Origin of the sequence: Skermanella stibiiresistens SB22 (assembly GCF_000576635.1) — a bacterium.
GTDB classification, from domain to species: domain Bacteria; phylum Pseudomonadota; class Alphaproteobacteria; order Azospirillales; family Azospirillaceae; genus Skermanella; species Skermanella stibiiresistens.
On record NZ_AVFL01000012.1, the window covers coordinates 1 to 115343 of the forward strand.

At 65.8% G+C, this 115343-nt stretch carries 105 protein-coding genes; 53 read left to right on the forward strand and 52 right to left on the reverse strand.

Annotated features, from left to right (window positions below; genetic code table 11):
• Both N825_RS16825 and N825_RS16830 read left to right on the forward strand, forming a co-directional pair.
• Positions 1-595 (forward strand): FAD binding domain-containing protein (locus N825_RS16825; protein WP_037454347.1); only part of this gene is annotated, 595 nt, incomplete at its 5' end.
• A 118-nt stretch (positions 596-713) separates the two neighbouring features.
• Positions 714-1091, forward strand: coding sequence for a c-type cytochrome (locus tag N825_RS16830; protein ID WP_037454350.1), 378 nt, complete (start codon positions 714-716; stop codon positions 1089-1091).
• Positions 1092-1098: 7 nt separating this feature from the next.
• Here N825_RS16830 and N825_RS36595 read toward each other — a convergent pair whose 3' ends face one another.
• Positions 1099-1716 (reverse strand): GNAT family N-acetyltransferase, encoded by a 618-nt coding sequence (locus tag N825_RS36595; protein WP_051512484.1) that lies wholly within the window; start codon positions 1714-1716, stop codon positions 1099-1101.
• Positions 1717-1996: 280 nt separating this feature from the next.
• On the opposite strand from N825_RS36595, the gene N825_RS16840 reads away from it, so the two are divergent.
• From N825_RS16840 to N825_RS16850, 3 genes are all read left to right on the forward strand, one after another.
• Positions 1997-2320 (forward strand): hypothetical protein, encoded by a 324-nt coding sequence (locus N825_RS16840; RefSeq protein ID WP_037454352.1) that lies wholly within the window; start codon positions 1997-1999, stop codon positions 2318-2320.
• 142 nt (positions 2321-2462) lie between these two features.
• On the forward strand, positions 2463-3467 hold the full coding sequence (locus tag N825_RS16845; RefSeq protein ID WP_037454356.1) for an ABC transporter substrate-binding protein: 1005 nt from the start codon (positions 2463-2465) through the stop codon (positions 3465-3467).
• Positions 3467-5188: an ABC transporter permease gene (locus N825_RS16850; RefSeq protein WP_084164809.1), complete on the forward strand. Its 1722-nt coding sequence runs from the start codon at positions 3467-3469 to the stop codon at positions 5186-5188. Before N825_RS16845 ends, N825_RS16850 begins: the two co-directional genes overlap by 1 nt.
• A 13-nt stretch (positions 5189-5201) precedes the next feature.
• On the opposite strand, the gene N825_RS16855 is transcribed toward N825_RS16850, so the two are convergent.
• The 4 genes from N825_RS16855 to N825_RS38945 all read right to left on the reverse strand — a co-directional run bounded on the left by N825_RS16855 (position 5202) and on the right by N825_RS38945 (position 9055).
• Positions 5202-6269: an ABC transporter ATP-binding protein gene (locus tag N825_RS16855; RefSeq protein ID WP_037454359.1), complete on the reverse strand. Its 1068-nt coding sequence runs from the start codon at positions 6267-6269 to the stop codon at positions 5202-5204.
• Positions 6270-6408: 139 nt separating this feature from the next.
• The gene (locus tag N825_RS16860) at positions 6409-6651 is read right to left on the reverse strand and encodes a hypothetical protein (protein WP_157619307.1); all 243 of its coding nucleotides are present in this window, start codon (positions 6649-6651) and stop codon (positions 6409-6411) included.
• A gap of 271 nt (positions 6652-6922) precedes the next feature.
• Positions 6923-8011, reverse strand: coding sequence for an ABC transporter ATP-binding protein (locus N825_RS16865; protein WP_037454711.1), 1089 nt, complete (start codon positions 8009-8011; stop codon positions 6923-6925).
• 675 nt (positions 8012-8686) lie between these two features.
• Positions 8687-9055 (reverse strand): hypothetical protein, encoded by a 369-nt coding sequence (locus N825_RS38945; RefSeq protein ID WP_157619309.1) that lies wholly within the window; start codon positions 9053-9055, stop codon positions 8687-8689.
• Positions 9056-9092: 37 nt separating this feature from the next.
• Between N825_RS38945 and N825_RS16875 the strand changes: the two genes are divergently transcribed.
• Positions 9093-9752, forward strand: a complete 660-nt coding sequence (locus tag N825_RS16875; protein WP_037454366.1) for a terminase small subunit — start codon at positions 9093-9095, stop codon at positions 9750-9752.
• On the opposite strand, the gene N825_RS16880 is transcribed toward N825_RS16875, so the two are convergent.
• Entirely contained in the window at positions 9749-10744 is a 996-nt protein-coding gene (locus N825_RS16880) for a pseudouridine-5'-phosphate glycosidase (protein WP_037454369.1), read from the reverse strand. The two genes, N825_RS16875 and N825_RS16880, sit on opposite strands and share 4 nt — an antisense overlap.
• Before the next feature lie 9 nt (positions 10745-10753).
• Positions 10754-11692, reverse strand: coding sequence for a carbohydrate kinase family protein (locus N825_RS16885; protein ID WP_198038368.1), 939 nt, complete (start codon positions 11690-11692; stop codon positions 10754-10756).
• 191 nt (positions 11693-11883) lie between these two features.
• Here N825_RS16885 and N825_RS16890 point away from each other — a divergent pair, with 191 nt between their 5' ends.
• Together N825_RS16890 and N825_RS16895 are read left to right on the forward strand one after the other, a co-directional pair.
• The gene (locus N825_RS16890) at positions 11884-13002 is read left to right on the forward strand and encodes a ligase-associated DNA damage response exonuclease (protein WP_084164811.1); all 1119 of its coding nucleotides are present in this window, start codon (positions 11884-11886) and stop codon (positions 13000-13002) included.
• On the forward strand, positions 12999-14567 hold the full coding sequence (locus tag N825_RS16895; protein ID WP_037454371.1) for a cisplatin damage response ATP-dependent DNA ligase: 1569 nt from the start codon (positions 12999-13001) through the stop codon (positions 14565-14567). The genes N825_RS16890 and N825_RS16895 overlap by 4 nt, the downstream gene beginning before the upstream one ends.
• 95 nt (positions 14568-14662) lie before the next feature.
• Here N825_RS16895 and N825_RS16900 read toward each other — a convergent pair whose 3' ends face one another.
• The gene (locus tag N825_RS16900; protein WP_037454375.1) at positions 14663-15163 is read right to left on the reverse strand and encodes a YciE/YciF ferroxidase family protein; all 501 of its coding nucleotides are present in this window, start codon (positions 15161-15163) and stop codon (positions 14663-14665) included.
• Between the two features lie 412 nt (positions 15164-15575).
• On the opposite strand from N825_RS16900, the gene N825_RS16905 reads away from it, so the two are divergent.
• The 3 genes from N825_RS16905 (at position 15576) to N825_RS16915 (ending at position 18211) form a co-directional block, all read left to right on the forward strand.
• Entirely contained in the window at positions 15576-16421 is an 846-nt protein-coding gene (locus N825_RS16905; protein ID WP_245613145.1) for a transglutaminase-like domain-containing protein, read from the forward strand.
• 119 nt (positions 16422-16540) lie between these two features.
• Positions 16541-17893, forward strand: coding sequence for a dihydrolipoyl dehydrogenase family protein (locus tag N825_RS16910; RefSeq protein ID WP_037454377.1), 1353 nt, complete (start codon positions 16541-16543; stop codon positions 17891-17893).
• Between the two features lie 84 nt (positions 17894-17977).
• Positions 17978-18211 (forward strand): hypothetical protein, encoded by a 234-nt coding sequence (locus N825_RS16915; protein ID WP_157619311.1) that lies wholly within the window; start codon positions 17978-17980, stop codon positions 18209-18211.
• A 4-nt stretch (positions 18212-18215) separates the two neighbouring features.
• Here the strand turns inward: N825_RS16915 and N825_RS16920 are convergent, their stop codons facing one another.
• Positions 18216-19529 (reverse strand): hemolysin family protein, encoded by a 1314-nt coding sequence (locus N825_RS16920; RefSeq protein ID WP_037454383.1) that lies wholly within the window; start codon positions 19527-19529, stop codon positions 18216-18218.
• A gap of 142 nt (positions 19530-19671) precedes the next feature.
• Here N825_RS16920 and N825_RS16925 point away from each other — a divergent pair, with 142 nt between their 5' ends.
• From N825_RS16925 to N825_RS16955, 7 genes are all read left to right on the forward strand, one after another.
• Entirely contained in the window at positions 19672-21726 is a 2055-nt protein-coding gene (locus tag N825_RS16925) for a molybdopterin-containing oxidoreductase family protein (RefSeq protein ID WP_037454386.1), read from the forward strand.
• Between the two features lie 125 nt (positions 21727-21851).
• Entirely contained in the window at positions 21852-22568 is a 717-nt protein-coding gene (locus N825_RS16930; protein WP_051512486.1) for a vWA domain-containing protein, read from the forward strand.
• Between the two features lie 13 nt (positions 22569-22581).
• Positions 22582-23304 (forward strand): DnaJ domain-containing protein, encoded by a 723-nt coding sequence (locus N825_RS41015; protein ID WP_037454388.1) that lies wholly within the window; start codon positions 22582-22584, stop codon positions 23302-23304.
• A 112-nt stretch (positions 23305-23416) separates the two neighbouring features.
• A complete protein-coding gene (gene galU / locus N825_RS16940) occupies positions 23417-24286 on the forward strand; it encodes a UTP--glucose-1-phosphate uridylyltransferase GalU (protein WP_037454391.1) in 870 nt (289 codons plus the stop codon).
• A 105-nt stretch (positions 24287-24391) separates the two neighbouring features.
• On the forward strand, positions 24392-25747 hold the full coding sequence (locus tag N825_RS16945) for a UDP-glucose dehydrogenase family protein (protein ID WP_037454393.1): 1356 nt from the start codon (positions 24392-24394) through the stop codon (positions 25745-25747).
• Positions 25744-27129, forward strand: a complete 1386-nt coding sequence (gene pgmG, locus N825_RS16950) for a phosphoglucomutase/phosphomannomutase PgmG (RefSeq protein WP_037454396.1) — start codon at positions 25744-25746, stop codon at positions 27127-27129. The genes N825_RS16945 and pgmG overlap by 4 nt, the downstream gene beginning before the upstream one ends.
• Before the next feature lie 93 nt (positions 27130-27222).
• Positions 27223-27957, forward strand: a complete 735-nt coding sequence (locus N825_RS16955; RefSeq protein ID WP_037454399.1) for an isochorismatase family protein — start codon at positions 27223-27225, stop codon at positions 27955-27957.
• A 14-nt stretch (positions 27958-27971) separates the two neighbouring features.
• On the opposite strand, the gene N825_RS16960 is transcribed toward N825_RS16955, so the two are convergent.
• A complete protein-coding gene (locus N825_RS16960) occupies positions 27972-29279 on the reverse strand; it encodes a D-alanyl-D-alanine carboxypeptidase family protein (protein WP_084164812.1) in 1308 nt (435 codons plus the stop codon).
• A 201-nt stretch (positions 29280-29480) separates the two neighbouring features.
• Here N825_RS16960 and N825_RS16965 point away from each other — a divergent pair, with 201 nt between their 5' ends.
• The gene (locus tag N825_RS16965; protein ID WP_051512487.1) at positions 29481-30047 is read left to right on the forward strand and encodes a hypothetical protein; all 567 of its coding nucleotides are present in this window, start codon (positions 29481-29483) and stop codon (positions 30045-30047) included.
• A 15-nt stretch (positions 30048-30062) separates the two neighbouring features.
• Here N825_RS16965 and N825_RS16970 read toward each other — a convergent pair whose 3' ends face one another.
• Entirely contained in the window at positions 30063-30830 is a 768-nt protein-coding gene (locus N825_RS16970) for a proteasome-type protease (RefSeq protein ID WP_037454404.1), read from the reverse strand.
• A 324-nt stretch (positions 30831-31154) separates the two neighbouring features.
• Here N825_RS16970 and N825_RS16975 point away from each other — a divergent pair, with 324 nt between their 5' ends.
• The 5 genes from N825_RS16975 to N825_RS16995 all read left to right on the forward strand — a co-directional run bounded on the left by N825_RS16975 (position 31155) and on the right by N825_RS16995 (position 36259).
• Positions 31155-31583 carry a phasin family protein gene (locus N825_RS16975; RefSeq protein ID WP_051512488.1) on the forward strand — a complete coding sequence of 143 codons (429 nt, stop codon included), beginning with the start codon at positions 31155-31157 and terminating at the stop codon, positions 31581-31583.
• A 270-nt stretch (positions 31584-31853) separates the two neighbouring features.
• The gene (gene clpS / locus N825_RS16980) at positions 31854-32180 is read left to right on the forward strand and encodes an ATP-dependent Clp protease adapter ClpS (protein WP_037454407.1); all 327 of its coding nucleotides are present in this window, start codon (positions 31854-31856) and stop codon (positions 32178-32180) included.
• Positions 32181-32186: 6 nt separating this feature from the next.
• A complete protein-coding gene (clpA, locus tag N825_RS16985) occupies positions 32187-34487 on the forward strand; it encodes an ATP-dependent Clp protease ATP-binding subunit ClpA (protein WP_037454410.1) in 2301 nt (766 codons plus the stop codon).
• Positions 34488-34613: 126 nt separating this feature from the next.
• The gene (locus tag N825_RS16990) at positions 34614-35129 is read left to right on the forward strand and encodes a hypothetical protein (protein ID WP_037454413.1); all 516 of its coding nucleotides are present in this window, start codon (positions 34614-34616) and stop codon (positions 35127-35129) included.
• Positions 35129-36259: a CaiB/BaiF CoA transferase family protein gene (locus N825_RS16995; RefSeq protein ID WP_037454416.1), complete on the forward strand. Its 1131-nt coding sequence runs from the start codon at positions 35129-35131 to the stop codon at positions 36257-36259. Before N825_RS16990 ends, N825_RS16995 begins: the two co-directional genes overlap by 1 nt.
• A gap of 1 nt (position 36260) precedes the next feature.
• Here the strand turns inward: N825_RS16995 and N825_RS17000 are convergent, their stop codons facing one another.
• The 3 genes from N825_RS17000 to N825_RS36600 form a co-directional block, all read right to left on the reverse strand.
• Positions 36261-37427 carry a GNAT family N-acetyltransferase gene (locus N825_RS17000; RefSeq protein WP_037454419.1) on the reverse strand — a complete coding sequence of 389 codons (1167 nt, stop codon included), beginning with the start codon at positions 37425-37427 and terminating at the stop codon, positions 36261-36263.
• A gap of 118 nt (positions 37428-37545) precedes the next feature.
• Positions 37546-38013, reverse strand: a complete 468-nt coding sequence (locus N825_RS17005; protein ID WP_037454421.1) for a RidA family protein — start codon at positions 38011-38013, stop codon at positions 37546-37548.
• A 103-nt stretch (positions 38014-38116) separates the two neighbouring features.
• The gene (locus N825_RS36600; protein ID WP_051512489.1) at positions 38117-39871 is read right to left on the reverse strand and encodes a methyl-accepting chemotaxis protein; all 1755 of its coding nucleotides are present in this window, start codon (positions 39869-39871) and stop codon (positions 38117-38119) included.
• Positions 39872-40087: 216 nt separating this feature from the next.
• Here N825_RS36600 and N825_RS17015 point away from each other — a divergent pair, with 216 nt between their 5' ends.
• Together N825_RS17015 and N825_RS17020 are read left to right on the forward strand one after the other, a co-directional pair.
• A complete protein-coding gene (locus tag N825_RS17015; protein WP_211098399.1) occupies positions 40088-40600 on the forward strand; it encodes a hypothetical protein in 513 nt (170 codons plus the stop codon).
• Positions 40601-40681: 81 nt separating this feature from the next.
• The gene (locus N825_RS17020; protein WP_037454428.1) at positions 40682-42298 is read left to right on the forward strand and encodes an alpha-amylase family glycosyl hydrolase; all 1617 of its coding nucleotides are present in this window, start codon (positions 40682-40684) and stop codon (positions 42296-42298) included.
• 25 nt (positions 42299-42323) lie between these two features.
• Here N825_RS17020 and N825_RS38955 read toward each other — a convergent pair whose 3' ends face one another.
• The gene (locus N825_RS38955) at positions 42324-42494 is read right to left on the reverse strand and encodes a hypothetical protein (protein WP_157619313.1); all 171 of its coding nucleotides are present in this window, start codon (positions 42492-42494) and stop codon (positions 42324-42326) included.
• Positions 42495-43524: 1030 nt separating this feature from the next.
• Here N825_RS38955 and N825_RS17025 point away from each other — a divergent pair.
• The 3 genes from N825_RS17025 to N825_RS17035 all read left to right on the forward strand — a co-directional run bounded on the left by N825_RS17025 (position 43525) and on the right by N825_RS17035 (position 48441).
• Complete coding sequence (locus N825_RS17025; protein ID WP_037454431.1) at positions 43525-45471, forward strand: PrkA family serine protein kinase; 1947 nt, start codon at positions 43525-43527, stop codon at positions 45469-45471.
• Between the two features lie 20 nt (positions 45472-45491).
• Complete coding sequence (locus N825_RS17030) at positions 45492-46799, forward strand: YeaH/YhbH family protein (protein WP_037454434.1); 1308 nt, start codon at positions 45492-45494, stop codon at positions 46797-46799.
• Positions 46800-46890: 91 nt separating this feature from the next.
• Positions 46891-48441, forward strand: a complete 1551-nt coding sequence (locus N825_RS17035) for a SpoVR family protein (RefSeq protein WP_084164832.1) — start codon at positions 46891-46893, stop codon at positions 48439-48441.
• Between the two features lie 80 nt (positions 48442-48521).
• Here N825_RS17035 and N825_RS36605 read toward each other — a convergent pair whose 3' ends face one another.
• On the reverse strand, positions 48522-48830 hold the full coding sequence (locus tag N825_RS36605) for a DUF2934 domain-containing protein (RefSeq protein WP_084164833.1): 309 nt from the start codon (positions 48828-48830) through the stop codon (positions 48522-48524).
• A gap of 470 nt (positions 48831-49300) precedes the next feature.
• On the opposite strand from N825_RS36605, the gene N825_RS17045 reads away from it, so the two are divergent.
• Positions 49301-49843 carry a hemerythrin domain-containing protein gene (locus N825_RS17045; protein WP_051512491.1) on the forward strand — a complete coding sequence of 181 codons (543 nt, stop codon included), beginning with the start codon at positions 49301-49303 and terminating at the stop codon, positions 49841-49843.
• A 131-nt stretch (positions 49844-49974) separates the two neighbouring features.
• Positions 49975-50457, forward strand: coding sequence for an Rrf2 family transcriptional regulator (locus tag N825_RS17050; RefSeq protein ID WP_037454441.1), 483 nt, complete (start codon positions 49975-49977; stop codon positions 50455-50457).
• On the opposite strand, the gene N825_RS17055 is transcribed toward N825_RS17050, so the two are convergent.
• From N825_RS17055 to N825_RS17095, 9 genes are all read right to left on the reverse strand, one after another.
• Positions 50458-51159: a hypothetical protein gene (locus N825_RS17055; RefSeq protein WP_157619315.1), complete on the reverse strand. Its 702-nt coding sequence runs from the start codon at positions 51157-51159 to the stop codon at positions 50458-50460.
• 71 nt (positions 51160-51230) lie between these two features.
• Complete coding sequence (locus N825_RS17060; RefSeq protein ID WP_037454447.1) at positions 51231-52745, reverse strand: tripartite tricarboxylate transporter permease; 1515 nt, start codon at positions 52743-52745, stop codon at positions 51231-51233.
• Positions 52746-52749: 4 nt separating this feature from the next.
• Positions 52750-53223, reverse strand: coding sequence for a tripartite tricarboxylate transporter TctB family protein (locus N825_RS17065; protein WP_037454450.1), 474 nt, complete (start codon positions 53221-53223; stop codon positions 52750-52752).
• Positions 53224-53238: 15 nt separating this feature from the next.
• Entirely contained in the window at positions 53239-54240 is a 1002-nt protein-coding gene (locus N825_RS17070) for a tripartite tricarboxylate transporter substrate binding protein (protein WP_037454453.1), read from the reverse strand.
• A gap of 54 nt (positions 54241-54294) precedes the next feature.
• Positions 54295-54573 carry a nitrile hydratase accessory protein gene (locus N825_RS17075; RefSeq protein ID WP_084164814.1) on the reverse strand — a complete coding sequence of 93 codons (279 nt, stop codon included), beginning with the start codon at positions 54571-54573 and terminating at the stop codon, positions 54295-54297.
• Positions 54570-55226 carry a nitrile hydratase subunit beta gene (gene nthB, locus N825_RS17080; RefSeq protein ID WP_037454456.1) on the reverse strand — a complete coding sequence of 219 codons (657 nt, stop codon included), beginning with the start codon at positions 55224-55226 and terminating at the stop codon, positions 54570-54572. Before nthB ends, N825_RS17075 begins: the two co-directional genes overlap by 4 nt.
• Positions 55223-55909 (reverse strand): nitrile hydratase subunit alpha, encoded by a 687-nt coding sequence (gene nthA, locus N825_RS17085; RefSeq protein ID WP_037454459.1) that lies wholly within the window; start codon positions 55907-55909, stop codon positions 55223-55225. Before nthA ends, nthB begins: the two co-directional genes overlap by 4 nt.
• Positions 55910-55911: 2 nt before the next feature.
• Positions 55912-56712 carry an SDR family NAD(P)-dependent oxidoreductase gene (locus tag N825_RS17090; protein WP_051512493.1) on the reverse strand — a complete coding sequence of 267 codons (801 nt, stop codon included), beginning with the start codon at positions 56710-56712 and terminating at the stop codon, positions 55912-55914.
• A 51-nt stretch (positions 56713-56763) separates the two neighbouring features.
• On the reverse strand, positions 56764-57501 hold the full coding sequence (locus N825_RS17095; RefSeq protein ID WP_037454463.1) for an SDR family oxidoreductase: 738 nt from the start codon (positions 57499-57501) through the stop codon (positions 56764-56766).
• A 190-nt stretch (positions 57502-57691) separates the two neighbouring features.
• On the opposite strand from N825_RS17095, the gene N825_RS17100 reads away from it, so the two are divergent.
• On the forward strand, positions 57692-58255 hold the full coding sequence (locus N825_RS17100) for a TetR/AcrR family transcriptional regulator (protein WP_037454466.1): 564 nt from the start codon (positions 57692-57694) through the stop codon (positions 58253-58255).
• A 9-nt stretch (positions 58256-58264) separates the two neighbouring features.
• Entirely contained in the window at positions 58265-58597 is a 333-nt protein-coding gene (locus N825_RS17105) for a DMT family transporter (protein ID WP_063833859.1), read from the forward strand.
• Positions 58598-58616: 19 nt separating this feature from the next.
• Here N825_RS17105 and N825_RS17110 read toward each other — a convergent pair whose 3' ends face one another.
• The gene (locus tag N825_RS17110; RefSeq protein WP_157619317.1) at positions 58617-59360 is read right to left on the reverse strand and encodes a helix-turn-helix domain-containing protein; all 744 of its coding nucleotides are present in this window, start codon (positions 59358-59360) and stop codon (positions 58617-58619) included.
• 189 nt (positions 59361-59549) lie between these two features.
• On the opposite strand from N825_RS17110, the gene cydD reads away from it, so the two are divergent.
• From cydD to N825_RS17130, 4 genes are all read left to right on the forward strand, one after another.
• Positions 59550-61238: a thiol reductant ABC exporter subunit CydD gene (gene cydD, locus N825_RS17115; RefSeq protein ID WP_198038369.1), complete on the forward strand. Its 1689-nt coding sequence runs from the start codon at positions 59550-59552 to the stop codon at positions 61236-61238.
• Positions 61231-62901 (forward strand): thiol reductant ABC exporter subunit CydC, encoded by a 1671-nt coding sequence (gene cydC / locus N825_RS17120; protein WP_051512494.1) that lies wholly within the window; start codon positions 61231-61233, stop codon positions 62899-62901. Before cydD ends, cydC begins: the two co-directional genes overlap by 8 nt.
• A gap of 55 nt (positions 62902-62956) precedes the next feature.
• Positions 62957-64213 carry a M20/M25/M40 family metallo-hydrolase gene (locus N825_RS17125; protein ID WP_037454469.1) on the forward strand — a complete coding sequence of 419 codons (1257 nt, stop codon included), beginning with the start codon at positions 62957-62959 and terminating at the stop codon, positions 64211-64213.
• A gap of 130 nt (positions 64214-64343) precedes the next feature.
• Positions 64344-65573, forward strand: coding sequence for a hypothetical protein (locus N825_RS17130; RefSeq protein WP_037454471.1), 1230 nt, complete (start codon positions 64344-64346; stop codon positions 65571-65573).
• 25 nt (positions 65574-65598) lie between these two features.
• Here the strand turns inward: N825_RS17130 and N825_RS17135 are convergent, their stop codons facing one another.
• From N825_RS17135 to N825_RS17145, 3 genes are all read right to left on the reverse strand, one after another.
• Positions 65599-66024: a response regulator transcription factor gene (locus N825_RS17135; protein ID WP_084164815.1), complete on the reverse strand. Its 426-nt coding sequence runs from the start codon at positions 66022-66024 to the stop codon at positions 65599-65601.
• A 129-nt stretch (positions 66025-66153) separates the two neighbouring features.
• Positions 66154-66768 (reverse strand): response regulator FixJ, encoded by a 615-nt coding sequence (fixJ, locus tag N825_RS17140; protein ID WP_037454473.1) that lies wholly within the window; start codon positions 66766-66768, stop codon positions 66154-66156.
• Entirely contained in the window at positions 66758-68284 is a 1527-nt protein-coding gene (locus N825_RS17145; RefSeq protein ID WP_084164816.1) for a PAS domain-containing sensor histidine kinase, read from the reverse strand. Before N825_RS17145 ends, fixJ begins: the two co-directional genes overlap by 11 nt.
• Positions 68285-68488: 204 nt before the next feature.
• On the opposite strand from N825_RS17145, the gene N825_RS17150 reads away from it, so the two are divergent.
• From N825_RS17150 to N825_RS17175, 6 genes are all read left to right on the forward strand, one after another.
• Positions 68489-69469, forward strand: a complete 981-nt coding sequence (locus N825_RS17150) for a TRAP transporter substrate-binding protein (protein ID WP_037454475.1) — start codon at positions 68489-68491, stop codon at positions 69467-69469.
• Between the two features lie 12 nt (positions 69470-69481).
• Positions 69482-69991, forward strand: coding sequence for a TRAP transporter small permease (locus tag N825_RS17155; RefSeq protein ID WP_051512495.1), 510 nt, complete (start codon positions 69482-69484; stop codon positions 69989-69991).
• Entirely contained in the window at positions 69988-71262 is a 1275-nt protein-coding gene (locus N825_RS17160) for a TRAP transporter large permease (RefSeq protein ID WP_037454477.1), read from the forward strand. The genes N825_RS17155 and N825_RS17160 overlap by 4 nt, the downstream gene beginning before the upstream one ends.
• Positions 71263-71319: 57 nt before the next feature.
• Positions 71320-72075 (forward strand): DUF72 domain-containing protein, encoded by a 756-nt coding sequence (locus N825_RS17165; RefSeq protein ID WP_037454480.1) that lies wholly within the window; start codon positions 71320-71322, stop codon positions 72073-72075.
• A gap of 74 nt (positions 72076-72149) precedes the next feature.
• Positions 72150-72575 carry a hypothetical protein gene (locus N825_RS17170; protein ID WP_037454484.1) on the forward strand — a complete coding sequence of 142 codons (426 nt, stop codon included), beginning with the start codon at positions 72150-72152 and terminating at the stop codon, positions 72573-72575.
• A gap of 279 nt (positions 72576-72854) precedes the next feature.
• Positions 72855-73835 carry a lytic transglycosylase domain-containing protein gene (locus N825_RS17175; RefSeq protein ID WP_051512496.1) on the forward strand — a complete coding sequence of 327 codons (981 nt, stop codon included), beginning with the start codon at positions 72855-72857 and terminating at the stop codon, positions 73833-73835.
• Between the two features lie 7 nt (positions 73836-73842).
• On the opposite strand, the gene N825_RS17180 is transcribed toward N825_RS17175, so the two are convergent.
• The 3 genes from N825_RS17180 to N825_RS17190 all read right to left on the reverse strand — a co-directional run bounded on the left by N825_RS17180 (position 73843) and on the right by N825_RS17190 (position 76887).
• Positions 73843-74328, reverse strand: coding sequence for a hypothetical protein (locus tag N825_RS17180; RefSeq protein WP_157619321.1), 486 nt, complete (start codon positions 74326-74328; stop codon positions 73843-73845).
• Between the two features lie 76 nt (positions 74329-74404).
• Positions 74405-75265, reverse strand: coding sequence for a hypothetical protein (locus N825_RS17185; RefSeq protein WP_051512497.1), 861 nt, complete (start codon positions 75263-75265; stop codon positions 74405-74407).
• A 56-nt stretch (positions 75266-75321) separates the two neighbouring features.
• A complete protein-coding gene (locus N825_RS17190; RefSeq protein WP_063833861.1) occupies positions 75322-76887 on the reverse strand; it encodes a phospholipase D-like domain-containing protein in 1566 nt (521 codons plus the stop codon).
• A gap of 210 nt (positions 76888-77097) precedes the next feature.
• Here N825_RS17190 and N825_RS17195 point away from each other — a divergent pair, with 210 nt between their 5' ends.
• Positions 77098-77616, forward strand: coding sequence for a PAS domain-containing protein (locus N825_RS17195; RefSeq protein ID WP_084164817.1), 519 nt, complete (start codon positions 77098-77100; stop codon positions 77614-77616).
• Here the strand turns inward: N825_RS17195 and N825_RS17200 are convergent, their stop codons facing one another.
• From N825_RS17200 to N825_RS17230, 7 genes are all read right to left on the reverse strand, one after another.
• Positions 77617-78372 (reverse strand): class I SAM-dependent methyltransferase, encoded by a 756-nt coding sequence (locus N825_RS17200; protein WP_037454495.1) that lies wholly within the window; start codon positions 78370-78372, stop codon positions 77617-77619.
• Between the two features lie 281 nt (positions 78373-78653).
• The gene (locus N825_RS17205; RefSeq protein ID WP_037454497.1) at positions 78654-79493 is read right to left on the reverse strand and encodes an NYN domain-containing protein; all 840 of its coding nucleotides are present in this window, start codon (positions 79491-79493) and stop codon (positions 78654-78656) included.
• Between the two features lie 255 nt (positions 79494-79748).
• Positions 79749-80054, reverse strand: coding sequence for a PepSY domain-containing protein (locus tag N825_RS17210; RefSeq protein WP_084164818.1), 306 nt, complete (start codon positions 80052-80054; stop codon positions 79749-79751).
• A gap of 152 nt (positions 80055-80206) precedes the next feature.
• Positions 80207-80539 (reverse strand): hypothetical protein, encoded by a 333-nt coding sequence (locus N825_RS17215; protein ID WP_051512499.1) that lies wholly within the window; start codon positions 80537-80539, stop codon positions 80207-80209.
• A gap of 85 nt (positions 80540-80624) precedes the next feature.
• Complete coding sequence (locus tag N825_RS17220) at positions 80625-80864, reverse strand: hypothetical protein (protein WP_037454501.1); 240 nt, start codon at positions 80862-80864, stop codon at positions 80625-80627.
• 92 nt (positions 80865-80956) lie between these two features.
• Positions 80957-81724 carry an ABC transporter permease gene (locus N825_RS17225; protein ID WP_245613146.1) on the reverse strand — a complete coding sequence of 256 codons (768 nt, stop codon included), beginning with the start codon at positions 81722-81724 and terminating at the stop codon, positions 80957-80959.
• A gap of 16 nt (positions 81725-81740) precedes the next feature.
• On the reverse strand, positions 81741-82745 hold the full coding sequence (locus tag N825_RS17230) for an ABC transporter substrate-binding protein (RefSeq protein ID WP_037454503.1): 1005 nt from the start codon (positions 82743-82745) through the stop codon (positions 81741-81743).
• A gap of 274 nt (positions 82746-83019) precedes the next feature.
• Between N825_RS17230 and N825_RS17235 the strand changes: the two genes are divergently transcribed.
• The 3 genes from N825_RS17235 (at position 83020) to N825_RS38960 (ending at position 91068) form a co-directional block, all read left to right on the forward strand.
• Positions 83020-85269: a putative bifunctional diguanylate cyclase/phosphodiesterase gene (locus N825_RS17235; protein WP_245613147.1), complete on the forward strand. Its 2250-nt coding sequence runs from the start codon at positions 83020-83022 to the stop codon at positions 85267-85269.
• A 107-nt stretch (positions 85270-85376) separates the two neighbouring features.
• On the forward strand, positions 85377-89750 hold the full coding sequence (locus N825_RS36610; protein WP_051512500.1) for a PAS domain S-box protein: 4374 nt from the start codon (positions 85377-85379) through the stop codon (positions 89748-89750).
• A complete protein-coding gene (locus N825_RS38960) occupies positions 89740-91068 on the forward strand; it encodes a pentapeptide repeat-containing protein (RefSeq protein WP_037454505.1) in 1329 nt (442 codons plus the stop codon). The genes N825_RS36610 and N825_RS38960 overlap by 11 nt, the downstream gene beginning before the upstream one ends.
• A 63-nt stretch (positions 91069-91131) precedes the next feature.
• Here the strand turns inward: N825_RS38960 and N825_RS17255 are convergent, their stop codons facing one another.
• Positions 91132-91806 carry a TetR/AcrR family transcriptional regulator gene (locus N825_RS17255; RefSeq protein WP_084164836.1) on the reverse strand — a complete coding sequence of 225 codons (675 nt, stop codon included), beginning with the start codon at positions 91804-91806 and terminating at the stop codon, positions 91132-91134.
• Positions 91807-92127: 321 nt separating this feature from the next.
• Here N825_RS17255 and N825_RS17260 point away from each other — a divergent pair, with 321 nt between their 5' ends.
• Positions 92128-92448, forward strand: coding sequence for a heavy metal-binding domain-containing protein (locus N825_RS17260; protein WP_037454507.1), 321 nt, complete (start codon positions 92128-92130; stop codon positions 92446-92448).
• Here the strand turns inward: N825_RS17260 and N825_RS17265 are convergent.
• The gene (locus tag N825_RS17265; RefSeq protein WP_051512501.1) at positions 92435-94714 is read right to left on the reverse strand and encodes a putative bifunctional diguanylate cyclase/phosphodiesterase; all 2280 of its coding nucleotides are present in this window, start codon (positions 94712-94714) and stop codon (positions 92435-92437) included. The two genes, N825_RS17260 and N825_RS17265, sit on opposite strands and share 14 nt — an antisense overlap.
• 274 nt (positions 94715-94988) lie before the next feature.
• Between N825_RS17265 and N825_RS17270 the strand changes: the two genes are divergently transcribed.
• The 3 genes from N825_RS17270 (at position 94989) to N825_RS40375 (ending at position 98869) form a co-directional block, all read left to right on the forward strand.
• Positions 94989-95846 carry a protein phosphatase CheZ gene (locus N825_RS17270; protein ID WP_157619325.1) on the forward strand — a complete coding sequence of 286 codons (858 nt, stop codon included), beginning with the start codon at positions 94989-94991 and terminating at the stop codon, positions 95844-95846.
• Positions 95847-95861: 15 nt separating this feature from the next.
• A complete protein-coding gene (locus N825_RS17275; protein WP_157619327.1) occupies positions 95862-97853 on the forward strand; it encodes a tetratricopeptide repeat protein in 1992 nt (663 codons plus the stop codon).
• Between the two features lie 74 nt (positions 97854-97927).
• Complete coding sequence (locus N825_RS40375) at positions 97928-98869, forward strand: DUF1186 domain-containing protein (protein WP_037454509.1); 942 nt, start codon at positions 97928-97930, stop codon at positions 98867-98869.
• A 15-nt stretch (positions 98870-98884) separates the two neighbouring features.
• Here the strand turns inward: N825_RS40375 and N825_RS17285 are convergent, their stop codons facing one another.
• Together N825_RS17285 and N825_RS17290 are read right to left on the reverse strand one after the other, a co-directional pair.
• Positions 98885-99655, reverse strand: coding sequence for an Hpt domain-containing protein (locus tag N825_RS17285; RefSeq protein WP_037454512.1), 771 nt, complete (start codon positions 99653-99655; stop codon positions 98885-98887).
• 121 nt (positions 99656-99776) lie between these two features.
• Positions 99777-100322 carry a transcriptional regulator gene (locus N825_RS17290; protein WP_037454515.1) on the reverse strand — a complete coding sequence of 182 codons (546 nt, stop codon included), beginning with the start codon at positions 100320-100322 and terminating at the stop codon, positions 99777-99779.
• Positions 100323-100517: 195 nt separating this feature from the next.
• Between N825_RS17290 and N825_RS17295 the strand changes: the two genes are divergently transcribed.
• Positions 100518-101210: a PRC-barrel domain-containing protein gene (locus N825_RS17295; RefSeq protein ID WP_198038371.1), complete on the forward strand. Its 693-nt coding sequence runs from the start codon at positions 100518-100520 to the stop codon at positions 101208-101210.
• Between the two features lie 37 nt (positions 101211-101247).
• On the opposite strand, the gene hemA is transcribed toward N825_RS17295, so the two are convergent.
• Positions 101248-102465: a 5-aminolevulinate synthase gene (gene hemA / locus N825_RS17300; RefSeq protein ID WP_037454520.1), complete on the reverse strand. Its 1218-nt coding sequence runs from the start codon at positions 102463-102465 to the stop codon at positions 101248-101250.
• 195 nt (positions 102466-102660) lie between these two features.
• Positions 102661-104052 carry an aspartate aminotransferase family protein gene (locus N825_RS17305; RefSeq protein ID WP_037454523.1) on the reverse strand — a complete coding sequence of 464 codons (1392 nt, stop codon included), beginning with the start codon at positions 104050-104052 and terminating at the stop codon, positions 102661-102663.
• A 575-nt stretch (positions 104053-104627) separates the two neighbouring features.
• Between N825_RS17305 and N825_RS17310 the strand changes: the two genes are divergently transcribed.
• Entirely contained in the window at positions 104628-105824 is a 1197-nt protein-coding gene (locus N825_RS17310; protein WP_198038372.1) for a glycosyltransferase, read from the forward strand.
• Here N825_RS17310 and cobA read toward each other — a convergent pair.
• From cobA to N825_RS17345, 7 genes are read right to left on the reverse strand one after another with little or no spacing between them, the layout of a single operon-like run.
• Positions 105794-106630: a uroporphyrinogen-III C-methyltransferase gene (gene cobA / locus N825_RS17315; protein WP_245613148.1), complete on the reverse strand. Its 837-nt coding sequence runs from the start codon at positions 106628-106630 to the stop codon at positions 105794-105796. The two genes, N825_RS17310 and cobA, sit on opposite strands and share 31 nt — an antisense overlap.
• On the reverse strand, positions 106620-109256 hold the full coding sequence (locus N825_RS17320; RefSeq protein WP_037454525.1) for a nitrate reductase: 2637 nt from the start codon (positions 109254-109256) through the stop codon (positions 106620-106622). Before N825_RS17320 ends, cobA begins: the two co-directional genes overlap by 11 nt.
• Positions 109253-109606: a nitrite reductase small subunit NirD gene (gene nirD, locus N825_RS17325; RefSeq protein ID WP_037454528.1), complete on the reverse strand. Its 354-nt coding sequence runs from the start codon at positions 109604-109606 to the stop codon at positions 109253-109255. The genes N825_RS17320 and nirD overlap by 4 nt, the downstream gene beginning before the upstream one ends.
• A 5-nt stretch (positions 109607-109611) precedes the next feature.
• On the reverse strand, positions 109612-112083 hold the full coding sequence (nirB, locus tag N825_RS17330; protein ID WP_051512504.1) for a nitrite reductase large subunit NirB: 2472 nt from the start codon (positions 112081-112083) through the stop codon (positions 109612-109614).
• A gap of 16 nt (positions 112084-112099) precedes the next feature.
• Positions 112100-112900, reverse strand: a complete 801-nt coding sequence (locus N825_RS17335; RefSeq protein WP_037454531.1) for an ABC transporter ATP-binding protein — start codon at positions 112898-112900, stop codon at positions 112100-112102.
• Between the two features lie 14 nt (positions 112901-112914).
• A complete protein-coding gene (gene ntrB / locus N825_RS17340) occupies positions 112915-113790 on the reverse strand; it encodes a nitrate ABC transporter permease (RefSeq protein WP_157619329.1) in 876 nt (291 codons plus the stop codon).
• A 31-nt stretch (positions 113791-113821) separates the two neighbouring features.
• Positions 113822-115249: a CmpA/NrtA family ABC transporter substrate-binding protein gene (locus N825_RS17345; protein ID WP_084164837.1), complete on the reverse strand. Its 1428-nt coding sequence runs from the start codon at positions 115247-115249 to the stop codon at positions 113822-113824.
• Positions 115250-115343 lie beyond the last annotated feature (94 nt).

Below are 115343 nucleotides of genomic sequence, written 5' to 3' on the forward strand. Positions count from 1 at the left end.
GGTGATCGGCGCCACGACGCCGCACGCCGAGGTGGCGGCCAGCGCGGTGGTCAAGCGGGTGATCCCGACGCTCGCCAAGCTGGCCGAGGGCATCGGCGACGCGCAGGTGCGGAACCGCGGCACCATCGGCGGCTCGATCTGCAACAACGATCCCTCCGCCGACTACCCGGCGGCGCTGGTCGGCTTGGGCGCTACCGTCCACACCACGACGCGGACGATCCCGGCCGAGGACTTCTTCACCGGCATGTTCGAGACGGCGCTGGAGCCCAACGAGATCGTCACGGCCGTGGCCTTCCCGAAGCCGGGCAAGGCCGCCTATGTCAAGTTCCCGAACCCCGCCAGCCGCTACGCCACGGTCGGCGTGCTGGTGGCGGAGGTCGGCGGTGGCGTCCGCGTCGCGGTGACGGGCGCCGCTCCCAGCGTCTACCGCTGGGCCGAGGCCGAACAGGCGCTGGCCGGCGGCCTGAACCCGGCGGCGCTGGATGGCCTGAACGTCGATGCCGACGGCCTCAACGCCGACATCCACGCCAGTGCCGAGTACCGGGCAAGCTTGGTCAAGGTCATGGCCAAGCGAGCGGTGGCGGCCTGCGCCTAAGTCCTACCTTCGGGCCTGCGGCTGATTGGCCCCTCGGATTTGTAAAACATTCGTGTAGATTGCCGGCGCTCACTAGGGCGCCGGCCGAAGCTGGTCCCAATCCACGAGGAATCACGGAATGAAGAAGCAAGTACTGTTCGGCCTGGTGGCCGGCATCGCCCTGATGGCGGGTGTTTCCGCCGCGTCGGCCCAAGACGCCGGCGAGGGCGAGAAGGTCTTCAGGCAGTGCAAGGCCTGCCACAGCCTCGATGCCGGCAAGAAGGGCGTTGGTCCCAGCCTGCACGGCCTGATCGGCCGCCAGTCGGGTACCGTGGAAGGATTCGCCTATTCGCCGGCGATGAAGGCCGCCAACATCACCTGGACGCCCGAGAACCTCAGCAAGTATCTGGCTGACCCCAAGGGCTTCGTCGCAGGCAACAAGATGGCCTTCGCCGGCGTCAAGAAAGAGGATGATCTCAAGAATCTGGTGGCCTATCTGGGCGAAGCCGCCAAGTAACGCCGTCTCAAGGCCCGAGCGCCCTGTCCCGTTGGACGAAGGCGCTCGGGTCTCCGCCTCTCCGAAGTGACGGGGCCGCGGCATTCCACTCCCGCGCCAGCAGGCCGAACACGAGTTCGTCGCGAAACCCGTTCCCGATCGGGAAGCTCTCTCGCATCCGTCCTTCCTGGCTGAACCCCAGCTTGCCGGCGACGCGCCGCGACGCCGTGTTGTCAGGGTCGATGTGCAGGGTGATCCTGTGCAGGCCGACATCGTTGAAGCCAAACGCCACCGCCGCGCCCACCGCCTCGGTCGCGTATCCCCGGCCGTGGTGCTCCTTGGATAGGATGAAACCCATCCGGGCGGTTCCGCCGACGATGGCGTTCAGGGAGATGCCACCGATCGTCCGGCTTCGCTCGGCCCCCTCCAGCCGCGTTCTGATCGCCCATTGAAGGGAACTCGACGCTTCCGCGCCGGTGATGACGTGATCGAACAGCGCCCTGGTCACCGTCACGCTGGCGTGACGATCCCCAAAGAATCGCATGGTTTCGCGGTCCGCGAAGGTGGGGAACAGATCGTCGGCGTCAGCCACCCTCAGGGCCCGCAGGATCAGGCGGTGGGTCGTCAGCGTCGATGGATCTGGCATGTCCGTCCCGGGTTCTACCGCTGGCGCGTCCCGCCAGCGTGGTTAACGACACACTTATCACCTCCCCGCCAAATCACCGGTGCCTTATCCCGCCACTGTCTCGTCGGGAGGACCGGAAGGCGGCCATGGCCTGCCGTGCAAACGCACCGCGAGGCTGGATCGCCCCATATCACAAAAATGTCCCAGGTCGGACCGGGGCCTCTTAGCATTGGCTTTAACCATAACTGGCAAAATAAGGACGTTCTTCCAGCCCCGCTATTTCCCCCGCGAGACCGGCATCATGGCACCCGACACCTACACGCTCGAACCCGAAACCGAGGACCACTCGATCCACCGCGACCGGTTGGGCGAACTGCGCGATCGTCTCGACCGGATCCAGACCGAGAGCGATCGGATCGCCCGGGGATTCGTCCGCCTGCATGGTTTGCGGCTGTCGCTGGCCACACCGGGAGCCGATCTGGTCGAGCGCGTCGACCAGTTGATCATGAGGCATGAGGCCGACATCCTCCAGACGCACGGGCTATTGCGCGACGCGGCGGCCCTGCTGGAGGAGGCGGAGACCCTGTGGGCACGCCAAGCCATGCGGCACATCCCCAGCGCCTGATCCAAACCACCCGCGCTGGTCCCGTTGCCGCGCGGAATAGTCATCGATCCTTCATGAAAACGACGCCCAGCCGTCATGCGACTGGGCCATGTTCCCGTCTCGAACCTTCTTAAGACAAAGCGATAAAGGTTGGAGACTGGGCATGAGGAATTTCATCGGCGCCGCGGCCGGCTTGATCGGCGCTGCCGCCGTTTCGATCACCGTCGCGTTCACCGCTTCGGCGGCGCTGGCGGCGTCGGGCAAACTGGTCGTCTACACCTCGCAGCTCGAGGCCGACGCCCAGCAGACGGTGGACGAGTTCAAGAAGCTCAACCCCGGCGTCGAGGTCGAGTGGACCCGCAGCGGCACCACAGACCTGATGAACAAGCTGCGGGCCGAGTTCCAGGCTGGCTCGCCGCAACCCGACGTCCTGCTGATCGCCGACGCGGTCACGATGGAAAGCCTGAAGCGCGACGGCAGGCTGGCCAAGTTCGAGGCGGCACCGGTGGCGGCGTACCAGAAGGATTTCTACGACGCTGATCTCACCTACTTCGGTACCAAGCTGATCACGACCGGCATCGCGTACAACAAGAACGCCAAGATGAAGCCGACCTCGTGGGCCGATCTCACGAAGCCCGAGGCCAAGAACCTCGTCTCGATGCCGAGCCCGCTCTACTCCGGCGCCGCCGCGATCCACATGGCGGCCCTCAAGGAGGTTCCCGGCCTCGGCATGAAATATTATGAGGCCCTCCACGAGAACGGCGCCGTCGCGGTGCGCGGCAATGGTGGCGTGATGACGGCCGTCGCCGGCGGCGAGAAGCTCTACGGCGTGCTGATCGATTACCTGCCGATCCGCGAGGGGCTGAAGGGCTCGCCGGTCGAGTTCGTCTTCCCGACCGACGGCGTCAGCGCCGTGTCCGAGCCGGTGGCGATCCTCTCCACCGCCCGCAATCCCGAGGCGGCCCAGGCCTTTGTCAGCTATCTGCTGTCGCGTCAGGGTCAGGAGTTGGCGTCTTCCCAAGGCTTCCTGCCGGCCCATCCCGACGTGGCGCCGCCCAAGGGCTTTCCCAAGCTGACGGAGATCAAGGTGCTGCCGCTCGACAACGCCAAGGCGCTGGCGGAGGATCAGGCCAACAAGATGGCTTTCGCGGACCTGTTCGGCGGCTGATGGCGGTCCAAACCGTTCCGGAGACCACCGGCCGCTGGATGCCGCGGCCGGACGCCGTGCTTCTGGTGGCGCTTGCCTCGCTGATCGTCGTGGTCTCGGTTCTGCCGATGGCGCGCCTGATCTTCGAGGCGCTGGCCCCAAGCGGGAGCGGCCGCGTCGATGTCGTGACGCGCGTCCTGTCGTCCGCCGCCACGTGGCGAGCCGCTGGCAATAGCGTGTGGTTGAGCCTGGGCGCCACCGCGCTGGCTGTGGCGCTGGGGGGCGGCTTCGCCTTGCTGGCCGGCTTGACGGACCTGCGGGGCAAACCGGCGCTGGTGTTCTGCTTCATGCTGCCGCTGATGATCCCGCCGCAGATCACCGCGCTGTCCTGGATCCACCTGTTCGGTCCGTCCAGCGCGCTGCTGGGCACGTTGGGGCTGGCGCCGCCGCCCGGCACGCCGAACCCGCTGTACAGCCGCGGCGGGATCATCCTGCTGATGGGGATCGAGCAATCGGCCCTGGTGTTCCTGGCGCTCCGCGCCGGTCTGCGCGCCATCCCGCGCGAGTTGGTCGAGGCGGCCCAGGCGGCTGGCGCCGGACGCTGGCGGGTTCTGATGACCATCGTGCTGCCGCTGGCCGCTCCCTCGCTGATCGCGGGAACGGCCTTGGCCTTCGTCGCCTCGGTCGGCAATTTCGGCATCCCGGCCCTGCTCGGCATCCCGGCAGGCATCTCCGTGTTGCCGACGCTGATCTACCAGCGCCTCGCCGGTTTCGGGCCGGCCGTCCTGTCCGATGTGGCGGTGCTGTCGATCCTGGTCGGACTGATCGCCTTCGCCGGCGTCCTGCTCCAGGGCTGGTTATTGGGGCTACGCGACTTCCGGACCGTCGGCGCCCCGGCGCGGACCCTGGATTACCGGCTGGGCCGCTGGCGTCCCGCCGTCGAGGCGGCGTGCTGGCTGACGATCGTCATCATCGTGGTGGTGCCACTGGCCGCCCTGGTAACGACCTCGCTGGTCAGGGTCTATGGCGCGCCGCTCGACGCCGCCACCGTCACGCTGGCCAACTACGCCCATGTGCTGCTGGTCCACGACGCCACCAGCAGGGCGTTCCGCAATTCGCTGATGCTGGCGGGAACCGCCGCGGCGGTGCTGATCTGCGTGGCGGTGCCGCTCGGCTACTTCATCGTCTGGCGGCGCAACCGGATGCTTCGGGTGCTCAACCTGCTGGCCGAACTGCCCTACGCCCTGCCGGGCGTGGTGCTGGCGATCGCCACCATCCTGGTGTTCATCCGGCCGGTGCCCTTCTTGAACGTGACGGCGTATGGCACGGTCTGGATCATCCTGATCGCCTATCTGGCGCGTTTCCTGTCACTGGCCCTGCGGCCCGTGGTGGCGGGATTCCACACGCTCGATCCGGCGTTGGAGGAGGCGGCGCGGATGTGCGGCGCCGGTCTGATCCACCGACTGCGCACGGTGATCGTGCCGATGGCGGCGCCGGTCGCGGCGGCCGGTGGCATCCTGGTGTTCCTCACCTCGTTCAACGAGTTGACGGTGTCGATCCTGCTGTGGTCGTCCGGCGCCGAGACCTTGGGTGTCGTGGTCTACTCGCTGGAGGAGAGCGGCGGCACCGTCCTAGCGGCGGCCGTCTCTGTGATCGCGGTCGCGGCGATCCTCGCGATCATGCTGGGGGCGTCGCTTTTGGCCCGCCGCCTGCCGCCGGGCGTGCTGCCCTGGCAGGCGTGAATGGCCGTTGGCCTCACCGCCCCGCCGGAATGATCCAGCCGTCGCCGATCGCCAGGGTGAGCCGTTGCCCCGGCTCGGGTACCCGGCCATCGCCGACCATCAGGGGCAGCGTCACGCCCGGCATACCCTCGGGGACGAGGTCGAGCGCGGTGACACCGCCCTTGTAGGTCGCGCGCCTGACGATGGTGGGCAAGCCGTCCGCTCCGGGCGTCAGGTCCTCCGGTCGCAGGCAGGCCAGCGCGGGCCCCAACCCCGTCGTGGCGGAACAGCGCAGCCGCGCGGTGACACCGCCGATCCTCGCGACCGCACGGCCTTGGTCCAGCCGCTCCAGCACCGTCGCCTCGACGACCGCGCCCTTGCCGATGAATCCGGCCACCATCGCGGTGGCGGGTTCGGCATACAGGACGCGGGGCGGCGCCACCTGGACGATCCGTCCGCCATCCATCACCGCGATCCTGTCGGCCAGCGCCATCGCCTCGGCTTGGTCGTGCGTGATGTAGACCATGGTCGCCCGGGTCTTGGCGTGGAAGGCGGCGAATTCGTCCTCCATCGACGCGCGGAGGTGGACGTCCAGGTTCGCCAGCGGCTCATCGAGCAGCACCAGCGACGGCTCCATCACCAAGCACCTCGCCAATGCCACCCGCTGGCGCTGGCCGCCGCTCAGCTCCGCCGGACGGCGGGTGCCGAAGCCGCTCAGACCGACGAGGTCGAGCGCCGCCCCGACACGGTCGTCGTGGGCCTGACCTTTCACCCCCGCCACCGACAGCGGATAGCCGACATTGCCGGCCACGGTCATGTGGGGCCACAGCGCGTAGGATTGGAAGACGATGCCGACGCGCCGCTCCTCGGCGACGACATGCAGGCGTTTGGCGCTGTCCGACACGACGCGTCCGCCGAGCGAGATGGAGCCGCCGTCGATCCGCTCGAAGCCCGCGATCAAGCGCAGCAAGGTCGTCTTGCCGCATCCGGATGGGCCGAGCACGGCCAGGAACTCGCCATCGGCGACGCTCAGATCGACCGCGTCCACGGCGGCCGTCCGACCGAATAGTTTCGTCACTCCGTCGAGAACCAGACCCGCCACCCAGGCTCACCCTTTGCCGGTTATTGTAAGACCCGGCGGGACATAGCGCGGATGGCGGGTCGATGCCGTTAAGTTTTCGTTACATCGTTCCGATGAGTTGCCGGATCACCCTCTCTGGATAACCCTGGCCAACAGCGTCTCAGGCCCGGCCCATCGGGGTCTCGCTGAGCAATTGCTGGCTCAGCAGCATGCGCTTGAAGATCGGCTTGTGCTCCAGGCCGTCGGGAATGTCGAAGCTGTAGTCGAGCAGGTCGGCACCTTCGCTCATGTAGAGCAGCAGGTCATGCAAACGGGCGAGGGTATCGCTGTCGGCGGTAACCATCGCCTTTTCGAGCAGGCCGTGCAGCTCATGCTCGATCTTGACCTCGTGCCGCTGGCTCATAAAGCCCTCCATAGCAAAAGAACAACAACTTGGACAGTTTGGCTGAAACCCCGGCCAACCGAGCCGGCGCATCGGGTACATCCTGTATACGGACGAAGTTACTTTATGGATGCGCCGAACAGTTGGAGCAAACCTAAAGGAGGCACCCCGGCACAATATCATAGGAACCATACCCCACCCGTCCGATACGGAGAGGCGCCAAGCCCGTCATCGGGCTCCGATCCGACCGGATCGGCTCATCTCCCGGTCCGAAACCGGCGAAGCGAACCGTCTAGAGTCGGTGTCCGGACGCCGAGTCGAAGACGTGGCCGTTCGCCATCCGCGGCATCAGCATGATCGTGTCGCCCGGCCGGAAGGCGTGGCGTTCGACGAACATGGCGCACGCCTCCTGGTTCGCCATCCGGCAGAACACGACCGTGTCGTCGCCGGTCGGCTCGATCACTTGGATCGTCGCGGCGACGCCTTTCGGGAAGCCCGGCGCGGCATCTCCATTCACGAGGGTGAGGTGGCCGGGCCGGATGCCATAGGTCACGGACTGCCCATCATTGGCCCGCGTCAGCGGTTCGACCGGAAACCGGATGTCGCCGGCCACCTCGACCCACGCCGCGCGGCCATCGCGGCGGAAAGTCCCATTGAAGAAGTTCATGGATGGCGACCCGATGAAGCCGGCGACGAAGGTGTTCGCGGGGTAGTCGTAAAGCTCCAGGGGCGTGCCGATCTGCTCGACGTGACCGTCATGCATCACGACGATCCGGTCGGCCATGGTCATCGCCTCGACCTGATCGTGGGTGACATAGATCGAGGTGGTCCGCAGGCGCTGGTGCAGCGCCTTGATCTCGGTCCGCATCTGCACCCGCAGCTTGGCGTCCAGGTTGGACAGCGGCTCGTCGAACAGGAAGACCTGCGGATCGCGCACGATCGCCCGGCCCATCGCGACACGCTGGCGCTGGCCGCCGGAAAGCTGGCGCGGATACCGGTCCAGATAGGGCACCAATCCCAGGATGTCGGCGGCTTCGCGCACGCGCTTCTGGACCATGTCCGGATCCGACTTCCGGAGCTGCAGGCTGAACGCCATGTTGTTGAAGACGGTCATGTGCGGGTAGAGCGCGTAATTCTGGAACACCATCGCGATGTCCCGCTCCTTCGGCGGCACCAGGTTGACCACCGTGCCACCGATGGCGATCTCGCCGCCGGTGATCTGCTCCAGCCCCGCCACCATCCGCAGCAGCGTCGACTTACCGCAACCGCTGGGGCCGACCAGGACGACGAACTCCTCGTCCTCGATCTCGATGTCGATGCCGTGAATGACCTCATGCTGCCCATAGGCCTTGCGGACCTGGGCGATCCCGACGGATGCCATGGCGCTGTCACCTCCCTGTTCGTCCGCTCTGCCGGCGGCGCTTCTTCCCGTCAGCGTAACGGGATATCGGGAGGGCAACAAGGGCGGGGTGGGGGAGTGGATGATCGCCAAGTCAACGATCCCATCCACCCAGGTGGAGGGTGCCCCAGGCTCTTCATACGCGCGCCATGAGCACCACTGGACCCTCTTCCGTCATGCCCGAACTTGATGCATGAGCGCCAACTTAGGATGGATCGTGGTCTGACTCCGGGCGTCAATCCTCCCACACCGTCATACCCGGACTTGATCCGGGTATCTGTCCTCAGGAGATTCGCGGACGAAATTCGAACTCAAGATTGAAGTCACCACATCATCCGAAGCTGGGAGATGACCGGTTCAAGTCCGGTCATGACGAAAAAGAGCGGATAAGGTCCGCAAGGCGTGTGCGGCACCTCAAGTTCACCCACATGGGACTTGATCCGGGTACCCGTCAGCTGAAGCCAACATGGGAGAGCGAGCGTTTGGGGCGGGCGCTGTCCCTCCCGCATGGCGCGGTATCGTGGACCCCCCTCATCGCTCCGACGGTGTGAAAATCCCAGTAACCACCTTGACGCCCGGCCGCGACTTCGGACAGGTTTCCAGTAATGGATTGGAAGGCATTCGAGGATTAGCTTGGCGCGAAGGACGATTCTCGTATCATTGAGCCGGAATGTCCTCACTAATGGGTGGGTGCCAAGGTGCGCCGTTTGGGAAGGATGAATGATGCTGCATGTTTTTCAGGGTTTGATGACGAGCCTCCGGAAAAACCTGCGTGAGCAGGCCCGAGTGATGTGCGAGTTGGACAAAACCGACCACGCCTTCGACAAAAGCGTCCAGCCTTACCGGAAGACATGCCGGCGTTCCCCCAACGCCGATGGCGGTCCCATTCCATATGGCGCGCGCGACGCCGACTAGGCGATCATCGATCCCGTCCGACTTCCGTTCCGGTACATCCCGGTAAGCGCGCCAGCCAGCCCACGCGAGAAATGTTCTTGGTTTGTTGTTTAAATGGGCATAAAGTCCCATTGGACGATCCACAAACCTCGAACGAAGGCCCGCGTCGATGCCACAAGCCCCGCAACCGCAGCCCCGGAACACGCTTACGCTCACCGCCCGGCAGGAGTTGTTCTGTCAGGCCATCGCGGCCAATCTCGGTGGGGCGGAGGCGGCTCGAAGGGCGGGGTATTCTCCCAACGGCGCCAAGCAGCGCGGCGCCCACCTGATGGGCCAGCCGGCGATCCGCGTCCGCGTCGATCAACTTCGGCGCGCGCGGAGCGATCTTCACCAAGCCGATCTGGATGACGCCGCGGAGGTGGTCGAACTCATCATCTTCGAGGCCCTGGAGAAAAAGTCCCTGTCGCTGGCCCTGCGCGCGGTCGAGCTCCGGCTCAAGCTGCGTGGAGTCATCATGGACAAGCGGATCCCACACCACCACGCCGGTGCCGTCAAACACCCCGACGCCGACTACGAGGATCTCGATTTCGATCCGTCGGAGGATGACGATGTCCCGCTCGACCAGCCCCACGCCATGGCGGAGGAGGCGGAGATGGTGACCCTGGATAGTGACCTTAAGCCCAACCGCCGGCTGGCGCCTTCACCCGCTCCGGTCCCGTCCTTCCGGCCAAACCGCAAACAGCGCCGGGCGGCGCTTCACGAGAACCAGTCCAAAAAGAACCAGCCCGAGAACGGTCGGACCCGAATCCCCGTCGCCGCGCGACGCTAGTACCAGGCTCGGGTCCGGCTCAGATGCGGCTTCGGTGGCAGCGCGGTTTCGGTGCTCAGTTCCGCGTAGGCGTGGGCGATGGATGCCGCGACCGCCGCGTTGTTGCGGACCAGCGCGATGTTGGCCTCCAGGCTGGCGCCGCCCGTCAGCTCCTCGATGCGCGACAGCAGGAAGGGCGTCACGTCCTTGCCCATCACGCCGCCGGCATGGGCGTCCTCCAGGGCCTTGGCGATCGCGCCGTCGATCATCCCTTGGTCCAGAGCCGCCGATTGCGGGATTGGGTTGGCGATCACGGCGCCGCCGTCGAGCCCCAGCTGCCATTTGGCGCGGAGGATCCGGGCGACGGTCGCCGGGTCGTCGCAGCGCGACGCCAGCTTGATGCCGCTGGTCCGGGTGTAGAAGGCGGGAAGCTCATCGGTGCCATAGCCGATCACCGGCACGCCCCGCGTCTCCAGGTATTCCACCGTCTTGGGCAAGTCCAGGATCGCCTTGGCCCCGGCGCAGACCACGGCGACATTGGTCATCGCCAACTCGTCCAGGTCGGCCGAGATGTCGAAGGTGTTCTCCGCCCCGCGATGGACACCGCCGATGCCGCCGGTCGCGAACACCGGGATTTCCGCCAGCGCCGCGCAGATCATCGTCGCGGCGACCGTCGTCGCCCCATCGGCCCGCGTCGCCAGCGCCACCGGCAGGTCGCGCCGGCTGACCTTGATCACCTCGCGTGTGTCGCCCCCGGAGCCATCCCCCCGGCGGTTGGCCAGATGCTCGAGGTCGTCGTCGGTCAACCCGACGCGGATACGGCCGTCGAGCACCGCGATGGTCGCCGGTACGGCGCCCGCGTCGCGGATCGTCTGCTCGACCAGCCGTGCCGTCTCCACGTTGCGGGGATACGGCATGCCGTGCGAGATGATGGTCGATTCCAGGGCGACCACGGCTTTTCGGGCCTGGAGCGCCTCGGCGACCTCGGGATGGATGGCAAGGTAATCGTGCATGGCCGCAGTTTACGCGGTTTTCCGCAAAAGTCCCGCGCGTTCGATCACGATATCGGCGCTCAGGATCGGGTTGACCGTCTCTGCCGCCTCCACCGCCCAGGCGGCGCAGGCCAGGCCAAGCCGCATCGCGTCGTCCATCGCGTGACCGCCCAGCCGCCCGAAAATCACGCCGGCGATCAGCGCGTCTCCAGCACCGGTCACCTCGTTGACGTCCACTGGGGGCGGCAGGAAGAAATCGTAGTCGAACGGCGACGCGACGAAGGCGCCCTCCCGGCCGCGCGTGATCACCACGCTGCCGACGCCGCCGCACATCAGGCGATAACCCGCCTCGCAGACATCCAGCGGCGCGCGGATCGGAATGTGCGACAGGTACGACGCCTCGTCGCCATTGGCGAACAGCGTGTCGATGCCGCCCAGGATGCCTTGCAGCCGCGCCGCGTTGGCGACCGATACGCAATCAACATAAACGGTGCAGTCCCTCGGCTTCCGCCGCAGCAGCAGGCGGAGCGATTCCGCCGGCAGGTTGCAGTCGATGAACCAGACCGGGATGCGCTCCAGCCTCGGCAACAGCGGCTCGATGTGCTCCACCGTCAGCTCGTCATAGATCGCCATGTCGGCCAAACCCACGACCAACTCGCCGCCCCGGTCCATCAACGCGGTATAGGACGCCGTCGGCGCCGTCGTGGAGCAGGAGCAGCCATCGACGCCGATGCCGGCGTCCGTCAGCGACGCCAGCACGGCGTCACCCTCGCGGTCGGCGCCGACGCGGCTGACCAGGGTGACGGAAAGGCCGAGTCTCGCCAGGTTCTCCGCGACGTTGCGGGCGACCCCTCCCATGCCGACCCGCATGCTCACGGGGTTCGAACTGCCGGGAACGACGGGACCAGCCGCGACCGCCTTGCGATCGACATGGGCCGCTCCGATGCACGCCACCATGGGGGCAACCATCAGGGGATCGTCCCTCCAGGGATAGGCCCCGGGGTCTGCCGAGTCTCGCGGTGCGGGCGGCTCCATGGGGTAAGCATCCTCCTTCGTCGAATCCTTCCAAAGAATAGGATGCACTTAGAACGGGTGATACCGCAAGCGTCGGTTAAACGCTGGGTTTGGCTTTTTCGCGCTCTGTTGCCCATATATCTCCCATGACCTCTTCAAGCGCCCTCCCTCCCGCGTTCCCGCCCGAGTCCTGGATCAAGGTCCTGCCACAGGGACTCTATGTCGAGCCTGGGAACTTCTTCGTCGATCCCGTCCGCCCGGCGGAGCGCGCCGTCATCACCCATGGACACGCCGACCACGCGCGTCCCGGCAACATCAAGGTCCTGGCGACGCCCGACACGCTCGCCATCATGCGGGCGCGCTACGGCGATGGGGCGGGATCGTCGCTCCAGCCGCTACCCTACGGCGAGCGTCTGCGGATCGGCGAGGTCGATGTCCGCTTCGTTCCCGCCGGCCATGTGCTGGGCAGCGCCCAGGCCGTCCTGGAATACCGGGGGTGCAGGATCGTCGTCTCCGGCGATTACAAGCGGCGATCCGACCCGACCTGCGCGCCGTTCGAGCCGGTGCCCTGCGACGTCTTCGTGACCGAGGCCACCTTCGGTCTGCCGGTGTTCCGCCATCCTCCCGACGGCCGCGAGATCGCCCGGCTGCTCCACTCGGTGGAGTTGTTTCCCGAGCGCAGTCACGTGGTCGGCGCCTACGCGCTCGGCAAATGCCAGCGGGTGATCGCGCTGATCCGGCGGGCCGGCTACGACAAGCCGATCTTCCTGCACGGGGCCCACATCCCGCTTTGCAACCTCTACCGCGAACTTGGCGTCGATCTGGGCGAGTTGGTGCCTGCGACGGGGCTCAAGAAAGACGCCTTCGTCGGTGGCATCGTCATGGCGCCGCCCTCCGCCGTGGCCGACCGCTGGGCCCGCCGCCTGCCGGATCCCGTGATCTGCATGGCGTCGGGCTGGATGACGGTGCGCCAGCGCGCCCGCCAGCGCGGCGTCGAACTGCCCTTGGTCATCTCCGACCACGCCGACTGGGACGAGTTGTGCCAGACGATCGAGGATGTGGGGGCGCCCGAGCTTTGGGTCACCCATGGCCGGGAGGAGGCTTTGGTCCACCACGCCACCGGCCGGGGCATCCGCGCCCGCGCGCTGGCGCTCGTCGGGTTCGACGAGGAAGGGCAAGGCGAGTTGCCGGATGTCGAGCACCCGCCGACCCATGACGCCAATCCGGGGACGAAGCCCGGACTTGGGCAGGGAGCCCTGTTGTGAAGCGTTTCGCCGAATTGATCGATTCCCTGATATTCACCCCGTCGCGCAACGGCAAGATCCGGCTGATGGGAGACTACTTCACCCACACGCCCGATCCGGAGCGCGGCATCGCGCTGGCCGCGCTGACCGGCGGGCTGACCTTCACCGACGCCAAGCCGGCGGCGCTGCGCAATCTCGTCATGACGCGGGTCGATCCCGTGCTGTACGGCTGGTCCTATGATTTCGTCGGCGACACGGCGGAGACCATCTCGCTGATCTGGCCGCCGCGTCCGGGAGCCAACCGCGAGCCGACCCTGACCGAGGTGGTCGAGACGCTGGCCGAGACCAAGCGCGCCGACGTGCCGAAGCTGGTGGAGCGCTGGCTCGACGCGCTCGACGCCCAGGGCCGCTACGCCCTGATCAAGCTGATCACCGGTTCGCTGCGGATCGGCGTCTCGGCCCGCCTCGCCAAGACGGCTCTGGCGGAATGGGGCGGCCAGCCGGTCGATGACATCGAGGAGGTCTGGCACGGGTTGACGCCGCCCTACCTGCCGCTGTTCGCGTGGCTGGAAGGCCGGGAGGAGCGGCCCGCCGTCGGGGAGGGCGCCGGGTTCCGTCCGCTGATGCTGGCCTCTCCCCTGGAGGATGTCGACATCGCGGCGCTCGAGGCGTCGATCTACCGGGCGGAATGGAAGTGGGACGGCATCCGGGTGCAGTTGGTCGCGCGCGGCGGCGAGTGCCGGATCTACTCCCGCACCGGCGACGACATCGGCCCGGCCTTTCCCGACATTCTCGACGCGATGGAGTTCGACGCCGTGCTCGACGGCGAGTTGCTGGTGCTGCGCGATGGCGTGGTGGCGCCGTTCAACGATCTTCAGCAAAGGCTCAACCGCAAGGCCGTCACGGGCAAGATGCTGCTGGACTATCCAGCCTATGTGCGGCTTTACGACATCCTGTTCGAGGGTCCCGAGGACCTGCGGCAACTCGGCTTCGAGGAACGCCGCCAGCGGCTGGAGGCTTGGTACGCCAGGACCACGCCGCGTCGGATGGATCTGTCGCCCATGCTGCCGTTCGAGACATGGGACGAGTTGGCCGAGCTGCGGAACGGCGCCCGCGAGAACGCGATCGAAGGCCTGATGCTGAAGCGGTTCGACAGCGCCTATGTCGCCGGTCGGCCGAAAGGCCCGTGGTTCAAATGGAAGCGCGGCGCGCTGACGCTCGACACCGTGCTGATGTACGCCCAGCGCGGCCATGGCAAGCGGTCGTCGTTCTACTCCGACTACACGTTCGGCGCCTGGAAGGGCGATGACCTGGTGCCGGTCGGCAAGGCCTATTCGGGCTTCACCGACGAGGAGCTGGGGATGCTCGACCGCTGGGTCCGCAACCACACGACCAAGCGCTATGGCCCGGTGCGCGAGGTCGAACAGGGGCTGGTGCTGGAGGTGGCGTTCGATAGCGTCCATCGCTCGACCCGCCACAAGAGCGGCGTCGCGATGCGATTTCCCCGCGTCTCCCGCATTCGCTGGGACAAGCCACCGCACGAGGCGGACCGGCTGGAGACGCTGGAACGATTGATCGTGGAATGAAATGGTCACATGGATCGGGGGTGGCCAAGCTGGCCACCCCCGATCAACGAACTCAAGCCCAGCGATTCCAGGCCCGGGAATCCCAGGTGCTGGGATCAGGCGGCGGCCTTCATGGCCTTCTTGTTGATGCCGCCGACGGCCAGCTTGTTCAGGAGCTCGTCGGTCTTCTTCTCCTCCGCCAGGGTCTCACCAAGCAGTGTCGCGACCTCGTCCAGACCGCAAGCCTGCGCCAGGGCATGGACGGTGCCATAGCCGGCGATCTCGTAATGCTCGACCTTCTGCGCGGCCGCGATCAGGCCGACGTCGAGCAGTTCCGGCGAAAGGCCCATCTCCATGAGTTCCTTGGCCTCTTCGACCAAGCCTTCCATGGCGTGGCAATGCTTGCCGCGGGTCCGCGTGTCGAGCTTCTCGAACACCTGCTCCAGGCGCTCGATCTGCCCTTGCGTTTCCTCGAGATGCTGCTGGAAAGCCTGCTTCAGCTTCTCGTCGGTCGCGGCCCGCGCCATCTTCGGCAGGGCGCGGGTGAGCTGCTTCTCGGCATGGTAGATGTCGCGCAGTTCGTCGATCAAAAGGTCCTGAATATTCTTGACAGCCACGATGTGCTCCTTTGGCGGGGATTATACGTTCGAGGTACCGCGGGGCTTTTCCCGCCGCGTTCGAACACCCCCAACAGCCGGTTGACGGGACGGTTCCCGTGATGGCGATCGGATCGGCGCGCCGACGCATGGCAGATCCTCCGCCGACGATGGGCGAGTGAAAGGAGCGTCCATGAGGCTAAAAGGAACGTCAGGGTAGTATTTCACCCCTCTAGTATCTTCTGGAGAAACTGAAAACTCCCCGCGCGAAACAACAATGCAAAATTTTTAATCAGTCCAGGTGGAAAGATGGATGCACCCATTCGTCTAGCGCATTTGATCTGTCAAGACCCTGTCACAATCTAGCAGGCAACGTGTTGAAGCAGACAAGTCTCAGTTAATCGAGCGGGGAGTACTTAGCGTCGTGTCCATCATGACTTCACCTATTTGGGTAGAGAATACCGATCCCGGAATCGTCATCAAGGCCGGTTATGAGCTTTCGATCGAAGTGCCGCAGCCGACCACGGTCGTCCTGGCCCTTGGGATCCATCCCAGCCGCCAGCACACCCTGCTGAAGCGCGACTTCGTGGAATCCTACCCGCCAGCGCCCTTCGACGAGTTCATCGATGGTTTCGGCAACCGTTGCACCCGCTTCGTGCTCCAGCCCGGCGCCACAACCTTCCGCTCGATCGGCTTGGTGCGCGACGGCGGTGTGCCGAATGGCCGCCCCTATGGCGCGCGCCAGCACGAGGTCAGCGAACTGCCGCCGGAGGTCCTGCAATTCCTCTACGGCAGCCGGTACTGCGAGACGGACCTGTTGTCGCAGGCGGCCTGGGACCTGTTCGGCTGGACCCAGGGCGGCTTCGACCGGGTGCAGGCGATCTGCGACTGGGTCAACGCCAATGTCCAGTTCGGCTACCAGCACGCCCGCAATACCCGGACCGCGTTCGAGGCCTTCAACGAGCGTCGGGGCGTCTGCCGCGATTTCGCGCATCTGTCCGTCGCCTTGTGCCGCGCGATGAACATCCCGGCCCGCTTCGTCAACGGCTACCTGGGCGATATCGGGATCGCGCCGAACCCCAGCCCGATGGATTTCAACGCTTGGTTCGAGGCTTATCTGGACGGCCAATGGCACACCTTCGACGCGCGCCACAACCAGCCGCGCATCGGCAGGATCGATATCGCCAAGGGCCGGGACGCCGCCGATGTCGCGATGATTACGACCTTCGGGCCGCATCGGCTCAATAGTTTCCTTGTCTGGACCGAGCAGGTCGCCTGATATCCCTCCCCGGGTCATGATGACAAGTCGGCCCCCGATGTGTTGATGCCAGACACATCGCAAGAATGACCGATGGCGCATGAACGACTGATGGGCGCGCGGCCCAGGGGAGGACCGGTATGACCCAAAGCTTTGACATCGTCGTGGTGGGGACCGGCGTCGCCGGAACGGCCATCGCGCGGGGGTGCCGGGCGGCGGGTCTGTCGGTCGCCATCGTGGACGAGCTGCCCTATGGCGGCACCTGCCAGTTGCGCGGCTGCGATCCCAAGAAGGTGCTCCGCGCGGCGGTCGAACCGGTCTCGGGCATGGAACAGCTGGAGGAGTTGGGTATCTTCGGCGCTCCGGTCACGCCGGATTGGCGTTCCATGATGGCGTTCAAGCGCCGCTTCACGGACCCGGTCACGCCGGGCAAGGAAGCGGCCTTCGCCGAGGCCGGCATCGCCAAGTTCCATGGCACGGCCCGCTTCGCCGATCCCGACACCCTAATGGTTGGCGACACCGTCTTGAAAGGCGGCCACTTCGCGCTGGCCGCCGGCTCCAGGCCGGCCGACCTGCCGATCGACGGCGCGGAGTTGTTGCTCCACAGCGACGGCTTCATGGCGCTGGACACGTTGCCACGCCGCATCGTACTGGTCGGCGGTGGCTACATCGCGATGGAGTTCGCCCATATCGCCGTCCGCGCCGGGGCCGAGGTGACGATGCTCCAGCGTGGCGAACGGCTGCTGGACGGCTTCGATCCCGACTTGGTCGACCTGCTGGTCGAACGGACCCACGACATGCCGGTGGACATCCGCGTCGGCACCGCCGCCACCGCGATCGAGCGGGTGGGCGAGGGGTATCGCGTCCACGCCGACCAGGAGGGGCGGGCGCTGCGATTCGAATCCGATCTGGTGGTCCACGCCGCCGGGCGCGCACCCAACCTGGACGGTCTCGATCTCCAAGCCGGCGGCGTCGCCTTCGGCAAGCGCGGCATCGAGGTCGACGACCATCTCCGCAGCGTCAGCAACCCCCGTGTCTTCGCCGCCGGCGACGCCGCCGCGTCGGGCATGCCGCTGACGCCGAAGGCCAGTCACGACGCCGCCGTGGTCGTCGCCAACCTGACCCGGGGTGGTCACTCGCGGCGGGTCGACTACACCGCCATGCCAAGCGTCGTCTTCTCGCTGCCGCCGCTCGCCCGCGTCGGTCTGCTGGAGGAGGAGGCGCTTCATCAGGGGCTTGGCTTCCGGGTCAACCACGCGGTCACGGACGGCTGGTTCAGCGCCAAGCGGCTCAACGAGACCTGCTCCGGTCACAAGGTCCTGATCGAGGAGGGCACCGGCAGGATCCTGGGCGCCCATCTCGTTGGTCCCCACGCCGACGAGGTGATCAACCTTTTCGCCCTGGCGATCCGCCATGGCATCACGGCGGAAGGGCTGGCAGAGACCCCTTACTCCTATCCGACCAGCGGCTCGGACGTCGCCTCCATGGTCTAAGCCCAAATAGATAATAAAATTTGATTTAATATCGAACGGTTCTCACGGTATTGTCTCCTCGAAAGATTGGAGGAGGCTTTGGTGATGGCGTGCGAAGTCGACAACGAGATGGCCGTGGCGCAAGCCTACGCGAACGCGCGGAGCCTCCAGGCCGCCGAACCGACCGCCGTCGAACTCGCCCGCCAATGCTATGTCGACCTGTGCCCCGATACCCCGGCCGACCAAGTCGCCGCCGAGGTGGAGCGGATCATCAAGCCGGTGCGGGACTCCATCGCGGCCGGGCGCTCCTGGTGGGCGGGTAACCCGCCCAGCAAGTGACGGTTTAGATACTCGGGTCCTCTTCCGCGTCGCCGGACGCGGGCAACGCAACCAGCACCTTGTCGACCCGGCGGCCGTCCATGTCGATCACCTCGAATCGCGAGCCCTGCCACATGAAGTGCTCGCCGGCCTTCGGGACGTGGCCGAGTTCCGACATGATGAAACCGGCCAGCGTGTGGAAGTCGCGGTCGCCGCGCAAGCCGCGCAGGCCCAGCCGATGCTCGACCTCGTCGACCGGCAGCATGCCATCGACCAGCCACGAACCATCATCGCGCCGCACCGCCCCGGCGTCGTCCTCGCCTGCGTCGGGCAGCTCGCCGGCGATCGTCTCCAGGATGTCGTTCGCGGTGGCGATGCCCTCGACCGATCCATACTCGTCCACGATGATCGCCATGTGCAGGCCGGTCTGCTTGAACAGCTCCAGCACGCGCAGCACCGGCGTCCCGTCATGGATGATCAGGGGTTTGCTCACGCAGGCCTGAAGGTCGAGCGGCCGGTCGGTGAGCACGAGGTCCAGCAGGTCCTTGGAATGGACGATGCCGACGATCTCGTCCAGGTCGCCGCGGCTGACGGGGAAGCGCGAACGGCCGCTCTCCGCGATCTCTCTGCGGATCGTCTCGTTGTCGTCGCCGATGTCGAGCCAATGGACGTCCGGTCGCGGCGTCATGATCGTCCGCACGCTCCGGTCGGCCAAGCGCAGCACACCCTCGATCATCTCACGCTCGGCCGGATCGAAGACGCCGGTGCGCGCACCCTCGGCGATCATCGACTTGACCTCCTCCTCCGTCACCTCCGACTGCCGCACCTGGTCCAGGCGCAGCAACCGGAGCACCAGATTGGTCGAGACGCCGAGCAGCCAGACGAGGGGAGCGCCGATCGTGGCGATGACGCCCATCGGCCGGGCGACGAAGGACGCGATCCGCTCGGCGTTGACCAGCGCTATCCGCTTGGGCACCAATTCGCCAATGATCAACGACAGGTAGGTGATGGCTACGACCACCACGGCGAACGAGACGCCATCGGCGTAGGGAGCTATGGCCGGGATTTCGCGTAGTTCGACCGCCAGGTATTCCGCCAGGGTGGCGCCGCCATAGGCGCCGGCCAGAATGCCGATCAGGGTGATGCCGACCTGGACGGTGGACAGGAACTTACTGGGATCCTCGACCAGCCGGACCGCCGCCCGCGCGCCGCGGTTCCCCTCGTCCGCCATCTGTTGAAGTCTTGCCCGCCGGGCGGATACCACGGCCAATTCGGACATGGCGAAGAAGCCGTTCAGCACGATCAGCAGAACGACCACGATCAGTTCCCAGGCGAACATGAACTCCTCGGCTTGAAATCACGATGCCGGAGATTAGCACAGCGGGACGGCCAAAAGGTAAGGCGGATTGCCGGAACCCGGCGATGTGGCTAGATTGATCCTCCGCCATCCAGTTCCAGCAGCCTGTTCGAAAGCGCGCCCGGTGCCTGATTCGATCTTCGTCCCCTCCGTCTGCCCGCACGATTGTCCGAGCACCTGCGCCCTCGAGGTGGAGCGGCTGGCGCCCGGCCGCATTGGCAAGGTCAGGGGAGCGGCAGACAACAGCTACACCGACGGCGTGATCTGCGCCAAGGTCTCGCGCTACGCCGAGCGGGTCCACCACGCCGACCGCCTGACCGTTCCGCTCCAGCGGGTCGGCGGCAAGGGCGAGGGCCGCTGGCGCGAGATCCCGTTCGACGCCGCCCTGGACATCGTCGCCGACCAGTTCGCCCGTGTCGCCCGCGAGCATGGCCCGGAAGCCGTCTGGCCCTATTACTACGCCGGCACTATGGGCCACGTGCAGCGCGACGGCATCGAGCGGCTGCGCCACGTCATGGGCTATTCAGGCCAGAAGACCACCATCTGCACGGCGCTGGCCGACGCCGGCTGGCTCGCCGGCGCCGGCGTCAAGCGGGGAGCCGACCCGCGCGAGATGGCCAAATCCGACCTGATCGTCGTCTGGGGCGGCAATCCCGTATCGACGCAGGTCAACGTCATGACCTGGATCGCCCGCGCCCGCAAGGAGCGGGGCGCCAAGCTGGTCGTGGTCGATCCCTACCGTACCGGCACGGCGGAGCGCGCCGACCTCCATCTGGCGCCGCGTCCCGGCACCGATGGGGCGCTGGCCTGCGCCGTCATGCACGTGCTGTTCGCGGAAGGCTACGCCGACCGCGACTACATGGCACGCCACGCCGACGCGCCGGACGAGTTGGAGCGGCACTTGGCGACGCGCACGCCGGCCTGGGCCGCCGCGATCACCGGACTGGACGAACAGGCGATCACCGACTTCGCCCGGATGTACGGCGCCACCAAGCGCAGCTTCGTGCGGCTCGGCTATGGCTTCTCGCGCAGCCGCAACGGTTCGGCCCAGATGCACGCGGTCAGCTGCCTGCCCGCCGTCACCGGCGCCTGGGCGCACGAGGGTGGCGGGGCGCTGTACAGCAACTCCGCGATCTATCATCTGGACAAGACGCTGATCGAGGGGCTTGACCGCCGCGACCCGAAGACCCGCATGCTCGACATGTCCAGGATCGGACCGGTGCTGGTCGGCGAGCCCGACGCCTTGGGCCATGGCCCGCAGGTCCACGCCATGCTGATCCAGAACACCAACCCGGCGACGGTGGCGCCCGAAAGCGACAAGGTGCTGGCCGGCATGATGCGCGACGACCTGTTCGTCTGCGTCCACGAGCAGTTCATGACCGACACCGCGCGGCTGGCGGACATCGTCCTGCCGGCGACCATGATGCTGGAGCACGACGACCTCTACACGGCCGGCGGCCAGATGCATCTCCAGATCGGCGCCCGCCAGATCGATCCGCCCGGCCAGTGCCGCGAAAACCACGAGGTCATCCGCGGCCTGGCCAAGCGCCTGGGCGCCGAGCATGCCGGCTTCGACATGACCGCCTGGGAGCTGGTCGACGCGACCCTGAAGGCGTCGGGTTGGCCCGACGCCGCGACGCTGAGGGACAAGCGCTGGCACGACTGCATCGCCGGGACCGACAGCCATTTCGCCAAGGGCTTCGGCACGCCCGACGGCCGCTTCCACTTCAAGCCGGACTGGTCGCGGGTCGGGGCCAACCACGCCGACATGCCGGTCCTGCCTGATCATTTCGACGTCATCGAGGCCGCGACCGACGAGCATCCATTCCGCCTGATAGCGCCGCCGGCCCGCCAGTTCCTCAACAGCAGCTTCACCGAGACGCCGACCTCGAAGGTGCGGGAGGGGCGGCCCACCGCCCTGGTCCATCCGCGGGACTGCGAGGATTTGGGGCTGGTCAAGGACGGGCTGGTCCGCATCGGCAACCGGCGCGGCGCCGTGCTGGTCCACGTCAGGCCGTTCGACGGGCTGCAGCCCGGCGTCGTCGTTGTCGAGGGCATCTGGCCCAACGACAGTTTCATCGAGGGGCGCGGGATCAACGTCCTGACCGGGGCCGATCCGGGGCCACCCCATGGCGGTGCGGTGTTCCACGACACGGCGGTGTGGCTGCGGGCGGAGTGATCGGCCGATCACCTCCCGCCCTGATCGCCGCGGGCACCGCCCCTGGAAAGTCCAGGGTCCAGGGGCCATCTCGGAGGGAGGACGGAAAGCCCTAGGATTCCACGTGACTGGGAGATGCGGGCGCCATGGCCGACGACGACAAGACCCTGCCGACCACCTCGGCCTCGCGTTCCGAGGTCGACGCCTTCCTGCGGAAGGTCGCCGCGACGCCGAACCCCAACCGGACCGGCCGGCGTGGCCGCCTGATGTTCGCCATGGACGCGACCGCCAGCCGGCAGCCCACCTGGGACCAAGCCTGCCATATCCAGGCCGAGATGTTCCAGGCGACTTCGGCGCTGGGTGGCCTGGATGTCCAACTCGTGTTCTACCGGGGTTTCCGGCAATGCCAGGCGAGCCCCTGGGTCGGCAACGCCAACGAGTTGCTGAGGCGGATGACGTCGGTCACCTGCCTGGGTGGTCAGACCCAGATCGACCGCATCCTCGGCCACGCCCTCAAGGAAAGCCGGCGCGAGAAGGTCAACGCGGTGGTCTTCGTCGGCGATTGCATGGAGGAGGACATCGACCAGCTCTGCCACCACGCCGGTGAGCTTGGTTTGCTGGGCGTTCCCGTGTTCATGTTCCACGAGGGCGGCGAGCCGGTGGCGCGCCGGGCGTTCGAGCAGATCGCCCGGCTGAGCGGCGGCGCCTACTGTCCCTTCGACGCGTCGAGCGCCCAACAGCTCAAGGACCTGCTGAGCGCGGTCGCCGTGTTCGCCGCCGGCGGACGCGCGGCGCTCGCCGATTACAGCCGGGGCAAGGGCGAGGGTATCCGCCGGCTCTCCCATCAGATCGGCGACAGGTAGGGGCGCCGGTTCCATGCTGCCGCTTTTCGTGCTCGGGATCGCGTTGCTGGTGGGCTTCTTCCTGCTGGGCAAGGCGTTCGTCAACGCCGATCCCAAGAGTTTGGCGCAAGGTCTCAAATATTCGGGCGTCGTGATCGCCGTCGTGGTCGTCGTGTTCCTGGCGGTCACTGGGCGTCTCGCAACCGCGATGGCTGTGGGAGCCTTCGCGTTTCCCCTATTCCTGCGCTGGCGCTCCCTGTTGAACCGGATCAAGGCGGCGGCTGGGCCGAGCGAAGGCCAAAGCTCGACGGTCGAGACGGACCATCTCCGGATGCGGCTGGATCATGACAGTGGTCGGATGGGCGGGGAAGTGTTGCGCGGTCCCTTCCGAGGCCGAGAACTGGACGATTTGTCCCTGACCGAGCTTCTCGCATTGCTGGAGGAATGCCAAACCTCCGATTCGCGGTCGGCCACCATTCTGGAAGCCTACCTGGACCGCGTCCGGCCCGAGAACTGGCGGCCTGCGGGGGGCGGTCCAAACGGTCGCACGGAGGAGGGAGAGGCTTCGCGCGGCGGCGGAGGTGCCATGACCCGGAATGAAGCATATGAGGTATTAGGTCTTGAGCCGGGTGCAAGCGCTGGCGAAATAAAGGATGCTCACCGAAGGCTTATGCTGAAGATGCACCCCGATCAGGGCGGATCGACATACCTTGCCGCCAAAATCAATCAGGCCAAAGATCTGCTATTACGCTCGTAAAGCGTGGGTTGCGTTGCGGCGCACGCTTGTGGCAGAAAATTCAAGTCGTAGAAAGTGCCGCTTCGGCTTCGGGTTCTTCCCATCATTCCACGCGTAGCGAAAAGAGACACCCATGCGTAAAGCAGTGCGTAAAGCGGTTTTCCCGGTGGCGGGACTGGGCACCCGGTTCCTCCCCGCGACCAAGGCGATCCCCAAGGAGATGCTGCCGCTGGTCGATAAGCCGCTGATCCAGCACGCCGTCGAGGAGGCCCGCGCCGCCGGCATCGAGGATATCATCTTCGTGACCAGCCAGGGCAAATCGGCGATCGAAGATCATTTCGACATCAATGGCGATCTCAACAAAGTCCTGGAGACCCGAGGCAAGCTGGACGCCCTCAACGCGGTCCGGTCGACCGAGATCGGTTCCGGCAAGCTCTTCTACACCCGTCAGCAGCAGCCGCTCGGCCTGGGGCACGCCGTCTGGTGCGCCCGGAAGCTGGTCGGCGACGAGCCGTTCGCCGTCCTGCTGCCCGACGACGTCGTGCTCGCGGGGGTCCCCTGCCTGAAGCAGATGGTCGAGGCCTACGCCGATGTCGGCGGCAACATCGTGGCCGTGGTCGACGTTCCGCGCGAGCACACCAACCGGTACGGCATCCTGGATGTCGCCTCCGACGATGGCCGGCTCGCCGCCGTCAAGGGATTGGTCGAGAAGCCCAAGCCCGAGGTGGCGCCGTCCACCCTGTCGATCATCGGCCGCTACATCCTTCAGCCGGAGGTCTTCGGCCACCTCGACCGCCAGGAGAAGGGCGCCGGCAACGAGATCCAGTTGACCGACAGCATGGCCCGCCTGATCGGCGAGCAGCCGTTCCACGGCCTTCGTTTCACGGGCACCCGCTATGACTGCGGCGACCGCGTCGGCTTCCTGGAGGCCAACATCGCGTTCGCGCTCGAGCGTCCGGATATCGGCCCGCTGGTCCGCGAGGCGCTGGCGAAATTGCTCTGACGAAGTGGCCTTCCACCATCGCGATCCATTCCAGAGTGACCAAGCGGGCCGGGGAACCGGCCCGTCTTTCGACCAGCGATCCCATTACATGAGAGGGCATGGCCCATGCGCATAGCGATGATCGGAACAGGCTACGTCGGCCTGGTTTCAGGCGCCTGTTTTTCGGAGTTCGGCGTCAATGTCGTGTGCGTCGACAAGGACGCCAGCAAGATCGATCGCCTCAACCGCGGCGAAATCCCGATCTATGAGCCCGGTCTCGAGGATCTGGTCGCGAAGAACGTCAAGGCCGGCCGCCTGTCGTTCAGCCTGGACTTGGCGGCTTCCGTCGCCGACGCCGACGCGGTGTTCATCGCGGTCGGCACGCCGTCCCGGCGCGGCGACGGTCACGCCGATCTCAGCTATGTCTATGCCGCCGCCGAGGAGATCGCGCGCGGCATGAACGACTACACGGTGGTCGTCACCAAGTCGACGGTGCCGGTCGGCACCGGCCGCGAGGTCGCGCGCATCATCCGCAAAACCCGGCCCGACGTTGATTTCGGCGTCGCCTCCAACCCGGAATTCCTGCGCGAAGGCTCGGCGATCGGCGACTTCCTCCGGCCCGACCGGGTCGTGATCGGGACCGACAGCGACCGCGCCCGCGCCGTCATGCGCGCCCTGTACCGGCCGCTGTACCTGATCGAGACGCCGATCGTCATGACCAGCCTCGAGACCGCAGAGCTGATCAAGTACGCGGCCAACACCTTCCTGGCGACCAAGATCACCTTCATCAACGAGATCGCCGATCTGTGCGAGAAAGTCGGCGCCGACGTCCATGACGTCGCCAAGGGCATCGGCCTGGATGGCCGCATCGGCAAGAAGTTCCTGCACCCGGGCCCGGGTTACGGCGGCTCCTGCTTCCCGAAGGACACGCTGGCGCTGGTCCGCACCGCCCAGGATTACGGTTCGCCGCTCCGCATCGTCGAGACGGTGGTGGACATCAACACCAAGCGGAAGCGGTCGATGGCCGACCGGATCATCGAGGCTTGCGGTGGCGACGTCGATGGCAAGTCGATCGCGGTTCTCGGCGTGACCTTCAAGCCGAACACCGACGACATGCGCGACAGTCCGTCGCTGGACATCATCCCGGCCTTGCAGGAGAAGGGAGCGATCATCCGCGCCTTCGATCCCGCCGGTCGCCACGAGGCCGAGAAGCTGCTGCCAGGCGTCGTCTGGTGCGGCGACGCCTACGAGACCCTCGAGGGTGCCTCGGCGATAGCACTCCTTACGGAGTGGAACGAGTTTCGCGTGCTAGACCTGAAGCGCGTGCGGGAGTTGATGAAAACTCCGGTTATGGTAGACCTACGCAACGTCTACAATCCGGATGACATGGAGATGGCCGGGTTCGCCTATACCTGCGTTGGGCGCCCCTCGCGTTTCCGCATCAGCAATCGCGATCTGCGCGAGAAGGTCCTCGAGTCATGACTGAAACGCATAAGTTCCACGGCACCGTGCTGCGCGAGTACGATATCCGGGGCATCATTGGCAAGACCCTGACCGCCGCCGACGCCCGCGCCATCGGGCGCGGCTTCGGCACCATGGTGGTGAGGGGCGGTGGCGACCGCGTCTGCGTCGGCTATGACGGCCGCCTCAGCTCGGTGGAACTGGAGGCGGCCTTGGTCGAGGGCTTGGTCTCGACCGGCCTCCACGTCGAGCGGATCGGCCTGGGACCGACCGGCATGCTGTACTTCGCGACGCGCGACCGCGGCGCGTCGGCCGGCGTGATGATCACCGGCTCGCACAATCCGCCGGACTACAACGGCTTCAAGATGATGCTGGGCAAGGCTCCGGTCTACGGACCCGCCATCCTGGAGATCGGCGAGATCGCCGCCAAGGGTGACTACGCCGTCGGCAAGGGCGCGTCCGAGAAGATCGACATCCAGGACGTCTATGTCGAGCGCCTGCTGAAGGACTACGACGGCGTCAAGGAACTGAGCGTCGCGTGGGACGCGGGCAATGGTGCCGCCGGCGAGATCCTGAAGCGGCTGACCGCCAAGCTACCGGGCAAGCACATCCTGCTGTTCGAGGACATCGACGGCAACTTCCCGAATCACCATCCGGACCCGACCATGCCGGAGAACCTGGTGGATCTGCAGAAGGCCGTGGCCGAGAACAAGTGCGACATCGGCATCGCCTTCGACGGCGACGGCGACCGGATCGGCGCGGTGGATGCCGGTGGCCGGATCGTCTGGGGCGATCAGCTCGTCGCGATCTACGCCTCGGAGGTCCTCAAGACCCATCCCGGCGGTACCATCATCGCCGACGTCAAGGCCAGCCAGACCCTGTTCGACGAGATCGAGCGCCTGGGCGGCAAGCCGCTGATGTGGAAGACCGGCCACTCGCTGCTGAAGGCCAAGATGGCCGAGACCAACTCACCGCTGGCGGGCGAGATGAGCGGCCATATCTTCTTCGCCGACAAGTGGTACGGCTTCGACGACGCGCTCTATTGCGGCGTTCGGCTGGTGTCGCTGGTCGGCAAGTCCGACAAGACCCTGGCCGAACTGCGCGACGTGCTGCCGGAGGTGTTCAACACGCCGGAAGTGCGTTTCCAAGCCGACGAGGAACGGAAGTTCGCCGTCGTCAAGGAGGTCAAGGCCAGGCTGGCGGCGAGCGGCGCCAAGGTCAACGACATCGACGGCGTCCGGGTCAACACCGAGGACGGCTGGTGGCTGCTGCGCGCGTCCAACACCCAGGACGTTCTGGTCGCCCGCTGCGAGGCGTTCAGCCCCGAGGGATTGGAACGGCTGAAGGCGCTGCTGGTCGAGCAGCTGAGCGCCAGCGGCATTTCAGCGCCCTCCGACTTCTGAGGCCGGTTCGCGGGCTCGATCGGACTTCCCGCGCTTGCGTCCCCTGTTCGGCGTGTTCACAGTGATCCGGCATGACGAACATGGGGATGCGAGATGCCTGATACCCTGGTCCGCGACACCGCGCTGGATGTCGTTCAACAAACATTTCCCATAGCCCTCAGCCGCTTCGATCCGGCATCCAGACCGACGGGTCTGGTCATCGTCGACGAGGTCCATGGCTTCTGCACGGTCGGCTGTGGGCCCCTCGCTCCCGCCACGACCAACCCACAGGTCGACCAGATGATCGCGGAAACCGTGCATCTGGCCCGCCGGTTCGAGGCGGCCGAATGGCCGGTGCTGGCGTTCCTCGACACCCACATTCCCGGCAAGGCAGAACCGCCCTATCCGCCCCATTGCGAGATCGGCACCGGCCAGGAAAACCTGGTGGCCGAGCTGGAGTGGCTGGAGGGTGCCGCCAACGCCACGCTGATCCGCAAGGACTGCATCAACGGATTCATCGGCGCCATCGAGCCGGACGGACGAAACCGGGTGCTGGACTGGATCAAGGCCAACGAGTTGAAGGCTGTGCTGGTGGTCGGGATCTGCACCGACATCTGCGTCATGGACTTCGTGCTGACGCTTCTGTCCGCAAGGAACCACGGCATGGCGGGTGGTCTAGAGGACGTGGTCGTCTACGAGCCGGCCTGCGCCACCTATGACTTGCCGAGGTCCGTCGCTCGCGACCTGGGCCTTCCCGAGACGGCGGCGCACCCCCAGGCGGAGTCGCACCATGTCGGCCTCTACCTGATGGCGTCGCGCGGTGCCATCCTCGCCGTGGACGTGGAATAGCGCCCGGACGTCCCTCAGAGACCTTGCGGTCCGATCATGATGCAGTCCTCGCCGGCCCGCGTCAGGCTGGCGCAGACGCTTCTGGCGGTCGCCTCGTCCAAGCCCATCAGGCGGGCGCGGAACAGCCGGCCGCCTCCCGTGGTGACCGGGATCATCTGCGGGTTGGCCGAGGCCAGTAGGGAAGGAAGCCGTCGACTGACGGAATCGAGCGCCCTGCGGCCCGCCGCGGCGTCGCCGAACGCCCCAACCTGGATGCCCCATGGACCAACCGCGGACTTGGCGGCGGGCCCAGAGGCGGGCTTGTCGGTGGGCAATCCCAGAGCGGTGTCGGTGCTCACATCCGATGAGGCGGTCACGGTCGCGGCCAGGGTCGCGAGGTCGGAACTGTCCACCACCTCCTCCAGGCTGGCGACCTCCACCGCGGAAGCATCGACGTAGTCGGGCTTGCGGTTCGGCGTGGCCGGCGCGCGGAGCGACGCCATCAGCGGTGCCGCCCGCGCTTTTGGCGTGCGCGGGGTGGCGAATCCCTGGTCCAGCAGTTCCGCGAGGTGGGCGTCGCGCCAAGCCGGCGTGTCACCGCCCATGACCACGGCGATCAGCCGCCGTCCCTGTCGTACCGCCGAGGCGGCGAGATTGAAGCCGGACGCGCGGATGTAGCCGGTCTTCAGCCCGTCCATGCCGTCATAACTCGCCATCAGCCGGTTATGGTTGGGGTACTCGATGCCGCGATAGGTGAAGCTGGCGCGACTGAAATACGGGTAGTATTTGGGGAAGTCGCGGATCAGCGCCGTCGCCAGCGTGGCGACGTCGCGCGCGGTGGAAACCTGCCGCTCATCCGGCAGTCCCGATGGATTTCGGTATTGGGTGCGCGCCATGCCGAGGCGGCGGGCCTTCTGGTTCATCATGGTGGCGAAACGGCCTTCGGACCCACCGATGCCTTCGGCCAGGACCATGGCGGCGTCGTTGGCCGACTTGGTCACCAGCCCGAGGATGGCGTGCTCGACCTTGATCCGCTGACCCGCCTTGAGGTTCAGCTTGGTCGGCGGCTGGGACGCCGCCTTCCGTGACACGGTCAGGCTCTGCCCCAGCTTGATCCGCTTCTTCTCCAGCGCCTCGAAGGTCAGGTAGAGCGTCATCATCTTGGTGAGGGACGCGGGGTATTTGGGATCGTCGGCGTTGGCGCGGTAGAGGACCTCGCCGGTGCCGGCGTCGATCACGATTGACGCGTATTTCGACTGGGCGAACGCCGGACCCGTCACGACGAGCGAGAGGATCAGTAAGACGGCGGCGACCAAACCCGGTCGGCGGGGCGGATGAGACACGGCGGAGCCCTCGACACACCTTTTGAACAAGACTTTGGCGGGATCGTAAGTTCGTGCTGAATCAATGTCTACCACCCATTCGTTAAGAGTGGGTATTGGCGGTGGCGGCAAGTCATTCCCGAACGGATGAGGCAATGGCGCACCGGAAGATTGTCCGTCGCTTATCTCGTCGTCTGAATGTGATGATGGTATATTGATTGAATGCGCCTGATATCGTTCGGTCCAGCCGCCATGGCGGTTCTTTTATTGTCCGGTTGTGCCTCGTTCGGCGGATCCGCCGGGGATGTCGGGGCCGGGAAACTCACGTGGTTCAGCTACGTCAATGGCGAGGATCTGCGGGCGCAATGCTCGGCGGATGGACCCGACCGCTACCGGCTGATCCACAACGCCAAGCCACTCGGCCAGCTCAGGACCTACGAGGTCCACGGCCAGGGTGACGGGGAGGGAGGTCAAGGAGGCTCGGGAGGCGCCGTGGTCGAGGCGCGCGAGATCGCCGCCGCCGACCTGTCCCGCCAGCATCCCGAGGATGCACTGGAGGGGGGTGGGAGTGGGCCGTCCCGCCTGATCCTGTCGGCCGAGCAGTTCCAGTGGCTGATCCGCGGCCTCAGCGACAGCGGCGTGTTCGACGCGCCGCTGGACGGCTTCCACCTGCGGTCCGATGGCGTGTTCTGGTTGGCCAGCGGCTGCCATGACGGAGCCTACTTCCTGACGGCCTTCTCGAACCCCTCCGAGAGGTTCGAGAGCATCGGGGGCCGGCTGACGCGTTGAGTTGTTCCTGACGGACTATTTGACGTCGTCGCGGCCGACCACCGCCAGTGACGGCTGGGCCGAGGGAAGCAGCGTCTCGATCCACGGGCCATCGGGCATGCGCTGGGCCAGATCGGTCAGGTTGCGGTTCCACCACTGACGCTGATCCACCAGATCGTCGTAATCGAATTGGGCCTGACGCCACTGGCTGTCGCTGTTGGTCATCGCCACCATGTCGATCGGGAACCCGACATCCGCCGAGCTGAAGCGGGTCGAGTCGAACGACAGGTAGGCCAGCTTCAACGCCGTCTGCATCGAAGTGTCGTAGCGCAGCGCCCGGTCCAGGATCGGCTTGCCATAGGCGGTGGCCCCGATCGAGAGATAGGGCGTGCGCTCGTCGACTTCGATCCAGTTGCCTTCGGGATAGACCAGGAACATGGTCGGCTCGCGGTCGTCGGACAGGCGGCCGCCGATGATGGCGTGCAGATTAAAGGTCAGCTTGCTGTCCTCCAAGGCCTCCTTGTCCTCCTCCGCCACCTGCCGCAGGCACTTGGTGAAGGCGCCGACCGCGTCGAGCATGCTGGCGAAGCTCTCGGTCGGACGCTTCGCCATGTCGCGGCGGAGATACGCCAGCGTCTTGTCACGGACGCTGCGCAAGCCCGAGTTCATGATGAAGAAGCGGTGAGATCCCGATCCCATGATCGTGACCTTGCGGGCCGCCGACAGTTGCGAGCCGCTGGTGATGCGGCCGTCGGACAGGCCGATCAGCCCATCGCGTGTCTTGATGCCGAGGCAATAGGTCATTTCCGGTAAATCCAAAGGCGAAAAGGCGACACATTCTGTCATGCTGGCGAGGCGGCCACAAGCGCGGCACCCCGCCAGGCGCGCACCATCGGCCCTTTTTGGTCAATACCCTGTTAAAGCGCGCCACCCCGGCCAGTGGCGGGCGGCTCAAAATTATTGTGCACTGCACAATAAACGTTGACGCGCCTCCGGAAATGCCTATAGTAAGGGCATTGCTGCACTGCAGCATGAAGGTGGGGGCGGCCTCTGGCAAGTCCCTGCGGGAAAACCTGCCGCGACCCTCCGACGGAGTTGGTGGCGGCGACCAACCGGAAGGAAGTTCACATGGCCACCACTCCGAATTACGCGCAGTTCGCCACCGCCTCCAAGCAGCAGGTCGAGAAGGCCACCGCCCAGTTCACCAAAAGCGTCGAGGACTACACCTCGTTCAGCAAGGCCAATGTCGACGCGATGGTCCAGGCCGGCACCGTCCTGGCGAAGGGCTTCGAGGAGTTGGGCAAGCGCGCCCTGGCGTATTCGCAGTCCTCGCTGGAGAGCGGCGCCGCCGCCAGCAAGGCGGTCCTGGGTGTCAAGACCGTCCGCGATCTGGTCGATCTGCAGTCCAGCTTCACCAAGGCGCAACTCGACAGCGCGCTGGCCGAGACCGCCAAGGTGTCCGAGCTGTCGGTCAAGGTCGCCAACGAGGCGTTCAAACCGATCAACGCCCGTCTGAACGCGACCATGGAAAAGCTGTCCAAGCCGCTGGCCGCCTGAGGCGGGGCGGGATGAGGTGTCGCTGGGGAAACCCCGCGTCGCGCCTCGCCAGCCGATCCTGACGGCCCGGCGGTCATTTGGACCGCCGGGCCGTTGCCGTTTGGAGCCGTCCGGCATGTCGATTGTTGCGCGAGAATGGGTCGTCCAAAACAATTCTTTGGAATAGCGGTCCCAGAAGCGACTTTGGCGCAAGACGCCTCTTCCAAGCGCCTCCGGAAATCTCATATGATTGTCGGAGGATGTCCATCGCGATGATTGCTTATATTGCCCATGGCCGACAGCGACAAGCACGGGGACGAGGGGTCCGTGACGGGAGTGGTCGTCAAGGCCAAGCCCAAAACGAAAAAGCCCTCAATGTACAAGGTTCTGATGCTGAACGACGACTACACTCCAATGGAGTTCGTTGTTCTGGTGTTGGAGCGTTTCTTCAGCAAGAACCGCGAAGAAGCGACGCGCATCATGATGCACGTGCATCGGCGTGGCGTTGGGATATGCGGGGTCTTCACATACGAGGTAGCCGAAACGAAGGTCACCCAGGTGATGGACTTCGCACGCCAACACCAGCATCCTTTGCAATGCACTCTGGAGAAGGATTAGCCCGGCATGCTCTCGCGTAATCTCGAGCAATCGCTGCACCGAGCCTTAGCCTACGCCAACGAGCGCCGCCACGAATACGCCACGCTTGAGCATTTGCTACTGGCACTTACGGAGGATCAGGACGCGGTAGCCGTCCTGAGGGCATGCGGCGTCAACCTCGACAAGCTACGCTCGGAGCTTGGCGAGTATCTCGACAACGAACTATCCAACCTGATCACCAACCGTCCCGAGGACGCGAAGCCGACCGCCGGCTTCCAGCGGGTGCTCCAAAGGGCGGCGATCCACGTACAAAGTTCCGGCCGCGAGGAAGTGACGGGAGCGAATGTGCTGGTGGCGCTGTTCTCTGAACGCGAGAGCCATGCGGTCTATTACCTGCAAGAGCAGGAGATGACGCGGTTCGACGCGGTGAACTACATCTCTCACGGGATCGCGAAGGCGCCGGGCCGCAACGAGACGAAGCGGGTATCGGGAGCTGACGACGACGCTGCGGCGGAGAAGGTCGTGAAGAAAGGCACTGAAGCTCTCGAGGCATATTGCGTCAACCTTAACAAGAAGGCGGCCAGCGGAAAGATCGATCCGCTGATCGGACGGGAGCAGGAGGTCGAACGGACCATCCAGATCCTGTGCCGCCGCTCCAAGAACAACCCGCTGTATGTGGGTGACCCCGGTGTCGGCAAGACCGCCATCGCCGAGGGCCTCGCACGCCGTATCGTTCACGGTGAAGTGCCGGATGTCCTGGAGAACGCGACCATCTTCTCGCTCGACATGGGATCGTTGCTGGCCGGGACCCGGTACCGCGGCGATTTCGAGGAAAGGCTGAAAGCGGTGTTGTCGGAGCTGGAGGCGCTGGAAGGCTCCATCCTGTTCATCGACGAGATCCATACCGTGATCGGAGCCGGTGCGACTTCGGGTGGCGCCATGGACGCGTCGAACCTGCTGAAGCCCGCTCTCGCGAGCGGCGCCCTGCGGTGCGTCGGGTCGACCACCTACAAGGAATACCGCAACTACTTCGAGAAGGACCGGGCCCTGGTCCGGCGCTTCCAGAAGATCGACGTCGCGGAACCCTCGATCGAGGATGCGGTCAAGATCCTGCGTGGCCTGAAGCCCTACTACGAGAAGTATCACCGGATTCGGTATACGAACGAGGCGATCCGCTCGGCGGTGGAGTTGTCGGCGCGCTACATCAGCGACCGCAAGCTGCCGGACAAGGCGATCGACATCATCGACGAGGTCGGCGCCGCCCAGATGCTGGTTCCCGAGTCGCGGCGCAAGAAGACCATCTCGGTCAAGGATGTCGAGGCGGTGGTCGCAAAGATCGCCCGCATCCCGCCGAAGAGCGTGTCGCGCGACGACCGCGAGGTCCTGCTGAACCTGGAACGCGACCTGCGCACCATGGTGTTCGGTCAGGACAAGGCGATCGAGGCGTTGTCATCGGCGATCAAGCTGGCCCGCGCGGGCCTGCGCGATCCGGAGAAGCCGATCGGCAACTATCTGTTCAGCGGTCCGACCGGCGTCGGCAAGACCGAGGCGGCCCGTCAGCTCAGCCTCACCCTGGGCATCGAGCTGATCCGTTTCGACATGTCGGAGTATATGGAGCGGCATACGGTGTCGCGTCTGATCGGCGCCCCTCCCGGATATGTCGGGTTCGACCAGGGTGGATTGCTGACCGACGCGATCGACCAGCATCCGCACGCGGTCCTGCTGCTCGACGAGATCGAAAAGGCCCATCCGGATCTGTTCAACATCTTGCTGCAGGTGATGGACCACGGCAAGCTGACCGACCACAACGGCAAGACGGTCGACTTCCGCAACGTGATCCTGATCATGACCACGAACGCGGGCGCCTCCGACATGGCCAAGCCGGCGATCGGGTTCGAGCGGGCGGCGCGCGTCGGGGAGGACATGGAGGCGATCAACCGCATGTTCACTCCGGAGTTCCGCAACCGACTCGACGCGATCATCCCGTTCTCGGCGCTGTCGCAGGAGGTCATCGGCCAGGTGGTCGACAAGTTCGTCATCCAGTTGGAGGCGCAGCTCACCGACCGCGGCGTGACGATCGACCTGACCGACGCCGCCCGCGAATGGCTTGGCAAGAAGGGCTACGACCCGCTCTATGGCGCGAGGCCGCTGGGCCGCGTGATCCAGGAGAACATCAAGAAGCCGCTCGCCGAGGAACTGCTGTTCGGCAAGCTCGCCAAGGGCGGCACCGTCAAGGTGTCGGTCGCGGATGATAAGCTGATCTTCACCTATCCGGATCCGCCGCCGACGGATCACGAAGAGGAGAAGGTCCCCGAGATGGTGGACTGACAAGTCGTGTTGGTGACGGACGGGGCTCTTCGGAGCCCCGTTCTTTTTGTGGATCATCATGCCACATGACGGTTTTTTCGTGCCGTGCTATAGGACGGATACCCGTTACTGGTCGGATGTGGTCCCTTGGTACAACGCACCTACAAGCGCAGCGAAGTCGAAGGTCTCCTGCACGCGCTGGAACGACAGGCCCGCGAAGCTGGGAAGCTGGCGGCCGAGGCGCAGCGCGAGGCCGCCAACAACAGTTTCGTGGCATACCGGCATTTCCGCGAGAAGGTTGGCGAGTTCAAGGCTCTATGCATCCTGATCGAGGGCCGCCTGAAGCACATCGCCGACGGTAGGGCGGATGACCTCAAGACCGAATTCGAACGGATGGATATCCTGATGCTGGCCCTGCTGATCAAGGCCAGCATGAAGTTCTTCTTCGTCCTGTCGGCCAACACCATCCTGCCGCTGGGGGCCCGGGAGATCTTCATCGCGGAACTGCACAGCCTATACGAGGCGCGCGAGAAATTGCGCCGCCCCGACTATGTCAGCCGGTTGAGCACGGGCTTGGCCAACGATCTCGATACGGCGGAGGCGATCCTGGAAGAGATCATCGACAAGGCTCCCGGCCTGCTGAAGTTCGGCACCGCCCCTTGATGGCGAACGCCACGGGTGCCGACGGTTTGCTGGCGGGTATCCGCGTTCTCGACCTGAGTCAGTACCTTCCCGGTCCCTTCGCCGCCCAGATGCTGGCGGACATGGGTGCCGATGTCGTCAAGGTGGAGCCTCCGGCGGGCGATCCGATGCGGCGGCTCGGCGGTGTGGACGGCGACGGTCTCGCTCCCGGCTACAAACTGGTCAACGCGGGCAAGACCGTCATCCGCCTGGACCTGAAAACGGTGGAGGACCGGAACGCGTTCGAGCGTCTGGTGGGCGGCGCGGACGTCCTGATCGAGAGTTATCGTCCAGGAACGCTCGACAAGCTTGGATTGCCGCGATCGAAGCTGGCGTCGCTGAACCCGGGGCTGATCCATGTGGCGCTCTCCGGCTGGGGACAGGATGGGCCGTATCGCCTCCGCGCCGGACACGATCTCAACTACATGGCGCTGGGGGGAGGGTTGGCCTCGTCCGGCGTGACCGGCATGCCGGTGATGGCCCATCCCCCGGTCGCCGATCACGCGTCGGCCGTCCAGACGGTCGCGGCGGTGTCGGCGGCGCTGTTTCGCCGGGAGCGGACGGGGCAGGGTGCCTATCTCGACATCAGCCTGATGGAAACCGTGCTGGGCTGGCAGTCCTGGCCGCTCACCCTCGCCAACCGGGGAGCGACTCCACGGCCGGCCGGGGACTTGCTGACCGGCGGCGCCGCCTGCTATCAGATCTACCGCGCGTCGGATGGCCGCTTCGTCAGCTTGGGGGCCATCGAGGAAAAGTTCTGGGCGGCCTTCTGCGGCACGATGGGGCGGCCGGATTGGATCACGCGCCAGTTCGAACCGATGCCGCAGGATGAACTGATCGGCGAGGTCGCCGCCACGATCGCGGCATATCCGCTGGGTCATTGGACGGACGCGTTCGCGGAGATCGACTGCTGCTTCGAAGTCGTGGCCGACCTGACGGAGGTCGCGGCCCATCCCCATGTCGCGGCGCGCGGCCAAGTCAAGGTTTCCGGCGGGAGCGATCCTTTGGTCGAAACCCTGTTCGGACTTCGGGTCGATGGTGCCGCACCGCCGGAACGCCGGCCGCTGGTGGAGTCCGACGCGGGTGCCGTGTCGCGGCGATGGAGCGTCTAGCTCAGCCGCAGTCGTCTTCCCTCCGGAAGGGGCTATCCTGCATGAGGATCTCGATCTCGTTCTCGACGGCGGGCCGCTCGCGTTTGAGATAGTCGTCGATCGCGGTCCGAAAACCCGGATCACGGATCCAGTGCGAGCTGAAGGTCCGTGTCGGCAGATAGCCGCGCTGGATCTTGTGCTGGCCTTGGGCGCCGGCCTCGACGCGCTTCAACCCGCGTTCGATCGCGAAATCGATGGCGCGATAATAGCAGGTCTCGAAGTGCAGGTGCTTGTAGGTGGCGACGCACCCCCAGTTTCGGCCATACAGCGTGTCGGTGCCGAGCAGGTTGAGCGCGCCGGCGACCCATTCGCCGCCATCCTCGACCAGCATCAGGACGACCCGATCCGCCATGGTCTCGCCAAGCTGGCGGAAGAACTTGCGATTGAGATAGGCGCTGCCCCACTTGCGGTCGCTGGTGTCCATGTAGAACTTGTAAAAGGCGTCCCAATGCTCCTGGCGCAGGTCCGGGCCGGTCAGGGTATGGATTTTAACGCCGCTTTCCGCCACCTCGCGCCGTTCCTTGCGGATCGACTTGCGCTTTCGGGAATTCAGCTCGCCCAGGAAGTCGTCGAAGCCCCCGTAACCCTTGTTCTCCCAGTGATACTGCTGGCCGACGCGCTGGAGCCAGCCAGCCTCGCCGAAGCGCAGCCAGTCCGACTCGGTGGGGAATGTGACATGGATCGAGGAGACCTGATGGCGGTCCGCCAGTTGCTCCATCGCGGAGATCAGCGCGGCGGCCACTCCCTCGGGCGCCTCGGGGTGGAGGAGCAGGCGGGGCCCGGTCACCGGAGTGAACGGGACGGCCGCCTGGAGCTTGGGATAGTAGCTGCCGCCCGCGCGCTCATAGGCGTTGGCCCAGGCGTGATCGAACACGTATTCGCCATAGGAATGGCTTTTCAGGTAAAGCGGCACCGCTCCCCAGGCGACGCCCTCCGGCCCTTCGAGCACGAGGTGCTGGGGCTGCCAGCCGGTCGCGGCGCGGCAGGACCCGCTGTCCTCGAGGGCCTTGAGGAAGGCGTGGTTGAGGAACGGGTTCTCCGCGCCGGCACAGGCATCCCAAGCGGCGGCGTCAATCGCGCCGATACCGGGCATCACCTTGACCGTGATGGTGTCATTTCCGTCTGGCATGCACACAGAATTAGACGTTTCGCGCCGCGGCGCAAGCCGCTTGCCCAAGACCGCGGCGCGAGCCGCTTGCCCAAGATCGCGGCGCGAGCCGCTTGCCCAAGATCGCGGCGCGAGCAGCTTACTTGAGCTCGAACACCGCCTCGACCTCGACCGCCGAACCGAGCGGCAGCGACGGGGCGCCGACCGCGAACCGGGCGTGCTTGCCGGCATCGCCGAAGACTTCGATCATCAGCTCCGACGCGCCGTTGATCACCTTGGGATGATCGTTGAAGTCGGGGCCGCAGTTGACGAAGCCGCCCAGCTTCAGGCAACGCGACACCCGGTCCAGATCGCCGCCGCAGGCCGCGGCCACTTGGGCCAGGATGTTGAGGGCGCAAACGCGGGCGCAGGCGTGGCCGTCCTCGATGGACAGATCGGCGCCGACCTTGCCTTTGTGCGACAAGGCGCCGTCCCGCATGGGTATCTGGCCAGATACGAACAGGATGTTGCCGGACAGCGTGTAGGGCACGTAAGCCCCGGCCGGAGCCGGTAGGTTGGGCAGATCGATGCCCAGTTCCTTCAGGCGCGCGGCGATGGTTCCCGCCATGGTTCTCGTTCCTTCCTGTCTTTGGTCGTCGAAAGGAAGACCATAGCCGGACACTTCGCCGCGGGCCAGAGCGGGTGTCGCGGTCGGCCGGATGGCCGTCCCGTCACGCGCTCAGTTTATAGCGCCCGACGAGTTGATCGAGATGGTTGGCCAGCCGGCTCAACTCTCCCGCGGCGCTAGATGTCTCGGTGGCGCCGGCCGCCGTGTTCTGGGCGATGCCGACCATGACCTGCACCGACTCGCTGACCCGCCGAGCCTCGTCCGCCGTCTGGCTGGTGTCGGTCGCCACCGCCTTGGCCGAACTCGCCACTTGGCCGACATTGCGGCCGATCTCGGTCGTGGTGGCGCTTTGCTGATCGACCTCGGCGGCGATCGAGCCCGCGATCCGGTCGATCTCCGCGATCACGTCGTGGATCGCCGCGATCGATCCCGCGACATGCGACATGGCGCCCGCGACCAGATCGATCGAGGTGACGGACTGCTCCGTCTGTTCCTGGGTCGTGGTTATCCGGGTCGTGATCTCCTCTGCCGCCTTGGCGCTCTGGGTGGCGAGGTTCTTGACCTCGGTGGCGACCACGGCGAAGCCCTTGCCGGCCTCTCCCGCGCGCGCCGCCTCGATCGTCGCGTTCAGCGCCAGGAGATTGGTCTGACTGGCGATGTCGGAGATGACCTTGATGACCTGTCCGATCTCGGCGCTGTTCTGCGACAGCTGCCGGATCGTCCCGACCGCCGTGGTGATGGCCTGTTCCGCGCCGCGCAGGGTCGCGCGCGCCTGATCGGCGGCCGTCGACGCCTTGTGGGCGACATCGGAGCTGGCGGAGGCGTGCCTCGCCACCTCCGCGATGGAGGCGGTCATCTCCTCCGACGCGGCGGCGACCCCGTCGGCGCTGGTGGCCAGCCGCTCGGCGATGGATGACAGATCACCGACCGCCGCGACCACGCTTCCCATGGCGCGGCTGATGTCATCGGCGTGATCGTTCATGGTCTCGGCGTTGCGGCTCATCTCGACCGACGACGCGCTCAACTCGACCGACGCCGCCGACACCGAGGCGCTGGCCTCGCTGACCTCGCCCATGCTGCCGCGCAGGCTTTCCACCAAGTGGTTGAAGTCCTTGGCCATGACCCCGATCTCGTCGCCGCTGTCGACTTCGGCGACACGCGACAGGTCGCCCGCCCGGGCGGCTGATATCAGGCCTTGCATCACCGGGATCGGCCGGATGATCGCGCGGCCCAGCGCCCAGGCGATCATGGCCTGGACCGCCAGGAGCGCCAGACAGATCACGGTCAATTCCAGCCCGATCCGCGCGAAGGCGGCGTCGACGTCGTCCACGTAGATGCCGGAGCCGATCACCCATTTCCAGGGCTTGTACAGGCCGGCATAGCCGATCTTCGGCTGCGGTGTGCCCGTGCCGCCTTTGGGCCAGACGTATTGGACGACGGCCGAGCCCTCCGCCATCGCCAGCCGGGTCATCTCGCCGACGAAGGCGAAACCGGCCGCGTCCTTGGTCTCCCGCAGGTTCTTGCCAACCAGCTGCGGGCTGATGCCATGGGCGATCACCGTGCCCGTCGGATCCAGGACGAAGAAGTATTCACCGTCGGCGTAGCGGAGCGCCGTGACTCCGGCGAGGGCGGCCGCCTGCGCGGCCTCCCGCGTCAGCGTTCCCGCCGCCTCCAGCCTGGCGAAGTGGTCGACCAGGGTTGAGGCGACCTCGACCAGATGGCGGGTCTGGGCCTGCCGTTCGGTGAACATCTGGCTTCTAAGGGTGAGGAGGGCGAGGAGAGCGACGGTCAGCATCCCGACGAGGCCGGCCGCCACGATCAGGAGGATCTTTCGCCTCACGGACATATTGCTGAACATCGCCGCTCCCTGGACGGATAGTTGCTTTTGACTTGTAATAAACATTCTTTGTCACGATCGCGAATGTACCGTTAACGGTCGGTCGGATTTCCGGGTTGGAACCGGGCTTGTGCCATTCCGTCGCACCCTCCCTCGCGACAAGTGTTGCGAACGACTCTCAAGAGGTTTACAAATGACCATGGTTGCGAGTGACTATCACTTTCAGGGAGATGATCGTTGGCGAATCAGATGCTCGTTCGATCGGCGGCCGGCACAGCGGATCACGATATCATTCCGGACCAGGAAGATCCCGAGACCCTGGCGGTTTGGACGTTCCGCCGCTGGGTGCTGGGTGTGCGCCACCAGGCGCCGGAGCAATGGGACACCGTCTGGCGCGGGTTGCGGCGGCGTTGCGGCGAACGGGCGGCGCGGGAGGCTTCGGCGGCGATGGCGGAAATGATCGAGGCGCTGCGCCGGACCTCTCGCCGTACCATCACCCATCACCAGCCCTGCTGTCCCTGCGTCGGTGACGACGAGGCGCTTCTGCTGGTTCTGCTCGGGGCGTGCCAGAGGAACGAGAGCGCGCTGGCCTGGACGGCCGCGAGGACACTGTCGGGAACGGTGGACCCGCGGTCCCTGGTGCTGGGCGCCATGCGCTTCGCGGACGCCTTCGCCGAACGCGGATTGACGCTGCCACCGCGCGACCTGCCCGATGGCGCGACCGTTCCCGAGGGGACGATGGTTCATTGAGGGTGATTTCGCTGGACCCGTTTGGCCAAGGCGTGCGTTCTACCGACGGCAGGGTTGGTTTCGGCGAGGGTCCTCGAGGTCATGGACAATTCGAGCAAGAGTTGGTGGCGGCACGGCGTCATCTATCAGATCTATCCCCGGTCGTTCCGGGACAGTAACGGTGATGGCGTCGGTGATTTGCCGGGTGTCATGGAGCGGCTCGACTATCTGGCATGGCTTGGGGTCGACGCGATCTGGCTATCCCCTATCTACCCGTCGCCGATGGCCGATTTCGGTTACGACGTGTCCGACTTCACCGGGATCCATCCGATCTTCGGCACCAACGAGCAGTTCGACACGCTTGTCGCGCAAGTCCATCAGCGCGGGTTGAAGCTGATCCTGGACTTCGTGCCGAACCACACATCGGACCAGCACCCCTGGTTCCAGGAGGCCCGACGGTCGAGGGACTCGGCCCGGCGCGATTGGTACATTTGGCGCGACCCGGCCCCGGACGGCGGACCGCCGAACAACTGGCTCAGCAATTTCGGCGGCAGCGCCTGGGAGTTCGACGCCGGAACGGGTCAGTACTACTACCACGCTTTCCTGAGGGAGCAGCCGGACCTGAACTGGCGCAACCCCGCCGTCCGCGAGGCCATGTACGACGCGCTGCGCCACTGGATGGCGCGGGGCGTCGACGGCTTCCGCGTCGACGTGATCTGGCACTTGATCAAGGACGACGAGTTCCGCGACAACCCGGTTTCTCCCGGCTGGGTCGCGGGCATGGATCCGTTCCACCAGCTCGTCCCCGTCCATACGGCGGACCGGCCGGAGGTCCACGAGGTTGTCCGCGAGATGCGCCAGGTGGTCGACGAGTTCGACGACCGCGTCCTGATCGGGGAGATCTACCTGCCGCTGGAACGGCTGATGGCCTATTACGGCGTCGACCTGACCGGCGCCCATATGCCGTTCAACTTCCAACTGATCGACGCACCGTGGCACGCGCGGACCGTCGACCGCATGATCCGGGACTACGAGGCTGCCCTGCCACCCGGCGGCTGGCCCAATTGGGTCCTGGGCAACCATGACAAGCCGCGGATCGCCAGCCGGGTAGGCTCCGCCCAGGCACGGGTCGCGGCCATGCTGCTGCTGACCCTGCGCGGCACTCCGACGCTTTATTACGGGGACGAACTGGGCATGGAGAACGTCCATATCCGGTCCGATCAGGTTCAGGATCCCTTCGAGCGAAACGTGCCCGGCAAAGGCCTGGGCCGCGATCCCGAGCGCACGCCCATGCGGTGGGACGCGTCGGCCAACGCCGGTTTCACCTCCGGCGAGCCCTGGTTGCCGATCGGCGACGATGTCGAGCGGATCAACGTCGAGGCCGAGACGGATGACGAAACCTCCATGCTAACCCTGTGCCGCAACCTGATCGCGTTGCGCCGGGGCGAGGACGCCCTATCCGAAGGGGCGTTCGAGGCCATTTCCGCGGAAGGGGATGTGCTGGCCTACCAGCGTATTCACGGGGGAAACCGTTTCGCCATCGTCCTGAACTTCGGAGCCACCCCCGCGCGGGTCGCCTTGCCCGATATCTTCGCTGATGGGCGTGTCCGGCTGTCCACTTTCATGGATCGCGGAGGGGCGTCGAAGGACGTCGGGACATCGTTAGAGGTTCGGGGACACGAGGGTGTGATCGTGCAGATGGATCCACGCCGGCGCTGATTTTCCCCCGGGTCGCCGTTCCCGCTCAGGCGAGATCGGGCTGGCTGCCGGGGAACCGCGGGTCGGAGGGATCGGTCGGCGAGCCCGGGATCTTGCCCGGAATGATCCCGGTTTGATCGTCATCGGACGGGTTGCGCTCCGTTTCCGGTGGTTCCGAAACGGGGTCGGGGCGCGGGTCGACGGCTGGCTTGTTCATTTTCGTTCTCCTGTCTTATAATTGCAACAGGCGGAGTGGCGATTGGGTTGCACCCTCTCGAACGGGGGTGCCCAAGAGGTCTATCGAGTCGGTGTCGATGATCCGCGAGAATCGTCATTTCCGACGGTTTCGGATGGGACGAGGGTCGGAACGAGTACAGCTTGGGTGTGTTTGATAAATCACAATGCATGCGGAGATACTGCTTCAAGGCGCTCGTCAGACGGCGCCGCTCCCGCGTTGACTGGCTGAAAAAATCGGGGGGAGGGTGACGCGCCGATGTGTCCGGACGACCGGATGCCGGGGCGCCGAACCGAACATTCCACGACGTGGGAGAGGATCGATCACATCCGCTCTTGCTCGAACGCCCGCTTGTGTTTGAAACTCCTTGTTAACGAAACGCCGCTTAACGTACCGATGTTAACCATCACGGTGTCTGGAAGGGGAACGGCTTGAAGCTACGAACCGCAGACCATCAAGGCTCCGGCCGGACCGTTCAGTCCGACCGCCGCGTCGAGGGTTCGCCGTTCCGGCCGCGGTTGGTTTCGCCTGAGGGACACACACCCTGGTGGTTCGGTGCCGTTAACGGCACCGACGGGGCTGCTTCAAATCATCGCGGTGCGGTATTCTCCGTGCGGCCGTCGATGGTGTCGCCTTCGAATAGCCAAACTCCAAGGCGACACTTCGAGTATGATTGGGGCAGGGTGGCTGACATATCGTTCTCCCGTAAAGCCGGTTCGACCCGGTGGCAATCCAGCCGGCGCATGCAATTTCGGCATGACGTTAGAAATCTCTTCGAGACTAGCTATATATATTTGCTGAACGTGAACCGCGCGAGGTCTACGCTATATCGTTATGGTGACGGCGATTGTCTTCGCCGGAAAAGTAACGATATAGAACAGGGCAACCTGATGGACAGGCGCGGAGGACTGACGACTTTCGTTGCTTGCGGCGCACCTGGCGGAGAAGTGGACGTATGAAGCCAGTCGAGCGCCGCAGGATCAATGGAAACCCTTACACAGAGGAGTGACCGATGTTCCCGGCCGACGACCTGTTTTCACGGTACAGTCAGAACTACGAGGGTCGCAAAGAAGTCGAGATGACCCTCGTCGAATATCTCGAGGCATGCAAGGCCGATCCGCTGATCTACGCCACCGCCGCGGAGCGGCTGCTGGCGTCGATCGGAGAGGCGGAGGTGGTCGACACCGCCAAGGATCCGCGCCTCGGACGGATCTTCATGAACCGCACCATCAAGGTGTATCCCGCCTTCAATGACTTCTACGGCATGGAGGAGACGATCGAGCGCATCGTCGGCTTCTTCCGGCATGCCGCACAGGGTCTAGAGGAGCGGAAGCAGATCCTCTACCTGCTGGGTCCAGTCGGCGGCGGCAAGTCGTCGCTGGCGGAGCGCCTGAAATCGCTGATGGAAAACCGGCCGATCTACGCGCTGAAGGCCGGCAAGGAGATCAGTCCGCTGTTCGAAAGCCCGCTTGGCCTGTTCGATCCGGACCAGATGGGCCCGGTGCTCGAGGACAAGTTCGGCATTCCGCGCCGGCGCCTGACCGGCTTGATGAGCCCCTGGGCGGTCAAGCGGCTGGACGAGTTCGGTGGCGACATCTCCAAGTTCCGCGTCGTCCGGCTGATGCCGTCCAAGCTGCGTCAGGTCGGCGTGTCGAAGACCGAACCGGGTGACGAGAACAACCAGGATATCTCCAGCTTGGTCGGCAAGGTCGACATCCGCAAGCTGGAGATGTTCAGCCAGAACGACCCCGACGCCTACAGCTTCTCCGGCGGCCTCAACCGCGCGACCCAGGGCATCCTCGAGTTCGTCGAGATGTTCAAGGCGCCGATCAAGATGCTGCACCCGCTGCTGACGGCGACGCAGGAAGGCAACTATGTCGGCACCGAGAACATCGGCGCCATGCCATTCCAAGGCATCATCCTGGCCCACTCCAACGAGGCGGAGTGGCAGGCGTTCAAGAACAACAAGAACAACGAAGCCTTCATCGACCGTATCTGCGTGATCAAGGTGCCTTACTGCCTGCGGGTGACCGAGGAGCAGAGCATCTACGACAAGCTGATCCAGTCGAGCGATCTGGCGACGGCCCCCTGCGCCCCGGCCACGCTTCAGATGATGGCCCGCTTCTCGGTCCTGTCGCGCCTGCGCGAACACGAGAATTCGAGCCTCTATTCGAAGATGCGGATCTATGACGGCGAGACCCTGAAGGAGACCGATCCCAAGGCCCGGTCGATGCAGGAGTATCGCGACGCCGGCGGTGTCGACGAGGGTATGGAGGGTATCTCCACCCGCTTCGCCTTCAAGGTGCTGGCGGCGACCTTCAACTATGACAACACCGAGATCTCGGCCGATCCGGTCCACCTGATGTATGTGCTCGAGCAGTCGATCAAGCGCGAGCAGTTCCCGGAGGACACCGAGAAACGCTACATGGAGTTCATCAAGGGTGAACTGGCGCCGCGCTACGCCGAGTTCATCGGCAACGAAATCCAAAAAGCCTACCTGGAATCCTACCACGACTATGGCCAGAACATGTTCGACCGCTATGTCGATTATGCGGACGCCTGGATCGAGGACCAGGATTTCAAGGATCCCGACACCGGTCAGCTGATGAACCGCGATCTGCTGAACCAGGAGTTGACCAAGATCGAGAAGCCCGCGGGCATCGCCAATCCCAAGGACTTCCGGAACGAGGTCGTGAAGTTCGCGCTGCGCGCGCGGGCGAACAACGCCGGACGGAACCCGTCATGGAATTCCTATGAGAAGATCCGTGAGGTGATCGAGCGGCGCATGTTCAGCCAGGTGGAGGATTTGCTGCCGGTGATCAGTTTCGGCAGCAAGAAGGACAGCGACACCGAGAAGAAGCATTCCGACTTCGTCGAGCGTATGATGGATCGGAGCTACACGGAACGTCAGGTCCGCCGGCTGGTCGAGTGGTACATGAGAGTGAAGCAGGCCGGCTGAGGGAAGGGAAGTTCACCGATATGAACATCATTGACCGGCGCCTCAATCCCAAGGGCAAAAGCCTGGCCAACCGCCAGCGCTTCCTGCGCCGCGCCAAGGAACAGATCGTCAAGGCGGTGCGTGACACCTCCGGCAAGCGCAGCATCCAGGACATCGAGAACGGCGACAAGATCTCGATCTCCACCGGCGGCGTGCGCGAGCCGACGTTCCACCGCTCGGCGAGCGGTGGACTGCGTGAGCACGTGGTGCCGGGCAACAAGGAGTACATGGAAGGTGACACCATCCCGCGGCCCGATGGCGGCGGCGGCAAGGGCGGCTCGGAAGGCAGCCCCGATGGTGACGGCGAGGACGACTTCCGGTTCGTGTTGAGCCGGGAGGAGTTCCTGGACATCTTCATGGAAGACTTGGAACTGCCCGATCTGGTCAAGCAGAAGATCAAGCAGACCGAGAGTTTCTCGCTGCATCGGGCTGGTTACAGTTCCAATGGATCGCCGTCGAACCTCAATCTGGTGCGCACCATGCGCAACAGCCTGTCACGGCGCATCGCCCTCCGGCGGCCTAAGCCGGAGGAGATCGAGCTTCTGGAGCGGGAGATCGCCGATCTGGAGGCCAACGGCGCCGATGATGGGCGGCTGACCGAACTGCGCGGCGAGCTGGAACGCCAGATGAAGCGCAGCCGGCTGATCCCCTATCTCGATCCGGTCGACGTCCGTTACAACCGGTTCGAACGGGTGCCGCGTCCGGTGGCCCAGGCCGTCATGTTCTGCCTGATGGACGTCTCCGGCTCGATGACCGAGCACATGAAGGACCTCGCCAAGCGGTTCTTCATCCTGCTCTACCTGTTCCTCAAGCGGCGCTATCGCCACGTCGACATCGTCTTCATCCGGCACACGCACGAGGCCAAAGAGGTCGACGAGGAGACGTTCTTCTACAGCGCGGAGACCGGCGGCACCGTCGTCTCCACCGCGTTGGAGGAGATGCGGCGGATCATCGCCGACCGGTATCCCGAGGACGAGTGGAACATCTACGCGGCCCAGGCGTCGGATGGCGACAACATGTCGAACGACAACGCCAAGTCGGCGGCCTTGCTGGAGAACGTCATCCTGCCCATGTGCCAATACTTCGCCTATATCGAGGTCAGCCAGGACTACGAGGGCGGTTTGGGCGGGGCGCTGGGGTCGTCATTGGGCCGGGAAACCGATCTCTGGCGGACCTACAAGCTGGTGGCGAAGCCGGGGGCGCCGATCGCGATGCGAAAGGTTCGTACCCGCCGGGAGATCTTCCCGGTGTTCCGCGATCTGTTCTCGCGGGAGAAGGCCACGGCCTGATCGGGGTGACGCCCGACATGCGGCCAGACATATGGTACGATCGATACACGGCCATACCTGAGTAGCGGTTCCTGGGGAACGACAGATGTCCATGCAGATGCTCGAAAACACCGGCCAGCTGATCTACGAAGGCGCTGATTGGGACTACGACAAGATCAAACGCGCCTACGACGCGATCGAGCGGATCGCGGTCGACGAGATGGGGCTGGACACGTATCCGAACCAGATCGAGGTGATCACGGCCGAGCAGATGCTGGACGCCTATTCGTCCATCGGCATGCCGCTGATGTACAAGCACTGGTCTTTCGGCAAGCATTTCGCGCAGGACGAGACCCTGTACCGCAAGGGCCTGCGCGGATTGGCTTACGAGATCGTCATCAATTCCAGCCCCTGCATCAGCTACATCATGGAAGAGAACTCCATGACGATGCAGACGCTGGTGATCGCGCACGCCGCGTTCGGCCACAACCACTTCTTCAAGAACAACAACCTGTTCCGCCAGTGGACCGACGCCAAGGGCATCCTGGACTATCTGGAGTTCGCCAAGACCTTCATCATCAAATGCGAGGAGCGCTACGGCCATCAAGCGGTGGAGCGCACGCTGGACGCGGCCCACGCGCTGATGAGCCACGGCGTCCACCGCTATCCCCGCAAGCAGCCGCTGGATCTCCGCGAGGAGCAGCGCCGCGAGGACGAACGGACGGAATATAACCGCAAGATGTACAACGATCTCTGGCGGACCGTTCCGACCAAGCCGGGGGTCAAGGAGTCGGTGACGGCGGTGGAGAGCCGCAAGGCGCTGCTGGCGCTGCCCGAGGAGAACATCCTCTACTTCCTGGAAAAGAAGGCGCCGCGCCTGCACCAGTGGCAGCGCGAGATCCTGCGCATCGTCCGCCGGGTGGCGCAGTACTTCTATCCGCAGAAGCAGACCAAGCTGATGAACGAGGGGTGCGCCACTTACACCCACTACTACATCATGAACCGGTTGCATCAGAAGGGGCTGATGTCGGACGGCGCGTTGCTGGAGTTCTTGCACTCGCACACCAGCGTCGTCTTCCAACCGAACTTCGACGATCCCCGATTCAGCGGCATCAACCCCTACGCCATCGGCTTCGCGATGATGCAGGATATCGAGCGCATTTCGACCCAGCCGACCGACGAGGACCGCGCTTGGTTCCCGGATCTGGCGGGCAATGGCGACCCGATGGGCACGCTGCGCGAGGCCTGGGCCAATTTCCGCGACGAGAGCTTCGTCCTCCAGTATCTCAGCCCGCACCTGATGCGGAAGATGCGGATGTTCGAGGTCAGGAACGACGCCTCCGAGCCGGAGATGCTGGTCGAGGCGATCCACAACGAGCGTGGCTACCGCAAGGTCCGCAAGGCGCTGGCCCGTCAGTACGACATCGGCTATCTGGAGCCTGACATCCAGATCGTCGATGTCGACCTATCGGGCGACCGCAAGCTGATCCTCCAGCATCGCGTGATCAACCGCGTCCTGCTGGACGAGAGCGACGCCCGCGCCGTGCTGCGCCACGTCGCCAACCTGTGGGGCTATGAGGTGATGCTGGTCGAGGTCGACGCCACGACCGAGGCGGTCCTGAAGGAACACACCGTGTCGGCGAGCTCGCTGTTGCTGAGCTGAGACTGATCCGGTCCCGGAAAAGCGTTAGGGGCGGCCTTGAGCCGCCCCATCGTTTTCAGGTTCTCATCGGGGTCAAACTATCAGATCCCGGCGCCGGTTTCCTTCCGAACGGGCTCCGTCGGGGCGCTCCCCAGCGGATTGGCGTCTGGATTGTCCGTGGACTCCAGACCGCCGCCGCTGGACGCCTCGCGCATGGCTCCGGCAGCCTCCGAAATCCCACCCATCGCCGCATCGCCGTCGGCGCCGGACTCCAGTTCGACACCACCCCGCGCGTCATCGCCGGTGACTTCGCGCATGGCCCTTTCCCAATGCTCTTGCTGCTTGCCTTCCGGTTGTCCCTCTTGTTGCCAGATCTCATAGGCACGCTGTCTGATGCGGTCGAGGTCCATGGTCGTCTCCTGAGTCGAAGGGTCGAAGCGGTCGGCGGCGGCGTTCCGGTGGCGCCCACGATCCGCTTTTGTACAACAGCGGTCCTGGGGGATGATCCCCGCCATACCTGTATTTCGAACTTGGCTGTTGACACTGGATTCGAACCGCCTTCGGGAGGATGATCGAGGCATTGGCCAACCAGGGAGGATGAAATGAAGCGCGCGAGAAAGCGGCGTCCCGGTGTCGATCCGATGTACCTGATCCTGGGCGGCGCGTTGGTCTTGATGGTGGTCCTGATCACCTATTTGGGCTGACATCCCTAGGCTGGCATCAGCGTGATATCGCGGGTTTCGCGGCACTGCACAGTATGTCGCATCGCGGCAAGGCTTGGTCAGGCATAGAGTCTCCACAGGCACAATGAACAACGGACGACCCGACAGGGTCCAAGCACTGCCAGATCGTCCTGTCCCGGACAGGAAGGAGACTTGCCATGACGCCAGCGATCATCAACGCGATCAATGAAGAGCATCGGACAATCGCCAAGCTGCTTCACTTGATCGACCGACAGGTCAGCCTGTTCAATGATGGGGAGGTCGCCGATCTCGACCTGCTTCACCTGATCATGGATTATACCTTGGCGTATCCTGATCTTTACCATCATCCCAAGGAAAACGCGATCTTCCTCAAGCTGAAGGAGCGGGAGCCCGGCATGGCCGGCGCCGTGGACCAGCTGGTCGAGGATCATGCCCGGATGTCGGAGGTCAGCTCCAAGTTCGCCAAACTGGTCGAACAGCTGATCGCCGACGCGACGATGTCGCGCGACGTCTTCGTCAGGGCGGCGATGGATTACGTCGATTTCCAGCGTGGTCACATGATGCGGGAGGTCGGCGATGTCCTCCCGGCCGCCGCGCGTCTCCTGACAGCGGCGGACTGGGCCGAGTTGGAGAGCCGCGTCGCCCATGAGGAAGACCCGCTGACCAGTGGCAAAACACATTATCAGCGGTTGGGCGAACTGTTGCTGGCCGAGGCCTGAGCCTCTGATCAGCGTGCCCGACCGGGCGTGGAGTGGGCTCTTCCAGGGATGTCCCGATAAGAGCCTACTCCACGCCGCCGGATAACTTATATAGGGGGCGCATCTATTATCCGGCTGGCTCGGAGTTCGCCATGCGTCTGACCACCTACACCGACTATTCCCTACGGGTCTTGATCTACCTGGGGGTCCGGCGGGACGAGCTGGTCACGATCAAGCAGATCTCGGACCATTACGGCATATCCAACAACCACCTGCTGAAAGTGGTCCATCAACTGGGCTTGGCCGGCTTCGTCGAGACGATCCGGGGCCGAAACGGTGGGTTGCGGCTGGCCCGGCCGGCGTCGTTGATCGTGATCGGCGATGTCGTCCGCGTGATGGAGCAGGACATGGCCCTGGTCAACTGCTTCGAGGGTGGCCCAGAGGGTGGTGGTGTCGGGGGCGGTGTTGGGGGCGGGTGCCGGATCGTGTCGGCCTGCGTCCTGAAGGGGGCGCTCAACAAGGCATTGCAGGCCTTCCTCGATGTGCTGGACCAGTACACGCTGGCCCAGCTGGTCGAGCCGCGAACCCGGCTGGCCGAATTGCTTCAACTGGACCGAATTTCCGATCCGGCCTGATCAGCCTTCGGCGACCAAGCCTCGCGCCGGCTGCTGCTTGGCCCTGTCGATCGGCTGCCGCTCGCCGGGTTGGCGATGGAGATCCCGCAGCCGGCGTTCGGCCACCGCGATGCTCTCGTTGCTGCGGCGGGCGTCGGCGTCGACGGCGTCCAGCAGGGACCGCAGCATGACGCGCAGCCGGTCGTTCTCATTGACCAGCCTGCTGTTGTCCGATGCCAGCTTGGCCATGGAGGACCGGGTCAGGGCCAGCTCGGTCGCCTGACGCTCCAGGGTCTCGGAGAACACCTCGATCTGCGACAGCAGGGATTCACCGCTGGACTTGGCGGCGTCGAGGCGGGCGAGGGTTGCCTGGCATTCGTCGAACAAGGAACCCTCACGCGGTTTGGTGGCTTCCGGAAGGTCGTGCGCGTCATCGTCGTCATCCGCGTCGTCCATGGAGGGAGCATCCTCGTGGTCGGGGGAGTCGTCGCTGAGTTGGCCGATCAGGGCCGCGATGGCGTGGAGGTCGTCGGACATGGACGCCTCGCCGGTGGGCGCCAGGGTGGAGGGCAGGCGCTCGCGCTGAAGTCTGGATGCCCCTTGGGAGAGCCCGGGGGATGGCAGGGCGCGCTGCTCATCCTGCCCGGTGGTTCCCTGTGACTGGCTCATTTGAGTTTGGGACGGGTTGTCGGCCCGTCCCCGCACCAGAAAGTTCAATGACATCGGCGAAGCTCCGCTCGGTTCGAGCCTGTGATGCCATTGGTTATCGGATATTAAGCTTAATGGAGTGTAAATCAGCCCCGCGTGGCGTGCGGGGAAACCCGGTTCGCGGAGAACTTCCGCCAGAGGAACAGGGCAAGCGGGACGACCCAGAGCGCCAGCGTCAGCACGCCCAGCGTTCCCGAGATGGGTCGTTCGAAGAAGCCGGCGAAGCTACCATCGGACTTGATCATCGAGGTGACGAAGTTCTCCTCCAGCATGGGGCCGAGCACGATCCCCAGGATGGTTGGCGCGATCGGAAAGCCGTTCTCCTCCATCACGAAACCCAGCAGCCCGAACACCAGCATGATGGTGATGCCGAAGACCGAGTTGTTGATGGCGAAGGATCCCACGACGCAGAACAGCAGGATCGTCGGCATCAGAACGTTGCGCGGCACCCTCATCAGCAGCCGGGCGGACTTGATCGCGGCCCATCCCGCCGGGACCATGAAGATGTTGGCGAGGATGAAGATCAGGAAGACCGCGTAGATATCCTGCGGATTGTTGATGAAGATGGTTGGACCGGGGTTCATGCCCTTCAGGTAGAGCACGCCGATCACGATCGCGGTGATGCTGTCTCCGGGGATGCCGAAGACGAGGGCCGGCACCCAGGCGCCGCCCAGGGCCGCGTTGTTGGACGACGTGCTCTCGATGATGCCTTCGACATGGCCGGTGCCGAACTTCTCCGGCGTGCGCGACAGGCGCTTGCTGACGGCGTAGCTGACCCAGGACGCGATGTCGGCTCCGGCGCCGGGCAGGGCTCCGATCAGGGTGCCGACGATGTTGCCTCGGATCGACTGGCGCCAATACTGTTTCATCATCCTGCCCCAGCCGGTGAACAGGTTGCCGACGCGGGTCTGCGCGCCGCTGGTGTCGGGCGACATGCCCAGCACGTAGCGGAAGATCTCCGACACCGCGAACAGGCCGATCATGGCCGGGATGAAGTCGATGCCGCCCATCAGGTCGACGCTGCCGAAGGTGAAGCGGGGCACGCCCGCCGGGTTGTTCAGGCCGACCGTGGCGACGAACAGCCCCAGCAGCAGGCTGACCAGTCCCTTGATCGGCGATCCCGTCCCGACGACGGTGGCGCAGGTCAGGCCCAGACAGGCCAGCCAGAAATACTCGAAGGAACTGAACTTGAGCGCCACCTCGGCCAGCGAGGGTGCGGCCACGATCAGGACGGCTGTGCCGAACAACCCTCCCAAGGCGGAGAACAGCAGGTTGGCGCCGAGCGCCACCTCCCCCTGACCCTTGCGGGTCATGGCATAGGCTTCGTCGGTGTAGGCGGCCGAGGCCGGCGTGCCGGGGATGCGCAGCAGCGTGCCCGGAATGTCGCCGGCGAAGATCGCCATGGCGGAACAGGTGACGATGGCGCCGATCGCCGGCACGGGTTCCATGAAGAAGGTGACGGGGACCAGCAGCGCGGTCGCCATGGTGGCGGTGAGGCCGGGGACGGCGCCGACGAACAGGCCGAACAAGGCGGCCATGACGATGGTGAACAACACCTGCGGTTGGAACACCATCTCGGTGGCGAGGATCATCGCGTCCATGGCGTCACCAAGCCCACGGGGTCAGGACGCCCCACGGCAGCGGAACCTTCAGCAGGCTGTAGAAGCCATAGTGGACCGCCATGGTCAACAGGATCGCGAGTACCGGCGCCAGCGCCAGACGTACGCCCAGGATCCCGAACAGCACGGTCAAGGTGATGAACGTCGTCGGGATGAATCCCAGCGGCGTGGACACCAGGATGTACAGGATCACCAGCGCGATGGTGATCGCCAGCGCCCTCAGGTGATGGCCCGACCGCGCCCAGGAGGCCAGCGCCACCGCACCGGTCTCCGCCCAGTGACGGATGCCGCCGGCGATCAGCACCAGCGAGCAGCCGCCGATCGCGATGGCGATCCAGGTCGGGAAGACGGAGGCGCCGTACTCCTGACCGGGGATCGCGGGGAAGGATTGTGCGTACAGGCCGATCACGAGCGCGAAGGCCAGCAGCACGGCGCCAAGGATGGCGTCGTTGATCCGCATGGGTGGAGCCGCGCCTTACTGCTTCGCGATGCCGACGGCCTTCATCACCGTGCCCAAGCTTTCGTTGCTCTCGCTCATGAAGTTCGAGAACTGGTCGCCCGAGGCGTAGATCATCCCGAATCCGCGTTGGTTCATGAAGTCCTTGAAGTCGGAGCTGTCATAGACCTCCTTCAGCGCCTTGATCAGGCGGTCGGACACGTCCTGCGGCAGGCCCTTCGGACCGACGATGCCGCGCCAGGCGGCCATGGTCCAATCGATGCCAGTCTGTTCCTTCAGGGTCGGGATGTTGGGGAACAGCGGATTGCGCTCCTTCGCCATGATGGCGAGGCTCTTGACCCGCCCGGCGTCGATCAGCGACCGGGCCTCGGGCAGCGAGCAGGGGACGACCTGAACGCCGCCCGCGACGAGATCCTGGAGACCCGGCGCCGCTCCCTGGCTCGGCACCCACGGCACGGACTGCGGAGGAATGTCGGCTTCATCGAGCATGCCGGCCAAGGCCAGGTGCCAGATGCCGCCCTGGCCGGTCCCGGAAGCCTTCATGGAGCCAGGCTTGGCGCGGACCGCTTCCAGGAAATCCTTGGCGCTGGCGAACTTGCTGTCCTGGGCGACCTGAAGCCCGGCCGGATCCTCGTTCATCAAGGCCAGTGGCGTGTAGTCGGTGTGGGTCAGCTGGGTCAGGCCCTGCCAATGCATCATGCCGATCTCGACGGTGGCGATGCCGAGCGTGTAGCCGTCGGCCGCCGAACTGGCGATCGCCTGATGGCCCACGACGCCGCTGCCCCCCGTCCGGTTGACCACATTGACCGGCTGCCCCAGGGTCTTCTCCAGCAGGCTGCCGACGATGCGGGCGGTGGCGTCGGTGCCGCCGCCGGCGCCCCACGGCACGATCAGGGTGATCGGGCGCTCGGGATAAGCCGCCAGCGCGGGGGCCGCCGCCATGCCGAGCAAGGCGCCGCCCGCCGAAAGGGCGACGGTCAGAGCGGTGGCGCAGGTGCCGATGAAGGTTCTTCTTTTCATTGCTTCCCCCCAATTTTTTCGTGTTTTCGCCTGACCCCGAGGACGGGTTGGTCCTCAGGGTAATTCGTCGGGCATGACCAGCCCCTTGGTCACGACCATGCGCTCCAGGGCGCGCAGCCAATGATGGTAGTATGTCGATCCGAGGTCGGGATCGCCTCGCTCCTGGGCCGCCGCGATCTCATCCGCCAGGATCTCGGCCCATTCAGGCCAGGTGAAGTGTCCGGCCTCGTGGAGCCTGACCGTCATGGCGAAAGCCTGCGCCTCCCATGGCTCCTTGAAGGGCGGCTCTTCTACGGGCTGGTGCGGGCCGGGTGTGTGCGACAGGGCGGTCACGGCGCCGGCTCCAGGTAGTCGTCCCACAGGTCGATGTAGATCGCGTCCCTCGCCGGCGCGGTGTCGCCCCACAATTCTTGTCCGGTGAAGCGGACGCTGTAGCAGTGCTGGGGCTTGACGCCCTCGCCATGGGCATGGGTGTCGGGAAAGACGTAGACGCCGTGGTCGCGGTCGATCACGCCGGTGCGGCCCCGGCAGTAGCGCGGCACGCGGGTATGCCGGGGTGTCGTCACCTCGCGCACCAGCACCCGGGCGCCGACCTGGAAGCGCGGCGGCACCGTGTCGGGCAGCTTGGCGCTGACACCCTTGCGGAGGATCGCCGCGACCCGCTCCGGATTGGGCGGCGGCGTGTCTGCGAGGGCGGCGGGAGTGCCGGTCGCGACCTCGTCGGCGGTCATCAGGCCGGTGTCGAGCGCCAGCTTCTCGACCGCCTTGAACCACAGCTCGAAATAGCTGCTGCCGAGATAGTCGAGCGGGTGGCGGTTCTCGCGGGCGTGGCGCGAGGTGTCGATGTTCCAGCGGCCGTGGAACCCCAGCGCCAGGGTGACCGCGAAGGCGCGGCGCTCCCATTCGGCATGGAACAGCGGATCGTTAGGATCGGTGTCGATCGGCCCCATCCCATGCATGCCGCCCATGTCATGCGCGCCGTTCACGGCGTTGACTCCATGGCCATCGGCTTGGCCGGAGACTTCGCTCGGGTCACGCCGATCATGCTGTCGCGGTTGACCAAGTCGGCCAACTCGTCCTCGGCCATGCCCTCGGTCCCGGGCGGGCGCTCCGGCAGGACCAGATAGCGCAACTCCGCCGTGCTGTCCCAGACGCGGACCTCGACCTCGTCGGAGACGTCGGTGCCGAACTCCGCCAGCACGCCACGCGGATCCAGCACGGCCCGCGACCGGTAGGGGGCGGACTTGTACCAGACCGGCGGCAATCCCAGGACCGGCCATGGGTAGCAGGAGCATAGGGTGCAGACGACGAGGTTGTGGACGGTGGGCGTGTTCTCGACGACGACCATGTCCTCGCCCTGCCTGCCGGTGAAGCCGAACTCGGCGATGGCCGCCGTGGCGTCCTCCAGCAGGCGGCGCTTGTAGTCCGGATCGGTCCAGGCGCGGGCGACCACACGGGCGCCGTTGCGCGGGCCGACCTTGTGCTCGTAGGTGTCGATCAGGGCGTCCAGCGAGGCGGGGTCGACCAGCTTCTTGGCGACCAGCAACGCCTCCAGCGCCTTCACCCGCTGGGCGATCGGTGAGGCCGGGGCGGCGTGGGCGTGCCCGCTGGCGCCATGATCGTGGTCGTGATCATGGTCATGATCCCCGTGATGATCGTGGCCGCTCATGGTCAGACGGTCCCCGCGTCCACGATGAAGGTCTGGGCCGAGCACATGGCGCTGTCGTCGGCTCCCAGGAACAGGACCATCCTCGCCACATCATGGGGCTTCAGGGTGTCCTTGAGGCATTGGCGGTCGGTGTTGGCCGCCAGCTTCTCGGGCGTCACCCACAGGCTCTTCTGCCGCTCGGTCATGATCCAACCGGGCGAGACGTGGTTGACCCGGATGGCCGAGGGGCCGAGGTCGCGGGCCAGGGCCCGGGTCAAGCCGACGACGCCGGCCTTGGCCGCCTGATAGACCGCGAGGTTGTCGGTGCAGATCTGCCACGAGGTCGAGCCCAGGTTGACGATCGAGCCGCCGCCCGCCTTGGCCATGCCGCCCGCCACCGCTTGCGCCATGAAGAACTGGTGCCGCAGGTTGACGTTGATGCGGTCGTCCCAATACTCGGGCGTCACCTCGGAGATGGTGTGCCGGTCGTCGCGCGCGGCGTTGTTGACCAGCACGCGAATGGGGCCAAGCTCCCCTTCGATCCGCTGGACGGCGGCCCGTCCGGCGGCGATGTCGGTCAGGTCGCACGCGACGAACAGGGGGGCGGTCACGCCGGCTTCGCGGAACACGCCGAGCAGGGCTTCGGCCGCCGCCTCGTCGCGGTCGATGAAGCCGACCTTGGCGCCCTGCACCGCGTAATGGGCCACGGTCGAGGCGCCGATCCCCGACGCTCCGCCCGTGATCAGCACCGCTTTGCCGTTCAAGCTGGGATACCGCGCGGCTTTGCCGGCGGCTTCGATATCGGCGACGGTCACGTCAGCCATGTCATGGTCCTCTTGTGTGGTATGCGGGGCGGCACCGATCCGTCGATGGCGTCAGGTCGTCATGCCGCCGTCGACGACGTGGATCTGCCCGGTCGTGAATGTCGACTCATCACCCGCCAGATAGACAGCCATGGCGGCGATCTCCTCCGGCGTTCCCAGACGGCCGAGCGGCTGGCGGGCCACGAACGCCTTCCGCGCCGCCTCGGCGTCGCCCGACGCCGCGATGCGTTCATCCAGCGAGGGCGTCTGGATGGTGCCGGGGCAGATCGCGTTGCAGCGGATGCCCCTGGTCATGAAATCCGCCGCGACGGACTTGGTCAGTCCGATGACGGCGGCCTTGCTGGCGCCATAGACGAAGCGGTTCGGAATGCCCCTGACGGACGACGCGATCGAGGCGATGTTGATGATGGAGGCCCCCTGGTCACGCTCCAGCAGCGCCGGCAGGAACGCCTTGATCACCCGGTACATCGCCCGGACGTTCAGGTCGAACGAGAAGTCCCAATCCTTCTCCTCGCAGTCCAGGATGGTGCCGTGGTGGACGAAGCCGGCGCAGTTGACGATGATATCGACGGCGCCCAGATCGGCGGCGGCTTGCCGGATCGCCCGCGGATCGAGCACGTCGAGCCGGCGGACCGTCAGGCGCTCGGTTCCCTCCAATTCGGAAAGCTTGTCCAGGTTGACGTCGGTCGCGACGACGGTGGCGCCCTCCCGCGCGAAGGCCAAGGCCGTGGCGCGGCCGATACCTTGGGCCGCCGCCGTCACCACAGCGGTTTTGCCGGACAAACGCATCTGTCTTCTCCCCCTGCGGCACCGTGTTGGATCACGGTCTGCTCGTTCGGTACCCGGATAGCTCGGGCGCCGATAGTTTCACCCGTGCGAACTGGTATGTCCACTCTCATCATGATCAGGCCCGCGCGGGAAGGGGTGCGCGCGTTTCGGCTCTTGCCTTACATACCGTCCGGACGGTATGTAAGGCCCTATGAACCAGTCCAGCGCATCCGGCCGCAAGCGCCAGCCCGAAGTGACCCAGCGGCGTCTTTTGGATGTGGCGGGGGAGATCGTCGGCGAGGACGGCGTCGCCGCCTTGACGCTCGATGCCGTGGCGAAGCGGGCGGGGGTCAGCAAAGGTGGCTTGCTGCATCACTTCCCCAGCAAGCAAGCCTTGCTGGCGGCGATGGTCGAGACGATGGCCGATCGCTTCATGCGAACGGCGGACGAACTGGGCGAAGACGATCCCGATCAGCGGGGGCGGGCCGCCCGCGCCTATGTCCGAACGGCGTTCAGCGAGCCCGACACCGAGATCCGGCGCTGGGCGGCGCTCAGCGCGGCTTTCATGTCGGACCCCAACCTGCTGGACGGCTGGCGGGAGAGGTTGAGGGAGGTTCGGGCGCGGGACCGTGAGGAATGCGCCGATCCGATCGCGGCCCTGGTCGCCCGGCTGGCCGCCGATGGCCTGTGGCTGGCGGATGTCGGCCGGCTGTACGACATCGACGCCGAGACGAGATCGGCCCTGGCCGAGCGGCTGATCGCCCTGACACGGTAGGAAGGTTCGATGATGGCCTATGTGTTCCTGATCGTCGCCATCGTGCTGGAGGTCGTCGCGACCTCGGCCTTGCAGGCGTCCCAGCAGTTCACCCGGCCCTTGCCGGTCACGATCATGCTCGCGGGCTATGGGACGTCATTCTACCTGCTGTCGCTGGCGCTCATGACCCTGCCGGTCGGCATCGCCTACGCCATCTGGAGCGGGCTCGGGATCGTGCTGATCAGCCTGGTCGGCTTCGTTTGGTTCAAGCAGGCGCTGGACGCGCCGGCCGTCCTGGGGCTTGGCCTGATCGTGGCCGGCGTGATCGTCGTCAACGTGTTCTCGAAATCGGTGCCGCACTGACGGATCGCAGGTACCGGCCTCAGGCGGCCTCGGCCATCTCGGCGATGGTGTCCAGGTCGGTCAGTTCGATCTTGTGACCATCCAGCAGACGAATCAGGCCCGCGGTCTTGAGGCAGGTGATGGTGCGGGAAACGGTCTCGATCGTCAGGCCGAGATAGTCGGCGATGTCGGCCCTGCCCATCGGCATCGACACGCGGGTGTCGCACAGGCCGCGCCTGGCCGCTTTCCGCGACAGCGACAGCAGGAAGGTGCAGAGCTTTTCCTTGGCCGTCTTGCGGCCCAGCAGGACCATCTGTTCCTGGGCGGTCAGCAGCTCGTTGGCGGTGACCGCCAGCAGCCGGCGGCGGATGATCGGGTTCTCGTCGATCAGCGTCTCCATCCGGCGACGGGGGAACCGGCGAACGGCCGCCGTGGTGACCGCCTCGGCGGTGTAGAGATAGGTGTCGTTGAACGACAGGCCCAGGAAGTCGCCGGCCTCGACGAAGCCGATGATCTGGCGGCGCCCATCGGGCAGCAGCTTGAAGACGCGGATGGTGCCGCTGGTCACCTCGAAGACGTTTTCGGCGTGTTCGCCTTCGCGGAACAGCGGCAGGTCGCGTTCCACGGTGGCGATCGAGGCGATTTCATCCAGGGCGTCGGAGGGGCGCATGGTCCAGCGGGAAGGATTGACCGGAGTGGCGGTCGCGTTGCGGCGAGCCTGGACCAAGCCTCCCAGGGTGACGGATGTCGCGTTGACGTTGGCGATGGCAAGGGCTGGGGCCATGATGTCTCTACCTCTCCACTCCGATTGATCGGATGTCGCGGACTTACGCCGTCCGTAAGCGAGGTATAGGGCCAGCCGGCGGCGCGGCTAAGTTCGGGATTTTACGTAAGGGTTTGTACGTAAGGGGTTTTACGTATGGACGGCCAGCATATGTCAGGTGGCGGGATCGACCAAGGAAACGGGGGACTGGTGACCGATCGGCAGGCGGCTAGGTGGCTCAAGGATCTGTCGAAGCGGGCCCGGCTGGGCGTCGGGCTGGCGGTTGGCGCCGGTTTCGCGAGCGGATTGCTGCTGCTGGTCCAGGCGGGGCTGATCGCCCATGTGCTCCACGCCGCCATCGTCGATCACGCGCCGCGCGCCGACTTGATGCCGGCGCTGTGGGGATTGCTCGCGATCTACGGCGCGCGGGCGTTCTGCGCCTGGGGGGCGGAGGTGGCGGGATTCTCGGCGGCTGCGGGTGTTAGGGCGGGGCTTCGGCGGGAGGTCTACGCGCATATCGGCCGGCTGGGGCCGGCCTATGTCGCCGGGCGGCACAGCGGCGATCTCGCCACGGTGCTGGTCGAGCGGGTCGACGCGCTCGATGGCTACTTCGCGCGGTTCCTACCCCAGATGGCCTTGTCGGTGTTGGTGCCGCTGACGCTGCTGGCGGCGATCTTCCCGGTCAACTGGGTGGTCGGCGGCATGCTGCTGCTGGCCGCACCCTTCGTGCCGCTGTTCATGTCGCTGATCGGCATGGGCGCCGCGGCGGCCAGCCGCAAGCAGTTCGACACCCTGGCCCGGATGGGCGGGCACTTCCTGGACAGGCTCCAGGGGCTGACAACGTTGAAGCTGTTCGGTCAGGCGCGGCGGGAATTGGACCTGATCCGGCACGTGTCGGACGAGTACCGGCAGCGCACCATGGGCGTGCTGCGCATCGCGTTCCTGTCCTCCGCCGTGCTGGAGTTGTTCAGCGCGATGGCGGTGGCCGTGGTGGCGGTCTATGTCGGGTTCAGCCTGCTGGGCTATGTCCGGTTCGGCCCGAGCGGCGGGGTCACGCTGGCGACCGGCTTGTTCGTTCTGCTGCTCGCGCCGGAGTTCTTCTTTCCCCTTCGGCAACTGGCGGCGCATTACCATGACAGGGCCGCGGCGGTCGGGGCGGCGGCGCGCATCCTGGAGGTGCTGGAAACTCCGGTGGAGCCGCGTGCCGGTATCCACGCGCCGGCGGGCGCCGGTCCGATGGCGCTGGAGATGGTCGGCGTCAGCTTCGTCCATGGGGTTGGCGAGGGCGCCAGGCCGGTGCTTGATGGCTTCTCGCTCAACGTCGAGGCGGGCGAGCGGGTGGCGCTGGTCGGGCCGAGCGGTGCCGGCAAGTCCACCGTCATCAGCCTGTTCCTCGGCTTCCTGCGGCCGGGAGCGGGGGTGGTTCGGATCGGCGGTTTGGAGGTCGGGCGGATCGATCCCGCCGAAGTCACCGCCTGGGTCGGGCAGAACCCCCACCTGTTCCACGGCACGATCCGCGACAACATCCGGCTCGCCCGGCCCGACGCGGAGGAGGACGAGATCCAGGCCGCCGCCGACGAGGCGCGGGTGACCGACTTCGCGGCGCGTCTGCCCCAGGGGTTGGATACCCTGATCGGGCAGCGTGGCCATGGCATCTCCGGGGGCGAGGCCCGACGGGTCGCCTTGGCCAGGGCGTATCTCAAGGACGCGCCAATCCTGTTGCTGGACGAGCCGACGGCGGGGCTGGATGCCGCCAACGAGGCGCTGGTGCTGAAGGCGCTCGATACGCTGGCGCGGGGCCGAACCGTCCTGATCGCGACCCACAGTCTGTCGGGCATCGGCTGGGCCGACCGCGCGATCCCGATCGAGGGCACCGCCGAGGTGGTGGCCGATGCGTGATCTGTGGCCTTTCCTGAAGCTGTTCGCCGGGCATCGCTGGCGCATGGCGCTGGGAGCCTCGCTGATGCTGGTGACGCTGGCGGCGGGCATCGGCCTGCTGGGGCTGTCCGGCTGGTTCATCACCGGCAGCGCGCTGGCTGGATTGGGACTGGGTGCGGCGGGCTTCAACATCTTCACCCCCAGCGCCGGCATCCGGGCCGCCGCGCTGGTCAGGACCGCCGGACGCTACGCCGAGCGCACGGTCAACCACGAGGCGACGTTCCGGCTGCTGGCCGACATGCGCTCGTGGCTGTTCGCCAAGGCGATGCCGCTCGACGCCGGGCAGGTGGCCCGGCTGACCGGTGGCGACCTGCTGACCCGGCTGACCGCCGACATCGACGCGCTCGACAACCTCTATTTGCGGGTCGTGGCACCCAGCGTGGTGGCGTTGCTGACGGCGGTGGGCGTGCTGGTGCCGCTCGGCTGGATCGACCCGATGGTGGCGCTGGTGACGGTGGCGCTGATGCTGGCGGCGGGTGTCGGCGTTCCGGTGCTGGCGGAACGGCTGGGATCAGCGACGGGTGGGGAATTGGTGACGCTGGGCGCCAGCTTGCGGACGCGCGCCGTGGATGGCATCCAAGGGCTCGCCGATCTGCGGGCCTTCGCGGCGGACGGCCGCCAGCTGGAGGCGATCTCCAGCGACACCGACGCGTTGATCGCCCGGCAGAGGCGGATGAGTTCCATCACCGGCCTGTCCGCCGCCCTGACCATGCTGGTATCGGGCGCCGCCGTCTGGCTGGCGCTGGTGCTGGTGGTCGGCGAGGTCGAGCGCGGCGATGTCGAGGGGCCGATGGCGGCCTTGGTCGTCTTCGTGGTGATGGCGGTGTTCGAGGCGGTGGCCCCGTTGCCGCTGGCCTACCAATACCTGGGACGAACCCGCGCCGCCGCGCGCCGCCTGCTGGAGATCGCCGAGACGGTCCCCCAGGTGCGCGACCCGGCGACGCCCGTGGCGCCGCCGACCGAGTTCACGCTGCGGTTCGAGGATGTCGATTTCGGACACGGCGGCAATCCCGTCCTGAGCGACCTTGACCTGGAACTACCCCAAGGCCGGACGACGGTGCTGCTGGGCCCGAGCGGTGTCGGCAAATCGACCATCGCCAACTTGGCGCTGCGCCTGATCGATCCCGATGCCGGCCGCGTCACGCTGGGCGGCGTCGACCTGCGTGACCTCCGGCAGGAGGACTTGCACGCGCTGATGGCCCACGTCAGCCAGGGAACCCATCTGTTCGCCGCCGATATCCGTGAAAACCTGCTGATGGGCAGGCGGGACGCCAGCAACGACGATCTATGGGACGCGCTGGAGGTCGTGCGGATGGCCGATTTCGTCGAGGGTCTGCCCGACGGTATCCTGACTTGGTCCGGCGAGAACGGCGTGCTGCTGTCCGGAGGTCAGGCCCGGCGCGTGGCCCTGGCGCGCGCCTTGCTGAAGAACGCGCCAGTCCTGGTGCTGGACGAGCCAACCGAAGGGCTGGACGCCGCGACCGAGGCGGCCCTGATGCGGGAGTTGCGGCCGCGCTTGGCGGGCCGCACCGTGCTGCTGATCACCCACCGGGAGTCGATGCTCGCCGACACCGACATCGTGTGGCGGATGGCCGAGGGCCCCGTTTTGTCCGCGCGATCATGACCGGGTTCGGGTGTTGACACGGCCAAGCGCCGACATCCTTGGAGGAAACCGTCCCATGCCCAAGCTTCGCCCCATCACACTCGCCGCCGCGGTCGCGCTGTCGACATCCGCCGGTCCCGTCCTCGCGGCCGATCAGGCCGCCGAGGATCTGTTGAAGCGGGCTGAGGCGGAGCGGTCGGACTATCTGGCGACTTTGGAGCAACTGGTCTCGATCGATACCGGCACCGGTCAGGAGGCCGGCATCTCCAAGGTTCAGGGCATGCTGGTGGACCGGCTGAAGGCTCTGGGAGCCGAGGTCCAGGTGACGCCGGCGGAGCCGTCGGTTGGGGGAAACATCGTCGGCACCTTGAAGGGCACGGGCGATGCCAAGTTCATGCTGATGATCCATTATGACACGGTGTTCGGTCCCGGCGCCGCCGCCCAGCGGCCGTTCAAGGTCGAGGGCGACCGGATCACCGGCCCCGGTGTCGCCGATGGCAAGGGCGGTGTCGCGATGGTGCTCCATTCGCTGAAGCTGCTGCGCGACCAGAACTTCGACCGCTACGGCACGATCACGGTGCTGTTCAATCCGGACGAGGAGATGGGATCGCGCGGGTCGCGGAGGATGATCGCCGATCTGGCCAAGTCGCAGGATTACGTCTTCTCCTATGAGCCGCCGGACAAGGATGCCGTCACGACCGCGACCAATGGCATCAACACGGTCTTCCTGGATGTGAAGGGCAGGGCGTCGCATGCCGGTTCCGCTCCGGAGGAGGGGCGCAACGCCATCACGGAACTGGCGCACCAGTTGGTCCAACTGAAGGATCTCGGGGACCCAGCCAAGGGCACGACGGTCAACTGGACGATCGTCAAGGGGGGCGAGAAGCGCAACATCATCCCCGACGCCGCCTCCGCCGAGGGGGACATGCGCTATTCCGACCTGACCGAGACCGACCGCGTGCTGGCCGATGGCAAGCGGATCATTGGACAGACGCTGATCCCCGACACGGAAGTGGCGTTCCGCGTCGAGAAGGGCCGGCCGCCGCTGGCGCGGAACCTGGCATCACAGGAGTTGGCGGGCCTCGCCAAGGAGCGCTATGGCCGGATCGGGCGCGACTTGGGGTCGGTCGCCATGAGGTTCGGCACCGACGCGGGCTATGCGTATGTGCCGGATAGCCCCGAGCCGGCAATCCTCGAGACGATGGGCATCGTCGGTGCCGGGCTTCACTCTCCGGAGGAGTACGCGGAGCTTTCCAGCATCGCGCCGCGCCTATACCTCACCACCAGCCTGATCATGGATCTGTCGGAAAGCGCGCAATCGAAAAGTGATTGAGCCGAATACGCATAGACCAAAAGTATAGGTCTGGAGATTAACCTTAAGAGCCAATTAACCAGTTTTCCCGTATTCCCGTGGCGACGGCGGGCGGCAGGCGACCCGCTTCCTGGGTATCGCGAGGGTTCTGGTGAACAGCTTCAACACATGGGCGGCGTCCAGATGGGCGGCCTTCGCCATCGTCATGACGGTTCTGCTGCCGCTTTCCGGCGCGCAGGCGCGCGATACCTTCGTCGCGACGTTGAGCGCCAACGGCGACAGCAGAACCTATGGTTACAAGAGCATCGAGGACGCGATCGACAGCGTGTCCGGCACCAGTCTGCGCGGCCTACTCCCAAGCTATACCGACACCTCTCCGGCGACCGCCGCCTTCGACCTGCGCGGCTTGAGGGCGACGATCACGTATCCGGGCGCCGGGACGGCTTTGGTGCTGAGGATTCCGGCCGCCGGCATCAACAGGACCTTCACGGGCGCCACCCGAGACGAGGCGCAGGACGCATTGTCCGATTATTTCAAGGGGCAGGGCGCCCAGGATGTCACCAAGATCCTCCAGGCCGCCGTGCGCGAGACCGGCATCGATCCGGTGGCCGGCAATCCGGACAGTCTGATGTCGCTGATGGGTGCCGCCGACTTCACGCGTGGGACCGACGCGCTCGGGCATTCCGGCGGCCAGGGATCGCCCAACCAGTTTGGCTTCTCGGTCGATGGTGGCTTGGGCAAGGCGCCCGGTGATTTCGACCAGGGCCGGATCTCCGGGACGCTGTCGTACCGGATGAATTTCGAGGACACCGACGCGGCCGTCTTGTTCGACCTGCCGGTCAACTGGGTCAGGACGGGCGATTCCGACTCACTGTCCGGTTCGCTGGGCGTCGGCATCCGGTTGCCCGTGACGGACTGGTGGTCGCTGACCCCCGGCATCCGCGCCGGCGTCGCCGGATCGATCGATTTGGGTGCCGCCGCCATCGTCTATGCCGGATCGCTGACCAGCGACATCCGCTGGGACTGGAACGGTTGGAAGTTCGGCCTGGGCAACATGGCTGGCGTCTACCGGGCGACCGGCGTCTCGGTTGGCGACTACGACGTCGATTACGACCTGACCAACGTCCTGTTGCGGAATGGTTTGTCAGTGTCGAGGGACCTGACGGACGGACCGAGCCCGATCCAAGCGACGGCATCGATCGTCGACAGCCACTATCTCGGCGACGATCTGTTCGTCGAGCATTTCGACGAGGTGTCGCTCAGCCTCTCGAAGCGGGGCGACGGTGGGCGCTTCCAGTTCGACCGGATCGAGCTGGGCGTGACCTATGGCTTCGGCGATGACTACAAGCGGGTGATGGGGAATTTGAAGCTGCGGTTCTAGCCGCCGCTGTGGGCCGGTGACAGCCTCAGTGCCGTGTCGGCCGGCACAGCGCCGTGCGGATCAGGTCGACCAGGCTTTCATCCTCGAACGGCTTTTCGATGAAGGCGAGCACACCGGCCTCCAGGGCGCGCGCCTTGGTCGCGGGGTCGCCCCGGCCGGTGATCAGGATGACCGGCATGTCGTCCAAACTACCGCCGTGGATTTCCATGAACTCCAAGCCGCTCATGACCGGCAGATGCAGGTCGAGCACGAGGCATCCGCCCTCTTCGGTCCTGAAGTTCTCCAGGAACTCGGGGCAGGAGGAATAATCCTCGACCGCCATGCTGTAGGACTCCAGCAGGGTCCTTAGCGAATCGCGGACGGGTTCGTCGTCGTCGACCAAAAAAACCGTCCGATTGAATTCCGCACCCACGCGTGCCTCCCGCAGTCCCGCCGTGAGCCTTGGAGCCATCGGCGGGTATCGCTCCTGATCGGAGTGGAAGGTAAGCCCGGTGGTGGCGGCGTTAAATACGCAATACCCCTTAGTGGCGGCGATTTATCCCGCGCGGCCGGCGGGAAGCCGGGGTGGCACTCCGGCTGGTCATGGCGGCGGCGCCACTCCCGCCTCCAGCGCCATGCGGACCAGTTGGGACAGGCTGCGGGCCTGCATCTTCTCCATCACCCGCGCCCTGTGGATCTCCACCGTGCGGGGGCTGATGTCCAGGTCGAAGGCGATGACCTTGTTGGCGCGGCCGGCGACCAATCCGTCCAGCACCTCGCGCTCGCGCGGAGTCAACTGGGCGATGCGTTGCGCGGCTTCCGAAGTGGCGGGGGATCCGAGCTTGAGCGCGCGGCGCACCGTTTCGATGATGATCTCGTCGTCGAATGGCTTCTCGATGAAATCGACCGCTCCCGCCTTCATGGCCCGGACCGCCAGGGGTACGTCGGCATGGCCCGTCATGACGATGACGGGAAGCTGGTGGTTGCCGGCGCTCAGGCTTTCCTTGACCCGGATGCCGTCCATCTCCGGCATCCGAACGTCGACCAGCAGGCATCCCGCGCGTGACGGCGCCGACGAGGCGAGGAATTCCAGCGGCGACGCGAAGGCCTCGACCGTCAAACCCGCGGACTCCAGCAATATCTGAAGTGAGTCCCGGACGGCATCGTCGTCATCGACGATGAAGACGGTTTCTCCAGTGGCGTTCTCAGACGGCATTTTCACTCTCTGGGCGGGCGGCCTCCACCGTGAAGTGGAAGGTGACGCCGCCGTCGGGATTGGGGGTGGCCCAAAGCCGCCCGCCGTGGGCGTCGATGATCGACCGGCAGATCGACAGACCCAGCCCCATGCCCTTGGCCTTCGTCGTCACGAAAGGCTGGAACAGGTTGGCCGCGACCACGGGCGCCAGACCGGGACCGGTGTCGGACACCCTGACTTCCACCAGATCCTCATGGGGTGAAACCGTGGCGATGGTCAAGGTGCGGACGGGGCTTTGGCCGAGTGCCTCCATGGCGTTGCGGACGAGGTTGAGGACCACCTGCTGGATCTGGATCTTGTCGATCCAGACGGCGGGCGACTCCGGGGCCAGATCGAAATTCACCCGGATATTCTCCTGCTTGGCGCCGACCAGCGCAAGGGCGCTGGCTTCCTCGATCACCTTGTTGATCGGCTCGGCGGTGCGGTCGGTCTGACCCTTCTCGATGAAGTCGCGCATCCGCCGGATGATCTGGCCGGCGCGGGTCGCCTGGGCCACCGCCTTGTCCATGGTGTCCAGCACCTTGGCGCTGGGCTTGTGCTCCGCCGAGTCCATCATGCGGCGGCATGCCTTGACGTAGTTGGAGATGGCGGTCAATGGCTGGTTCAGTTCGTGCGCCAGGGTGGACGACATCTGGCCCATGGCGCTGAAGCGGGAGACGTGCAGCAGTTCCGATTGCAGGTCCTGGAGCCGCTTCTCCGCGTGCTGGTGCTCGGTCAGGTCGCGGACGAACCCGGTGAACAGCTTGCGGCCGCCGAGATTGACCTCGCCCACCGCCAAGTCCATCGGAAAGGTCGAACCGTCCGCCCGCTGGCCGACGACCACCCGGCCGATGCCGATGATCCGCTTCTCCCCCGTCGCATGGTAGTGATCGAGATAGCCGTCATGGGCGGCGCGGTACGGCGCGGGCATCAGCATGCTGACGTTTTGGCCCACGACATCGGCCGAGGCGTGGCCGAATAGGCGCTCCGCCGCGGGGCTGAACGATTCGATGACGCCGCGTCCGTCGATCACGATGATGGCGTCGGGCACCGTCTCCAGGATGGAGGTCAGGCGGGCCTTCCGCTCCAACAGGTCGGTCTCGTGGCGTTTCCGCTCGGTCATGTCGCGGATGATGCCGATGAAGACGCGGTCGTCATCCACTCCGGCCTCGCCGACCGACAATTCCATTGGAAAGATCGAACCGTCCTTGCGGCGGCCATGGACCTCGCGCCCGATGCCGATGATCTTCCGGTGGCCCGTCTCACGGTAGTTGTTCAGATAGCCGTCATGCTCCTCCCGGTAGGGGGTGGGCATCAGCATCCTGACATTCTGGCCGATCACCTCGTTCGAGTCGTAGCCGAAGAGGCGCAGGCATGCGGGATTGCAGGTCTGGATCCCGCCGAACCTGTCGATGATCACGATGCCGTCGGGGGCGGTTTCGATCAGGGTGCGTAGCTTCAGTTCGTCCGCCGCCGGCGTTGGGGTTTGCGTGTCCACGTGATGCGTGCTCCGCCTGACAAGCTCGATCGAAGCCTATCAGAAAAGCTGGACGGATTAGTCTAGCCAACTGTCCAATGCGCTGAAAACCATCTTCCATCGGGAACGATGGCAATTGAACTTTTCCGCTCGGCTGCTAAACCTTGTGGGCAAGATTCGGACGATGAAGCCGCGATCGACAACGATATGGGAGGCTCGACAAACATGAAGATGACACGCTGGGTATCCACGGCGATGGCTCTGGCGCTCGCCAGCCTGCTGCCTTCGGCCAACCCGACCTTGGCGGCGACGACGCTCCAGATGGGCCACCCGACGGCGTCCAACTCCCATTATGGGGTGGCCAGCGCGACGTTGGCCGAGGAATTGGCTCGGCGCAGCAACGGCAAGTTCAAGCTCGTCATCACGCCGAACGGCGCCGAGCGCGAGATGGTCGAGAGCGCGCAGATCGGCACGCTGGATCTGCTGGTGACCTCGACAGGCCCGGTCGGCAACTTCGTGCCGGAGGTGGCGATCGTCGACATCCCCTTCCTGTTCAAGGATTACACCCACGCCCGCGCGGTGCTGGACGGCCCGGTCGGCCAGGACATGCTCAAGCTGTTCCCGGACAAGGGGCTGGTGGCGCTGGCCTGGGGCGAGAACGGCTTCCGCCACATCACCAACAGCAAGCACGCGATCAACACGCCGGCGGACGCCAAGGGGCTGAAGGTCCGCACGATGGAGAACCAGGTCCACATGACCGCCTTCCGGCAGCTCGGCGTGCTGCCGACCCCGATGGCGTTCACGGAGGTCTTCACCGCCCTCCAGCAGGGAACCGTCGATGGTCAGGAGAATCCGATCCCGGTCATCACGGCGTCGAAATTCGCCCAGGTTCAGAAATATCTGACCCTGACGGGCCACGTCTATTCGCCGGCCCTGATCCTGATGTCGAAGTCGACCTTCGACGGTTTGACCCCGGAGGAGCAGCAGATGTTCCGCGACTCGGCCATGGTCGCCGCCAAGGCGATGCGCGAGAAGGTCGCGGCCGTCGAGGCCACCGGCGTCGCCGAACTGCGCGCCGCCGGCATGGAGGTCATCACCGATGTCGACCGCTCGAAGTTCCAGGAGGCGCTTCAGCCGGCCTACGCCGAATACGCGAAGAAGTTCGGCAAGGAGAACATCGAACGCATCCGCGACTACGCGCCCTGATCGCCAGCGTCCATGATCCGGATTTTCCTGGCGATCGAAGGGGCGGTGAACCGGCTGATCGGTCATGCCGCCTCCATCTTCCTGGTGGTGGCGGCGGCGTCCGCCTTCTTCCAGGTCATCACCCGCTTCGTCTTCGAGCAACCCTCCACCTGGTCGGAGGCGCTGACCCGGACCTGTCTGATCTGGATGGTGTTCCTGGGCATCACCATCGCCTTCCGGCATGGCGCGCTGGTCGCGGTCGATCTGCTGTATCGATCGGTATCCGGAGCGTGGCGTGAAACGCTGCGCAAGTTCATCACGCTGAACAGCGTGGTCCTGCTGGGCGTCATACTGTGGTTCGGCGTCGCCATGACGTGGCGGGTCCGATTCCAAACGCTGGCGGGGCTGGAGATTTCGATCGGCTGGGCCTACGCGGCCTTGCCGGTCGGCGCTTTCTTCTCCTTGCTGGCGGTGATCGCCCACTATTTGGATCACCGCGCCGCCGAACCTGGCAGCGTCGAACTCGAAGGGGCGGCTGGATGAGCACGGCCATTCTTTTCGCCATGCTGGCGCTGTTCGCGCTCAGCGTGCCGATCGCCATCTCCATCGGGATCGCCAGCGTCGTCGGCATCGCGGGCTTCACCAACCTGCCGCTGCTGCTCGTGGCCCAGCAACTGTTCGTCTCGCTGGACCGCTATCCCTTGGCGGCGATCCCATTCTTCATCCTCGCCGGCAACCTGATGGAGGTCGGCGGCATCTCGTCCCGCCTGGTCGATTTCGCCAAGTCGATCATCGGCGGCGTCCAGGGCGGTCTCGCCTGCACTTGCGTACTGACCTGCATGATCTTCGCGGCGGTGTCCGGCTCCAGCGTCGCCACCACCTTCGCCATCGGCGCGATCCTGATCCCGGCCATGGTCAAGCACGGCTATCCGGCACCCTTCGCGGCAGCCCTGCAAGCCACCTCGGCGGAACTGGGCGTGATCATTCCGCCATCGATACCGATGATCCTCTACGCGGTGTCGGCCGAGGTCTCGATCGGCGAGCTGTTCATCGCCGGTATCGGTCCCGGCATCCTGATCGCCGCCGCCCTGATCGTGTTCGTCTATATCTGGTGCCGCATCAAGGGCTATGGACGGGACGACCAGGAGGGCAGGCTGCGTTTCACCGCCGCGGTCAAGCGGTCGGCATTGGCCTTGCTGATGCCGGTGGTGATCATCGGCGGCATCTATGGTGGCGTCTTCACCCCGACCGAGGCGTCGGTGGTCGCGGTGTTCTACGCTCTGGTTGTCGGGCTTGTCGTCTACCGGGAAATCACCCTCACCGACTTGCTCCCGATCCTCCGTAAGAGCGTGATCTCCTCCGCGATCATCATGTTCATCATCGCCAACGCGGGTCTGTTCAGCTTCCTGATCAACCGGGCGGGCCTGCCGACCGCCGTCGGCGAATGGCTGGTGCAGTCGATCGATAGCCCCGTGATGTTCCTGCTGGCGGTCAACGCCTTCCTGTTCGTGCTCGGCATGTTCGTGGAAACCTCGGCCGCGATCATCGTGATCGCCCCGATCCTGGCGCCCGTGGCGGTTCATTTCGGGATCGATCCGATCCATTTCGGATTGGTGATGGTCGTCAACCTGGCCATGGGCATGATCACGCCGCCGTTCGGCGTCAACCTGTTCGCGGCCTGCCAAGTGGCGAACATCCCGCTGGACAGGATCGTCAGGCCGCTGGGGCCGTTCGTGCTGGTGATCCTGACCTGCCTGATGATCATCACCTTCGTGCCGGAGATCTCGATGGTGTTCCGCGACCTGCTGTACTGAGCCACCTCAAGATCGAGGGGGGCAGAACCTTCCGCCCGTGTCGCCCGTTGAGGAGGCATGGGCGTATATCCTGTTTTTATCGGGTGTGCCGGCTGGTCGATCCCAAGCCGGTTCTCCCACCTGTTCCCCGCGGAGGGGAGCCATCTGGAGCGTTACTCCCGCGGTCTGCCGGGCGTGGAGATCAACAGTGCCTTCTACCGGCCGCACAAGCCGGAAACCTATGCCCGCTGGGCGGCATCGGTGCCGGAGGGCTTTCGCTTCGCGGTCAAGGTGCCGAAGCTGATCACCCACGAGCGCAGGCTGGCCGATCCAGCCGCGGCGCTGGACCGCTTTCTAGGCGAGGTGCGGGAATTGGGCGACCGGCTGGGACCGCTCCTTGTTCAAATGCCGCCGAGCCTGGCCTTCCGCCGGGAGGTCGTGGAAGCCTTCCTTGGCCACCTGCGCGATAGGTTCGATGGCGAGGTCGCCTGCGAACCCCGGCATCCAAGCTGGTTCAACGAGGAGCCGGAAGCCACGCTCGACCGCTTCCGGATCGCCCGCGTGGCCGCCGATCCGGTTCCGGATGGCTGCGCCGGGGAACCGGGCGGCTGGAGCGGGCTGGTCTATCGCCGGCTTCATGGCTCGCCCGAGATTTATCATACCGACTACGGCGCGGAGCGGCTGGCCGCGATCACCGCGACGGTGCGGGCCGATGGCGCGCGGGCACCCACGTGGTGCGTGTTCGACAACACGGCGCTGGGGGCGGCGCCGGAGAACGCGCGGACGGTCTGGTCGGCCATTCGTTCCGAATCCGGAAACCCACCGCCATTATAAGGTTGACCAAGAATTCGGCGCGCGCGATCAATGGCCGCGCCACGGGGCACATTCAGACAGGTAAGTAGATCAGCATGAGCGAATTTCAGCATTCTTCCGATAATCAGGCTTCCGGCGGGGCGGCGTCCTCCAAGCTGGACAGCGCCCTCGCGCGGATCGATCAGGTGATCGACAGCGTCTCCAGGAAGCTGGACGAACAGCGGTACGAGCACCGCACCGTCGTGGAGGAGCGTGACGCCGCTCGCGCGGAGCTGGATGAGCTGCGCCGCAAATACGAGGAGCTCCAGGGCAAGGCCGATCATGCGGCCGACCGCATCGAGGTCCTGATCGGCATCGTCGAGCGCAGCTTCCCGGATCTGGTCGTCGCCGCCGTCGAGGACGCCGACCAAAATCAGCAGGACGTTCATCAAGCCGGTGGGCAGGAGGGTGGGCACGACCATGGTCATAACCATGATCACCACCACGACGGCGGCAACCACCAGCCGCAGCAGCATTGGTAACGGTTTCAGGTATTTGAGGAGACCGGCGCCTCGCTCGGGGCGTCGGCCGCGGGGTCTCTGGCCGCGATGGGGCAGGGGATCCGACGGAGGATTTTATTGACCCCAAAGCCCAAACGATATTATGAACTTACATCCACATCTTTATAAGTCCGTTGAACCATGCAGATACCGACGCCGCCCCAAGATGATTCGGCCCGCCGTCTTCGCGGCAAGGCGTCGCTTGGCGTGGCTCGCCGTCGCATGGTGAGCCGTCGGGTTTTAACCGGTATCGCGATCGGCATGGTGGCCTCGCTGTTGAGCGCCTGCTCCAGTTCGCCCGAGGACCGCACCGGGCCGGCCACGTCCGGCAACTATGGCGGCGCGTCCAGCGAGGCGTGGTCGAGCCATATCGCCGCGGCCTCGCAGCGGTTCGACGTTCCGGAGCAGTGGATCAAGGCGGTGATGCGGGTGGAGAGCGGCGGCCGCACACACATGAATGGCAGGCCGATCGTCAGCCGGGCGGGAGCCATGGGGCTGATGCAGGTCATGCCCTCGACCTACGAGGAACTGCGGGTCAAGCACGGCCTGGGTTCCGACCCGTTCGATCCCCGTGACAACATCATGGCCGGTACGGCCTATCTGCGCGAGATGTACGAGAAGTTCGGTTCGCCCGGATTTCTCGCCGCCTACAACGCCGGTCCCGGCCGCTATGGCGAGTACCTGACTGGCGACCGCGGCTTGCCCTCCGAGACACGCAATTACGTGGCGATGATCTCGCCGCAGATCGATGGCATCCATCCATCGCGCCGAGTCGCCGACACGATGTACGCGGCCGCGACTCCCCGCGCGGTACCGTCGCGCACGGTCGTCGCGGTCGCGGTGGCGCCACCACCTGCCCCGTCGGTTGTAGCACCTGTGGCGATCGCTCCCACGGTTGTGGCCAGCGCCGCGCCCATTCAGATCGCGCCGGTCCCATCATCGCGGCCCGTCACCCTGGCATCGGCCGCCTTGCCGCGCGTGGCGGCGGGCCCGGCGGGAGACTGGGGCATCCAGGTCGGCGCGTTCCGCTCACCCAGCGAAAGCAACAAGGCGGGTGAGGAGGCGCGGCGCGCGGTTCCCGACCTGCTCAGCCCGGCGCGCGTCTATGTGATGGAAGTCAACACACCGGCTGGCCGGCTGTACCGCGCCCGGTTGGTCGGCGTCACCTCCGCCAGCGCCGACCGAGCCTGCGCGCGCCTCACCAGTCAGGGTGCGGCCTGCATGACGGTGTCGCCGACCTGATCCTGGCTTACTTGACCGGGCAGGGGATGTTGGCGTTGTCGTGCATGCGGAATCTTCCGTAAACCGGATCGATTGTCGTGATGCAGAGCGTGTGATGCCCAAGCGGCGGCGACTCCCCGTCCGGGACCAGGGTGATGATGAACCCGGAGAACCGGAGGCCGGGATCGCCGACGACGGCCACGACATCCGGCCGCTCCTTCACCTCGATGCCGATCCGCCATAGTTCGAGGTCCGTGTGGATCTCGACCGCGCCTGCGGCTTCGGGACCGGAAGACAATCGTCCCCAACCCTCCAGCACGATCTCCGGCCCCACGGTGACATGATCGACATGCCCGGCGATCGTCAGGCCCATGACCGTATCGAGGTCCGCCAAATCATGGACGACCACGTGCGGGGAAGCGGTCGATCCCGCCATGGCCGGTGACGGAAATGGCGCCGACAGGGTGACCATCGGCGCCATGAGCAATGGGAGGAACCTGGATCGCTTCGTCATCTGGAGCCATGCCGCCGGTTGAGCCGAACGACATGGCTGCCAGACGTGGATGAAGGCGGCGTTAAGGCCTGCCCGGTCAGTAGCGATCCCAGCCGGCGGGAGCGCCGAACATGCCACCAATCGAGGCCGCGATGGCGCCCAGCACCAAGGCCACGAAGGACCACAACGCCGCTTTGGAGACCGTTTCGGCCGCGACCTGGGCCGTCTGGCGCGCCTGTTCCGCCGCCTGCGTGTACTGCTGGCGAAGGTTCTCGACCGTCTGGCGGGCTTGCTCGGGCGGGATGCCGGCCTGCTCGGCCAAGCGGTCGGCGGTGGACTGCAGCTCCTCCTGCGACACGTCACCCCGCATGACGCGGTTCAGCGTATCCAGCGAAGCCTGTGGCAGCGAGCCGCCCTCGGGGGCCAGCATCTGGCGGGCCTGCTCCTGGATACCCTGCAGCGCGTTGGGATCGGCTTGATCCGTCGTTTGCGCCGCTCCCTGCGCGGCGCTCGACAGCGCGTCGCCGACAACGGAGAAGGTCCCGCCGATCAGGGTGCCGACGGCGCTGGTCAGCAACCAGAACACCAGCAGCGTCGCGATGCCCCAGGTGATCAGGCCGTGCAGAGCGCCGTCGATCCGGGTCGACATGCCCGCCATCCGGCCGGCCACCCAGCCGCCAACCGCCAGCGAGGCCAAGGCGGTGACGATCCACCAGATCGTGGCCGCGATGCCCAGCGTGCTGGCCTGCGGCGAGTCCGCCGTCGCGGGGTCGATGGTGGTCAGCCCGATGCCGATCCCAAGCACGGCGAGCACGAGGTTGAGGGATACCGCGACGACCACCCCAGCGAACACGGCCGACCAGGCGATGCGCCGTTGCTCGACCATTTCGGCCGGGGCCAGCGGAGCCGCCGTCCCGCCCCAGGAACCGTAGGTGTCCTGATAGCGCCTGCCTGTCATGTCTTAAGATCCTTCCCAAAACTTCATTTCGTTTCGCGCCAGGTCCTGGATGCCGTTCAGGCATCCTCCTTGCGCCGTGAGGAGAAGCGCCGGATCAGCATCCTGCCGCCGACGAAGGCGGCGATGCCCAGCCCGGCGGCGGCGCCGAGCGCCGCGAGGTTTGGCTTGGTGACGAACTTCTTGACGCGATGCGTCAGCACGCGTTCCAGCTGCTTGGGCCGCTCGGGGTCGAGCAGACGGGCTTCGACTATCTGTTCCTGGACCTCGTTGAGTTCCTCGATCTCCAGCCGCACCAGGGTGCGGCCCTCGCCGCGGCGCAGGGCGTCGATGATCTTGATCAGCGAGTGGCCGGCTTCCAGGCGCTCCTCGACGACCGATTGCGGAACGCCGAGATGCTCGGACACCAAGTCGTTGCGGAAGCTGACGACCGTCTCGCGGATCCGGCCCGCTTCGGGCTCGCCGTCGATCGCTTCCAAAGCCAAGTCGCATTCCGTGTCGAAGCCCATCGACCGGTTGTTGAGGTTGGATGAGCCGACCCGCAACAGACGGTCGTCGATCACCAGGACCTTGGCGTGCACATAGATCGGCGTGCCGGCCGCGTTGACTGGATAGAAGATGCGGAACCGGTCGTGCCGGTCCTCGCGCCGGATCTGGCGCACCATCAGTGAGCGCGCGGTATCCATGGCGGACTGTTCCAGCCAGCCATCGGCCGTCATGGGGTTGACGATGACGATCTCGGGTCCGTCCGGTTCGCGCAGCCGCTTGATGATCGCGTCCCGGATCGCGTGGGAGGCCATGTACTGGCTTTCCATGTAGATCGTCCGCTCGGCGGCGAGGATGGCGGTCAGGTAGAGCCGCTCGATCTCGCGGACCTCCTCGTACTCGCCGTTCTTCGGGTTGGTGCGCGCGATCGAGATCGGGACATCCCGCAGGGTGACCTTGAGGCGCTCGGGCCACGGGTCCAGCTCGCCGGGCGGTGGTGGCGGCAGCTTGGCGCCGGTGGCGCGGAACCAGCGCTCGCGGGCCAATTCGCCCAGCGCCCGCGCGGCATCGCCGTCAACCGCCGTCGTGACATCGTGGAAGGGGCAATAAGGCTTGCCATTTGGCAGCACGCGGCGTTCGTCGTCGGGCGTGTGGTCGCGGGTGTCCCAACGCGAGTCGGTCATGTCGATGCCACCGCAGAACGCCAGCGCGTCATCGATCACGATGATCTTCTGGTGATGGGCGGCACCGGCGGGGTGCTGGGCGTCGAGCCGGAAGTGGATGCGCCGATGCGTCATCAGGTCCAGCGCCAGGACGGGCAGGATCTGCCGGCTCAGGGTGAAGAGCATCGCCATGTCCCATTTGAGGACATAGGCTTGAAGTCCGGGCTTGCTGTTGACCGTGTGCTTCAGGAACGGTCCCAACTCGTCCGGTTCCTGGACATCGGGGTTGGCCGGGTCGAGCTTCAGGCGAAGGTCGAAGTCCCAGCCGATCATGTAGATGGAGTGCTGGGCGCTGGCGATGGCGGCCTTGGCCGCCGCGAAATAATCGCAGGCGTCGACGATCAGGGCCAGACGGTTCGTGCGCTCGGTCCGCCAACAGGTTCGGCCGGGAACAAGGATCTTTGTCGCTTGGGGCATGGTCGGGCTTTGTCTTGCTTTTGGCCGGGACGGTATCGAGTGGTCCATAAACTCTCGAAAAGCCCTCTCGTTCCTTCCGGCGTTCCGGTCAGGCGAGGCAATCGTTAGGGTGCGAACGTTTGTTCCGCGCTTGCCATACCGGAGAAACTGATTTAAATAAAATTAATGGTGAACTAGACATAAACCTTTTGGCTGGTTAGCTTGGCAGGCATGACCCTGCTAGCACCCTTGGAGCCTCAGACAAGGCATGCCGCGTCACCGCCGGAGTGGCGGCCACCACGCCACGCGCACGCCAGCGTGAGGCGCCTCCATGAGTATTGGGTGTCGCGCAGGCCGTCCGGCCTAGCGATGCCACGCCGGCTCGACATCGATCCCGCCGAGTTCCCCGTGCCTCTTCCGAACCTGCTGCTGCTGAACATCCTTGATGGTAAGCCGTGGTTCACCTATCGCGTCGCCGGGGCCAAGCTCTCCTGGCTGTATCGACGACCCCTGACCGGACAGCCACTGGGCGAGGGGATGCCCGAACCGGAGCGCACCGAGTTGATCGCTGGCGCGATGTCGGTGGCGTCGTCGGGTATGCCCGGTTACCGCCGCGGCGACCTTGGCTGGTGCGGCCGCGACTACCTGGACTTCGAGGAGTTGCTTCTGCCGCTGGCGGGGGCGGATGGCGGAACCGCGATGATCCTGGGCATCATGATGATCAGCGATCCCCAGGGCAAAGACTGTTGATCAGGGCATCTCGCCCGACACGATCCTGGCGTGAAGGTGAAGCGGGCAGACACCCTCCACCGCGACTCCGCTGAAATGGCTGGCGACGGCGGCGTTGATCCGCTCGCGGTCGCCCTCCGGCGCCGATGCCAGCCTCGGAGCGAACAGCATGTCCAACGAGGCGCGCCAGAATGGCTTGTCCAGGGGAACGCGCGCCGTCGGCCGCAGCGACTGCTCGGTGACGTTCCGCAACCCCGCCTCCTCCAGCAGGCTCGCGAGGACCCCCGGCTGATCGAACCGGAACAGGGGATCGATCGCGTGGTTGGGATCTTCCCCCAGCACTTCCGTCACCGCCTGATCCAACTCGGTGAAAAGGGTGTTGTCGGCGAGCGGCCCCCATACCATGAAGGCCGCCTTGCCATGGGAGCGCATCACCCGGACGGTTTCCGCAAGGCACGCCTTGGTGTCGGGCACGAACATGATGCCAAACCGGCAAGTCACCCGGTCGAAACTCCCATCTTCGAACGGCAGGGCCGTCATGTCGGCGACGGTGAACAAGGGGGGAGGGCCATCGAAGGCGGTGGCGCGCCGGATGGCTCCCGCCAGCATCGCCTCGACCAAGTCGACGCCATGGACGCTGCCGCCGGGACCCACGCGCTTGGCGGCGCTCAGCGCCGGTTCCCCGGCGCCGGACGCCAGATCCAGCACCGCCTCGCCCGGCATCACGCCACAGGCGTCGAGCAGCGGCAGGTTGAGGCGGTCGGCCATATCGGCCATGGGGTCCGACCACCGGTCCCAGGCAGGCCCGCTGGCTGTCCATCGGGCCCGTTCGAGTGCCGCGTCCGGCAAGCCTTGATGCTGTGTGGTCACGTTCATACCGATGGTTGGGCCAAGGGCGCTGGCCGAAGGCGGGTATCGGTATGATAAACACGGGAACCGAATTAGGGTTCTGTTTTCATCGTGGTTTCATGGCCGAAATGTGGCTTCCATGGCCACGGGATTGGATGACCTTGTCGTGGATCAAGCAGCCGACCGATGGCGCCTCATGCCGATCAGGTCTATGGTCTCGGCATTTTGAGCTTCTCATTGAAGCGACGCCGCATGGACCGCTTTTCGTCTAGGTCCAAGGGGCGTCCCAAGGCGGTGCTTACGACTCGCAGCAGATTGCGATCAATGTCCGAAGGAATGCCGCTTTTTCCATGGAGGTCATGATGCTGACCGATGCTCACTTGTTCCGCGGAGGTCAAACTGGCGACCATACCGTCCACCGCCTTGTTGATCACGTCATCGACGGGGCTCGCATGCATGACTGTGGCTGGTTCCACTCCAAGCGACGGAGTTGGCGCTGTCATCGTCGCTATGGACAGAAATCGTCGTACGGTCGCCTCTTCCCAGGTCGTGGAAGTGTCCGCTTCCTGACGAAGGTACCTATTGACGTTGGCATGCATGGCATCGCTGCCAAAACCGAGCACATGCACTCGAACGCCAAAGGTCTGACTCACTTGGACGCCGACTCGTAGATCATCATCTCCGCCCAGTAGGATTGCATCGGAAATCGCCTTGTTTCGTGCCAACTCGATCATGTCCGTGACGATCATGGAGTCGACACCCTTTTGTTTGCCAAATCCATTGATTTGACCGAGTCGAAGCTTGAAGTTATCGGCTAATGCGATGGTTGTTTGGTCCGAGGACATGTTGCCACTGGCGGCCAAGCCATCATACCAGTAGATGCGAAGCAAAGGTGCCGCATCCATCTTTTGAAGAAAGCCAGCCAGGATGGTGTTGAACTCGGGAAGATTGAGCGAGATGAACTGCCGGCGGGTCTCAGCGTGGCCGATGATTTCACAACCTCTGGCAAATAGATAACCGGCATCGACAAAGACAGCTGTACGCTCCACGACAACCCCAAATTAAATATAAATCCGCTTTTGAAGAACTGGTATTTTAATGGTCGCGAACGCTTCAATGAAAAAGGGCTCCTAAAGGAGCCCTTAATAAGCCAAACTCTTCCGAGAAGTAGAATAAGCGAAAGCGCTTGGTGAAGTCGATGATACCAGGGCGCCGCCAAATCGGCAACCGCGAGTTCGCGGAAACTTGTGGCATCGGCCGCGTCGCGTTGCCGCAATCCCTACCAGACTCATCCCCCGCCCGATCTAGGAGGTGACGCGGGACAGGATCTCGCCGGTCAGTGGGTCCACGGTGAGGCGCAGGCGTTTGCCGTCGCCGTCCAGCGCCTTCACGTCATAGAGGTGGCGGACGACATCGATGCCGTAGATATGGGTGATGCCGCCGCTTTCGACCGAGCGCGCCACGGTGGAGATCGGCAGGGCTCCCGGAGGCAAGGTCTTGCCACCGATCCCCCAAAAGCCGTCGTCGGCCGAGACGGCCGCCATCAGCAATAAGGTCGCGAGGTTGAGGGCTCCCAGGCCCAGAGCCACCCGGCTCGCCGTTCTTCTCATAGGATCGCTCCCCTCGGGCCGCTTGGCGGCCCGCCCAACGGCGTTTCGCACCGAACGCCGACTGGAACGGAGCGTGTGGCACCACGGCCGGCGGCGCTGTGTCGTCTGTCACACCGGCCGCACAGGGTTCCGGAGCGTTGCCCCGGACGCCTTCAGCTGACCTTGGTCAGCGGCCGGACGGTGGCGGCGTTGGTCGCGAACGCCGACAGGTGCGTGCCGAACGCGCGCAGGACGGGGGCGAACCGCTGCATCAACTCGTCGGTCACATGGGCGTCGGTCTTGAGGATGATGCCGGGAGCCTGGGTCATCAATTTCTGCGAGCGCATCGGGCCGATCTTGTCGTCCAGGAACATCGCCAAACCCATGATGACGCCAAGGCTGGTCTCATCAGGCTTCGCGCTGTCGGCGAGGACCGTATGCAATTCCTCGAGCAGGGCATATGTAACGATCGAAGTCCGCTCGATCACGTCGTCTTGCTGCACCATGGGGCTGACCCTCGGAGGTGTGAGTACTGTCTGAGGACTGACGTTAACTATCCTCTGTCACTAAATTGTTAACTTCGGCGAATTCTTAGTTGCCAGCCGAAGTACCCGCCGCGGCCGCCTGTGGTGCCGCGGCTTCCGGGTCGGACACGCACTCGGCGTCGGTCAGCCGCCATCCCTCGTTCTCGGCGAGCCAAGCGCGGAGACGCACGGCCCCGCCGAGGTGGCAGGCCGTGGCGTTGGTGATCTGGGGCAAGGGGAGCTGGTGCTGCCGGCATTCGGCCGGTTGACCAACGAGGCAGGCTACGACGAGAAGCGCATAAGGCATGTAACGTTCGACCCCGCGTTCTGGTTCCCAAAAAATATTTATGGCTAAAATTGATTAACCAGAAACTGCTGGGGCGGGCAACAAAAAATGGGTCAGCGCCGCCAGCGCGACGCTCTTATTTCAAGGGGCTGTAGCACGGCGAACTCAATGATCTGGACGACCACGATGAAGGCGAGCGTGTAGGCCAATATGCCGGTGACATCGAAAAGTTGGAACAAGACCTGCAACTGAAATCCCATGCCGTTGCTCCGGCCCAGCAGTTCAACCACCAGGACGATCTTCCAGATCAATGCCAGACCGGATCGCGCCGCCGCCAGCAGGAAGGGGTAGAGCTGCGGTAGGACGATGTGACGCAGGGTCTTGAGTGGACCCAGCCGGTAGGCCTCGGCCATTTCCAGGTAATCGCGGTCCAGCGCGCGGCTGCCCTCGCGGAGCGTCACCACCACGTTGGGGATCTTGTTGACCGCGACGGCGGCCACGGCGGCGGCCTCGGTCAGGCCGAACCAGACATAGGCCAGGATGATCGTCACCAGGGCCGGGACGTTCAGGAAGAGCACCAGCCAGCCGTCGAGCAGGCGATCCAGCAGCCGGTAGCGTCCCATGGCGATGCCAAGCGCCGTGCCGATTGCCATGGCGATCACGAAACTCGCCATGACGCGCGCCAGTGTGATGGCGAGGTCGATCAGCAGGCCGCCCCGGGTGACCTCCGTGACCAAGCGGGCCGCGACGGCGACGGGGCCTGGAAGCAGACGGCCTCCGACAGCCATCGCCGCGGCTTGCCAAATCAGGGCCAGGACGAGCAGCGACAGGACATGGGCAGGAAAGCGGCCCAGCTTGGACAGGGTCATGGACTTGGGCATGGGTGGGGACAAGATGTCAGAATCTTATCCCGGCCCAGAACGTTCCAGGCGACAGCTGGGGCGAGTCACCGACCAGTTCCCGTCCGCCGAGCTTCGCCAGGATCTCGTAGACCCGCTCCGCGTCCCGCCGCTCGGCGTCGCCCCACGACGTCGGGATGCCGGCCCGATAGCCGTCGCGCAGGGCCAGCAAGGTGGCGTCGTCCTCCGCCTTGGTCAGGGGAGCCAGCCGCCGCCACTCGTCGTCGCTGTCGCGCATGATCGCCTTGGCCTTTTGGGACGCGCGCAGGAAGGCGTTCAAGGCCAGGCCATTCGCGTCGGCCCAGGCGTCGTGGAAGACATAGCCGATGATCGGAACGCTGGTCTCGATCCCAAGCTCCTTCTCGATCTCATCGACCGTGACGACCTGACGCAGCCCGGCGGCCTTAAGGCGGGCGGCGAAGTTCCAGTAATTCAGCGCGGCGTCGACACCACCGTTGGCAACCTGTTCGTTGAGAAGGGGCGGCGCCGCGAAGACCTTCTCGCTGTCCTTGTCCGGATCGAAACCATTCTTCTGGATGCTCAGCGCCCGCAGCAGCAGCCAACTCTTGTCCAGTGGTCCGCCGGCGACGCCGATCCTGCGGCCCTTGAGGTCGGCGATGGAGTTGATCGGGGAATTCGCCGGAACCATGATCGATCCGGCCGCCGTGGAATAGGGCGCCAGCGTGAAATCGGCGCCCGCGGCGCGCTGGCGCGAAACCCACAGCCAGTCGGTCACGATCATGTCGACGGCGCCACCTTGCAGGGCGACCTGGGTCGCTTGGTTGCTGGCCAGATCCACGATCCGGAGATCGATCCCCTCGCCGGCGTCGAGCCCGTGTGACTTGATGGTGTCCAGTTCCCAACTGACCGTGCCGAACTTCAGGACGCCTACCCGCACCGCGGGACGGGTGGTGGAGGTGTCGCCTGGCGGACCGGCCGCCTGGGCCTGGGCGCCAAACAGCAGGGACACCGCCACGAACAGGCTGGTGACGAGGTGTCGCATGGGCGGGTTCCTCCCGATCTCTGGCACCGGCTTTTGACCGCCGGTTAAGGGCGCGGGCCGCAGGATAGCGGCATTCCGGCCTGAAGGGTACGCGCCAGCGGTTGTACTTTGGGATGAGGTGACAACAGGGCCGATCCAGTCGAGCGGGATTACCGACGCGACGTTATTCCATTAGTAATAAATGCTTAAATATTGTGAGATCAATGTCGTAAAATCATCGCGTGCGGCGCGGTCGGCAATTTCCCTTCCTCAAAACCGCCTGCGGAGTGGAGTGATGGCCGAAGGTCAACCAGTGGATCGCTTCGGAACCTTCGTCAACGCGATGGAAACGGATTTCCTCGCCACGCTGGCATCCAGTATTCTGGGCGAAGCTCCGGTCGGTGTCGGTTATTTCGACAGCGATCAGACTTGCCGCTTCGTCAATGGGCGGTTCGCCTCGACATTCCGCGCCCTGGGGGCCGACGCCGATGTCCAGGTGTCGCGTTTCGCCGATCTCGCGGGACCCGTGGAAAACATGCGGCCCGCCGGCCGGGACGGGACGGGGGACGATGTCCGGTCCCGTCTCGCCGATTTGGCGCGCCGGGTGCTGGCGGGTGAACCGGTCATGTTCGACCACGCGTTCGACCACGCTCTCAATCCCGGGGCCAGCATCGAGGATGGTGAGCGCGTCGCCCTGCGCGTGAGCCTGATCCCCCATCGCGATCGCGGGGGCGCCGTGATCGGCTTCATCGCCTTCCTCGAGGACGAGTCCGAGCGGCAACGGCACCTCGATGTCCTGCTGCGCCGGGAAAAGTTCGCGACCTCGCTGCTCGACGCGGCGGTCGACGGCATCCTGACGATCGACGCCCGCGGTGTGATCCAATCGGTCAACCACGCCTGTTGCCGGATGTTCGGCTTCGACGAGATCGAACTGGTCGGGATGCCGGTCGCCATCCTGATGCCGGCCCCGCACGAACATCGGCACGCCGGATACCTCGACAGCTACATGGCGTCGGGCCGCGCCAAGATCATCGGCACCGGTCGCGAGGTCCTCGCCAAGCGCAAGGATGGTTCGGTCTTCCCGGTCCATCTCAGCGTCGGCGAGATGCGGTTCAACGATGAGGTCACCTTCATCGGCATCGCCCGGGATGTCTCGGACCGGCACGCGGCGGAGGAGCGCGCCCGCTTCCTGACGAACCACGATCCGCTGACCGGCTTGCTGTCGCGCCGCGCCTTCCTGGAGGAGTGCGACCGCCTGATGGCGATCCGGCTGCCCGGCGACGAGCGGGCGCATGTCGTCTTCAGCTTCGACCTCGACCAGTTCCGTGAGATCAACGAGGGCTTGGGATACCACGTCGGCGACGGAGTGCTGAAGGCGATCGTCCTCCGGTTCCGTGAGATCATGCCGAAGGACTCGATCCTGTGCCGCGTCGGCGCCGACGAGTTCGCGGCGCTGGCCATGTTCAAGGACCACGAGGTCGCGGAGGAGTCCGCCGACCACATCCACGATCGCCTGCTCAGCCCCATCCAGGTGGATCGCCAGACGGTCATGGTCCGCATGAGCATCGGCGCCGCGATCCACGATCCCAGCATCAAGCGGGTCGAGGAGTTGCTGACCAAGGCCGAGTTGGCCCTGCAGACGGCCCAGCACCAGGGCGGCAACATCGTCTGCTTCTACACTCCCGAGATGGCCCAGGCCGCCAGCAGGCGGACCCTGCTGACCATGCACCTCGCCCACGCCGTCCAGCGCAACGAGTTCAAGGTGGTCTACCAGCCGATCATCGAGGCGAGGACCGGCAAGGTGGCCGGGGCGGAGGCGCTGCTGCGCTGGACCCATACCCAATTGGGGGCGGTCTCGCCGACCGAGTTCATCCCGATCGCCGAGGACAGCGGCCTGATCGTCTCGATCACGGATTGGGTGCTCGAGGCGGTCGCCGATCAGGTGGCGCTCTGGCACGATGAAGGGCTGTGCTGCGGCCGCGTCTTCATGAACGTCTCGGGTCAGCAGTTCCTGCGCGGGCGCCTGACCACGCGCTTGGCCGAATTGATGCGGGAGAAACCCTACCTGGCCGGTCTGATCGGGATAGAGATCACCGAGCAGGCCGCAGTGCGGGATCTGAAGGCCACCGTGCAGGCGATCTCCGCGCTGTCCTCGATCAGCGTCGAAACGGCGATAGATGATTTCGGCACCGGCTATTCCTCGCTCAGCTATGTCCAGCAACTGCCGATCACGAAACTCAAGATCGACAGGATGTTCGTCGACGGCGTACCGCACAACCGGAAGAATTCGGCGCTGGTCCGGGCCGTGGTCGGCATGGCGCACGGACTTGGGCTGACCGTCGTCGCCGAAGGCGTCGAAACGGTCGAGCAGCGCGATTTCCTGGGCGAGGTCGGGTGCGACCTGTTGCAGGGCTATCTGTTCTCCCAGCCGATCCCGACGGTCGCGTTCAGCCTGCTGCTGCGCGATCAGCCCGAGTCCTGGGCGCCGGCCCGGCTTCCGCCGGTCAAGGAGCTGGTCCCGATCAAGGAACTGGCGGCGCGATGAGTGCCGCGGCGGCGCGGTATCCTGAAGGTCACATACCACTTTCTAGTGGCTTAACCGCCGCGACTGGGGGAAAGTGCGGTTCCCGTAAGACGCGAAGCCCCTGATAAATGCTCGCCCACTGCACCAGCCATGACCTGCGCGCTTTCCTGGATCTGGTGGGAGCACCGGCGCTGGTGCTTGATGCCCGAGGCGAGCCGGCCGTGCTGGCTTGTAACGGGCGCTTGGAGACGGCATTGGGCGGTGTCGCCCCGGCCCTGGTCGGCGGATTGATCGGGGCGGCCGCCGACGAGTGCCGGGCCACCACGCGGCAAGTCGAGCTGGACGTGGACGTTCCCATGAACGGCGGAGCGGGAGCATTGTCCAAGCCGGAGCGCTGGCATCTCGTGCTGGCTCCCGTGGTGGTTGATGGAGCTGTGACCAGGATATTCGTCACCGTCGCGGCGCGGGTCCAATCCGATCCCCGCATCCACGCGATCCTGGAGGAACAGACCGGCTTGATCGCCCGCTACGCGCCGGACACCACATTGACATTCGTCAATGGCGCCTATGCCCGCCGGTTCGACGCCAACCCCGACGATTTGCTGGGATGCCGGATCCTGGACCTGCTGTCCCGGAGCGAGGCCGACGCGCTCACCGCCTGCCTGGCCAAGCTGACCCCGGACCAGCCGACCGGCCGGCATGAGCGTGTGGTGACGCTGCCCGATGGCGCCGCCCGCTGGGTGCTGTGGAGCGACCGCGCGTTCTACGACACCCAAGGCGGCTTGATCGAATACCAGTCGGTTGGTTTCGACATCACACAGCACAAGCGGCTGGAAAGGGAACTCCAGGACAGCCGCGATTTCTTCCAACTGGCGATCGAGGGAACCCGCGATGGCCTGTGGGACTGGGACCTGAGGTCGGGATCGATCTGGCTGTCCCCTCGGCTAAAGGAGATCTTGGGCCACGCCGACGACGAACTGCCGAACGACATAGAGGCCCTCCAGAACCTCGCCATTCCGGAGGACAAGGAGCGCGCGCTCCACCAGTTGCGGCGCCACTGGGAAGATGGCAAGCCATACGAGCAAACCGTCCGCTTCACCCATCGGGACGGCACCATCCGGCACATCCTGTCGCGGGGCGGCAGCGTGCGCGACGCGGCCGGCAAGCCGATCCGCATGATCGGCGTCCACACCGACGTAACCCCGCTGGTGGAGAGCGGCAACCTGTTGCGGGTGGCGAAGGAGCAGGCCGAGCAGGCCAGTCGGGCGAAGTCCGAATTCCTCGCGATGATGAGCCATGAACTGCGAACGCCGCTCAACGCGATCATCGGTTTCGCCGAGATCCTGCGTGACGAGCTTTTCGGGCCGCTCGGTAACGAGCGTTACGGCGACTACGTCCAGGACATCGTCGGCAGCGGCCGCCACCTGCTGGCGCTGATCAGCGACATCCTCGACCTGTCGCGCATCGACGCCGGCCAACTCGCCCTGCGGGAGGCGACGCTTGATCTGGCGCAGGTGGCGCGCAGCCAGATCGCGGTGGTGGCCGCGGCGGCGGCGGCGAGCGACGTGGCCTTGCACTGTGACCTGCCCCAGCCGGCGCCGCTGATCCGCGCGGACGAGACGCGGGTGCGCCAGATCATGGTCAACCTGCTGTCCAACGCCGTCAAATTCACCCCGCCGGGTGGCGAGGTGAGGCTCGAGATCCAGGCGGAGGCCGACGGCCGGGTTGTCCTGTGCGTGTCCGACACCGGGATCGGCATGAACCTGGAGGATATCCCGAAGGCGATGGAGCCGTTCAGTCAGCTGGAGGCGTCGCTGACCCGCAGGCGCGAGGGAACCGGCCTGGGACTGGCGATCGTCAAGCGTCTGGTCGACCTGCATGATGGCGAGTTGCGGATCGACACGGCGCTGGCCGAGGGCAGCGCCGTCACCGTCACATTTCCCCGGGAGCGGAACGCGGCTTTGGCGACGGTCCGCACGCACCGTCATCAGGACGCCGGTGGCGCCAGCCAGGCTGGCGTTCCCGGCGCCCGCGGCGGCGATCAGGTCAATCCGGTCCTGTGGGATGGCGCGCTGTTCGGCCGCTTCGAACTGCTGGATACCCTGATGCATGCCGTGCCGATGGCGGTGGCGGTCAGCCGGGAGGATGGGGTCTGCATCAAGGCCAACCACACCTTGTGCCGGCTGTCCGGCTTCGACATGTCGGAATTGCTGGGAAGGACGATCGAGAGCCTGTTGGGGCCCGATGGCGTCGATCAGTTTCCGCTGGGACGCTATCCAGCCGGGACGAACGACGGATCGGATCCGTCCCGCTCGCGGACACGGCCGCGGGAACGCCAATTGGCCACCCGATTCGGCCGCAGCCGCTGCGTCGAGGTGACCCGCGAACCCTTCGTCGGACTGGACGGGCACACTTACACCTTGTTCCTGATGATCGACGTCAGCGAGCGGCGGCGCACCGTCAAGGCGTTGCGCGACAGCGAGGAGCGTTTCCGGCTGGCGGCCCACGCCGCCGGCTGCGGCATCTGGGACACCGATTTCCTGACCGGCGAGCATTGGCTGTCGCCGGCCTACAACAGGATGCTGGGATACGATGAGAATGAGCTGGCGCCGAGCGATGCCGCCGGACGCGAGCGCATCCATCCTGACGACCGCGCCAGGGTCGACGCCGCGACCGCCGCCCACCTGACCGGCGCCACCTCTTTGTACGAGGTCAATTACCGGCTGCGGCACAAGTCGGGACGCTGGATCTGGGTCGCCGCGCGCGGCGCCGCCGCCTTCGAGCCGGGGGGCGGCCCCCGCCGCTTCGTCGGGACCGTGACGGAGATCACGGCGGAAGTCGAGGCGCGTGAAGCCTTGGCCGAGAAGACGGCCTTCCTGGAAACCGTGCTCTCCAGCACCGGACAGGGCATTCTGGTGGTGGATGGCGAGCGCCGGGTCCGGTTGCTCAATGACAGGTTTCTGGCGCTCCATGGTTTTCGCCGAAGTCCTGGCGAATCCGGAACCCCCATGGAGCGTCTGTCGCGCTGGCGGTTTGGGCAAGCGACGGTGGATGGGTCCAGTTCGGGGGCCAGTCCGGCGAGCCTGGACAGCCAAGTGGCCAACGAGATGGCGAGGCTCGAGGAGCGGTCGGGGGATGGGACGCCGACGCGGTTCGACATGGACGGCGACGGCGGACGGATCATCGAGGTCTGCCGCCAGGAACTGCCTGACGGAGGCTACGTCGCCACCCATACCGACGTCACCATCACGCGCCGGACGGAGAAGGCGCTGGCCCGGCGCGAGATCGAGCTTCGCGCGATCCTGGAGGTGTCTCTGGTCGGTATCCTGACGACATCCGGCGAAGGGCGGGTGGAGGAGTTCAACCCGATGGCCGAACGCATGTTCGGTTGGCCGGCGACCGAGATCCGGGGCCAGGACATCGGCATCCTGCTGGCTGAAGGGAAGCGTGGTGAAGCGGCGATCGGACACCTTCGGGTGCCGCCCGGATCGGACGCCACGAGCGTCGAGTCGATGGCGCGCCGAAAGGACGGTTCCGTGTTCCCCATGCGGATCGCCCTGACCGATTTCACCCTCGACGGCGCGCGGCATTATGCCGGCGTGGTCGCCGACATCTCCGCCGGTCGTTCCATGGAGGACGAACTCAGGGCCGCCCGGGGGAGGCTCGACCAGCGGTTCGACGATTTCGTCCGCCTCTCGGTCGAACTGGAACAGGTTCGCCATGAGGCCGATCTGGCGTTGCTGCACGCCGAACAGTCGAGCAAGGCCAAGTCGGAGTTCCTGGCCCGGATGAGCCATGAGCTGCGCACCCCGCTGAACGCCGTCATCGGTTTCTCGGAGATCATGAAGGGCCAGTATTTCGGGCCGCTCGGATCGCCCAAATACCAGGAATACGCCGAGGACATCGACCAGTGCGGCCGCCATCTGCTGTCGCTGATCAACGACATCCTGGATCTGTCGAAGGTCGAGGCGGGCAGATACGTGCTGGAGGAGGAGCAGATCGACCTCGGCCGGATCATCGACGGTTCGGTCCGCCTGCTGCGCGATCACGCCGCCACCAAGGGGGTGACGATCGCCGTCAGGCCGGAGCCGGTCCCGACGATCATGGGCGACCAGCGCGCCTTGAAGCAAGTCGTCGTCAATCTTCTGAGCAACGCCGTCAAATTCACGCAACGTGGAGGAATGGTCGAGGTTGGAACGGTGCTGGACGCGTCCGGCGATGTCCGCGTCATCGTCAAGGATACCGGCATCGGCATCCCCGAGGGAGAGATCCCGCGTGTGCTCGAGGCGTTCGGGCGGGCCAGCAATGTCCGGATGTCGGGCGAGGATGGCACCGGCCTTGGTTTGGCCATCGTCGGATCCTTCCTCAGCCTGCATGGCGCCACGCTGGATATCGACAGCGCCGTCGGCGTCGGAACCACGGTCACTGTGCGTCTGCCGATCGAACGCGTCCTGGGCAGCCAGCGGCAGCTTCAACCCTGGGACATTCTTGATGAACGGTAGGACGCCCGACGCCTGGACGCGGCTGGATCAGGCGCAGCTCGGCGCCGTGATCACCCGGCACGCGCGGTTCCGGCGTGGCACGACCCATGGTGCTCAGGCCAATCTGGCGTTTCACGACCTGTCCGGCCTCAGTCTCGCCGGTGCGGACCTGTCGGGTGCCGACCTGACGGGCGCCCAGATGAAGGGCGTCGACGGACGGGGCCTCGATCTGGCCGGCGCGGTCCTCAATGGCGCCGACCTCCGCCTCGCCCAGTTGCAGAAGGCCAATCTCAGCCGCGCCGACCTGCGCGGCTGCTGCCTACGCGGCGCCGACCTGACCGGTGCCGTGCTGGAACTCGCCAATATCCGCGAGGGCGCGCTCGCCAAGCTGGACCAGGAGAACCGCATCGCGTTCGAGACGAACCCGGCCGAGTTGGTCGGCGCCACCTTCCGGGGAGCCGACCTGACACGCGCCCGGATCACCGGCACGCTCGCCATGCAGGCGGATATGACGGACGCGATCCTGGTTGGGGCCAAGCTCGCCCATGTGGATTTCCGCAACGCCAACCTGACCGGCGTCGTGCTCGAGGGAGCCGAGCTGAACGAGGTGAACCTGTCGGGCGCCACCCTCCATGGCGCCATGCTGGCCGGCGCGAGCTGGAGGAACTCCCGCTTGACTGGCGCCGACCTGCTGGGAGCGGTGATCGACGCCCAGCTGCTGTCGGTGTCGGAGGGAGCCAGGAACCTGCCGCGTGCGGTCCCCGCCTTCTCGATCACCGATCTGGTGCGGGCGCACGGTTTGTGGATCCAGACCGAGGGGCAGCAGGGCAAGCGGCTGGAACTGACCGGGCTCGACCTGTCAGGACTTGAACTGCCAGCGGTCGACCTGGGTGGGGCCGTGATCACGAATTGCGTGATGGAGCGCGCCAATCTGGCGGACGCGGTGCTGAGCGTGGTCGATTTGACCCTGTCGGACTTGCGGAGCGCCGTTTTGCGTAATTGCGATCTTCGCGCGGCGACGTTGCGCCGGACCTTTCTCGCCGACGCCGATCTGTCCAACGCGGTGCTCGACGCCGTCCGCTTGAACCCGCGGGCGGGCAACCGGCTGCTGTCGGCCAATCTGGAACGCGCCCGGCTGTGGCACGCCTCGCTACGCGGCGCCTCGCTGAGGCGCGCCCGTCTGGTTGGGGCGGAGTTGACCCACGCCGACCTGACGGGCGCGGATTTCGGCGATGCCGATCTCCATCAAGCGGTGATGAGTGGCGCCACTCTGGACAGCGCCAAATTCGACGGCGCCGATCTCGCCGAGGTTCGCGGACTGGTGTCCGACGAGCCTTGATGACGATGGGAGCGGCCCTTGGTCGGGGACCGCTCCCGCTTTATCGGCTCGATGGATCGCGGATCAGGCCGCGTGGGCGTGGCTGGCGACCGGCTGGCTGGCGACGGTCTGGCCGGTGCCCGCCTGGCTGGTGCCTGTCTGGCTGGTGAGGGTCTGACCATTGATGGTTTGGGAGGCTAGCAGCATCCGAACCGCGTCGGCGCCGCGCCGGGCATGATCGGAGGTGCCGGTGATCACGGCGGCGATGATGGCTCCGTCGAGCAGCATTCCGATCGACTCGGTCACGGCCTCGGGATCGATCACGCCGGCTTGGTCGGCAAGATCCCGGATGACCAACAAGATCTTCTTCTTATGCGCCATCGCCAACGAGCGGATGCGCGGATCTTCCTTGTTGTGCTCGGCCACGGCGTTGATGAAGGCGCAGCCGTAAAACCCATCCCGCTTGAACCACTGCTCCAGCACGCCGAAGATCCCGACCAGTTTGTCGCGGGGGGAACCCGGAAGCCCATCAACCGCCGTCTGGAACCATTGGCGCCACGCCTCGCCCTCGCGCTCCAGCACGGCGAAGACCAAGCCCTCCTTGGAGCCAAATTGATTGTACAGGGTCATCTTGGCGACACCGGCCTCCGCCAGGATCTTGTCGATCCCCGTGGCGTTGATGCCGTGGCGGCTGAACAAGCGGGTCGCCGTCGTCAGAAGCCTGTCACCGGGTCGCGGCGCGTGCTGCTTTGGGGTCATCAGTGTGGTCTCCTCCGTTACGCACATCGTCGGCGAGGCGGCGGCCGTCGCTTTGGCCGTAGTGCCGGCGCGGCGTCCCGGCGCGGCATCGCGATCCTCGACCTCCCCAGCCGAGATGCAGCGGCAAACCACAACTTTTCTAGGGATTTGTGTATTTGTAACAGGCCTGGCTGGACCGAATAGGCGAACCACTGCCGCAGCGTCAAAATGTCCCGGCACTATCGGAGCACTCCAAGGGTCGGGCTTGACCCCTCGGTGTTGGTGGCCATGTCAGGATGCATCCATCCGAGGATCGTAAAAGCAAGGGCAGGGGGAACCACGATGATCATCACGACAACCGACCATGTCGAAGGGCGGCGCGTGATCGAGTACCTGGGCGTCGTCACCGGCGAGGCGATCATCGGCGTCAACGTGTTCCGCGACTTTTTCGCGGGGATTAGGGACATCGTCGGCGGCCGGTCCGGCGGCTACCAGAACGCCCTGAAGGATGCCCGCGAGCATGCCATGGACGACATGCGAGATGCCGCCAAGCGGCTGGGCGCCGATGCCGTCGTCGGTGTCGACCTGGACTACGAGGTGCTGGGAAAGGAGAACGGCATGCTTATGGTCAGCATCAACGGCACGGCGATCAAGTTGGGCTGAGCGTCCGCGCGGCGGCTTCGGCCGCGACGCTTTCCACCAGCGCGTCGACCAAGGCGTCGGCGGCGGCGATCGGTAGTGGCCGGGCGAAATGGTAGCCTTGCGCGAACTCGCACTTCATGCGGCCCAGTTCGGCGGCCGACCCTTCGTCTTCGACCCCTTCGGCGAACAGGTCGAGGTTCAGCGCCTTGCCAAGCGCTATGATCGTCCGCACGATGGCCGCGCTGTCGGGGTCGTAAAGCATCGGCTTGACGAAGCATTGATCGATCTTCAAGCCGTCGATCGGCAGGCGGTGAAGCCGGCTGAGCGACGAATAGCCGGTGCCGAAATCATCGATCAGGATCTGGAAGCCGCGCTCCCGCAAGGCCCGCAGCCTCTGGGGTAGCAGTTCGGCGTCTCCGGCGAGGGCGGTCTCCGTCACCTCCAGCTTCATCCGGCGGACATCGACGCCGCTCGCCGCCAAGGCCCGGTCCAGTAGCGTGAAGACATCGGGATGGATCAATTGGGTCGGCGCTATGTTGACGCTGAGCGACAGCGGCGTCGCGGCCCCGACGCGCTCCTGCCAGATCCGCATCTGGTGGCAGGCGGTGTTGGTCACCCAGTCGCCGAGGTCGCTCATCAGGCCGTTCTCCTCCGCGATCGGGATGAAGGTGGCCGGGGGGATCAAGCCGCGCTGGATGTGGTTCCAGCGGATCAGCGCCTCGAACCCGACCAGCCGCCGATCGTGGAGCGACAGGACGGGTTGATAGAACAGCACGAAATCGTCACGCTCGATCGCCCGCCGCATGTCGCTCTGCAGCTTCAGGGTCAGCAGGGGTTCCGTCCGCATCTCGTCGGTGAAGGCGAGGCATCGCGAGCGGCCCTGCGCCTTCGCTTGGTGGAGCGCCGTGCCAGCGTGGCGCAGCAGGTCCTCGGGCCCTTGTTCGCCACCCATGGCGAAGACGACGCCCGCGCTGGCCGACGCGAAGAAATCCTGGTCGGCCGCGAGCGTGAAGGGGGCCGCGACGCAGGATCTCAGGGTTTCGGCAAAGGCCTGGGCGCTGTCCACATCGATCAGGCCCTCGACCAGAACCGCGAACTCATCACCCGCCAAACGGGCCAGCGTGTCGCCGGGACGCAGCCGGGCCGCCAGCCGGCCCGCCAGATCGATCAGCAGCCGGTCGCCGGCCGCGTGGCCCAGGCTGTCGTTGATCAGGCTGAACTTGTCGATGTCGATCAGCACGACCACCGTCGATCCGATGCCGGTCAAGCGGGCACGCGCCAGGCTCTGGGCCAGCCTATCCATGAACAGCGCGCGGTTTGGCAGGTTGGTCAAACCGTCGTGGAGCGCCACGTGGGCCAACTGATCCTCGGCGCGCCGCCTGGCGGTCACGTCCTCCACCGATCCTTCGAGCCGCAGGATTTCCCCGTCCGCGCCACGCACCGCGCGAATGCTGAAGCCCCCCCAGATGATCGGCCCGTCCCGGCGATACACCTCGGCTTCGAACCCGACCACGCGATCCTGGACATCGGCCAGCCGCATCAACTCCGCGCGGCGGCCCGGGTCGACGAACAGCGGCGTGCCGCTCGACCCGCGGGCCGCCAGGAAGCCGGCGGCGTCGGCGAAGCCCAGCATATGCGCCATGGCGGGATTGACGTCGATGAAGCGGCCCTCGGGGCTCATCTGGAACAGCCCCTCGATCGCGTTCTCGAAAATGCCGCGGTAGCGCTCCTCGGCCCGGCGAAGCGCCGATTCGGTCCGGTTGCGCTCCTCGGCGACCAGCGCCAGTGCCACGAAGTCGCCGAGGGAGGCCGTGAAGACCTGTTCGTCCCGCGGCCAGCCGCGCGGCAAGCCGACATGCTCGACACAGAGCACGCCAACCGTGCGCCCACCGAACAGGATGGGCGCGTCGAGCATCGACGCGATGCCGAGCGGGATCAGATAGGCCTCGGTGAACTCCGCCGTGCGGGGGTCGGCTTGCGCGTCGGCGGCGGCGATCACGCGATCCTGGAGGATCGCCTGGAAATAGAGCGGAAAATCCGCCCGCTCCAGCACGACACCCGTGCCACCGTCCTTGCTCGACATATCATGGTGGTCGGCGCAGATCAGCGACGAGCCATCGTCGTTCAGGAACCAGATGCTTGATCGCGCGACCTCCAGCGTCTGGATCGCGACGCGGTTGATCTGGCGGAGGCAGACGGCCAAGTCGGCCCGAACGAAACAATCATGACGAGCCAACGCGCCCAGCGCCGCATTCTGGCGCTCCAGTCTCAGATCAAGTTCCAGCACTCGTCGAACTCCGCATGGCGCAGGCAGCGGTACAACCTAGCGATGGTCAGTTAAAAAACGCTGAAACTGTGATTAAAATAGGACCGGAAGATTGGGTGATGGCTTGATTGGCCGCGTGGACGATGCCTATGCGGAAAATCCCCCTTCACAAGAAAGGCCGAAAGAATTCCACTGGAAGTGACTCGGAGAATATTGATTACCTCTTCGGGTGATGGCTATATGAACTTACCCGTGCGATCAGGAATGGGCGTGATCGGCGGGCTGGAGGATGGGCATGAGTGAGGGCGGGCATCTGCCGGAATCCGATTTCCAGCAGATCGAGGAATTCATTTCACGGACGCCGCGTGGGCGTCTGTTTCTGCGCGAGCACACCAGGCGGGCCCAAACCGGCGTCGCCGACGAGGTGAGATCGCTGGTCGCGGACCTGCGCGACCTCTGGCGCCAGCAGGCGGACGCCAACAACCTGGTCAACCGCGTCCAGGTGCTGCGCCACGAGCTGCAGGACATGAGCGCCACCATCTCGCACGCCCGACGCGAAATCGCGGCCTTGAGCCCGTCGGAGGATGGCAACGACCGTTTCTCCACGGCGACGAACGAACTGGACGCCATCATCGTCTCGACGGAGCGGGCCTCGTCCGAGATCCTGACGTCGTCGGAGCGCATCCTGGAGATGATCGGGACGCTGCGGAGCGGCGGCGACAGCGCGGATCTCTATTCCAGGATCGAAGGGGAGGTGATGGAGATCTTCACCGCCTGCTCGTTCCAGGATCTGACCGGTCAGCGCACCACCAAGGTGATCAACGTGCTGCGCTATATCGAACAGCGCATCGGTTCGATGATCGCCATCTGGGGTGTCGACAACATCAAGCCGGAGGAACTGCCGAAGGCTCCCGTCGATAGCCGGCCGGACTCCCACCTGCTTCATGGCCCGTCGCTGGATGGCATCCGGCAGAACGAGGTGGACGACCTGATGTCGGGCTTCGCCACGATTCCCGCCGTCCTGGCCGGGAGCGCGGAAGTCGCGCCGAAGCCGGCCCCGCCGCCCGCCGCGGCCGCGGCGGCCGAGCCCGAACCGGAGGAGGCGGTGCCCCATCCGCTGAACCAGTCCGCGATCGACGCCCTGTTCGGCTGAGCGGACGGCACCGCCGTGGACAGATCGGGTGGGATGCCCGGCGCCGGTTCCCGCCTAAGCCTGGGCACCGCGCTTGAACTCCACCGTGCTGGCGACCTGGAAGAGGCGGAAGCGGCCTACCGGGCGCTGCTCGCGGCCTTCCCCGATCACGTGGACTTGTTGAGGCTGCTGGGCCTGCTGTGCCAGCAGCGGGGCGCCGGCGGAGAGGCCGTCGCCCTGCTGGAACGCGCGGTCACGTTGCGGCCGGACGGCGTGGACGAACGGCGCGCCCTGGCGCTTCTCCTCGGCAAGCGGGGAGATCGCGCCGGCGCCCTTTCGCACCACGCCGAGGCCGCGCTGCTGGCTCCCCATGACGCGGGTGTGCTGAACGACTTCGGATGCGCGCTGATGGAGGCGGGACACCTCGTGGAAGCCGAGGATGTCCTGCGGGAAGCGGTTGAAATCGACCAAGAGCACGGCGACGCGCTGGCCAACCTGTCCGCGGCCCTGGTCCGGCTCGGTCAGGCGGGGAGAGCCTTGGATCCCATCGAACGCGCGGTGGCGTTGCTTCCGGATTCGGTAGCCGTCCATGTCACCCAGTCGATGGTTCTGGCGGCGCTGGGCCGGATCGCCGCCGCGGAGCGGTCGGCCGGCCGGGCGACCGGGATTGATCCGGCGGACCCCAGGGGTTGGACGCAGCTTGGCAACACGCTGATCGACCGGGGTGACCCCGATGCCGCCGCGATCGCCTATGGCGAGGCTCTGGCACTTGATCCGGGGCAGGCGGGCGCCGCCGGCAACCGGTTGTACGCGCTTCACCTCTCCCCGACGGTAGATGACCTGGAGCTGACGGCGGAGCTTCGGTCTTGGGGGCGCCGGCTGGTGGCCAGTGTCGCCATGCCACCCGCTTGGAAGCCGGAACGGAAAGCCGATCCGGACAGGTGTTTGCGGATCGGCTATGTCTCGGCCGATTTTGGCAGGCACCCCGTCGGCTGGTTCCTCTCTCCCGTCCTGCCCAACCATGATCGCGCGGCGGTCGAGATCCACTGCTACTCGGGCCGGGTGGTCGAGGATGACGTGACGGACCACCTGCGCCGCCACGCCGACGCCTGGATAGAAACCGCGGCGATGGACGACGCGGATCTGGCGGACCGGATCCGCGCCGATGGCATCGATCTGCTGGTCGATCTATCGGGTCACACCGCGCACAATAGACTGGGGGTGTTCGCCCGTAGGCCGGCGCCCGTCCAGGCGACCTGGGGCGGCTTGATCGGGACGACCGGCTTGCCGGCGATGGATTGGCTGATCGGTGACCCTCGGCAGTGCCCGGATGGGTCGGAGACGCTGTATGCCGAGCGGATCGCCAGGCTGCCCAATGGCTATGTCTGTTACGGACCGCCCGCCGACGCGCCGGACGTGTCGCCGCTTCCAGCCTTGGGACGTGGGGCGGTGACCTTTGGCTGCTTCAACCGGCTCGCGAAGATCGGCGAGGGAACCATCGCCTTGTGGGCCCAGGTGCTTGATGCCGTGCCGGGGAGCCGCCTGCTGCTCAACACCCGAGAATTGACCTGCGGCGAAACCCGTGCCGACGTCATGGACCGATTCGCGCGGGCCGGCATTGGCGCGGAACGGCTGGAGACGTGGCCGGGCGGCGGTCACGACGCGATGCTGGCGGGGTATGCCGCGGTGGACGTGGCGCTCGATCCCTTTCCCTATTCGGGGGGCCTGACCACGCTGGAGGCGCTGTGGATGGGCGTTCCGGTCGTGACGCTGCCGGGCCGCCGATTCTGCGCCCGCCATTCGTTGAGCCATGTCACGGTCCTTGGACATCCGGAATGGGCGGCTGCGGATGCCGGCGATTATGTGCGGATCGCGGCGGGACTGGCATGCGATTGGATGGCGTTGGCGACCCTGCGGGCCGGACTCCGCCGCCAGATGGCCTCGTCGCCCCTGTGCGACGGCTGGCACTTCACCCAGGGGCTTGAGGCCACCTATCACATGATGTATCGGGATTTCCTGGCGCGTTGACGGTGGGCCCCGCGAGAGGGGCTCCACCTCGACGGACTTGCCGCTAAACCGCGGCCGCCGCGAGGGGGGAAGTCATGGATTGCGAGCAGATCATCGCCGCGTTCAGGGGGGCGACGACGGTTCCCGCGGATGCCGTCCGTCAGGCCGACCAACAGCGCGAGGCCATGATCCCGATCCTCACCGGGATCGTGACGCGATCGGCGGAGGCGCCGCTCCAGGCCCTCGCGGGCGACGAGGGCCTCGTGTTCCTGGCGGTGCATCTGCTCGGGTCGTGGAGGGCGACGGCGGCCTATCGCCCGGTCGCCGATCTGCTCGGGCGGGAGGCCGACAAGGTCGACGCCCTGCTGGGCGACGCGGTGCCGGTCACGATCCACCGCGTCATGTTCAACCTATTCGATGGCGCTCCCGATCCCTTGATGGCGCTGATCGAGAGTCCGGTGGCCGATTGTCACACCCGGCGGCGGATGCTCGACACCATGGGGATGCTGACCGTCGCCGGCCGGCTCGAGCGGCGTGGCATGATGGCGTATCTGGGTGGGCTGCATGGCGCGCTGGCCAACGATCCGCATGGCATCGTGGTGTCGGGCTGGGCGGAGTTGATCGCCCAGCTTGGCATGGTGGAACTGCGCGGATTGGTCGAGAGAGGTTTCCGCGCGGGCCAGATCGATCCGCTGCTGCTGGCGCGCGAGGACTTCGCGCGGATGCTGGCCGACGCCGTGGCGGGCGAGCCCATGGCGGGCGTCGGCGACGAGTTCCGTCCCTTCGGCGATGTCGTCATGGAACTCGATGGATGGATGATCCGCGACGAGGATGCCGAGATCGCCACCATCACGCAGGCGTTGCGTCACCGCGAGCCGGCGCTGGCGGGTTGGGACATTCCCGGGTTTCTCGCGAGCCCCGCCGGCCTTGCCGGCCAGCGGGTGGCATCCAATCCCTACCGCTATGTCGGCCGCAACGATCCCTGTCCTTGTGGCAGTGGCGCCAAGTTCAAGAAATGCTGCGGGCGGTGGCGGTGAGGGCGGAGGTAACCGTCAGCCCAGGTTGAAGCGGGTGATGGCACCGGCGAAGTCGTCACCGAAATGGGCGCCGACACGGATCACCGCGATACCTTCCGGCACGTCCTTGATGCCGGTTTCCAGGCTGGTGAGCAGCGCCATCGGAACATTCTGCGTCGGCGTCATGGCACTTAGACCGCGCAGCAGGTCGAGCCCACCCAAACCGTCCATCACGGCGGATGCGATGATCATGTCGGGAGGCATGCGGACGGCCAACGCTATCGACTCGATCGGGTCGCGGAGCACGACGGTACGGAAGCCACAGGCCGCCATCTCCGTGCTGACCAGCTTGCTGACCACCTTCGACGGAGTCACCAGCATGATCTCGACGTCATGCACCTCGATGTCGGTGATGTCGAACTCGTAGCGGACGGGAAGGGACCGGATGATCTGGTTGGTCGTCGCGACGTCGGGGCGCTCCTCCCGGTCGACCGCCACGGCCAGCCGGTCGGCGAACTTGGTCAGATCCTCGATCTGATGGTCGTTCAGCCGTGCCAGGTTGCCGCCGAGATAGGTCTCCAGCCGGTGGGCGATCAGGCTGACCAAGGGGAAACCGCATGAACTGCCGATGCCGCGAAGCTTGCTGGCTTCCCGGCGCAGGATCATCAGGGTTTCCTCGTCGGTGAGGGAGCCCGACTGGCGCTTGTCGATCGTTTGGTAGAAGATATCGAGGCGGTCTTGCGCGTCGTCCTTGAACTCGACACGCAGTTGATCGGCTAGGTCGTCGGCATCGGGGAGAACTGACATCGGGGCACGGCCACAGCGGTGGGAAAGGAGTACACCTTACCCCATTTGCGCCAAAATTAGCACTACTCGTCTTGGTCTAGGCCTACCGTCGATTTGCCGCTCCCCCAATCCGTTCCCGATCTCAGGTTCGGTCGTACAGGTCCTGGAACCAGCGGAGCCGGGCTTCGACCTGAGCGATATCATGGTCGAGCCATTCCGACAGGTGGCCCGGATCGCCTTGGTGATGGCGTCGCAGATCCTGCAGACGCGCCAGTTCCGTTTCGTACAGTCCAGCCAGGAGATCGATCTGCTCTTGCTGGTCGGCTTTCTCCAGAAGATGCAGGAAGCGTAGCTTGAGGGTGATGATCAGCTTGTTGAGATCATCCGACGAGGGAGCCCGGACATGCGCGCGCATCAAAGTCGTGAACTCGCGGCGGCCGGCTTCGGTCACCCGCAATACGGCGTTATCTTCCATGCCGGTGCCGTCGACCGCCTCGATCGAGCCATCGTAGCGCAGCAATTCCAGCGACGTGCCCATCAGGTCGAGCGACGGACCGACGATGCGGCTGGTGAAATGCCGAATGGCGCCCGCCAAATCGGCGTAACGGAGCGAGCCCGCCTGGGCCAGCGTCCCGAGAACGGCGAGGCGGACGGCCTCTTTAGGCATCAGTGAATTGTCACGGTACATGGTGCCACTCCCTCGGAACGTTCCATCGGCTTGAGATAGAACATAATGCCGCACTCCTCAAATGTCCATAGATGACTTTGCGACGCATTCGCATTTAGGCGGGCGCGAATGGGATATGACCATCGTCATCGTGGGAACGCCAGACGCCACGTCCTGTTGAGGAGCGCTGGAAATTCACAGCGCACGGAGACCATCGTGGCCCTTAAAACACTCCTGGCCGCCACCGCTCTTCTGACCACGGTCAGTGCGACGGGTCACGCCCAAGTGGCGCCCGAAATGGGCGGACGGCAGTCGACCGATCGGATGGAAGATGTCCAGACGCCGGAGAGCCTGCCGGCGAGCCGGCAGATGGGTACGCCGGAGGGGACCCAACAGGCTAAACCGGCCGATCCGACCGTCCAGCCGCAAGGCGCCCGGCAACCCGCCACCGGACAACCGGGCGACACGGCGGCGACCAACGTCTCGCCGCCGCCGGGTTCCGGAGCCGTGACTCCTGGAGCCGGGTCGAACGCCCAAGCCAAGTCCGATACCGAAAAGCCAGCCGCCCTCAACACGACCGAGGCCCAGTCGCCGAACAATACCCGGGGCGGTGGGGCGCTGGCGACCAATCAGGTCTATACCGAAGATCTGGCCGAAATGTCGGTCAGCCTCTCCGACAAGGAGGATTTCGGTAACGTCGCGGGTACCGTGCTGAACCTCGAGACGGGCCAGGTCGAGTCGCTTTTGATCAGCACCGGCGGACTGCTGGGCGCCATCGGAGACACCATCTACGAGGTTCCCTGGAGCAAGGTCGCCGGTGTCGACAAACGGGCCAAGGAGGTCAAGGTCAACGCGACCGAGGCGGAGGTTCACCCCCGCTCCGAGGATCAGGCCCGCCAGGGCAACTGATTCCTCAAGATCATTTCTTGAAACGAAGGCGGCCCGGTCAGGCCGCCTTCTTCAATTCCAGCCGGCTCCAGACGTCGAGCAGAGCATCGACCAGATGGTCCATGTCGGCGTCGGTGTGGAGCGGGCAGGGGGTGATGCGGAGCCGCTCGGTGCCGCGCGGCACCGTCGGGTAGTTGATCGGCTGGACATAGATGTTGTGCCGCTCCAGCAAGTCGTCACTGGCCTGCTTGCACAGGTGGGGATCGCCGACCGCGACCGGGACGATGTGGCTGACCGACGGCATCACCGGCAATCCGGCGTCGCCCAGGCGGCGCTTCAAGGTGGCGGCGCGCTCCTGGTGGGCGATCCGCTCGTCCTGGCTGCGCTTGAGGTGGCGGACGCTGGCGAGCGCACCCGCCGCGACCGACGGGGTGAGCGAGGTGGTGAAGATGAAGCCGGCGGCGTAGCTGCGGACCACGTCCACCAGCGCCGAGGAGCCGGTGATGTAGCCGCCCATGACGCCGAACGCCTTGCCCAGCGTGCCCTCGATGATGGTCATCCTGTCCATCACGCCATCCCGCTCCGCGACGCCGGCGCCGCGTGGGCCGTACATGCCGACGGCGTGGACCTCATCCAGGTAAGTCATGGCGCCATGCTTCTCGGCGACGTCGCACAACTCGGCCAGTGGGGCGATGTCGCCATCCATCGAATAGACGGACTCGAACGCCACCAGCTTCGGCCGGTCGGCGGGCAGGCGGCTCAGCAACTGGTCCAGGTGTTCCGGGTCATTGTGGCGGAACACGTATTTCTCGGCGCCCGACTGGCGGATGCCCTCGATCATCGAGTTGTGGTTGAAGGCGTCGGACAGGATCACGCAGTTGGGCAGCAGCTTGCCCAGCGTGCTCAGCGTCGCCTGGTTCGAGATGTAGCCCGAGGTGAACAGGAGCGCCGACTCCTTGCCGTGGAGGTCGGCCAGCTCCCGTTCCAGCAACACGTGGTAGTGGTTGGTGCCGGAGATGTTGCGGGTGCCGCCGGCCCCGGCGCCGCAGGTTTCCAGCGCCTCGTGCATCGCGCGCAGCACGGCGGGGTGCTGGCCCATGCCGAGATAGTCGTTGCTGCACCAGACCGTCACTTCCTGGACGGTGCCACTGTCGCTGTCGTGACGCTTCGCCTTGGGGAAATTGCCCGCCCGGCGTTCCAGATCGGCGAAGACGCGGTATCGGCCTTCGCGCTTCAGACTGTCGATCTGGTTCCGAAAGAAGGCTTCATAATCCATGGCGGGTGATCCGTGAGTTCTCTTTTTTGGACAACGTGTCAGAATTCGACACTCTGAGGAACATGTAAACCGCTGGTCTCGCGGCGGGGCGCGTCACCGTGTCGCGGCGACGCGTCCGCACCCCAACCGCCCACACGCGGCGAAACTAGACCATCCAGTCCATCTGGCATTGATCCTGGTCAAATCCAACCGCCGTCACGCGACGGCGGCCAGACCTTTCTCGGTGACCATCGCCAGCGTGGCGTCCAGAGCCTTGCCGAAACGGTCGACCAGATCGTCCAGTTCAGCCGCGGTGATCACCAGGGGCGGGCAGAAGCCGATGGTGTCGCCCATGGCCCGGACGATCAGGCCATGGTCCTGCGCGAACCTCGCGACATGGCCGCCGATCGCCAGCTTGGGATCGAACGGCGCCTTGGTCACCTTGTCCGCGACGATCTCGACGCCCGCGATCAGGCCGACGCCTCGGACCTCGCCGACCAAGGGATGGTCGGCGAACCGGCGGAGACCTTGTTGTAGGGTGGGAGCCACCGAGCGGACATGGCCGACGATGTCGCGCTCCTGGTAGATTTTCAGTGTCTCCAGCGCCACGGCCGCCGAGACGGGATGGCCCGAATAGGTGTAGCCATGCCCGAAGGTGCCGATCTTCTCGGACTGGCTGACCATGGTCTGGTAGATCGGCTCCGAGATCATCACCGCCGCGATCGGAAGGTAGGCCGACGACAGCGCCTTGGCGACCGTGATGATGTCCGGCTTGAGGTTGAAGGTCTGCGACCCGAACATAGACCCGGTGCGGCCGAACCCGCAGATCACCTCGTCGGCGATGAACAGGATGTCGTAGCGCTTCAGCACCGGCTGGATGTGGTCGAAATAGCTGGCGGGCGGCACGATGACGCCGCCAGCGCCCATCACCGGTTCGGCGATGAAGGCGGCGATGGTGTCGGGTCCCTCGGCCAGGATCAGCTGTTCGAGCTGATTGGCCATCCGGATCGCGAAATCCTCCTCCGTCTCGCCGTCCTCGCCGTAACGGTAGAAGTGCGGGCAGTCGGTGTGGAGGATGCCAGCGATCGGCAGGTCGAAATCGCGGTGGAGATGCGGCAGGCCGGTCAGGCTGGCAGACGCCACGGTGACGCCGTGATAGCCCTTTTGGCGGGCGATGATCTTCTTCTTGTTCGGGCGTCCAAGGGCGTTGTTGTGATACCAGACCAGCTTGACGACGGTGTCGTTGGCCTCCGACCCGGAACTGGTGAAGAAGACCTTGGACATCGGCACCGGCGCCATTCCGATCAGCGCCTCGGCCAGGTCGATGCCGGGGTCATGCGCCTTGTGCCCGAACGAATGGTAGAACGGCAGCTTCCGCATCTGGCGCGCCGCCGCCTCGACCAATCGTTCCTCGCCGAAGCCCAGGGACGTGCACCACAGGCCGGCCATGCCCTCGATATAGGACTTGCCCGAGTCATCGAAGACATGGACGCCCGAGCCCCGTTCGATCACCAGCGGTCCGACCGTCTCATGGGTCTTCAGGTTGGTGTAGGGGTGCAGGTAGAACGCCTTGTCGCGGCTTGCCGCCGAATTCCCGACATTGGTCATTTGTCGCTCTGCTTGTTCCGATCCGACTAGATCCCTCGAGCCCGATCGTAGCGCGTCGGCGTCGGCGCCACCACGGAAGTTTGAGGCGGGCCCGCCATGCGGGGGATTGGATCGCCGCGCAACCTTGTCCGAGGCGCTGCCCCTGGTGACAATAATGCGACCACTACCCCTTCTAGGGGATTGGTGATTTCGAAGAATTGAATGATGATCTTGTGGTGATGGACTGAAGATTTAGTTCGTTGCTGTCCGCGATGACGAGTTGAGGTTGAGGCTAGGCTGCTGAGGATCAAAATTTGTTCATGGTTCTGCGCGCCAGTTACGCAGGGTGATGCAAGTTTAGTCATCGGATGTTTTAGATAATGTGCATCGGCGGCGCGGCTTTGGTCTGAATTCTGAAGGTCGTCACTCAAGAGTACCCAAATAAACCACTGGGATATCTAAACAATTTTATGGTTCTGTGAGGTTTTTGGAATATGGGTTTTGCTCAAATCATCTCGATCGACGGCTTCATGCCCCGGAATTGGTGAATCCGGTTACTGCGACCCAGCACGCCTTGAGGAGACTTTACTTTGACCATGCAGCCGAATGACGCCATCTCCCTGGGCAACATGATCGAGGCTCCCGCCGCCGGAACTGGGGCTGGGACTGGGGAGGCGCCGTTCCGGATCGCCGTCTTCCTCCAGGATCTCTATGGCGGCGGCGCGGAACGCGTGATGCTGGCGCTCGCGACCGGCATCGCCCGACGCGGCATCCCGGTGGACCTCGTCCTGGTGCGGCGCGAGGGCGCCTATGTCGAGGACATCCCCGCCAATGTCCGCGTGATCGAACTCGGCAGCCGGCGCACCGTCAACAGCGTCATGGCGCTGGCGCGCTATCTCAAGCGCGAGCGGCCGACCGTCCTGCTGACGGCTTTGGTCCACGTCAACATCGCGGCCCTGCTGGCGCGCCTGATCGCGGGCGGATCGACCCGCATCGCCATCACCGAGCACAACCAGATCAGCCGCAACATGGGGCCGACGGCCTCGTCGACCGTGCGGATGGCCTATCGTCTGGTGCCGTACCTGTATCCCCGCGCGGCGCGGATCATCGCCGTGTCCGCCGGCGTGGCGGACGACCTGACCCGCTTCGCCCGAATCAAGAGAAGCCGGATCGAGGTCGCGCACAATCCGGTGGTGACCGAGGACCTGCTGACCCGCGCCGCCCAGCCGGTCAACCATCCCTGGCTGGCGGAGGGTGAGCCGCCGGTGATCCTGGGGGTTGGTCGGCTGTCGGAACAGAAGGATTTCGCCAACTTGCTGCGCGCGTTCGCCCGCTTGCGCGCCAGCCGTCCGGCCCGCCTGATGATCCTGGGCGAGGGCAAGCTGCGGCCCGAGTTGGAGCGGCTGGCGGATGAGCTTGGGATCGCCGCCGATGTCCAGCTTCCCGGTTTCGTCGACAACCCCATGGCGTTCATGGCGAAGGCGTCGCTGTTCGTCCTGTCGTCACGGTTCGAAGGGCTGCCGACCGTCCTGATCGAAGCGATCGCCTGTGGCACCAACGTGGTCTCGACCGATTGCCCCAGCGGCCCGAGCGAGATCCTGGAGGGCGGCAGGCTCGGCGGGCTGGCGCCCGTGGGCGATCCGGAAGCCCTGGCGCGGGCGATGGGCGAGGCGCTGGAGAATCCGGTCCCGGCGGCCCTGCTGCGCGCCAAGGCTGACGAGTTCACCGCAGACCGCGCGGTCGACCGCTACCTGGAGCTGCTTCAGCCGGCGGCGGCACGTTCCCTGGCTTGATTGGCCCTGGCTTGATTGACCCTGGCATGATTGGTCCTCGCGTGACCTGACACTTGAACCGGCGTGTCGGGAGGGCGGTGGTCGATCACGGCGCCGATCATCACCAGGGTCGGTCCGTCGCCCAGCTCGGCCGCGGCGCGGGCGGGTAGGGTTTCCAGGGTGGCGAAGCAGCGACGCTCGTCCGGGCGGGTGCCGTTCTCGATCGCGGCGGCGGGGGTGTCGGGGGACAGGCCGGCCTCGATCAGCTTGGCGGAGAACACGGGGAGCTGGCTCCGCCCCATGTAGATCGCCAGCGTGCCATCCGGGTTGGCGAGCCGGCCCCAGTCCATCGCGTTGGTCGCGTCCTCGTCCAGGCAGTGGGCGGTGACGAACTGGATCGAGCGGGAAACCCCCCGCAGGGTCAGCGGGATCTGGGCGGCGGCGGCGCAGCCAAGCGCCGCCGTGACGCCGGGAATGATCGAGACGGCGACGCCGTGGCGGCGCAGGTATTCCGCCTCCTCGCCCGCGCGGCCGAACATCAGCGGGTCGCCGCCCTTCAGCCGCACGACGTCGCGGCCGAGCATGGCGTGGTTCAGCAGCAGGGCGTTGATCTCCACCTGTTTCATGGAGTGGCGACCCGCCCGCTTGCCGACGGCAATCAGCAGCGCGTCGACGTCGGCGAATTCCAGCACGCCGTCGCCGACGAGGTGATCGTACAGGATGACATCGGCCCGCTTGATCGCGCGGACGGCGGCCAAGGTCAGCAGGTCCGGATCGCCCGGTCCGGCTCCGACCAACTGGACGGTGCCGGGGAGGTCAGGCAGCATGGTCGCATCCGACATCGACGATCAACTCCTTCAACTCCGGGATGCACGACCCACAATTGGTCCCGGCCTTCAGCGCCGCGCCGATCAGCGCCACCGAGGTCAGGCCCTGGTCGAGGATGGCGCGGGTGATGCGGGCTAGGCCGACATTGTGGCAGGCGCAGACGATGCGGCCCTCGTCGGGCGTTTCGGCGGGCACCCTGCCGCTCAGCAAGGCGCCGCGCGCCGCCGCGGCCAGCGCGTCGCTGGCGAACAGGCCGACCAGCCAGTCGCGCGCTGGCAAGGCCGGGCCGAGGCTGAGGAATAGGCAAGCCTCCAGCCGGTCGTCGTCGAGCCGGGCCCAGCGATGAGCGCCGCGCCGCGCGTCGTGGTAATCGATGCCGGGGAGCTGGGGCAGCAATGCCTCGGCCCATGCCGCGACATCCGGCGGCGCGGCGGTTCCGGCCAGCGTCAGGACCGAGCAGCCCGCCGCCGTGATCCGCGACCAATATTCCGATGCCGGTCCGGGATCGGGCGCCGCGTTCCGGGTGATCAGGAAGGCGCTCCAGGCCGGCTCGAACGGCTCCAGGCCGATGGCGGTGTGCTTCAGTTCGGGCTGGCCGGAAACCGCGTCGGTGATTGGCGCCACCAGCGCGTTGATGGCGCCTTCCGCCGAAAACCGCCGGTTCCAGTGCATCGGCGCGAAGACCTCGCCCGGCGCCTGATCCTCGGTCACCCGAACCCGCAAGGCCGCCCGCCCTTGGGCCGAGCGCGCCACCGCGAGTCCGCCATCGGCCAAGCCCGATGCGGCGGCGTCCGCCGGGTTGATCGCGACGAAGGGCTCCCCGATATGGCCGGAGAGGCGCGGCACCCCGCCGGTGCGGGTCATGGTGTGCCACTGGTCGCGGATGCGCCCGGTGTTCAGCGCCAGCGGATACTCCGCGCTGGTCGAGGTCGCGGGCGCCACCGCCCGCACCGGCACGAAGGCGGCGCGTCCGTCGGCCGTCGGGAAACGCCCGTCGCCAAACAGCCGGGCGGTGCCGGGCGCCGGCCACTGGGCCGGCTCCAACGCGTCGTAGTCGATGTTGGCGAGAGCCGCGATGTCGAAGACCCGCTCGCCCTGGTTCTCGAAGCCGGAGAGATCGGCGTGCTCGCGGAAGATATCGGCGGGTGATTGGTACGCGAAGGCGTCGCCCCAGCCCATTCGGGCCGCCACCTGGGCGATGATCCACCAGTCCGGCTTCGCCTCGCCCGGGGGTGGCAGGAAGCCGCGTTGGCGCGAGATCCGGCGTTCGGAGTTGGTGACGGTGCCGTCCTTCTCTCCCCAGCCGAGCGCGGGGAGCAGCACGTCGGCCAAGGCAGTGGTGTCGGTCTCCCGGACGCAGTCCGAGACCACGACGAAGTCGCAGCCGGCCAGGGCGCGGCTCACACGGGCCGTGTCCGGCAGGCTGACGGCGGGGTTGGTCGCCATCACCCAGACCGCCTTGACGGTGCCGGCCTCGATCGCCTGGAACAGGTCGACCGCCTTCAAGCCTTCGCGTCGGGCGATGGATGGCGCCCGCCAGAAGCGGCCGACCCGGTCGACCTCCTCCGGGGTGAAGCCCATGTGGGCCGCCAGCTGGTTGGCCAGCCCACCGACCTCGCGCCCGCCCATCGCGTTGGGCTGGCCGGTGACCGAGAACGGCCCCATGCCCGGCTTGCCGACCCTGCCGGTGGCGAGATGGCAATTGACGATGGCGTTGACCTTGTCGGTGCCGCGCGACGATTGGTTGACGCCTTGGGAATAGACGGTGACGGTCGCCGCCGTCTCGGCGAACCAGCCGTAGAATTCCTGGATCTCGCCAAGGCCCAAGCCGCAGCCCGCCGCGACCGCGTCCATGTCGCAGGCGTCGTCGCCCGCCGCCAGGAACGTGTCGGCGAAGCCGTTGGTGTGGCGCGCGATGTAGTCCTGATCCAGCGCCCCGGCGCGGCCCAGATAGGCCAGCAGGCCATTGAACAGCAGCACATCGGCGCCGGGTTTCAATGCCAGGTGGAGGTCGGCGATGTCGCAAGTGGCGGTCCGGCGCGGGTCGATCACGACCACCCGGGTGCCGCGTTCCTCTTTGGCCCGGACGAGCCGCTGGTACAGGACGGGATGGCACCAGGCGAGATTGCTGCCGACCAGCACGACCAGATCGGCCTGTTCCAGATCCTCGTAGGTGCCCGGCACGACGTCGCCGCCGAACGCCCTGCGGTGCCCCGCGACGCTCGACGCCATGCACAAACGCGAGTTGGTGTCGATGTTGGCCGAGCCGATGAAGCCCTTCATCAGCTTGTTGGCGACGTAGTAATCCTCGGTCAGCAATTGGCCGGAGACGTAGAAGGCGACGGCGTCGGGCCCGTGCTGGTCGATCACGGCGCGGAAGCGTGCCGCCACCGTGTCGAGCGCCGCGCCCCACGACACGCGCTGGCCGGCGACCAGGGGATGCAGCAGCCGGCCCTCCAGTCCCAGGGTTTCCCCCAGCGCCGACCCCTTGGAGCAGAGCCGGCCGAAATTGGCGGGATGCTCCACGTCGCCCGCGATCGTCCAGCCCCCCGCCGTGTCGGGCGTGGCGGTCACGCCGCAGCCGACGCCGCAATAGGGGCAGGTGGTGCGGACGGCGCCCGTCATGCCGCGGCCGCCGGCAGCTTGAGGCCGAGCAGGATCACACCGTCCTCGACCCGCACCGGATAGGTTCCGGCACAGCCCTCGTCCGGTCCGGTCGCGGCGCCGGACGCCAGATCGATCACCCAGTTGTGCAGCGGGCAGGTGACGCGGGCGTCGTGGACGATGCCCTGGGACAGCGGGCCGCCCGCGTGGGGGCAGCGGTCGCGGACCGCGAAGACCGCGTCGTCGGCGGTCCGGAAGACCGCGATGTCGCCCTGGGACGATTTGACGACCCGCGCCCCCGCCGGCGGGATGTCGGCGACCTTGCCGACCTCGATCCAGGAAACGTCAATCGAGGAGATGTCCTGTGCCATGATCCTTACCCCACCTTGGCGAGCGGCGCGAACTCGTGGGCGTCGACCCCGCCGGAGGCGCGCTCCTCCCACGGGTCCGTCTGCGAGAAGACCTGCGAGAACTGGAAGCGGGCGTTCAGCGCGCGCCGGCCCTCGTCGTCCTCGACGATCCGCTTCTTGACATAGTCGAGGCCGACCCGCTCGACCCAGGGCGCCGTGCGGTCCAGGTAGCGCGCCTCCTCGCGGTAGAGCTGAAGGAAGGCGCCGCAGTATTCCAGCACCTGCTCCTCGGTTTCGACCTTGGCGAGGAAATCGCATTCCCGCACCTTCATGCCGCCATTGCCGGCGACATACAGTTCCCAGCCGCTATCCACCGCCACGACGCCGAAGTCCTTGATGGTCGCCTCGGCGCAATTGCGCGGGCAGCCCGACACCGCCAGCTTGACCTTGTGCGGCGTCCAGGTGCCCCACGTCATGCGTTCAAGCTTGACGCCCATACCGGTGGAGTCCTGCGTGCCGAACCGGCACCATTCCGAGCCGACGCAGGTCTTGACCGTCCGCAACCCCTTGGCGTAGGCGTGGCCGGACACCATGCCGGCGGCGTTCAGGTCCTTCCAGACGGCCGGCAGGTCCTCCTTCCGGACGCCGAACAGGTCGATGCGCTGGCCTCCGGTCACCTTGACGGTCGGGATCTCGAACTTGTCGACCACATCGGCGATGGCGCGCAACTCCTTGGACGAGGTCAGCCCACCCCACATCCGCGGCACGACCGAATAGGTCCCGTCCTTCTGGATGTTGGCGTGGACCCGCTCGTTGACGAAGCGCGACTGGTAGTCGTCCTGGTACTCGCCCGGCCACGCGGCCAGCAGGTAATAGTTCAGCGCCGGGCGGCAGGAATGGCAACCGTTCGGCGTCCGCCACTCCAGCGCCTGCATCACTTCCGGGATGCTCTTGAGCTGGCCCGCGACGATCAGGCGGCGGACGTCGTCATGCGGGTGGTGGGTGCATTTGCACATCGGCTTGGCGGCGGCCGCAGCCTGATAGCCGTCGCCCAGGGACAGCTCCAGCAGTTGCTCGACCAATCCGGTGCAGGAGCCGCACGACGCCGACGCCTTGGTGTGGGCGCGGACATCGTCCAGGGTGGTCAGGCCCTTCTCGGCGATGGCCTTGGTGATGGCGCCCTTGCACACGCCGTTGCAGCCGCAGATCTCCGCCGTGTCGGAGAGGGCGGCAACGGCGGCCTTAGGGTTTGCGGGGACGGCGCCTCCCAAACCGTGGCCAAAACCCTGGCCGAAGATCAGGGTGTCGCGGAAGCCGGAGACATCGGCAGCCTCCCGCAGCATCTGGAAATACCAGGTGCCGTCCCTGGTGTCGCCGTACAGCACGGCGCCGGCGATCCTGTCGTCCTTCAGCACGATCCGCTTGTAGACGCCGCGCGCGGCATCGCGGAAGACGATATCCTCGTGGTCCTTGCCGCCGCTGAAGTCGCCGGCGGAGAAAAGGTCGATGCCGGTCACTTTCAGCTTGGTGCTGGTGACGGACCCGGCGTAGCCGGCGCCCGCGACACCGGCGAGATGGTCGGCGCAGGAGCGCGCCATCTCCCACAGCGGCGCCACCAGCCCATAGGTGGCGCCCCGGTGCTGGACGCATTCGCCGACCGCCAGGATGGCGGGATCGGAGGTCACCATGTGGTCGTCGACCACGACGCCGCGTTCCACCGCCAGCCCGGCCGCCTTGGCCAAAGCCGTGTTGGGCCGGATGCCGACGGCCATGACCACCAGATCGGCCAGGATCTCGCGGCCATCCTCCAGCAGCACGCCCGTGACGTGGTCCCCTCCCAGGATCGCCTTGGTATTGGCCTTGGTGATGACCTCGATGCCGCGCGACTCCAACTCGCGCTGGAGCAGGAAGCCGGCGGCCTCGTCCAGTTGACGCTCCATCACGGTGCCCATCAGGTGGATCACCGTCACGGTCATGCCGTTGACCGCGAGCCCGTTGGCCGCCTCCAGCCCCAGCAGGCCGCCGCCGATGACGACCGCGTGCCGGCCACCATCGGCCGCCTTCCGGAGCATCACCTCGACGTCGAACATGTCGCGGAATGTCACCACGCCGGGCAGGCCGCGGCCCGGCACCGGGATGATGAACGGATCGGAGCCGGTCGCCAGCAGCAGCCGGTCATAGCCGACGGTCTGGCCGCCGGCCGACGTGACCGTCCGCGCCTGCCGGTCGATCGTCTCGACCTTCTCGCTGGTCAGCAGGGTGACGTTGTTGTCCTGGTACCAGGAGCGGTCGTTGAGGATGATCTGGTCGAAGGTCTTCTCGCCGGCCAGCACCGGCGACAGCATGATCCGGTTGTAGTTGACGTGCGGCTCGGCGCCGAAGACGGTGATCTCGTAACGGTCGGGATCGCGCTGGAGCAGTTCCTCGATCGTCCGGATGCCGGCCATGCCGTTGCCGACGAGGACGAGGCGTTCTTTCCCACGGGTCATCATGTTCATGGCTGGGGTCTCCTGCTCAGGCGGCGTCGGCGTCGGCGGGGCGATGCCGGGCGTACAGGAAACGCAGCACCTCTCCCCGGCAATGGGCGTAGGTCGTGTCGTCGGCCAGATCCAGGCGCTTGCGCGCACGGTCAAGCGGGATGTCGAGCACCTCGCCGATCGTGGCGGCGGGACCGTTGGTCATCATCACGATGCGGTCGGACAGCAGCACCGCCTCGTCCACGTCGTGGGTGATCATGATCACCGTGTTGCGCAGCGTGGTCTGGATGCCCATCAGCGCGTCCTGCAGCCGGGCGCGGTTGAGGGCGTCGAGGGCGCCGAACGGCTCGTCCATCAGCAGCACCTTCGGCTCCATGGCGAGCGCCCGGGCGATGCCGACGCGCTGCTTCATGCCGCCGGAAACCTCGCTGGGGTATTTGGCGATGGCGTGCGACATGCCGACGAGGTTGAGGTTGTGCAGCGTCCACTCGTGGCGCTCCGCCTCGCCGCGGGTCTTGCCGAACACCTTGTTCACCGCCAGCCGGACGTTGTCGTAGACGGTCAGCCAAGGCAGCAGCGAGTGGTTCTGGAACACCACGGCACGGTCGGGGCCGGGCGCGTCGACCAGCTGGCGCTCCAGGAAGACGCCACCCAGCGTCGGCTTCAGCAGGCCGGCGACGATATTCAGCAGGGTCGACTTGCCGCAGCCGGAATGGCCGATGATGCTGACGAACTCGCCCTTGGCGATCTTGAGATCGACGCCGACCAAGGCGGGGGTCGGGGACTTGCGCGGGTTGAAGGTGATGCCGACACCCTCGATGCTCAGATAGGCGCTCATGCCGGGTGTCTCCCTCAACGCTGGCTGTGGTCGAAGCGGCGCTGGATCATGTTCATGCCCAGGTCCAGGATGATGCCGACCACGCCGATGATGATGATGGCGACGATGATGCTCGACACGTTCAGGTTGTTCCATTCGTCCCAGACGAAGAAACCGATGCCGATGCCGCCGGTCAGCATCTCGGCCGCCACGATGACCATCCAGGCGATGCCCAGCGACAGCCGCATGCCCGTCAGCACGTGGGGCAGGGTGGCGGGCAGCAGGATGTGCCGGACCATCTCGATCCGGTTGAGCCGGAGCACGGCGGCGACGTTGCGGTAGTCGTTGGGGATCGCCACGACCCCGGCGGACGTGTTCAGGATGATCGGCCAGATGCTGGTGATGAAGATCACGAAGATCGCCGAGGGATCGACCGCGCGGAACAGCAACAGCCCGATCGGCAGCCAAGCCAGCGGGCTTACCGGGCGCAGGATCTGGATCAGCGGCGCCCAGCCCTTGCGGAAGATGGCGCTGGACCCCATCAGGAAGCCGACCGGCACTCCCACCAGCGCCGCCAGCGTGAAGCCCGCCATGACGCGGCCCAGCGAATAGAGCACCTGCCAGAAGATGCCCATGTCGTTGGGTCCGTTGCTGTGGAACGGGTCCGACAGCAGTTCGACGCCGCGCTCCCAGGTCTCGCCGATGCCGGGAATGCCGCCGCCCAAATTGGTGGCGATCAGGTGCCAGACCAGCAGGACCACCAGCAGGGTGATCACCGGCAGCACGATGTCGGGCAGGACCTGGAACAGCCGCTCCCGGAGCCTGGAGGCGGCCGACGGAGCAATGGCGATGGGTGATTCGGTTTGGGACATGGACGTGTTCGTGGGTTCGTCCACCGGGACGCTGGTCATGTCTTGAATTCCTTAATCGGCTGGAGACGGCTCAGACGTTCGCTTGCGCGAGGGCGTCCAGGTCGATCCTCAGCTTGGAGACCTCGAATCCACGCAGATACGCGACCGGGTCGGCCGGGTCGAAGGTCCGGCCATCCAGGAACTTGTCCGGCCCCATCGCGATCGGCTGGGTCGCGTCGGCCAGCGTCCAGGGCTCCGCCCGGCCACCTTCCGACTTCCAATCCACGGTCGGGTAGGCGACGCCCAACTCCTTGGCGGCGTCCCGGTAGATGTCGGTGCGGAACACGGCTTCGGCCGTCTTGGCGAAGTTGACCGGCCGCTCGATCTGACCCCAGCGGGCCATCTGGGTCAGGTACCAGACCGCTTGGCTGCGCCACGGGAAATTGGCGGCGTAGCGGTGGAAGACGTTGAAGTCCGGCATCGCCAACGGCGCTTCCTTGGGGGCGTATTGGAAGGTGCCGGTCATCGACATCTTGACGACATCGGGCGGCGCGTTGACGTAGGACTTCTGGGAGATGATCTCGACCACCTCCATCCTGTTGCCCGGCTCGTCCATCCACTTCGCGGTTTCGATCAGCGCGCGGATCAGGGCCTTGTGGGTGTTGGGATTGGCGTCGGCCCAGGTTTGGTTGACGCCGAAGACCTTCTCGATCTTGTTGTTCCAGATGTCATGGTTCGTCACCAGGGTGCGCCCGATGCCGGCCTGGACGGCGCGCGCGTTCCACGGCTCGCCGACGCAATAGCCCTGGATGTTGCCGGCCTGGAGGTTGGCGACCATCTGGGGCGGCGGGATGACGATCAGGCGGACGTCCTCGTCCGGATCGATCCCAGCCGACGCCATCCAGTAGCGCAGTTCATAATTGTGGGTGCTGACCGGGAACACCATCGCGAAGGTCAGGGGCTCCTTGCCGGCCTTCTTGTCGGCGTCGATCACCTTCTTGAGGGCGGCGGCGCTGATCGGGCGCTTTTTCATCCCCTCGGGATCGATCTCGACCATGCGGTCGTAGAGGGCGGTCGAAACGGTGATGGCGTTGCCGTTGAGGTCCATCGAGAAGCCGGTGACGGTGGGCGTCTGGATCGCGCCGATCCCCAGGGTGGCGGCCAGGGGCATGCCCGCCAGCATGTGGGCGCCGTCAAGCGCCCCGATCATCACCTTGTCGCGGATATTGGCCCAGGAGGCCTCCTTGGACAGCGTCACGTCCAGACTGTGCTTCTTGAAGAAGCCCTTCTCGGAGGCGATCACCAGCGGGGCGCAGTCGGTCAGCGGGATGAAGCCGAGGGTCAGCTTCGGCTTCTCGATGCCATCGGTGCCCGCCGCCCAGGCGCCCGCCGGGGTGATCGCCCGTATGGCTGAGATCAGGGCGGCGGTCCCGGCGATGCTGGCGCCGACCTTGAGGATGCCGCGTCGGTCTTGTCGGGTCGCGAGTTTGGCGGGGAACAGCGGACTATCCTGGGACATCGGTCGCTCCATGGGGCGAAACCGGCTCGCTGGCCGAGTTCGGGCAATAAAAAAAGGCGCCGGAACGTCGAGCGGGCTTCAAGGGAGCCGCTCG

Bases quoted from the DNA above. Each gene is read 5' to 3' on its own strand.
- N825_RS17345 (WP_084164837.1), bottom strand. From the start codon at position 115,249: ATGTCCCAGGATAGTCCGCTGTTCCCCGCCAAACTCGCGACCCGACAA.
- N825_RS17000 (WP_037454419.1), bottom strand. From the start codon at position 37,427: ATGCCAGACGGAAATGACACCATCACGGTCAAGGTGATGCCCGGTATC.
- N825_RS17175 (WP_051512496.1), top strand. From the start codon at position 72,855: ATGGTGGCCTCGCTGTTGAGCGCCTGCTCCAGTTCGCCCGAGGACCGC.
- N825_RS17335 (WP_037454531.1), bottom strand. From the start codon at position 112,900: ATGAGCGCCTATCTGAGCATCGAGGGTGTCGGCATCACCTTCAACCCG.
- N825_RS17135 (WP_084164815.1), bottom strand. From the start codon at position 66,024: ATGGCTCCAAGGCTCACGGCGGGACTGCGGGAGGCACGCGTGGGTGCG.
- N825_RS17025 (WP_037454431.1), top strand. From the start codon at position 43,525: ATGTTCCCGGCCGACGACCTGTTTTCACGGTACAGTCAGAACTACGAG.
- N825_RS16970 (WP_037454404.1), bottom strand. From the start codon at position 30,830: ATGACCTATTGCCTCGGCATCAAGACACGCGATGGGCTGATCGGCCTG.
- N825_RS16885 (WP_198038368.1), bottom strand. From the start codon at position 11,692: ATGGTTGCCCCCATGGTGGCGTGCATCGGAGCGGCCCATGTCGATCGC.
- N825_RS17170 (WP_037454484.1), top strand. From the start codon at position 72,150: ATGAGCGAATTTCAGCATTCTTCCGATAATCAGGCTTCCGGCGGGGCG.
- N825_RS17035 (WP_084164832.1), top strand. From the start codon at position 46,891: ATGCAGATGCTCGAAAACACCGGCCAGCTGATCTACGAAGGCGCTGAT.
- N825_RS16875 (WP_037454366.1), top strand. From the start codon at position 9,093: ATGCCACAAGCCCCGCAACCGCAGCCCCGGAACACGCTTACGCTCACC.
- N825_RS41015 (WP_037454388.1), top strand. From the start codon at position 22,582: ATGCTGCCGCTTTTCGTGCTCGGGATCGCGTTGCTGGTGGGCTTCTTC.
- N825_RS16850 (WP_084164809.1), top strand. From the start codon at position 3,467: ATGGCGGTCCAAACCGTTCCGGAGACCACCGGCCGCTGGATGCCGCGG.
- N825_RS17190 (WP_063833861.1), bottom strand. From the start codon at position 76,887: ATGCCCCAAGCGACAAAGATCCTTGTTCCCGGCCGAACCTGTTGGCGG.
- fixJ (WP_037454473.1), bottom strand. From the start codon at position 66,768: ATGCCGTCTGAGAACGCCACTGGAGAAACCGTCTTCATCGTCGATGAC.
- N825_RS16865 (WP_037454711.1), bottom strand. From the start codon at position 8,011: ATGGCATCCGTCGGGATCGCCCAGGTCCGCAAGGCCTATGGGCAGCAT.
- N825_RS17180 (WP_157619321.1), bottom strand. From the start codon at position 74,328: ATGACGAAGCGATCCAGGTTCCTCCCATTGCTCATGGCGCCGATGGTC.
- N825_RS17320 (WP_037454525.1), bottom strand. From the start codon at position 109,256: ATGACGGGCGCCGTCCGCACCACCTGCCCCTATTGCGGCGTCGGCTGC.
- N825_RS16920 (WP_037454383.1), bottom strand. From the start codon at position 19,529: ATGTTCGCCTGGGAACTGATCGTGGTCGTTCTGCTGATCGTGCTGAAC.
- N825_RS17020 (WP_037454428.1), top strand. From the start codon at position 40,682: ATGGACAATTCGAGCAAGAGTTGGTGGCGGCACGGCGTCATCTATCAG.
- N825_RS16845 (WP_037454356.1), top strand. From the start codon at position 2,463: ATGAGGAATTTCATCGGCGCCGCGGCCGGCTTGATCGGCGCTGCCGCC.
- clpS (WP_037454407.1), top strand. From the start codon at position 31,854: ATGGCCGACAGCGACAAGCACGGGGACGAGGGGTCCGTGACGGGAGTG.
- N825_RS36610 (WP_051512500.1), top strand. From the start codon at position 85,377: ATGCTCGCCCACTGCACCAGCCATGACCTGCGCGCTTTCCTGGATCTG.
- cydC (WP_051512494.1), top strand. From the start codon at position 61,231: ATGCGTGATCTGTGGCCTTTCCTGAAGCTGTTCGCCGGGCATCGCTGG.
- N825_RS16830 (WP_037454350.1), top strand. From the start codon at position 714: ATGAAGAAGCAAGTACTGTTCGGCCTGGTGGCCGGCATCGCCCTGATG.
- N825_RS16945 (WP_037454393.1), top strand. From the start codon at position 24,392: ATGCGCATAGCGATGATCGGAACAGGCTACGTCGGCCTGGTTTCAGGC.
- nthA (WP_037454459.1), bottom strand. From the start codon at position 55,909: ATGAGCGGCCACGATCATCACGGGGATCATGACCATGATCACGACCAC.
- N825_RS17220 (WP_037454501.1), bottom strand. From the start codon at position 80,864: ATGCCTTATGCGCTTCTCGTCGTAGCCTGCCTCGTTGGTCAACCGGCC.
- N825_RS16880 (WP_037454369.1), bottom strand. From the start codon at position 10,744: ATGCACGATTACCTTGCCATCCATCCCGAGGTCGCCGAGGCGCTCCAG.
- N825_RS17230 (WP_037454503.1), bottom strand. From the start codon at position 82,745: ATGCGACACCTCGTCACCAGCCTGTTCGTGGCGGTGTCCCTGCTGTTT.
- ntrB (WP_157619329.1), bottom strand. From the start codon at position 113,790: ATGACCAGCGTCCCGGTGGACGAACCCACGAACACGTCCATGTCCCAA.
- N825_RS16860 (WP_157619307.1), bottom strand. From the start codon at position 6,651: ATGAGCCAGCGGCACGAGGTCAAGATCGAGCATGAGCTGCACGGCCTG.
- N825_RS17070 (WP_037454453.1), bottom strand. From the start codon at position 54,240: ATGAAAAGAAGAACCTTCATCGGCACCTGCGCCACCGCTCTGACCGTC.
- nirD (WP_037454528.1), bottom strand. From the start codon at position 109,606: ATGGCACAGGACATCTCCTCGATTGACGTTTCCTGGATCGAGGTCGGC.
- N825_RS17200 (WP_037454495.1), bottom strand. From the start codon at position 78,372: ATGGCCGATATGGCCGACCGCCTCAACCTGCCGCTGCTCGACGCCTGT.
- N825_RS16905 (WP_245613145.1), top strand. From the start codon at position 15,576: ATGACTTCACCTATTTGGGTAGAGAATACCGATCCCGGAATCGTCATC.
- N825_RS17215 (WP_051512499.1), bottom strand. From the start codon at position 80,539: ATGGTGCAGCAAGACGACGTGATCGAGCGGACTTCGATCGTTACATAT.
- N825_RS38955 (WP_157619313.1), bottom strand. From the start codon at position 42,494: ATGAACAAGCCAGCCGTCGACCCGCGCCCCGACCCCGTTTCGGAACCA.
- N825_RS16915 (WP_157619311.1), top strand. From the start codon at position 17,978: ATGGCGTGCGAAGTCGACAACGAGATGGCCGTGGCGCAAGCCTACGCG.
- N825_RS17195 (WP_084164817.1), top strand. From the start codon at position 77,098: ATGACCCTGCTAGCACCCTTGGAGCCTCAGACAAGGCATGCCGCGTCA.
- N825_RS17155 (WP_051512495.1), top strand. From the start codon at position 69,482: ATGATCCGGATTTTCCTGGCGATCGAAGGGGCGGTGAACCGGCTGATC.
- nirB (WP_051512504.1), bottom strand. From the start codon at position 112,083: ATGAACATGATGACCCGTGGGAAAGAACGCCTCGTCCTCGTCGGCAAC.
- N825_RS17305 (WP_037454523.1), bottom strand. From the start codon at position 104,052: ATGACCAATGTCGGGAATTCGGCGGCAAGCCGCGACAAGGCGTTCTAC.
- N825_RS17210 (WP_084164818.1), bottom strand. From the start codon at position 80,054: ATGAGAAGAACGGCGAGCCGGGTGGCTCTGGGCCTGGGAGCCCTCAAC.
- N825_RS17090 (WP_051512493.1), bottom strand. From the start codon at position 56,712: ATGGCTGACGTGACCGTCGCCGATATCGAAGCCGCCGGCAAAGCCGCG.
- hemA (WP_037454520.1), bottom strand. From the start codon at position 102,465: ATGGATTATGAAGCCTTCTTTCGGAACCAGATCGACAGTCTGAAGCGC.
- N825_RS17270 (WP_157619325.1), top strand. From the start codon at position 94,989: ATGAGTGAGGGCGGGCATCTGCCGGAATCCGATTTCCAGCAGATCGAG.
- pgmG (WP_037454396.1), top strand. From the start codon at position 25,744: ATGACTGAAACGCATAAGTTCCACGGCACCGTGCTGCGCGAGTACGAT.
- N825_RS16965 (WP_051512487.1), top strand. From the start codon at position 29,481: ATGCGCCTGATATCGTTCGGTCCAGCCGCCATGGCGGTTCTTTTATTG.
- N825_RS17165 (WP_037454480.1), top strand. From the start codon at position 71,320: ATGGGCGTATATCCTGTTTTTATCGGGTGTGCCGGCTGGTCGATCCCA.
- N825_RS38945 (WP_157619309.1), bottom strand. From the start codon at position 9,055: ATGGGACTTTATGCCCATTTAAACAACAAACCAAGAACATTTCTCGCG.
- N825_RS16910 (WP_037454377.1), top strand. From the start codon at position 16,541: ATGACCCAAAGCTTTGACATCGTCGTGGTGGGGACCGGCGTCGCCGGA.
- galU (WP_037454391.1), top strand. From the start codon at position 23,417: ATGCGTAAAGCAGTGCGTAAAGCGGTTTTCCCGGTGGCGGGACTGGGC.
- N825_RS17310 (WP_198038372.1), top strand. From the start codon at position 104,628: ATGCAGCCGAATGACGCCATCTCCCTGGGCAACATGATCGAGGCTCCC.
- N825_RS17260 (WP_037454507.1), top strand. From the start codon at position 92,128: ATGATCATCACGACAACCGACCATGTCGAAGGGCGGCGCGTGATCGAG.
- N825_RS17060 (WP_037454447.1), bottom strand. From the start codon at position 52,745: ATGGACGCGATGATCCTCGCCACCGAGATGGTGTTCCAACCGCAGGTG.
- N825_RS17065 (WP_037454450.1), bottom strand. From the start codon at position 53,223: ATGCGGATCAACGACGCCATCCTTGGCGCCGTGCTGCTGGCCTTCGCG.
- N825_RS17095 (WP_037454463.1), bottom strand. From the start codon at position 57,501: ATGCGTTTGTCCGGCAAAACCGCTGTGGTGACGGCGGCGGCCCAAGGT.
- cobA (WP_245613148.1), bottom strand. From the start codon at position 106,630: ATGCTGCCTGACCTCCCCGGCACCGTCCAGTTGGTCGGAGCCGGACCG.
- N825_RS16890 (WP_084164811.1), top strand. From the start codon at position 11,884: ATGACCTCTTCAAGCGCCCTCCCTCCCGCGTTCCCGCCCGAGTCCTGG.
- N825_RS17125 (WP_037454469.1), top strand. From the start codon at position 62,957: ATGCCCAAGCTTCGCCCCATCACACTCGCCGCCGCGGTCGCGCTGTCG.
- N825_RS16995 (WP_037454416.1), top strand. From the start codon at position 35,129: ATGGCGAACGCCACGGGTGCCGACGGTTTGCTGGCGGGTATCCGCGTT.
- N825_RS17225 (WP_245613146.1), bottom strand. From the start codon at position 81,724: ATGCCCAAGTCCATGACCCTGTCCAAGCTGGGCCGCTTTCCTGCCCAT.
- N825_RS36605 (WP_084164833.1), bottom strand. From the start codon at position 48,830: ATGGACCTCGACCGCATCAGACAGCGTGCCTATGAGATCTGGCAACAA.
- N825_RS17150 (WP_037454475.1), top strand. From the start codon at position 68,489: ATGAAGATGACACGCTGGGTATCCACGGCGATGGCTCTGGCGCTCGCC.
- N825_RS16975 (WP_051512488.1), top strand. From the start codon at position 31,155: ATGGCCACCACTCCGAATTACGCGCAGTTCGCCACCGCCTCCAAGCAG.
- N825_RS17290 (WP_037454515.1), bottom strand. From the start codon at position 100,322: ATGTACCGTGACAATTCACTGATGCCTAAAGAGGCCGTCCGCCTCGCC.
- N825_RS17255 (WP_084164836.1), bottom strand. From the start codon at position 91,806: ATGACCCCAAAGCAGCACGCGCCGCGACCCGGTGACAGGCTTCTGACG.
- N825_RS17110 (WP_157619317.1), bottom strand. From the start codon at position 59,360: ATGGCCCCAGCCCTTGCCATCGCCAACGTCAACGCGACATCCGTCACC.
- N825_RS38960 (WP_037454505.1), top strand. From the start codon at position 89,740: ATGAACGGTAGGACGCCCGACGCCTGGACGCGGCTGGATCAGGCGCAG.
- N825_RS17100 (WP_037454466.1), top strand. From the start codon at position 57,692: ATGAACCAGTCCAGCGCATCCGGCCGCAAGCGCCAGCCCGAAGTGACC.
- N825_RS17285 (WP_037454512.1), bottom strand. From the start codon at position 99,655: ATGTCAGTTCTCCCCGATGCCGACGACCTAGCCGATCAACTGCGTGTC.
- N825_RS16955 (WP_037454399.1), top strand. From the start codon at position 27,223: ATGCCTGATACCCTGGTCCGCGACACCGCGCTGGATGTCGTTCAACAA.
- N825_RS17105 (WP_063833859.1), top strand. From the start codon at position 58,265: ATGATGGCCTATGTGTTCCTGATCGTCGCCATCGTGCTGGAGGTCGTC.
- N825_RS17030 (WP_037454434.1), top strand. From the start codon at position 45,492: ATGAACATCATTGACCGGCGCCTCAATCCCAAGGGCAAAAGCCTGGCC.
- N825_RS40375 (WP_037454509.1), top strand. From the start codon at position 97,928: ATGGATTGCGAGCAGATCATCGCCGCGTTCAGGGGGGCGACGACGGTT.
- N825_RS17045 (WP_051512491.1), top strand. From the start codon at position 49,301: ATGACGCCAGCGATCATCAACGCGATCAATGAAGAGCATCGGACAATC.
- N825_RS36595 (WP_051512484.1), bottom strand. From the start codon at position 1,716: ATGCCAGATCCATCGACGCTGACGACCCACCGCCTGATCCTGCGGGCC.
- N825_RS17050 (WP_037454441.1), top strand. From the start codon at position 49,975: ATGCGTCTGACCACCTACACCGACTATTCCCTACGGGTCTTGATCTAC.
- N825_RS17235 (WP_245613147.1), top strand. From the start codon at position 83,020: ATGGCCGAAGGTCAACCAGTGGATCGCTTCGGAACCTTCGTCAACGCG.
- N825_RS16930 (WP_051512486.1), top strand. From the start codon at position 21,852: ATGGCCGACGACGACAAGACCCTGCCGACCACCTCGGCCTCGCGTTCC.
- N825_RS17185 (WP_051512497.1), bottom strand. From the start codon at position 75,265: ATGACAGGCAGGCGCTATCAGGACACCTACGGTTCCTGGGGCGGGACG.
- clpA (WP_037454410.1), top strand. From the start codon at position 32,187: ATGCTCTCGCGTAATCTCGAGCAATCGCTGCACCGAGCCTTAGCCTAC.
- N825_RS17055 (WP_157619315.1), bottom strand. From the start codon at position 51,159: ATGTCATTGAACTTTCTGGTGCGGGGACGGGCCGACAACCCGTCCCAA.
- N825_RS17160 (WP_037454477.1), top strand. From the start codon at position 69,988: ATGAGCACGGCCATTCTTTTCGCCATGCTGGCGCTGTTCGCGCTCAGC.
- N825_RS36600 (WP_051512489.1), bottom strand. From the start codon at position 39,871: ATGTTCAGCAATATGTCCGTGAGGCGAAAGATCCTCCTGATCGTGGCG.
- N825_RS16840 (WP_037454352.1), top strand. From the start codon at position 1,997: ATGGCACCCGACACCTACACGCTCGAACCCGAAACCGAGGACCACTCG.
- N825_RS17005 (WP_037454421.1), bottom strand. From the start codon at position 38,013: ATGGCGGGAACCATCGCCGCGCGCCTGAAGGAACTGGGCATCGATCTG.